The sequence below is a fragment of the Kitasatospora sp. SUK 42 genome (genome assembly GCF_015776785.2).
Lineage (GTDB): Bacteria > Actinomycetota > Actinomycetes > Streptomycetales > Streptomycetaceae > Kitasatospora.
This window is the reverse complement of sequence record NZ_LFMD02000003.1, coordinates 1176027-1261764: the sequence shown is the minus strand read 5'-3', so window position 1 is coordinate 1261764 and position 85738 is coordinate 1176027. Positions and strand designations below refer to the sequence as shown.

Annotated in this window: 76 protein-coding genes, 2 tRNA genes, 1 other RNA gene and 1 riboswitch; of the genes, 55 read left to right on the top strand and 24 right to left on the bottom strand. The window is 72.8% G+C overall.

Features of this window, described 5'->3' with window-relative positions; all coding sequences use genetic code 11:
- Positions 1–526 precede the first annotated feature (526 nt).
- Positions 527–3322: an FtsK/SpoIIIE domain-containing protein gene (locus RZ50_RS15345; protein WP_196950232.1), complete on the bottom strand. Its 2796-nt coding sequence runs from the start codon at positions 3320–3322 to the stop codon at positions 527–529.
- Between the two features lie 464 nt (positions 3323–3786).
- Here RZ50_RS15345 and RZ50_RS15340 point away from each other — a divergent pair, with 464 nt between their 5' ends.
- The 3 genes from RZ50_RS15340 (at position 3787) to prfB (ending at position 8361) form a co-directional block, all read left to right on the top strand.
- On the top strand, positions 3787–5664 hold the full coding sequence (locus tag RZ50_RS15340; protein WP_217680546.1) for a serine/threonine-protein kinase: 1878 nt from the start codon (positions 3787–3789) through the stop codon (positions 5662–5664).
- Positions 5665–5913: 249 nt separating this feature from the next.
- Positions 5914–7167: a serine/threonine-protein kinase gene (locus RZ50_RS15335; RefSeq protein ID WP_196947456.1), complete on the top strand. Its 1254-nt coding sequence runs from the start codon at positions 5914–5916 to the stop codon at positions 7165–7167.
- 81 nt (positions 7168–7248) lie between these two features.
- Complete coding sequence (prfB, locus tag RZ50_RS15330) at positions 7249–8361, top strand: peptide chain release factor 2 (RefSeq protein WP_196947457.1); 1113 nt, start codon at positions 7249–7251, stop codon at positions 8359–8361.
- Between the two features lie 92 nt (positions 8362–8453).
- On the opposite strand, the gene RZ50_RS15325 is transcribed toward prfB, so the two are convergent.
- The gene (locus RZ50_RS15325) at positions 8454–8648 is read right to left on the bottom strand and encodes a hypothetical protein (protein ID WP_196947458.1); all 195 of its coding nucleotides are present in this window, start codon (positions 8646–8648) and stop codon (positions 8454–8456) included.
- 349 nt (positions 8649–8997) lie between these two features.
- On the opposite strand from RZ50_RS15325, the gene ftsE reads away from it, so the two are divergent.
- The 8 genes from ftsE (at position 8998) to RZ50_RS15285 (ending at position 18025) form a co-directional block, all read left to right on the top strand.
- Positions 8998–9687 carry a cell division ATP-binding protein FtsE gene (gene ftsE, locus RZ50_RS15320; RefSeq protein ID WP_196947459.1) on the top strand — a complete coding sequence of 230 codons (690 nt, stop codon included), beginning with the start codon at positions 8998–9000 and terminating at the stop codon, positions 9685–9687.
- Positions 9688–9765: 78 nt separating this feature from the next.
- Positions 9766–10677 carry a permease-like cell division protein FtsX gene (ftsX, locus tag RZ50_RS15315; protein ID WP_196947460.1) on the top strand — a complete coding sequence of 304 codons (912 nt, stop codon included), beginning with the start codon at positions 9766–9768 and terminating at the stop codon, positions 10675–10677.
- 113 nt (positions 10678–10790) lie between these two features.
- Positions 10791–11930: a S41 family peptidase gene (locus RZ50_RS15310; protein ID WP_196947461.1), complete on the top strand. Its 1140-nt coding sequence runs from the start codon at positions 10791–10793 to the stop codon at positions 11928–11930.
- Positions 11931–11974: 44 nt separating this feature from the next.
- Entirely contained in the window at positions 11975–12451 is a 477-nt protein-coding gene (smpB, locus tag RZ50_RS15305; RefSeq protein ID WP_196947462.1) for an SsrA-binding protein SmpB, read from the top strand.
- An 86-nt stretch (positions 12452–12537) separates the two neighbouring features.
- Positions 12538–12919, top strand: a transfer-messenger RNA (tmRNA) gene (gene ssrA / locus RZ50_RS15300).
- Positions 12920–13070: 151 nt separating this feature from the next.
- The gene (locus RZ50_RS15295) at positions 13071–15374 is read left to right on the top strand and encodes a UvrD-helicase domain-containing protein (protein ID WP_196947463.1); all 2304 of its coding nucleotides are present in this window, start codon (positions 13071–13073) and stop codon (positions 15372–15374) included.
- 386 nt (positions 15375–15760) lie between these two features.
- The gene (locus RZ50_RS15290; protein WP_196947464.1) at positions 15761–17233 is read left to right on the top strand and encodes an NAD-dependent malic enzyme; all 1473 of its coding nucleotides are present in this window, start codon (positions 15761–15763) and stop codon (positions 17231–17233) included.
- A 510-nt stretch (positions 17234–17743) separates the two neighbouring features.
- Positions 17744–18025, top strand: a complete 282-nt coding sequence (locus RZ50_RS15285; protein WP_030059737.1) for an HU family DNA-binding protein — start codon at positions 17744–17746, stop codon at positions 18023–18025.
- Positions 18026–18097: 72 nt separating this feature from the next.
- On the opposite strand, the gene murA is transcribed toward RZ50_RS15285, so the two are convergent.
- Entirely contained in the window at positions 18098–19438 is a 1341-nt protein-coding gene (gene murA, locus RZ50_RS15280; protein WP_196947465.1) for a UDP-N-acetylglucosamine 1-carboxyvinyltransferase, read from the bottom strand.
- A 304-nt stretch (positions 19439–19742) separates the two neighbouring features.
- On the opposite strand from murA, the gene RZ50_RS15275 reads away from it, so the two are divergent.
- From RZ50_RS15275 to RZ50_RS15250, 6 genes are all read left to right on the top strand, one after another.
- On the top strand, positions 19743–20327 hold the full coding sequence (locus tag RZ50_RS15275) for a YqgE/AlgH family protein (protein ID WP_196947466.1): 585 nt from the start codon (positions 19743–19745) through the stop codon (positions 20325–20327).
- A 74-nt stretch (positions 20328–20401) separates the two neighbouring features.
- Positions 20402–20680 (top strand): DUF3039 domain-containing protein, encoded by a 279-nt coding sequence (locus RZ50_RS15270; protein ID WP_196947467.1) that lies wholly within the window; start codon positions 20402–20404, stop codon positions 20678–20680.
- Between the two features lie 90 nt (positions 20681–20770).
- Positions 20771–22381: a beta-N-acetylhexosaminidase gene (locus RZ50_RS15265; RefSeq protein WP_196947468.1), complete on the top strand. Its 1611-nt coding sequence runs from the start codon at positions 20771–20773 to the stop codon at positions 22379–22381.
- A gap of 298 nt (positions 22382–22679) precedes the next feature.
- Positions 22680–23546, top strand: coding sequence for a xanthine dehydrogenase family protein subunit M (locus RZ50_RS15260; RefSeq protein WP_196947470.1), 867 nt, complete (start codon positions 22680–22682; stop codon positions 23544–23546).
- A complete protein-coding gene (locus tag RZ50_RS30340) occupies positions 23543–24757 on the top strand; it encodes a 2Fe-2S iron-sulfur cluster-binding protein (protein WP_374199920.1) in 1215 nt (404 codons plus the stop codon). The genes RZ50_RS15260 and RZ50_RS30340 overlap by 4 nt, the downstream gene beginning before the upstream one ends.
- Positions 24754–27081, top strand: a complete 2328-nt coding sequence (locus tag RZ50_RS15250; RefSeq protein ID WP_196947382.1) for a xanthine dehydrogenase family protein molybdopterin-binding subunit — start codon at positions 24754–24756, stop codon at positions 27079–27081. Before RZ50_RS30340 ends, RZ50_RS15250 begins: the two co-directional genes overlap by 4 nt.
- 63 nt (positions 27082–27144) lie before the next feature.
- Here RZ50_RS15250 and RZ50_RS15245 read toward each other — a convergent pair.
- Positions 27145–27216: transfer RNA gene (locus tag RZ50_RS15245), tRNA-Cys, on the bottom strand.
- Positions 27217–27320: 104 nt separating this feature from the next.
- Positions 27321–27386: riboswitch (guanidine-III (ykkC-III) riboswitch) on the top strand.
- A gap of 44 nt (positions 27387–27430) precedes the next feature.
- Here RZ50_RS15245 and RZ50_RS15240 point away from each other — a divergent pair.
- Together RZ50_RS15240 and RZ50_RS15235 are read left to right on the top strand one after the other, a co-directional pair.
- A complete protein-coding gene (locus tag RZ50_RS15240) occupies positions 27431–27745 on the top strand; it encodes a multidrug efflux SMR transporter (protein WP_196947381.1) in 315 nt (104 codons plus the stop codon).
- 95 nt (positions 27746–27840) lie between these two features.
- Positions 27841–29280 (top strand): MFS transporter, encoded by a 1440-nt coding sequence (locus RZ50_RS15235; protein ID WP_196947380.1) that lies wholly within the window; start codon positions 27841–27843, stop codon positions 29278–29280.
- 2 nt (positions 29281–29282) lie between these two features.
- Here the strand turns inward: RZ50_RS15235 and RZ50_RS15230 are convergent, their stop codons facing one another.
- Positions 29283–30593 carry a hypothetical protein gene (locus tag RZ50_RS15230; RefSeq protein WP_217680545.1) on the bottom strand — a complete coding sequence of 437 codons (1311 nt, stop codon included), beginning with the start codon at positions 30591–30593 and terminating at the stop codon, positions 29283–29285.
- Positions 30594–31010: 417 nt separating this feature from the next.
- On the opposite strand from RZ50_RS15230, the gene RZ50_RS15225 reads away from it, so the two are divergent.
- The 3 genes from RZ50_RS15225 to RZ50_RS30135 are packed head-to-tail and all read left to right on the top strand — an operon-like array spanning position 31011 to position 35550.
- Complete coding sequence (locus RZ50_RS15225; RefSeq protein ID WP_308271645.1) at positions 31011–31655, top strand: class F sortase; 645 nt, start codon at positions 31011–31013, stop codon at positions 31653–31655.
- Positions 31652–32977: an alpha/beta hydrolase family protein gene (locus tag RZ50_RS15220; protein WP_196947378.1), complete on the top strand. Its 1326-nt coding sequence runs from the start codon at positions 31652–31654 to the stop codon at positions 32975–32977. Before RZ50_RS15225 ends, RZ50_RS15220 begins: the two co-directional genes overlap by 4 nt.
- Positions 32974–35550: a bifunctional lysylphosphatidylglycerol flippase/synthetase MprF gene (locus RZ50_RS30135; protein ID WP_196947377.1), complete on the top strand. Its 2577-nt coding sequence runs from the start codon at positions 32974–32976 to the stop codon at positions 35548–35550. Before RZ50_RS15220 ends, RZ50_RS30135 begins: the two co-directional genes overlap by 4 nt.
- A gap of 133 nt (positions 35551–35683) precedes the next feature.
- Here RZ50_RS30135 and RZ50_RS15210 read toward each other — a convergent pair whose 3' ends face one another.
- A complete protein-coding gene (locus tag RZ50_RS15210) occupies positions 35684–36112 on the bottom strand; it encodes an SsgA family sporulation/cell division regulator (RefSeq protein ID WP_196947376.1) in 429 nt (142 codons plus the stop codon).
- 309 nt (positions 36113–36421) lie between these two features.
- On the opposite strand from RZ50_RS15210, the gene RZ50_RS15205 reads away from it, so the two are divergent.
- The 3 genes from RZ50_RS15205 (at position 36422) to RZ50_RS15195 (ending at position 40102) form a co-directional block, all read left to right on the top strand.
- Positions 36422–38248: a DEAD/DEAH box helicase gene (locus RZ50_RS15205; RefSeq protein WP_196947386.1), complete on the top strand. Its 1827-nt coding sequence runs from the start codon at positions 36422–36424 to the stop codon at positions 38246–38248.
- Positions 38249–38606: 358 nt separating this feature from the next.
- Entirely contained in the window at positions 38607–39257 is a 651-nt protein-coding gene (locus RZ50_RS15200) for an IclR family transcriptional regulator (RefSeq protein ID WP_196947375.1), read from the top strand.
- Between the two features lie 38 nt (positions 39258–39295).
- A complete protein-coding gene (locus tag RZ50_RS15195; RefSeq protein WP_308271644.1) occupies positions 39296–40102 on the top strand; it encodes a S16 family serine protease in 807 nt (268 codons plus the stop codon).
- A gap of 69 nt (positions 40103–40171) precedes the next feature.
- On the opposite strand, the gene RZ50_RS15190 is transcribed toward RZ50_RS15195, so the two are convergent.
- On the bottom strand, positions 40172–40942 hold the full coding sequence (locus RZ50_RS15190; protein WP_196947374.1) for a helix-turn-helix domain-containing protein: 771 nt from the start codon (positions 40940–40942) through the stop codon (positions 40172–40174).
- A gap of 152 nt (positions 40943–41094) precedes the next feature.
- On the bottom strand, positions 41095–41652 hold the full coding sequence (locus tag RZ50_RS15185; protein WP_254802500.1) for an Lrp/AsnC family transcriptional regulator: 558 nt from the start codon (positions 41650–41652) through the stop codon (positions 41095–41097).
- Between the two features lie 191 nt (positions 41653–41843).
- On the opposite strand from RZ50_RS15185, the gene RZ50_RS15180 reads away from it, so the two are divergent.
- Entirely contained in the window at positions 41844–42386 is a 543-nt protein-coding gene (locus tag RZ50_RS15180; protein WP_196947373.1) for a VOC family protein, read from the top strand.
- Positions 42387–42393: 7 nt separating this feature from the next.
- Here RZ50_RS15180 and RZ50_RS15175 read toward each other — a convergent pair whose 3' ends face one another.
- Positions 42394–42975 (bottom strand): hypothetical protein, encoded by a 582-nt coding sequence (locus RZ50_RS15175; RefSeq protein ID WP_196947372.1) that lies wholly within the window; start codon positions 42973–42975, stop codon positions 42394–42396.
- 145 nt (positions 42976–43120) lie between these two features.
- Between RZ50_RS15175 and RZ50_RS15170 the strand changes: the two genes are divergently transcribed.
- The 4 genes from RZ50_RS15170 to RZ50_RS15155 all read left to right on the top strand — a co-directional run bounded on the left by RZ50_RS15170 (position 43121) and on the right by RZ50_RS15155 (position 48680).
- Positions 43121–43825: a response regulator transcription factor gene (locus tag RZ50_RS15170; RefSeq protein WP_196947371.1), complete on the top strand. Its 705-nt coding sequence runs from the start codon at positions 43121–43123 to the stop codon at positions 43823–43825.
- Positions 43822–45255 carry a sensor histidine kinase gene (locus tag RZ50_RS15165; RefSeq protein WP_374199919.1) on the top strand — a complete coding sequence of 478 codons (1434 nt, stop codon included), beginning with the start codon at positions 43822–43824 and terminating at the stop codon, positions 45253–45255. The genes RZ50_RS15170 and RZ50_RS15165 overlap by 4 nt, the downstream gene beginning before the upstream one ends.
- A 238-nt stretch (positions 45256–45493) precedes the next feature.
- Positions 45494–47092: a cellulose binding domain-containing protein gene (locus RZ50_RS15160; RefSeq protein ID WP_196947370.1), complete on the top strand. Its 1599-nt coding sequence runs from the start codon at positions 45494–45496 to the stop codon at positions 47090–47092.
- A gap of 187 nt (positions 47093–47279) precedes the next feature.
- Complete coding sequence (locus tag RZ50_RS15155) at positions 47280–48680, top strand: glycosyltransferase 87 family protein (protein WP_196947369.1); 1401 nt, start codon at positions 47280–47282, stop codon at positions 48678–48680.
- Positions 48681–48751: 71 nt separating this feature from the next.
- On the opposite strand, the gene RZ50_RS15150 is transcribed toward RZ50_RS15155, so the two are convergent.
- Entirely contained in the window at positions 48752–49168 is a 417-nt protein-coding gene (locus RZ50_RS15150) for an SsgA family sporulation/cell division regulator (RefSeq protein WP_196947368.1), read from the bottom strand.
- Between the two features lie 501 nt (positions 49169–49669).
- On the opposite strand from RZ50_RS15150, the gene RZ50_RS15145 reads away from it, so the two are divergent.
- Positions 49670–51121 (top strand): RDD family protein, encoded by a 1452-nt coding sequence (locus tag RZ50_RS15145; RefSeq protein WP_217680544.1) that lies wholly within the window; start codon positions 49670–49672, stop codon positions 51119–51121.
- A gap of 105 nt (positions 51122–51226) precedes the next feature.
- Complete coding sequence (locus RZ50_RS15140; protein WP_196949386.1) at positions 51227–51937, top strand: RDD family protein; 711 nt, start codon at positions 51227–51229, stop codon at positions 51935–51937.
- A 45-nt stretch (positions 51938–51982) separates the two neighbouring features.
- On the opposite strand, the gene RZ50_RS29175 is transcribed toward RZ50_RS15140, so the two are convergent.
- The gene (locus tag RZ50_RS29175) at positions 51983–52249 is read right to left on the bottom strand and encodes a hypothetical protein (RefSeq protein WP_254802499.1); all 267 of its coding nucleotides are present in this window, start codon (positions 52247–52249) and stop codon (positions 51983–51985) included.
- Positions 52250–52462: 213 nt separating this feature from the next.
- Here RZ50_RS29175 and RZ50_RS29170 point away from each other — a divergent pair, with 213 nt between their 5' ends.
- The 5 genes from RZ50_RS29170 to RZ50_RS15115 all read left to right on the top strand — a co-directional run bounded on the left by RZ50_RS29170 (position 52463) and on the right by RZ50_RS15115 (position 57175).
- Positions 52463–53164 (top strand): endonuclease V, encoded by a 702-nt coding sequence (locus RZ50_RS29170; protein ID WP_308271643.1) that lies wholly within the window; start codon positions 52463–52465, stop codon positions 53162–53164.
- A 97-nt stretch (positions 53165–53261) separates the two neighbouring features.
- The gene (locus tag RZ50_RS15130; protein WP_196949388.1) at positions 53262–53702 is read left to right on the top strand and encodes a hypothetical protein; all 441 of its coding nucleotides are present in this window, start codon (positions 53262–53264) and stop codon (positions 53700–53702) included.
- Positions 53703–53731: 29 nt separating this feature from the next.
- Positions 53732–55138, top strand: coding sequence for a WXG100 family type VII secretion target (locus tag RZ50_RS15125; protein WP_196949389.1), 1407 nt, complete (start codon positions 53732–53734; stop codon positions 55136–55138).
- Positions 55139–55232: 94 nt separating this feature from the next.
- The gene (locus RZ50_RS15120) at positions 55233–56444 is read left to right on the top strand and encodes a S8 family serine peptidase (RefSeq protein WP_196949390.1); all 1212 of its coding nucleotides are present in this window, start codon (positions 55233–55235) and stop codon (positions 56442–56444) included.
- A 161-nt stretch (positions 56445–56605) separates the two neighbouring features.
- Positions 56606–57175, top strand: a complete 570-nt coding sequence (locus RZ50_RS15115; RefSeq protein ID WP_254802498.1) for a DinB family protein — start codon at positions 56606–56608, stop codon at positions 57173–57175.
- 15 nt (positions 57176–57190) lie between these two features.
- Here the strand turns inward: RZ50_RS15115 and RZ50_RS15110 are convergent, their stop codons facing one another.
- Positions 57191–57631: a hypothetical protein gene (locus RZ50_RS15110; RefSeq protein WP_196949391.1), complete on the bottom strand. Its 441-nt coding sequence runs from the start codon at positions 57629–57631 to the stop codon at positions 57191–57193.
- Positions 57632–58221: 590 nt separating this feature from the next.
- Positions 58222–58869: a hypothetical protein gene (locus tag RZ50_RS15105; RefSeq protein WP_217680543.1), complete on the bottom strand. Its 648-nt coding sequence runs from the start codon at positions 58867–58869 to the stop codon at positions 58222–58224.
- A gap of 256 nt (positions 58870–59125) precedes the next feature.
- On the opposite strand from RZ50_RS15105, the gene RZ50_RS15100 reads away from it, so the two are divergent.
- Positions 59126–60130, top strand: a complete 1005-nt coding sequence (locus tag RZ50_RS15100; RefSeq protein ID WP_196952333.1) for a hypothetical protein — start codon at positions 59126–59128, stop codon at positions 60128–60130.
- A 185-nt stretch (positions 60131–60315) separates the two neighbouring features.
- Here the strand turns inward: RZ50_RS15100 and RZ50_RS15095 are convergent, their stop codons facing one another.
- Both RZ50_RS15095 and RZ50_RS15090 read right to left on the bottom strand, forming a co-directional pair.
- Positions 60316–60906 (bottom strand): isochorismatase family protein, encoded by a 591-nt coding sequence (locus RZ50_RS15095; protein WP_196952334.1) that lies wholly within the window; start codon positions 60904–60906, stop codon positions 60316–60318.
- 148 nt (positions 60907–61054) lie between these two features.
- Positions 61055–62371: a nicotinate phosphoribosyltransferase gene (locus RZ50_RS15090; protein WP_196952335.1), complete on the bottom strand. Its 1317-nt coding sequence runs from the start codon at positions 62369–62371 to the stop codon at positions 61055–61057.
- A gap of 141 nt (positions 62372–62512) precedes the next feature.
- Between RZ50_RS15090 and clpS the strand changes: the two genes are divergently transcribed.
- From clpS to RZ50_RS15060, 7 genes are all read left to right on the top strand, one after another.
- A complete protein-coding gene (gene clpS, locus RZ50_RS15085) occupies positions 62513–62806 on the top strand; it encodes an ATP-dependent Clp protease adapter ClpS (protein ID WP_196952336.1) in 294 nt (97 codons plus the stop codon).
- 92 nt (positions 62807–62898) lie between these two features.
- Positions 62899–63471 carry a DUF2017 domain-containing protein gene (locus tag RZ50_RS15080; RefSeq protein WP_196952337.1) on the top strand — a complete coding sequence of 191 codons (573 nt, stop codon included), beginning with the start codon at positions 62899–62901 and terminating at the stop codon, positions 63469–63471.
- A 220-nt stretch (positions 63472–63691) separates the two neighbouring features.
- A complete protein-coding gene (locus RZ50_RS15075) occupies positions 63692–65134 on the top strand; it encodes an amino acid permease (RefSeq protein ID WP_196952338.1) in 1443 nt (480 codons plus the stop codon).
- Positions 65135–65235: 101 nt separating this feature from the next.
- Positions 65236–65667, top strand: a complete 432-nt coding sequence (locus tag RZ50_RS15070) for a Mov34/MPN/PAD-1 family protein (RefSeq protein ID WP_196952339.1) — start codon at positions 65236–65238, stop codon at positions 65665–65667.
- Between the two features lie 138 nt (positions 65668–65805).
- Positions 65806–65925: a putative leader peptide gene (locus RZ50_RS30335; protein WP_317621128.1), complete on the top strand. Its 120-nt coding sequence runs from the start codon at positions 65806–65808 to the stop codon at positions 65923–65925.
- A gap of 117 nt (positions 65926–66042) precedes the next feature.
- Positions 66043–66321: a MoaD/ThiS family protein gene (locus RZ50_RS15065; protein WP_196952340.1), complete on the top strand. Its 279-nt coding sequence runs from the start codon at positions 66043–66045 to the stop codon at positions 66319–66321.
- Positions 66322–66393: 72 nt separating this feature from the next.
- A complete protein-coding gene (locus RZ50_RS15060) occupies positions 66394–67362 on the top strand; it encodes a PLP-dependent cysteine synthase family protein (protein ID WP_196952341.1) in 969 nt (322 codons plus the stop codon).
- A 61-nt stretch (positions 67363–67423) separates the two neighbouring features.
- Here RZ50_RS15060 and RZ50_RS15055 read toward each other — a convergent pair whose 3' ends face one another.
- Entirely contained in the window at positions 67424–67882 is a 459-nt protein-coding gene (locus RZ50_RS15055; RefSeq protein WP_196952355.1) for a type II toxin-antitoxin system PemK/MazF family toxin, read from the bottom strand.
- A 236-nt stretch (positions 67883–68118) separates the two neighbouring features.
- Here RZ50_RS15055 and RZ50_RS15050 point away from each other — a divergent pair, with 236 nt between their 5' ends.
- On the top strand, positions 68119–68307 hold the full coding sequence (locus tag RZ50_RS15050) for a MerR family transcriptional regulator (RefSeq protein ID WP_196952342.1): 189 nt from the start codon (positions 68119–68121) through the stop codon (positions 68305–68307).
- A 209-nt stretch (positions 68308–68516) separates the two neighbouring features.
- Complete coding sequence (locus tag RZ50_RS15045) at positions 68517–69263, top strand: MBL fold metallo-hydrolase (protein ID WP_196952343.1); 747 nt, start codon at positions 68517–68519, stop codon at positions 69261–69263.
- A 65-nt stretch (positions 69264–69328) separates the two neighbouring features.
- On the opposite strand, the gene RZ50_RS15040 is transcribed toward RZ50_RS15045, so the two are convergent.
- From RZ50_RS15040 to RZ50_RS15025, 4 genes are all read right to left on the bottom strand, one after another.
- Positions 69329–70615, bottom strand: coding sequence for an LLM class flavin-dependent oxidoreductase (locus RZ50_RS15040; RefSeq protein WP_196952344.1), 1287 nt, complete (start codon positions 70613–70615; stop codon positions 69329–69331).
- On the bottom strand, positions 70612–71715 hold the full coding sequence (locus tag RZ50_RS15035) for an LLM class flavin-dependent oxidoreductase (RefSeq protein ID WP_196952345.1): 1104 nt from the start codon (positions 71713–71715) through the stop codon (positions 70612–70614). The genes RZ50_RS15040 and RZ50_RS15035 overlap by 4 nt, the downstream gene beginning before the upstream one ends.
- 441 nt (positions 71716–72156) lie before the next feature.
- Positions 72157–73431 (bottom strand): PTS transporter subunit EIIC, encoded by a 1275-nt coding sequence (locus RZ50_RS15030; RefSeq protein WP_196952346.1) that lies wholly within the window; start codon positions 73429–73431, stop codon positions 72157–72159.
- A 532-nt stretch (positions 73432–73963) separates the two neighbouring features.
- Positions 73964–75253 carry a PTS transporter subunit EIIC gene (locus tag RZ50_RS15025; RefSeq protein WP_196952347.1) on the bottom strand — a complete coding sequence of 430 codons (1290 nt, stop codon included), beginning with the start codon at positions 75251–75253 and terminating at the stop codon, positions 73964–73966.
- Between RZ50_RS15025 and RZ50_RS29720 the strand changes: the two genes are divergently transcribed.
- The 4 genes from RZ50_RS29720 to rdgB all read left to right on the top strand — a co-directional run bounded on the left by RZ50_RS29720 (position 75207) and on the right by rdgB (position 77944).
- Positions 75207–75902, top strand: coding sequence for a PTS glucose/sucrose transporter subunit IIB (locus RZ50_RS29720; RefSeq protein ID WP_308271642.1), 696 nt, complete (start codon positions 75207–75209; stop codon positions 75900–75902). The genes RZ50_RS15025 and RZ50_RS29720 overlap by 47 nt on opposite strands.
- Positions 75903–76008: 106 nt before the next feature.
- Positions 76009–76734: a ribonuclease PH gene (rph, locus tag RZ50_RS15015; protein WP_196952348.1), complete on the top strand. Its 726-nt coding sequence runs from the start codon at positions 76009–76011 to the stop codon at positions 76732–76734.
- A gap of 183 nt (positions 76735–76917) precedes the next feature.
- The gene (locus RZ50_RS15010; RefSeq protein WP_196952349.1) at positions 76918–77307 is read left to right on the top strand and encodes a hypothetical protein; all 390 of its coding nucleotides are present in this window, start codon (positions 76918–76920) and stop codon (positions 77305–77307) included.
- Positions 77308–77338: 31 nt separating this feature from the next.
- Positions 77339–77944 (top strand): RdgB/HAM1 family non-canonical purine NTP pyrophosphatase, encoded by a 606-nt coding sequence (gene rdgB, locus RZ50_RS15005; RefSeq protein ID WP_196952350.1) that lies wholly within the window; start codon positions 77339–77341, stop codon positions 77942–77944.
- A 65-nt stretch (positions 77945–78009) separates the two neighbouring features.
- Here rdgB and RZ50_RS15000 read toward each other — a convergent pair.
- Together RZ50_RS15000 and RZ50_RS14995 are read right to left on the bottom strand one after the other, a co-directional pair.
- Positions 78010–78084 (bottom strand) — tRNA-Leu (locus RZ50_RS15000).
- 52 nt (positions 78085–78136) lie between these two features.
- Entirely contained in the window at positions 78137–78997 is an 861-nt protein-coding gene (locus tag RZ50_RS14995) for an HNH endonuclease (RefSeq protein ID WP_196952351.1), read from the bottom strand.
- Between the two features lie 374 nt (positions 78998–79371).
- Here RZ50_RS14995 and RZ50_RS14990 point away from each other — a divergent pair, with 374 nt between their 5' ends.
- A complete protein-coding gene (locus tag RZ50_RS14990; protein ID WP_196952356.1) occupies positions 79372–81720 on the top strand; it encodes a chitinase C-terminal domain-containing protein in 2349 nt (782 codons plus the stop codon).
- Positions 81721–81831: 111 nt separating this feature from the next.
- Here the strand turns inward: RZ50_RS14990 and bcp are convergent, their stop codons facing one another.
- Positions 81832–82314: a thioredoxin-dependent thiol peroxidase gene (bcp, locus tag RZ50_RS14985; RefSeq protein WP_196952352.1), complete on the bottom strand. Its 483-nt coding sequence runs from the start codon at positions 82312–82314 to the stop codon at positions 81832–81834.
- A 156-nt stretch (positions 82315–82470) separates the two neighbouring features.
- On the opposite strand from bcp, the gene RZ50_RS14980 reads away from it, so the two are divergent.
- The 3 genes from RZ50_RS14980 to RZ50_RS14970 all read left to right on the top strand — a co-directional run bounded on the left by RZ50_RS14980 (position 82471) and on the right by RZ50_RS14970 (position 85442).
- Positions 82471–82812 (top strand): DUF3618 domain-containing protein, encoded by a 342-nt coding sequence (locus RZ50_RS14980; RefSeq protein WP_196952353.1) that lies wholly within the window; start codon positions 82471–82473, stop codon positions 82810–82812.
- A 270-nt stretch (positions 82813–83082) separates the two neighbouring features.
- Positions 83083–83385: a co-chaperone GroES gene (locus tag RZ50_RS14975; RefSeq protein WP_196952357.1), complete on the top strand. Its 303-nt coding sequence runs from the start codon at positions 83083–83085 to the stop codon at positions 83383–83385.
- Positions 83386–83534: 149 nt separating this feature from the next.
- The gene (locus tag RZ50_RS14970) at positions 83535–85442 is read left to right on the top strand and encodes a hypothetical protein (RefSeq protein ID WP_196952354.1); all 1908 of its coding nucleotides are present in this window, start codon (positions 83535–83537) and stop codon (positions 85440–85442) included.
- 50 nt (positions 85443–85492) lie between these two features.
- Here the strand turns inward: RZ50_RS14970 and RZ50_RS14965 are convergent.
- A partial coding sequence (locus tag RZ50_RS14965) for a helix-turn-helix domain-containing protein (protein WP_254802496.1) occupies positions 85493–85738 on the bottom strand: 246 nt, incomplete at its 5' end.

Sequence of the window (85738 nt, the reverse complement as noted above, 5' to 3'; positions counted from 1 at the left end):
GCTTGGCCGGGGCCGCCGTTGCTTCGCGGTTCCTGGAAAGGGTGGGCGGGCGGGGCACTCGGTGTTTGGGCGGGCCCGTGTGCTTGCACGCGGGCCCGCCCGTTCTAGTTCGTTCAAAGCTGGCCCTGTATCGCGTTCCGCCCCGCCGCGATCGTTGTCGCGGCGGGGCGGGGCGGAGAAAGAATCTGCGATTGATCCAAAGCCATCCCGGCTTCTGCGCAGGAAGTCGGGATGGCCGACTTCCTACGCGCGTGGTGCCGGATCGCGCCGTCGCCGCTTCGGGCGTGCCGAAGCGGCGACGGGTTCGTAGGAGGCTGCTTCTTTGGGCGGGCCCGGGTGCTTGCGCCCGGGCCCGCCCCAGAGGATCTGTGTCTCTGGTGGTTTTGGGCGCTTATTCGGCCCGCTGTCGCTGTCCCTGGAGGGCAGTTTTGGGCGGGCCCGTGTCACCTGACACGGGCCCGCCCAGGAGGAGGTCGTTCACCGGATTCGTTGCTGACCGCCCCTGTGGGGCGGGCCGGGAGGGGGGCTACCGGGAGGCGGCGCGCTGGAGGGCGCTGGCGAGCAGGGCGAGGTCGGTGGGGCCGTTGCCGAGTTCGCGGACGGGGCGGCGGGCGGGTGGGGCGCCGAGCTGGAGGGGGTCTATCGCGACGACGGTGGGGCGCAGGGTGGCGGTGCGGGGGATGCGGCCGCTGATCCGGGCGGCCTGGAAGGCGGTGACGCCGCCGTCCGGTCGGCGCAGGTAGCCGCGGCCGGGGGTGTTCTCGGGGAGGGCGGCCGCGTCGCCGAGGTGGATCAGCAGGTCGGAGTCGGCCGGGTCCTCGGTGCGCAGCGCGATGCGGAGCAGGGCGGCCTCGTCGACCTCGGTGCCGGAGCTCTCCTCCGGTCGGCCGGTGGCGACCGCGAGGTGGATGCCGAGCGGGCCGCCGCGCCGGGCGACGGCGGCGAGGGCGCGGGCGAGCGGGCGGCCGGCCGGGGAGGTGGGGGAGAGCAGGGCGTCGTAGTCGTCGACGACGACGATCAGCCGGGCGGGGACGGGCCCGGAGGGGGAGGGGGCGGGCCGGGGGCCCTCGGCGCTGCGCGGCGGGATGACGCGCGGAGCCGACGCCGAGGCGGCGCCGACGGTGACCGGCACCTGGGGGTGGTCCGCGTCCAGTATCCGGGTCGCGTGCCAGGAGGCGAAGTCCAGTCCGTCGAACAGCCGCTCCCGCAGGGCGAGTTCGTCCTCCAGTGCCTCCGCCGCGAGCAGCGCGGCCCGGGGGTCGGCGGCGGCGTTGACCCGGCCGGTGACGTGCGGCAGCTCGGTGCAGCCGTCCAGGCCGTCCTGGTCGTCGGTGGTGGCCCGGCCCTCGATGATCGTGACGGCGAGGCGCTCGGGCCGCTCGGAGACGGCGAGCGAGGCGACCAGGGTGCGTAGCAGTTCGGTCTTGCCGGAGCCGCGGGCGCCGCCGATCAGCAGGTGCGGGCCGCCGGGGTCGGGGGAGGGGAGGGCGAGCTCGGGGTCGGCGAGGTCGAGCGTGCACAGCTCGTCGCGGGTGGTGCCGAGCAGTGCGGTGGCGGCGCCGATGCCGCCGGCGTGCGCGGCCCAGCGGGCGGACAGCTTGGCCGGGGTGACGGTGTCGAGCTGGAGCAGGTCGAGCAGGCGCAGCGCGTCGGGCAGCGGTCCGCGGGCGGCGGGGGCGGCCTCGCACAGCGGGGCGAGGGCGCGGGCCAGCCGCTCGGCCCAGGCGTCGGCGACGGCGTCCAGCGAGACCTCGTGCAGGGTCTCCCGGCCGCGGGCGACGGGGCGGTTCAGCGAGAGCTGGGTGCCGACCTCGCCGGTGATCAGCGCGGTGGCGCCGAGGCCCCGGGGGAGCAGTTCGGGCTGTTCGGCGAGGCAGATCGGGAAGATGCCGACGGCGGGGCCCTGGCGCAGCAGCAGGTCGAGCGCGTGCCGGGCGGTCTCGGTGGCGGGGCGGCCGTCGACCACGACCACGGTGGCGGGGTGGCCGCCGAGGCCGGTCGGGCCGCTGAGCCGGGCGGTGAGCTCGGTGAGCCGGGCGGTGGCCTGTTCGTCGTCGAAGCCGAGCAGCAGTCGGCAGTCCTGGCCGTCGGCGGGGCGCAGGTGGGGCAGCCAGAGCGCCCAGGCCCAGGTGTCGACGCGGTCCTCGGGGCTGCGGGCGGGGTCGGCGTCGACCACGACCAGGCTGAGCCCGGTCGGCGGGTGCAGGGCGGCGAGCTGGGCGACGACGGCGCGGGTGAGCGCGTCGAGGCGCTCGCGCGGGCCGCTGAGCCCGAGGCTGCCGGCGGTCTGCAGGTCGAGGGTGACCGGGACGGCGGGCAGCATGGTGCCGGGCGTGGTGCCGGGGCCGCCGGGGCGGTCGCCGGTGCCGAGGCGCAGGGTGAGCGCGTCGGGGTGGCCGGGGCCGCGCTCCCAGAGCCGGGGGCCGGGGCCGACGGCGTTGAGCAGCACGGTGGCGAGGTCGGGCCAGCGTTCGCGCTGGGCGGCGGTCTGGCGCAGCCGTACGGCGGTGTGGTGGCGCTCGGCGCTGCCCTGGCCGGGCGGCTCGGCGGCGCGGCCGGGGAGCAGCGAGAACAGGCCGCGGCTGCGGGCGGGGGAGGGTTCGGGGGCGGTGGGCGGTTCGATGACGGGCGGTGCGGGGCGGACCGGGCCGGGGGCGGCGAGCTGGAGGTGGCCGTTGCCGTCGGGCAGGGCGGCGCGGGCGGGCTCACCGGTCGGTTCGAACAGCTGGAGGGTGGACTCGCCGATCCGCAGCAGTGCGCCGTTCTCCAGCGGGACGGCGGTCTCCGCGGGGCCGGGCGGGACGATCCGGCCGTCCAGGGTGGTGCCGTTGGTGGAGCCGAGGTCGCGGACGGCGATCCGGCCGTCCTCGCCGAGGTGCAGGGAGAGGTGCAGCCGGGAGACGTCCGGGTCGTCGATCGGGACGTCGGCCTCGCCGGAGCGCCCGATCCGGATCTCCCGGCCGTGCAGCCGGTGCACGCCGCCGGCGTCCGGGCCGCCGATCACCCGCAGTTCGGCGGCGGCGGGGCCGTCGTCGGGGTCGTCGGCGGTCGGGTCGGGCTCGTTGAGGCTGAGGACGGCGCCGTCGAGCAGCGGGGGGTGGCCGAGCAGGGTGTGTTCGTCCACCCGGTGCGCCCCGGCGTACAGGTGCACATGGGTGGCGGCCCGCGGCCCGCGCACGCCTACGGCGCCCGCGAGCGCGCCCGCGATGGAGCCGAGCGCGGTACCGACGGGCGCGGTGACCAGCACGTCCACGTAGGGGATGGCGGAGCCGGCGGCGGTCGGTCCGCTGCGCGGTCGGAGGACGGTCAGCCGGATCTGCATCTCGCCCGCGGGTCCCTTCTGCTGGTGTGATGCCTGGTACCGCTGTCCGGTGCCGTCGCGGACGCTCGGGGCGGACGCGGCGGCCCTTTGGGCCACACGAGTGGCGAGTGTCCATCCTGCCATCCGGCGTGGACAGTCCGCGCACCGTACCGGATTTGACGATCTTGCGATCATCGCCATGTTGGAGGCGACGCAGAGTCAGGTCAACCGGGGCCGCAACGGCCACCGCGACCACGGCCGGGGCCACCGTCGGCACCGCCGCCGCGACGGCCCCCGACGGGCCCGTGCGACCGGCTCCGGGAACTCCCCTAGGGGATGTCCCCCAACCCCGCTCGGATGGCCTGCCGGTCACCCCGAAAAGCAGAACGGACACCGTTAGAGTGGCCGCAAACACGGGCCCGGCAGGCTCACCGCACCTGCGGAGGAGCGCCCCGCGCGGGCGGCACGGCGAGGAGTGCGACAAGGTGCGGCCAGTCGGCAGCAAGTATCTGCTCGATGAGACCCTGGGTCGGGGTGCGACCGGGACCGTCTGGCGCGGTCTGGTGCGTCCGGACGCCCAGGTGCCGGGCAGCGAGCCCGGGCAGCAGGTGGCGATCAAGGTGCTGCGCGAGGAACTGGCGGCCGACCCGGACGTGGTGATGCGCTTCCTGCGCGAGCGCTCGCTGCTGCTGCGGCTGACCCACCCCAACATCGTCCGGGTCCGCGACCTGGTCGTCGAGGGCGAGCTGCTGGCCCTGGTGATGGACCTGGTGGAGGGCCCCGACCTGGCCCGCTACCTGCGCGCCAACGGCCCGTTCAGCCCGATCGCGGGCGCCCTGCTGATGGCCCAGGTCGCGGACGCGCTGGCGGCCAGCCACGAGGACGGGATCGTCCACCGCGACCTCAAGCCGGCCAACGTGCTGCTCGCCTCCACCCTGGTGGGCGGCACCGAGCAGATGCACCCGATGCTGACCGACTTCGGCATCGCCCGGCTCGCCGACTCCCCGGGCGTCACCCGTACCCACGAGTTCGTCGGCACCCCCGCGTACGTCGCGCCGGAGTCCGCCGAGGGCCGCCCGCAGACCTCCGCGGTGGACGTCTACGGCGCCGGGATCATGCTCTACGAGCTGGTCACCGGCCGCCAGCCGTTCCAGGGCGACTCCGCGCTCGCGGTCCTCCAGGCCCACCTGTCGCAGGAGCCGCAGCGGCCCAGCACGATGCCCGAGCCGCTCTGGACGGTGATCGAGCGCTGCCTGCGCAAGGACCCTGCCCAGCGGCCGAGCGCCACCTCGCTGGCCCGCGCCCTGCGGGTGGTCGCCGCCGGGGTGGGCGTGCACGCCTCGCCGGCCGCGGTGGACGAGGCGCTGGCGGTCGGCGCCCTGCTGCTGCCGGACCCGCAGCCGACGACCGTCCCGGGCACCACGGGCGCCGTCCTGGGCGCCTTCCCCGGTCCGGTGCCGGGCGCTCCCGGCGCCGAGGACCACACCCAGGTGCTGCCGCCGCCCCCGGGCGGACCGCAGTACGACCCGGCCGCCGCGACCCGGGTGATGGGCACCCAGCCGCCGCCCGCGCCCCCGTACGGCGTCCCGGACCGCACCCAGGTGATGCCGCCCGCCGCCGTGCCGCCGCCCCCGCCCGCCGGGCCGGCCGGGGCGCAGGAGGAGGCGCCGCACCCGTGGCAGACCCAGCTGCGCGCGGCGCGCGACCGCAACCAGCAGACCCAGGTCGGCTACTTCGGACCGGAGGACTTCGAGGAGCCGCAGGTCGCCCCGCAGCCCTACCAGGCGGGACCGGGCGGACGGCCCGGCCCGCAGCAGCAGCCGCCGGCCGGCTACCGCCAGGACCCGCGCCGCCAGGGCCCGCCGCCCGGCTACGCCCAGCGCCCGCCGGTCGCCCCGCCGCCCTACCAGGCGGGGAACCAGGGCGGGCCGCAGGCGGGGCACCAGGCCGGGCAGGGCCCGCAGGGCGGCCGTCCGCAGCCCCCGGGCAGCTACCGGCAGGCCCCGGCCGGGTACGGCCAGTCGCAGGGCGGCTACCCGCCGCCGCCCCCGCCCACCCCGGTGCCGCGCCGGGCCGAGCCGCCCGCGCCGCAGCACCGGGAGCCCCCGCGGCCCCGCGAGGAGCCGCCCGCGCCGCCCCGCCGCGAGCCCGCCCCGCCGCGCGAGCGGCGCCCGCGCAGCCGCAACCGGATGTACATCCCGGGCCTCGGCTGTCTCAAGGGCTGCCTGATGGTGCTGCTGGTGCTGGGCGTGGCCTCGGTGGCGCTGTGGAGCTTCACGCCGCTTCCGCACTACTGGGACAATGTGGTGGGCTGGTTCGACACCGCGCGCGACTGGGTGAACAGCACCATCGGCAGCAACTAGCGGTCGGACGGCGGGGCGCGGGTGGGCGACGGCGGGTCAGGTGTCGGTCCGGCACCGGCTCCGGACCGGCCGGACGGTGAGATTGACGCTTTGTCGACAATTCGTAAGATTTCTCGCCCGCGACTCCCGCTCCACGGCCCTCAGGCGGCCCGGACAGGGGGTCCGGGCGCGTAGGTTGGTCGCTGTTGTCCCGCCCCACCGAGCGCACCGGGCTCCCCGGAGCGCTCCCGCGCCGCCCACGGAGCAGCATTGGCACGCAAGATCGGCAGCCGGTACACCGTCCACCAGGTGATCGGCCGGGGCTCGGCCGGGACGGTCTGGCTCGGTGAGGGGCCCGACGGCGCGGTGGCGGTCAAGCTGCTGCGCGAGGACCTCGCCGCCGACCAGGTGCTGGTCGGCCGCTTCGTCCAGGAGCGCACCGCGCTGACCAGCCTCGACCACCCCCGGGTGGTCGGCGTGCGCGACATGGTCGTGGACGGCAGCGACCTCGCCCTGGTGATGGAGCTGGTCCAGGGCACCGACCTGCGCTCCCGGCTGGAGCGGGACGGCGCCCTCCCGCCGCAGGTGGCGGCCTCGATCATCGCCGACGTCGCCGACGGCCTGGCCGCCGCGCACGCCGCCGGGATCGTCCACCGCGACGTCAAGCCGGAGAACGTCCTGCTCGACCTCGCCGCCGCCCCCGGCCCGGGCGGCGCCCCGCGCGCCAAGCTCACCGACTTCGGCGTGGCCCGCCTGGTCGACGCCCCGCGCCGCACCCGGGCCACCCGGATCATCGGCACCCCCGACTACCTCGCCCCCGAGATCATCGAGGGCCTGGAGCCGCGCGCCGCCGTCGACATCTACGCCCTCGCCACCGTGCTGTACGAGCTGCTGGCCGGCTCCACGCCGTTCGGCGGCGGCCACACCGGCGCGGTGCTGCGCCGGCACGTCACCGAGCAGGTCCCGCCGATCCCCGGCCTGCCGGACGGGCTGTGGCGGATCATCTCCGAGTGCCTGGCCAAGGCCCCCGCCTCCCGGCTGCGCGCCGCCGAGCTGGCCTCCCGGCTGCGCGAGCAGCTGCCCTCGCTGGCCGGGCTGCCGGTGCTGGCGGTGCCCTCCCAGGGCCGCGCCCCGGCCGAGGAGCAACTGACCCCCGGCGAGGCCGTCTACGCCGAGATCGACGCCGCCCCGGGCGCCCACAAGCGCCGCCGCGGCCCGGCCGTCCCGCTGGTGCCCGGCATCGCCCCGGACTCCACCCGGGACACCCACACCAGCCTGCGCCGCCCCTCGGCCGACCAGCTGGCCGCGTACGCCGCCGAGTCCCGCGCCCAGCGCACGCCCCCGGGCCACCGCCGGGACCGCCAGGCACTGCTGCGCCGCCGCCGGATGCTGGCCGTGCTGCTGGCCACCGTCCTGCTGCTGGCGGGTGCCGCAGCGGCCTGGACGGCCTTCGCGGCGACCGCCCCGGACCACGGACACCCGGCCCGCCCGGCCGTGCAGGGCACCGCCCCGAGGGCTCCCTAGCCCCATCCGGCACGGGGGTGTCAGCCCCGTCCGACACGGGGGTGTCGTCATGACCACCCCCGGAGCCATTACCCTGGGGGCGTGGCAGCCGTCGATCCTTCCGAAGAGCTCAAGAACCTCGATACGACCATGGGGTCGATCGAGGCCGTCCTCGACCTGGACAAGATCCGGGCCGACATCGCGGTCCTGGAGGAGGAGGCAGCCGCCCCCACCCTGTGGGACGACGTCGCGAACGCGCAGAAGGTGACCAGCCGGCTCTCCTTCCTCCAGGGCGAACTGCGCCGGGTCGAGGGCCTTCGCGGCCGCATCGACGACCTGGGCGTGCTGTTCGAGCTGGCCGAGGCCGAGGACGACGCGGACACCCGCGTCGAGGCGGAGGCCGAACTCGTCTCGCTCCAGAAGGCGGTCGAGGAGCTGGAGGTCCGCACCCTCCTGTCCGGCGAGTACGACGCCCGCGAGGCGCTGATCAACATCCGTGCCGAGGCCGGTGGCGTGGACGCCGCCGACTTCGCCGAGCAGCTGATGCGCATGTACCTGCGCTGGGCCGAGCGGCACGGGTACCCCACCGAGGTGTACGACACCTCGTACGCCGAAGAGGCCGGCATCAAGTCCGCGACCTTCACCGTGAAGGCGCCCTACGCCTACGGCACCCTCTCCGTCGAGCAGGGCACCCACCGCCTGGTCCGCATCTCCCCGTTCGACAACCAGGGCCGCCGGCAGACCTCCTTCGCCGGTGTCGAGGTGCTCCCGGTCGTCGAGCAGGCCGACCACGTCGACATCGACGAGGGCGACCTGCGGGTGGACGTCTACCGCGCCTCCGGCCCCGGTGGCCAGGGCGTCAACACCACCGACTCGGCGGTGCGCATCACGCACCTCCCGACCGGCATCGTGGTCTCCTGCCAGAACGAGCGCTCGCAGATCCAGAACAAGGCGTCCGCGATGAACGTCCTCCAGGCGAAGCTGCTGGAGCAGCGCCGCCAGGAGGAGAAGGCGGCGATGGACGCGCTCAAGGACAGCGGCAGCTCCTGGGGCAACCAGATGCGCTCCTACGTGCTGCACCCGTACCAGATGGTGAAGGACGTCCGCACCGCGTTCGAGGCCGGCAACCCGCAGGCCGTCCTGGACGGCGACATCGACGGCTTCATCGAGGCCGGCATCCGCTGGCGCAAGCAGCGCGAGACCGCCGCCCAGTAGGCGCCGCGGAGCAAAACGCACCGGAACGCGCGGAAGGCCCCCGACCACAGTGGTCGGGGGCCTTCCGGTACGTTGCTCCGGTCTTCGGGGCCTCAGGCCAGCGCCTGCCGGGCGATCAGCACCACCGCGAGCAGCCCGGCCAGCAGGGCCAGCAGCATCGCGGGGGAGAGCGCGGCGAACGGCCCCTGCTGCTCCTGCAGCCGGGCCCGGTTGGCGCGGCACACCGGGCAACGCCCGTCGCTGACGCGTCCGTTGCAGTTGGCGCACACCAGATGGTCGCAGGTCATGCGATCTCCTCCTCGCTGCTACAGCCAACGCACCGGACGGGGCTTTGGTTCCTCTTCCTGCCCTGTACGGGGGAGCGGCCGGATGCGGTCGCCACCTCCACTCTGCCAGGTTCTGGCGGTTCCGGCTCCCGGGCTGTGAGATGGCTCGCAATATTCGGGGCATAGGCGGACATTCTCCCCCAGATTTCGACCGTCCTCCTGGACGGTTCCTGCGGGCCGGTCGCCGATTCGCGTATGGTCCCAGACCGGGAGCGGCCCTCTGCGCTCCCTTCGCCCGCCCCAGGACCGGGCCTCCGGGGCGGATCGACCGAGGACTGGCGCCGCCTAGGATGGCCTCCGTGATGCAGCCGTGATCAGATTCGACAACGTCTCCAAGACCTATCCCAAGCAGAACCGTCCCGCCCTGGACAACGTCTCGCTGGAGATCGAGAAGGGCGAGTTCGTCTTCCTGGTCGGTTCGTCCGGCTCGGGGAAGTCCACCTTCCTGCGCCTGTGCCTGCGGGAGGAGCGCCCCACCACGGGCGCGGTGCACGTCCTGGGCAAGGACCTCGGCAAGCTGTCCAACTGGAAGGTGCCGCACATGCGCCGCCAGCTGGGCACCGTCTTCCAGGACTTCCGCCTGCTGCCGAACAAGACGGTCGCGCAGAACGTCGCCTTCGCCCTGGAGGTGATCGGCAAGCCCAAGAGCGCCATCGGCAAGGTGGTGCCCGAGGTGCTGGAGCTGGTCGGCCTCGGCGGCAAGGAGGACCGCATGCCGGGTGAGCTGTCCGGTGGTGAGCAGCAGCGTGTGGCGATCGCCCGTGCCTTCGTGAACCGTCCGATGCTGCTCATCGCCGACGAGCCCACCGGCAACCTCGACCCGCAGAACTCGGTCGGCATCATGAAGCTGCTCGACCGCATCAACCGCACCGGCACCACGGTGCTGATGGCCACACACGACCAGGCCATCGTCGACCAGATGCGCAAGCGGGTCATCGAACTCGACAAGGGGCTGCTCGTCCGCGACCAGGCCCGCGGCGTCTACGGGTACCAGCACTGACCGACCGGCGCTGAACCGTAGGGCCGCCGGCCCGAAACCGCCAGACCCAGCAGTACCGACCCTGGAGTTGTTTCCCGCATGCGTGCCCAGTTCGTCCTGTCGGAGATCGGTGTGGGTCTCCGACGCAACCTGACCATGACCATCGCGGTCGTGGTCAGTGTCGCGCTCTCCCTCGCCCTCGCCGGTTCCTCGCTCCTGGTCCGCGACCAGGTGAACTCCATGAAGGGGTACTGGTACGACAAGGTCGAGGTGAGCATCTACTTCTGCACCAAGGCGGATGCCCGCAACTCGCCGCAGTGCGACAAGGGTGCGGCCACCGACCAGCAGGTCCAGGACATCAAGGACCAGCTGGACAAGATGAGTTCGGTGGTCCAGTCGTCCACCTACGAGAGCTCGGCGGAGGCGTACAAGCACTGGAAGGACATGAACCCGGACAACCCGCTCATCTCCGTCCTGGGTGCGGACGCGATGCCGCAGTCCTGGCGGGTCAAGCTCAACGACCCGACCAAGTACGACGTCATCCAGAGCGCCTTCGCGGGGAAGCCGGGCGTGAAGTCGGTCGAGGACCAGCGGAAGATCCTGGAGAACCTCTTCGGCCTGCTCAACGGCCTCCAGACGGCGGCCTTCGTGATCATGGTGCTGATGCTCTTCGTCGCACTGCTGCTGATCGTCAACACCGTTCGGGTGTCGGCGTTCAGCAGGCGGCGCGAGACCGGCATCATGCGCCTGGTCGGCGCCTCGAACTTCTACGTGCAGATGCCGTTCATCGCCGAGGCGGCCTTCTCGGCGCTGCTCGGCGCGATGATGGCCTCGGGCCTGCTGATCGGTGGGCACTTCTTCGTCCAGAACTGGCTGGCCGACCGGGTGCAGTTCATCCACTTCATCGGGCTCGGCTCGGTGCTCGCGGTGATACCGCTGCTGATCGTGGTCGGTATGGGCATGGCCGGTGTCGCGGCGTTCTTCACCCTGCGCAAGTACCTCAAGGTCTGATCCCCACCGGTTCCTTCGGCCCCGGACGGCGCTGCGCCGTCCGGGGCCGTCGCCGTTCCGCGGTCCACCGTTCGGGCCCGTCGTGCGCGGCGCGGTGTCTAGACTCCGGTTCCATGCTGCAAACTCCGCGCAGGGCGCGTCAGGTGGCCGCCCTCAGCCTGGCGTTCGGTGCCGTGCTCCTGGCCGGTGCCGTCTCCGGGGCCTGGGACGAACCGGGCGACCGGCCCCGCCGGGCCGCCGCCGACCTCGTCCCGGCCGCGAACACCGCGCTCCCGGCGGACCCTTCGGGCGCCGCGCTGTCCGAGCAGCAGGCCGAGCACCTGCTCTCGGCCGGCGGCGACCGCTGGGGCGCCTACTACAGCGCCCAGGAGTACGCGGAGTTCAGCCAGGGCCTGGACGGCCGCTACCTGGGCGTCGGCCTCTCGGTCGGCCGCGGCGAGGACGGCGTCACCGCGGTCTCCCAGGTCACCCCGGCCGGACCGGCCGCCGAGGCCGGGATCGCCCCCGGCGACCGGCTGCTGCGGATCGACACTGACCAGGCCGACCGGCTGCCGGTCACCGAGGTGGTCGCCCGGCTGCGCGGCCGGGACGGCGAGCGCCGGGTCGGCTCCGAGGTCACCCTGGCCGTGCAGCGGGCCGGCGGGGAGGTGCGCGAACTGCGGCTGCGGCGCGTGCTGCTGGACAGTCAGCAGGTCACCGCCGAGCACCTGGAGAAGGGCGTCCTGCGGATCACCGTCCGGGCCTTCACCAACGGCGTGGCCGAGCAGGTGCGCGCCGCCCTGCGCGCCCCGCACACCGGCGTGGTGCTCGATCTGCGCGGCAACTCCGGCGGGTTGGTGGACGAGGCGGTCGGCACCGCCGGCATCTTCCTGGACGGCGGTTCGGTCGGCTCGTACCAGGAGCGCGGCGAGACGAGGGACCTGACCGCCCCGCCCGGCGGCGACCAGCGCACCCCGCTGGTGGTGCTGGTGGACGGCGGCACGATGAGCGCGGCCGAACTGCTGGCAGGTGCCCTGCAGGACCGCAGCCGCGCGGTCGTGGTGGGCTCCCGCACCTTCGGCAAGGGCACCGTCCAGCAGCCCAGCAGGCTCGCCGACGGCGCCGTGCTGGAGATGACCGTCGGGCGCTACCACACCCCGGCCGGCCGCTCCCTGGACGGCACCGGCCTGACCCCGGACGTCCCGGCCGGAGCCGGCGAGGACGCCGGGACGCTCGCCCTGCGGGTCATCGCCGGACTCGGCACCCGAGCCTAAACCAGCTGCCGCTCCCGGCCCCGAAGTGCGAGAATGGCCGCGCTATGGCAAAGGAAACCGGACACAAGCTGATCGCGCAGAACAAGAAGGCGCGACACGAGTACACGATCCTCGACACCTACGAGTGCGGCCTCGTACTCACCGGCACCGAGGTGAAGTCACTGCGCGAGGGGCGGGCCAACCTGGTCGACGGCTACGCCTACATCCAGAACCACGAGGCGTGGATCGACAACGTCTTCATCCCCGAGTACACCCAGGGGACGTGGACCAACCATGCGGCCCGGCGCAAGCGCAAGCTGCTGCTGCACAAGCTGGAGATCCGCAAGATCGAGACCAAGGTCCGCGACGCCGGTCACACCCTGGTCCCGCTCTCGCTGTACTTCAAGGACGGCCGGGTCAAGCTCGAACTCGCGCTCGCGGTCGGCAAGAAGCTGTACGACAAGCGCCAGACGCTGCGCGAGAAGCAGGACGTCCGCGAGACGGCCCGTGCGGTGGCGGCGGCCCGCCGACGCCAGCGTTAATCCGCTGGACCCTCACCCGCCGCCTCGCGTAGTATGGCGCCAGCAACACGGACGATCACCGTCCGAGCTGTTTCTCAAAAAAACATGGGGATGATCGGTTTCGACAGGGGATGTTGAAACAGGGGAAGCGAGCCGAGGAACGCGGCAATGATCTCGTTAACCACGTGTCGCAAAAAAATAATCGCCAACTCTAAGCGCGATTCCCAGCAGTTCGCTCTCGCTGCCTAATAAGCACCGATAGCGCTTGGGTGTCAGACCGGGGAGTTCCCGACCCGGACCCTGGCATAATCTAGGGAACTCAACCGTCCGCCCGGGCTGCGGGGGTGGATGGGAAATCAAACAGCAGCTGGGCCTGTTGGCGGCTTGTCCGTGTGACCGCCAGGGCCGAGAAAAGCACAGCGGACTGCGCTCGGAGAAGCCCTGAATTAACTCCACTGGACCCGGGTTCGATTCCCGGCATCTCCACCACCCCATGTTCACACCGAAGGCCGTCCACCGCTCACGCGGAGGGCGGCCTTCGGATTTTACGGTCCCGGTGAGGCGCGCGAGCCCGCCCGGGCGTAGGATCATCCGTCCGCTCGTTTTCCGGAGCGGGATATCCGCCGCAACCACCGAGGCCATGCAGAGCAACACGGACACCACCCCCGCCACCGACCACGAGACCGTCCGCGAGCGCGAGATCGCCGGTGAGCAGCAGCACCTCGACACCGTCTACCACCGGCTGGAGGAGAAGCTCGCCGAGGCCGAGTACATCCTGGAGGACGCCGCCAAGCGGGTCCAGGTCGGTACTCCCGGCGCCCTCGCCGAGCGCGACGCCCAGGTCTACCGGGCCGGCGCCCACCTCCAGCGGCTCAACAGCGAGTTCGAGGACTTCCTGTTCGGCCGGATCGACCTCCAGCGGGCGGACGCCCCGGAGGAGCACGGCATCCCGTCCGACACCCCGCTGGACCCGGCCGACCCGGCCGTCGCGGAGACCCTCCACATCGGCCGCCTCGGCGTGCTGGACGCCGAGTACGGCCCGCTGGTGATCGACTGGCGGGCCCCGGCCGCCGCGCCCTTCTACCGCGCGACCCCGGTCGAGCCGGGCCGGGTGATCCGCCGCCGGGTGATCCGCTCCAAGGGTCGCAAGGTGATCGGCGTCGAGGACGACCTGCTGCGCCCCGACCTCACCCCGACCCTGGACGGCGAGGAGCTGGCCGTGGTCGGTGACGGCGCGCTGATGGCCTCCCTGGGCCGGGCCCGCAGCCACTCGATGCGCGACATCGTCTCCTCCATCCAGAAGGAGCAGGACGAGGTGATCCGCGCCGCGGCCGCCGGCGCCACGCTGGTCACCGGCGGCCCGGGCACCGGCAAGACGGCCGTCGCCCTGCACCGCGCCGCCTACCTCCTCTACCAGGACCGCCGCCGCTACGCCGGCGGCATCCTGGTGGTCTCGCCGACCCCGCTGCTGGTCTCCTACACCGAGGGCGTGCTGCCCGCGCTGGGGGAGGAGGGCCAGGTCGCCATCCGCGCGATCGGCTCGCTGGTGGACGGCATCGAGGCGGGCACCTACGACACCCCGGAGACGGCCCGGGTCAAGGGCTCGGCCCGGATGGTGCAGCTGCTGCGCCGGGCCGCCCGGGCGGCGCTGGAGCTCGGCGCGCCGCAGGAGCTCAAGGTGGTCGCCCGCGGCGAGGTGCTGAAGCTGGACGCCGGCCGGCTCAAGGCCGTGCGCGGCAACGTGGTGGGCTCCGGCGGCACCCCCCTGAACCTGCTGCGCCCGCGCGCCCGCCGGCTGCTGCTGGACGCCCTGTGGCTGGAGGCGACCAGGCACCTGCCCAGGCCCACCGACCACTTCGCCCGCGAGCAGCGCCAGGAGGAGAAGGAGTCCTTCGACGAGTACGTCTCGGACGAGCCGCCGTTCCTGGACTTCCTGGACGCCTGGTGGCCGGCCCTGACCCCGCGCCGGGTGCTCGGCACGCTCAAGCAGAGCCGGCACACCAACCGGATCGCCCGCCGCGCCGTCACCCCGGACGAGGCCAGGCTGCTGGCCGCCTCCTGGCGTCACCTGTCCCCGGAGGGGGAGGGCGCGCTGTCCGCGCACGACGTCGCGCTGGTGGACGAGCTGCAGGTGCTGCTCGGCGAGCCGGCCCGTCCGAAGGTCCGCGAGGTGGACGCGGTGGACCTGCTGACCGGCCTGGAGGAGGTCACCACCTTCGCCGACCGCAGCGCCCGCCAGCGTGACCGCCAGCCGGTCGAGCGCAGGGAGTACGCGCACGTCATCGTGGACGAGGCCCAGGACCTCACCCCGATGCAGTGGCGGATGATCGGCCGCCGGTCCCGGATGGCCACCTGGACGATCGTCGGGGACCCCGCGCAGTCCTCCTGGCCGTTCCCGCAGGAGGCCCAGTCCGCGCTGGACGAGGTGCTCTCCGGCAAGCCGCGCCGCCGCTTCACGCTGACCGTCAACTACCGCAACCCGGCCGAGATCGCCGAGGTGGCGGCCAAGGTGCTGGCGCTGGCCGCGCCGGGGACCCCCTCGCCGAGCGCGGTGCGCCACGTCGGCGTGGAGCCGCGCTTCGCGGCCGTCGCCGACCCCGCGCCGGAGGCCTTCGGCGCGGCCGCCCGGGCCGAGCTGGAGCGGCTGCTGGGCGAGGTGGACGGCACCGTGGCGATCGTGGTGCCGATGGACCGCCGGGACGAGGCGGCCGGTTGGACCGAGGGCCTGAGCGAGCGCGTGGTGGCGCTGGGCAGCCTGGAGGCCAAGGGCCTGGAGTACGACGCGACGGTGGTCGCCGACCCGACCGGCATCGCCGGCGAGTCGGAGGCCGGCCTGCGGGTGCTGTACGTGGCGCTGACCCGGGCGACCCAGCGGCTGACCGTGCTGTCCGGCCCGGACGACCTGCCGGACGCGGCCGGCGTGCCCGCGCTGCTGCACGGCTGACGGTCCGTGACACGACGAAGGCCCCTCACCGATCGGTGAGGGGCCTTCAGACGTTGACGACACCGACCCGCCATGCTCGCCTCGCGGCAAGTGGTCCCTCGAAGGGACGAAGGTTGGGCCCGGGGGCTTGGATCGAGCCGGTGTCCCGTCCAATGTAACGCATCGGCCCGGAGAGGCAAGGAGTGGACGCCGCCGGACCGGGATCGGACCGGGATCGGACCGGATGTGGCGAGGGCGCGATGTGTCCGGGTTGTCGGGTCCGCACACTCAATGAACGTTATTTCTGGCAACCCCTTGGAAGGTGCGACGATCGAGGTCTAGCATGCGCAGGCGATGCCTTCAACAAAATGTTGAGCCTGCGGGACAGACGGAAGAAGGAAGCGTCGATGGCGACGGTACCCAGTGTCTCCAACTCGATCACGGTGCGCCTGGAGGTCCCGGCCCGCGGCAACGCGGTCAGTGCGATCACCACCGCTGTGGAGTCCTCCGGCGGATCGGTGACCGGTCTCGACGTCACCGCCTCCGGCCTGGAGGCGCTGCGGATCGACGTGACCGTGGCGGCCTCCTCGGTCGCGCACGGCGAGGAGATCGTCGAGAAGCTGCGGACGATCGACGGCGTGTCGATCGGCAAGGTCTCGGACCGGACCTTCCTGATGCACCTCGGCGGCAAGATCGAGATGTCCTCGAAGCTGCCGATCCGCAACCGTGACGACCTCAGCATGATCTACACCCCGGGTGTCGCCCGGGTCTGCATGGCGATCGCCGAGAACCCCGAGGACGCCCGCCGCCTCACCATCAAGCGCAACAGCGTCGCGGTGGTCACCGACGGCTCGGCCGTGCTGGGCCTGGGCAACATCGGCCCGGAGGCCGCGCTGCCGGTCATGGAGGGCAAGGCGGCCCTGTTCAAGCGCTTCGCCGGCATCGACGCCTGGCCGATCTGCCTGGACACCCAGGACAGTGACGAGATCGTCGCCATCGTCAAGGCGATCGCCCCCGGCTTCGCCGGCATCAACCTGGAGGACATCTCCGCGCCGCGCTGCTTCGAGATCGAGGCACGGCTGCGCGAGGCCCTGGACATCCCGGTCTTCCACGACGACCAGCACGGTACCGCGATCGTGGTGCTGGCCGCCCTCACCAACGCGCTGAAGGTGGTCGGCAAGGAGATCGGCGACATCCGCGTGGTGATGTCGGGCGCCGGCGCCGCCGGCACCGCGATCCTCAAGCTGCTGCTGGCGGCCGGCGTCGAGCACGCCACCGTGGCGGACGTGCACGGCGTGGTCCACCAGGGCCGTGCGGACCTCGACGACAGCCTGCGCTGGATCGCCGAGCACACCAACCGTTCGGGCCGCACCGGCAGCCTCAAGGAGGCCGTGGCGGACGCCGACGTCTTCATCGGCGTCTCGGCCCCGAACGTGCTGGACGGCGACGACCTGGCCACCATGGCCGAGGACGCGATCGTCTTCGCGCTGGCGAACCCGGACCCGGAGGTCGACCCGGCCATCGCCCGGCAGACCGCCGCCGTGGTCGCCACCGGCCGCAGCGACTTCCCGAACCAGATCAACAACGTGCTGGTCTTCCCGGGTGTCTTCCGCGGCCTGCTGGACGCCCAGAGCCGCACGGTCAACACCGAGATGATGATCGCCGCCGCCCGGGCGCTGGCCACCACCGTCGCCGACGACGAGCTCAACGCGAACTACATCATCCCGAGCGTCTTCCACAAGGACGTCGCCAAGACCGTCGCCGCCGCGGTGCGCGAGGCGGCCCTGGCCGGTGCCCAGGAGGCCCCCGCACCGGCCCGTCCGACCCCCGGCATCGTCGGCACCCTCGACACCGCCGCCTTCCCCACCGTCAAGCTCTGACGGCGGGGCCTGACGATGTGTCGCTGATCGCCCAAATGTCCGATTAGCGGCCATACCCACCCGAGCCCGCCCCGAACCCTTGCGACACAAGGGCGAGGGGCGTGTTTGGGCTTGTCAGTCCTAGGGCGTACGGTAGCCCTGCACGGGGCAGGCGTGTCCGACAAGTACGGAACGTCCCCCTGGTCTTCCGGCGAGTCGTCCCGACCGCCGCCCGCGCCCGGTCCACCGGAGCCGACGGAGCGTCACACCTCCAACGGGCGGGCGATGTTCGGGTGGTTCTGCCGGGGCCCGATTGGCTTTCTCGGGGCCGGTCGGGGCAGGATTCGTTCCCAGGCAGGCGGGCGGGCCCCTCGTAGGGCACCGGCGCGCGGCAACGGGTACGGCCCGGCCCGCGACCACGCATTGCCTGCATGAGCACAGTGTGCGGACCTGCGGCCCATCCGGGTGCCCCCCGGTGGGAGCACCGATGGGCCCCCGCACACCGCAAGCGAACAGACCACAGGAGTACACATGAACCGCAGTGAGCTGGTGGCCGCGCTGTCCGAGCGCGCCGAGGTGACCCGCAAGGACGCCGACGCCGTTCTGGCCGCCTTCGCCGAGATCGTCGGCGAGGTCGTCGCCAAGGGCGACGAGAAGGTCACCATCCCCGGTTTCCTGACCTTCGAGCGCACCCACCGCGCTGCCCGCACCGCCCGCAACCCGCAGACCGGCGAGCCGATCCAGATCGCGGCCGGCTACAGCGCCAAGGTCAGCGCCGGCTCCAAGCTGAAGGAAGCCGCCAAGGGCGCCTGAGTCACCCCTTGAACGCCCGAGAGGCCGGGCTCCCCGCGGGGAGCCCGGCCTCTCGCCGTGTGTGCCCGGCCGTCAGGCGTCGACGAGCTGCTCGCTGGGCAGCTCGACGTGGGCGCCCAGGTCGCGCAGCTTGTCCATGAAGTTCTCGTAGCCGCGGTTGATCAGGTCGATGCCGTGCACGGTCGAGGTGCCCTCGGCCGCCAGCGCCGCGATCAGGTACGAGAAGCCGCCGCGCAGGTCCGGGATGACCAGCTCGGCGCCGATCAGCTTGGACGGGCCGGAGACGACCGCGGAGTGCAGGAAGTTGCGCGCGCCGAAGCGGCACGGGGTGGCGCCCAGGCACTCGCGGTACAGCTGGATGTGCGCGCCCATCTGGTTCAGCGCGCCGGTGAAGCCCAGGCGCGACTCGTACACCGTCTCGTGCACGATGGACAGCCCGGTGGCCTGGGTCAGCGCGACCACCAGCGGCTGCTGCCAGTCGGTCTGGAAGCCCGGGTGCACGTCGGTCTCCAGGGCGATCGCCTTGAGCTCGCCGCCCGGGTGCCAGAAGCGGATGCCCTCGTCGTCCACCTCGAAGGCGCCGCCGACCTTCCGGAAGGTGTTGAGGAAGGTCATCATCTCCAGCTGGCGGGCGCCGCGGACGTAGATGTCGCCCTTGGTGGCCAGCGCCGCGCAGGCCCAGGAGGCGGACTCCAGGCGGTCCGGCAGCGCGCGGTGGGTGTAGCCGTTGAGCTCGTCCACACCGGTGATCAGAATGGTCCGGTCGGTGCCGAGCGTGATGATCGCGCCCATCTTCTGCAGGACGCAGATCAGGTCGACGATCTCCGGCTCGATGGCCGCGTTGCGCAGCTCGGTGACACCCTCGGCGAGCACCGCGGTGAGCAGCACCTGCTCGGTCGCGCCGACCGAGGGGTAGGGCAGCTCGATCCTGGTGCCGCGCAGCCGCTGCGGGGCGACCAGGTAGGTGCCCTGCGGGTGCTTCTCGATGGTGGCGCCGAACTGGCGCAGCACCTCGAAGTGGAAGTCGACCGGGCGGCCGCCGATGTCGCAGCCGCCGAGGCCCGGGATGAAGGCGTGGCCGAGGCGGTGCAGCAGCGGGCCGCAGAACAGGATCGGGATCCGCGAGGAGCCGGCGTGCGCGTCGATGTCGGCGACGTTGGCGCTCTCGACGTGCGAGGGGTCGAGGATCAGCTCGCCGTCCTCGTCGCCGGTGCGCACGGTCACGCCGTGCAACTGCAGCAGGCCGCGGACCACCTTGACGTCGCGGATGTCCGGGACGTTGCGCAGTCTGCTGGGACCCTGGCCGAGGAGGGCGGCGACCATGGCCTTGGGGACCAGGTTCTTCGCACCGCGGACACGGATCTCGCCTTCGAGCGGGTTTCCGCCGTGGACCAGCAGGACGTCGTCGGTCATCGTTCTCGCAATCCGGGGTGCCAGAGGATTCGGGGAGGGGGCTCCGGGGAGGAGCCGTTGGTGGACCGTTCGTACGGGCGCGTTCCGGGCCCCCGGCGTAACCGAGTCGGCACCGTGCAAGGGCGTCCACCAGACGTAGATGGTAGTAGGCGTGCCGCCGGTTCCCGTGAGCCTCTCCCGTGATGGTGCTCTCCCCGGGGTGTCTCCCGCCCGCCGACAGGGCCGTACGGGTGTTCGTTCGGCGTGGCGCGGTTTCGAGCGTTGAGGTGTCCGACCGGTGCCGTTCTGCGGGATCATGTGAGGCATGACGGCGGCCCATTCGCACGCAGGCCGGTCCCACACCGGCCGTCTGCTCGTCGCGACGCCCATGCTCACCGACCCGAACTTCGCGCGGGCGGTGGTGCTGCTCCTCGACCACGACGCCGAGGGGGCGCTCGGCGTGGTCCTCAACCGGCCGACGCCGGTCGAGGTGGGCAGTGTGCTGGACGGCTGGAACAGACTCGTCGGACAGCCCGCGGTGGTGTTCCAGGGCGGGCCGGTGGCCCTGGACTCGGCGCTGGGCCTCGCGGTCGCGCCGGGGGAGCCGGGCACCGGCGAGCCGCTCGGCTGGCGGCGGGTGCACGGCGCGATCGGACTGGTGGACCTGGAGGCGCCGCCCGAGGTGCTGGCCGGCGAGCTGGGGAGCCTGCGGATCTTCGCGGGGTACGCCGGCTGGTCGCCGGGCCAGCTGGAGACGGAGCTGGAGAGCGGCGCCTGGTACCTGGTGGACTGCGAGCCCGGGGACGTCTCCAGCCCCGAGCCGGAGCGGCTGTGGCGCTCGGTGCTGCGCCGCCAGCGCGGCCCGCTGGCCCTGCTGGCGACCTACCCGGACGACCCGACGATGAACTGAGCGGCCGCCCGGATGCCGGGGGCCGTGGCGCGATACTGGCCCGGTTTCCGGGGGCGCCCATAGACTTGGCACCCATGAGCACTCTTGAGCCCGAGCGCGGCCTCGGCACCGGCACCCTGGTCGAGCCCGTCCCACAGGTGTCCCACGGGGACGGCGACCACGAGCGCTTCGCGCACTACGTCCAGAAGGACAAGATCATGGAGAGCGCGCTCTCCGGATCCCCGGTGGTCGCGCTCTGCGGCAAGGTGTGGGTGCCCGGGCGCGACCCGAAGAAGTACCCGGTCTGCCCGATGTGCAAGGAGATCTACGACGGGATCGGCAAGCCGCAGGGCGGCGACGGCGACGACAAGTAGTCCGGCGTCCTCCGCAACGCCGTTTTGCATAGCACCGCGTTTGCCGCGGCGGTCTATGCCGGTCGTTCCGGGCGTGGGCAGGATGTCGGGATGGACCTCATTCCCGCACCTTCGAGTGCCGTCCACCGCCCGGACGAGGACTTCGCGCTCGACGCCACCACCACGCTGACCGCGCCGCCCGGGCTGGCCGACGCCGAGCGCTGGCTGCGCGGCACGCTGTCCGCGGCGACCGGGCTGCCGCTGGGTCCGGGCCGGCCGGGCAGCGGCATCGAACTGGTCCAGGACGACACGCTCGCGGCCGAGGCGTACCGGATCACGGTGCGCCCCGGCCACGCCGTGCTCGCCGCCGGCGGCCCGGCCGGGGCGCTGTGGGCCGCCCAGACCCTGCGGCAGCTGCTCGGGCCGGACGCCCACCGCCGCTCCCCGCTGCGCCGCGAGGGCTGGGTGCTGCCCGGCGCCGACATCGCGGACGCCCCCCGCTTCGGCTGGCGCGGCGTGCTGCTGGACGTCGCCCGGCACTTCCTGCCCAAGTCCGACCTGCTGCGCTTCGTCGACCTGCTGGCCGTGCACAAGCTCAACGTGCTGCACCTGCACCTGACCGACGACCAGGGCTGGCGGGTGGAGATCAAGCGCTACCCGGCGCTGACCGCGCGCGGCGCCTGGCGGGAGCGCTCGATGGTCGGCTACCGCGCCGCCCAGCGGCGCGACGACCGCCCGCACGGCGGCTACTACACCCAGGACGACCTGCGCGAGATCGTCGCCTACGCGGCCGCGCGCGGGATCACCGTCGTCCCGGAGATCGACCTGCCGGGCCACACCCAGGCCGCCGTCGCCGCCTACCCCGAGCTGGGCAACACCGACGTGGTGGACACCGCCGGGCTCGGCGTCTGGACCGACTGGGGGGTGAGCCACAACGTGCTCAACGCCTCCGAGGGGACGCTGCGCTTCTTCGAGGGGGTGCTGGAGGAGGTCCTGGAGCTGTTCCCGTCCGAGTTCATCCACCTCGGCGGCGACGAGTGCCCCAAGGAGCAGTGGAAGGACAGCGCCGCCGCCCAGGCCCGGATCCGCGAGCTGGGCCTGGCCAACGAGGACGAGCTGCAGAGCCACGTCATCCGGCACTTCGACCAGTGGCTGGCCGAGCGCGGCCGCCGGCTGATCGGCTGGGACGAGATCCTGGAGGGGGGCCTCGCCCCGGGTGCGGCCGTCTCCTCCTGGCGCGGCTTCGGCGGCGGGATCGCCGCCGCGCGGGCCGGGCACGACGTGGTGATGTGCCCCGAGCAGCACGTCTACCTCGACCACCGGCAGGCCGACGGCCCGGACGAGCCGATCCCGGTCGGCTTCGTGCGCACGCTGGAGGACGTCTACCGCTTCGAGCCCGTCCCGGAGCAGCTGGACGTGGTCGCCGCCCGGCGCGTCATCGGCACCCAGGCCAACCTGTGGAGCGAGTTCGCGGACAGCGCCCGGGACCTCGACTACCGGGCCTTCCCCCGGCTGGTCGCCTTCGCCGAGGTCGCCTGGTCCGACCTGCCCGCCGCGCCGGCCGAGCGTGACTACGCCGGGTTCGAGCGGCGGCTGACGACCCACCTGAGGGCGCTGGACGCGCTCGGCGTCGAGTACCGCCCGGCCGACGGACCGCACCCCTGGCAGCGCAGGCCCGGGGTGGTCGGCCGGCCGATCCAGGGCCCGCCGCCGGTGAGGTGATCGCCCGCCCGGGAACTTATGGGTGGTCATCTGACGTCAAGAGAAGATGAACATCTGCCCTGGCCCGACCGGGGTCAGGGCAGATACCGCCCGGTATCCATCCCAATCGGGCAGCCCCGTTCACCGGTCCCGAAATGATCATCGAGCATTGTGTGCCAGAGTTGCCCAACCCGGCCCGATCGCCCGTACCCTACGGGCCAGGCCGGGCTGCTGACGCGGACAGCACGGCCGTGGCCGCGGGCGGCAGGCGATCGATGAGCAAGTGGAGCACGGTGGGACCCAGGTGAACCGGACGATCATGCTGCCGGCCTCGCTCGACGAGGCCGTCGACGCGCTGGCCGCCGCCCCGGCCGCGGTACCGGTGGCCGGAGCCACCGACCTCATGGAGGCCGTCAACGCCGGACGACTGCGCCCCGCCGCGCTGGTCGGCCTCGGCCGGATCACCGAGCTGCGCGGCTGGCGCTACGAGGACGGCGGCACCGCCGTCCTCGGCGCCGGACTCACCCACGCCCGGATGGACCGCCCCGACTTCGCCGCGCTCATCCCCGCGCTCGCCGACGCCGCCCGCACGGCCGGCCCGCCGCAGGTGCGCAACGTCGGCACCCTCGGCGGCAACATCGTCACCGCCGCGCCGGCCGGTGACACCCTCCCGGTGCTCACCGCGCTGGAGGCCACCGTCACCCTCGCCCGCTCCGGTGGCACCCGCGAGGTGCCGGTCAGTCACCTGCTCACCGGCCTCGACCCGGTGCGCCCCGGCGAACTGCTCACCTGGGTGCGCGTCCCGCTGCTGCACGCGCCGCAGGTCTTCCTCAAGGCCACCGGCCGCAGCGGCCCGGCCCGCGCCACCGCCTCCGTCGCCCTCGTCCTCGACCCGGCCCGGCGCGCCGTGCGCTGCGCCGTCGGGGCCGTCGCCCCGGTGCCGCTGCGCCCGCTGGAGGCCGAGGCCTGGGTGGCCGGCTGCATCGACTGGGACGGCAGCCGGGAGATCGACCCGGTCGCCACCGCCGCCTTCGGCGAGTACGTGGCCGCCGCCTGCGTCCCCGACAACTACGGCGCCGAGGGCGCCTGGGAGGCCGTGACCGAGGGGCCGACCGCGGCCGCCGTTCGGCTGCGGCGTACCGTATCGGTGCTGGCCCGACGGGCACTGGGAAGGGCGCTGAAGTGACCACAGACCCCATCGAGACCCTCGACGCCGACCCGCTCGGCCTCGCCCCGCAGGTCAGCCGGGAGCTGCGCCCGTGCGCCTCCTACACCTTGCGGGTCAACGGTTTCGAACGGCCCGTCACCGACGCCTGGATCGGCGAGAGCCTGCTCTACGTGCTGCGCGAGCGGCTCGGCCTGGCCGGCGCCAAGGACGGCTGCGAGCAGGGCGAGTGCGGCGCCTGCTCGGTGCAGGTGGACGGCCAGCTGGTCGCCGGCTGCCTGGTGCCCGCCGCGCTGGCCGCCGACAGCGAGATCAACACCGTCGAGGGCCTGTCGTCCGGCGGCGGCGCGAGCGACGTCCAGCAGGCGCTGGCCGCCTCCGGCGCCGTCCAGTGCGGTTACTGCACCCCCGGCCTGGCGATGGCCGTGCACGACCTGCTCCAGCGCAACCACCGGCCCACCGAGGTCGAGGCCCGGCAGGCGCTGTGCGGCAACCTCTGCCGCTGCACCGGCTACCGCGGGGTGCTGGCCGCCGTCCAGACCGTCGCGGACGCCCGCGCGCAGGAGGCCGAGGAGGCGGAGGCCGCCGTCGCGGCCGCCGCCGTGGCGGAGGAGGCCCCCGCCGAGCAGCCCGCCGCACCGGCCGCCGAGGCGGCACCCACAGAGGCGCCCGCCGCCGTCGAGCCGGAGCCCGCCGTCGAACCGCCGGTCTACGCCGACGCCGACGCCTGGATCGAACACGTCCCGCAGCCGCCCGCCGAGCCGGCCCCCGTGCCCGCCCAGGCCCCCGCCCCGGCCGAGCAGCCGTACGGCGACGGCGCGGGCGCCTACGACACCGGCGTGTACGACACCTCCGCCCTGACGGCCGCCCAGCCCTCCATCCCCGCCCAGGCCGTGGACGACCAGGTGTACTACCAGCCGCAGGGCTACCCCGAGCAGCCCTACCAGGCCACCCCCGCCCACGGCACCTACGTGCCGACCGGCTACCCCGACGGCCACCAGCAGCAGAACGGCTACGACACCGGGTACGACGCCCCGGTCTACGAGCCCACCCCCGCGCACGGCACCCCGCTGCCCGGCACCGCCCACGACGGCACGCCCCCGCACGGCACCCCGTACGCCGACCCGCACCCGCACGGTGCCCCGGCCGAGGGCGGCGCCCCGGCCGGTGTCCCGTACGGCGCCACCCCCGCCCACGGCATCCGCCTCCCCGAGGACGACCACGCATCATGACGTCGCCTACCGACATCGGCGCAGCACTCCAGCAGGACGGCGGCGAGGGCGGCGCACCGGAGCCGTTCGGCCTGGGCAGCTCCCCGCTGCGCAGCGACGCGCTGCCCAAGGCGCTCGGCATCTACCCGTACGCGGCCGACCTGTGGGCCGAGGGGCTGCTGTGGGGCGCGGTGCTGCGCTCCCCGCACCCGCACGCCCGGATCCGCGGCATCGACACCTCGGCCGCGCTCGCGCTGCCCGGGGTGCACGCCGTGGTCACCGCCGCCGACCTGCCGCCCGGCCCTGACGGCCTGCCGGACGGCGCCCCGGCCGGACCGATCGTCGCCGACCGGCCGGTGCTGGCCGCCGGCGTGGTGCGCCACCACGGCGAGCCGGTCGCCGCCGTCGCCGCCGACCACCCGGACACCGCCCGGCTGGCGGTCGGCCTGATCGCGGTCGACTACGAGCCGCTGGAGGCGGTGACCGACCCCGAGCAGTCCTTCACCGCGCCGCCGCTGCACCCGGACGGCAACCTGTTCCGCCACCTGCCGCTGCGCACCGGGGACCCGGACGCGGTCGGCGAGATCGTCGTCGAGGGCCTCTACCAGGTCGGCCGGCAGGACCCGGCCCCGCTGGGCGCCGAGGCCGGGCTGGCCGTGCCGCGGCCGGACGGCGGTGTCGAACTGCACCTGTCCTCCACCGACCCGCACGGCGACCGCGACCGCACCGCCACCTGCCTGGGCCTGGAGCCCGACCGGGTCCGGCTGGTGGCCACCGGCGTGCCCGGCGCCACCACCGACCGCGAGGACCTCTCCTTCCAGGTCACCCTGGCGCTGCTGGCGCTGCGCACCGGCCGCCCGGTGAAGATGACCCTGACCCGCGAGGAGTCCTTCCACACCCACACCTCGCGCCACCCCGCGCTCCTGCGCTACCGCCACCACGCCGACGCCGAGGGCACGCTGGTGAAGGTCGAGGCGCAGATCCTGCTGGACGGCGGCGCCTACGCGGACGTCTCGGCCGAGGCGCTGGCCGCCGCGACGGCCTTCTCGGTCGGCCCGTACGTCTGCCCGAACGTCTTCGTGGACGCCTGGGCGGTGCGCACCAACAACCCGCCGGCCGGGCGGATGCGCGGCGAGGGCGCGCTCCAGACCTGCTTCGCCTACGAGTCCCAGCTGGACCAGCTGGCCGCCCGGGTGGGCGTGGACCCGGTGGAGATCCGCCGCCGCAACGCGATGGCCACCGGCGACCCGCTGCCCACCGGACAGGCCGTCACCTGCCCGGCGCCCGTGAAGGCGCTGCTGGACGCGGTGGCGGCCGAGCCGCTGCCGGCCCTGCCGGTGGACGACCCGGACGCCGAGTGGCTGCTGCCGGGCGGGCCCGGCGGCGCCGGGGACCCGGCGGCGGTGCGGCGCGGGATCGGCTACGCCGTGGGCATGGTGCACATGCTGGGCGCCGAGGGCGAGGACGAGGTCTCCACCGCCACCGTGCGGGTCAGCGGCGACCACGCCACGGTGATCTGCGCGGCCGTCGACGCCGGGCAGGGCTTCGCCACGCTGGCCCGTCAGATCGTGCAGACCGTCCTGGGCGTCAGCGAGGTCTACATCGCGCCGGCCGACAGCGACCAGTCGATCGCCGGGCCCTCCGCCCGCGGCCGGCACACCTGGGTCTCCGGCGGCGCGGTCGAGCGGGCCGCGCTGATGGTCCGCCACCAGCTGCTGCAGCCGATCGCGGCCAACTTCGGGATGTCGGTGGAGCTGCTGCAGATCGCCGACGGCAAGATCACCTCCTACGACGGGGTGCTCGGCATGCCCGTCGCCGAGGCCCTGGAGGGCAAGGAACTCTGGGCCACCGCACAGTGCCGCCCCCATCCGACCGAGCCGCTGGACGAGTCCGGGCATGGCGACGCCTTCGTCTCGATCTCCTTCTGCGCGATGCGCGCGGTGGTGGACGTGGACATCGAGCTGGGGGCGGTCCGGGTGGTCGAGATGACCGTCGCCCAGGACGTCGGCCGGGCGCTGAACCCGCGGCAGATCGAGGACCGGATCGAGGCGGGCGTGGCCCAGGGCGTGGGCCTGGCGCTGATGGAGGACCTGCAGACCTCGGGCGGGGTGCTGCTCAACCCCTCGCTCACCGGCTACCGGCTGCCCACCTCGCTGGACACCCCGGAGGTGCGGATCGCCGCGCTGCTGGAGGAGCGGGACGTGGTCGCCACCTTCGGGGCCAAGGCGGTCAGCGCCGTGCCCGCCGTGGTCGCCCCGGCGGCCGTCGCGGCCGCTGTCCGGGCCGCCACCGGCCTGCCGGTCGGCCGGCTGCCGATCCGCGCGGAGGACGCCGTCACCGTCTGAGCGGGACGACCGAAAAGGAAATTGCCGGCCGACTCGGGGAGTCGGCCGGCAATTCCTTTTCCGAGGCCATGGCGGGAATCGAACCCGCGTGCACCGCTTTGCAGACGGTTCCCTAAGCCACTCGGGCACACGGCCAGTGAATTCAGGATGGCGGAATTCGGGAGAGGGGTCAATGACCTTCCGTGAATTCCGTGTGACGTCGTGTAAATTCCGGACGGCCGGGTGTGCTACGGTCGGAAACGGTGGCGGTTCCTCCGCCACTCCGGACGAGCGCGTCGTACCCGGTGACGACAAGACGGCGCAGTTCAGCGGCAACCCGGCCGCTGTGGACTGCGGAGGTACGGCCGTCATGGCCTGGCTCGTTCTGATCGTCTCGGGTCTCCTGGAGACCGTCTGGGCGGTGGCCCTGGAATCGTCCAAGGGCTTCTCCCGCCTCGTTCCCAGTCTCGTCTTCGGCGTCGCCCTGCTGTTCAGCATGGGCGGGCTGGCGTACGCGATGCGCACCATCCCGATCGGCACCGGCTACGCGGTCTGGGTCGGCATCGGCGCGGTCGGCACCGCGCTCTACGGCATGGCCGTCCTGGGGGACGCCGCGACGGCGGCCCGGATCGGCTGCCTGCTGCTGATCGTCTCCGGCGTGGTGGGGCTCAAGGTGCTGCACTGACCCGTCGGGGCCACCGGGTCCTACGCCTGCGGACCGAGTCGATCACCGACCCGGGTCAGGGGCCATCGAGGCAGACGGCCCTTACGATGTTACGTATGACCACTGCCTCCCCCACCTCGGTCGACTCCACCCCGATACCCTCCGGAACCGACCCCGGTGGAGGAGTCCTCAGCGGCCGCTACCGTGCCCTGACGCTGGGGATCGTGTCGGTGGTCCTGGTGATCGCCTTCGAGGCGACCGCCGTCGGCACCGCGATGCCGGACGCGGCGAGGCAGCTCAACGGTTTCGGGCTGTACGCCTTCGCCTTCTCCGGCTACTTCACCACCACCCTGTTCGCCCTGGTCGTCTCCGGTCAGTGGTGCGACCGGAGCGGCCCGATGCGGCCGCTGTTCAGCGGCATCGCGGTGTTCGGCGCGGGGCTGGTGGTGGCCGGGACGGCGCCGTCGATGTGGCTGTTCGTGGCCGGGCGGGCGATCCAGGGCCTGGGTGGCGGACTGGTGATCGTCGCGCTGTACGTGGTGGTCGGCCGGGCCTACCCGGAGCGGCTTCGGCCCTCGGTGTTCGTGGCGTTCTCCTCGGCCTGGGTGCTGCCCTCGATCATCGGCCCGCTGGTCTCCGGGGCGATCACCCAGCACCTGGGCTGGCGCTGGGTGTTCCTGGCCGTGCCGGTGCTGATCCTGCTGCCGCTGGCGGTGATGGGCCCGGCGCTGGCCCGCTCCGAGCGGGAGCACCCGGTGGCCACGGGCGGGGAGTTCGACCGCCGCCGCACCCTGCTGGCCGCGATGGCGGCGGTCGGTGCCGGCCTGCTGCAGTACGCGGGCCAGCGCCGTGACCTGGTCGGCCTGGTCCCCGGGATCGCCGGGGCGGTGCTGCTGGTGCCCGCCGTGCTGCGGTTGCTGCCCGAGGGGACGCTGCGGGCCGGCCGCGGGCTGCCGACGGTGATCCTGCTGCGCGGGCTGGCGGCGGGGTCGTTCTTCGCGGCCGAGGCGTTCATCCCGCTGATGATGCGCACCGAGCGCGGCCTCTCGCCGACGCTGGCCGGGCTCACCCTGACCAGCGGTGCCCTCACCTGGGCGCTGGGCTCGTGGCTCCAGGGGCGGCCGGGGGCCGAGCGCTACCGGGGCGCGATGATCCGGGGCGGCTTCGTGCTGACCGCGGTGGCGATCGCGGGTTCGGCTCTGGTGCTGGTCCCGGCGGCGCCGACCTGGGTGACGGCGGTGGCCTGGGGCGTCGGCGGCATCGGGATGGGGCTGACGGTCGCGAGCGTCAGCGTGCTGATGATGAAGCTCTCCGCGCCCGAGGACGCCGGGGCCAACTCGGCCGCGCTGCAGATGAGCGACGCGCTGGGCAACGTGCTGCTGGTGGGCCTCGCCGGGGTGCTGTTCGCGGCGCTGGGCGGCGGCTCGCTCGCCGCCGCCCATGAGACGGTCACGGGGCCCGTGGCTCCCGGGGCCTTCGCGGTGATCTTCCTCAGCATGACCGGGGTGGCGCTGCTCGGCGCGCTGCTCTCCGGCCGGGTCCGTACGAGGGCCTGAGTTCAGCCGACGGCGTCGGCGGCGGGGGAGGGAGCCGGCGGCGGGGCCGCCGCGGTGCCGAGGAAGCTCTCCCAGCCGCCCGCCGGGGACTGGCCCGGGCCGAGGCTCTGCAGCTTGCGCAGTACCGCGGGGTCCTGGGCGTCCAGCCAGTCCACCAGCTGGCGGAAGGAGACCAGCCGGACCTCCGGCTTGTCCGCGATGGACTTGAGGGCGTCCTCGACGGCGTTCATGTAGATGCCGCCGTTCCACTCCTCGAAGTGGTTGCCGATGACGTACGGCGCCCGGTTGCTGGTGTACGTGCGGTCGAAGCCCATCAGGTAGGAGTCCCGGGCCTGCGCCTGGAAGCCCGGGTAGAGGGCCGGGTCGGCCTTGGTGTTGGGGCCGCACTGGTTGTACATGATGTTGTAGTCCATCGACAGCACCTGGAAGGTGTGCCCGGGGAAGGGGATGGACTGCAACGGGAGGTCCCACAGCGCGCCGCCCTGGATCTTCTGCGGCCACACCTGGGTGCCGTTGCCGCTGCTGTCGTAGCGCCAGCCGCGCTTGACCGCGGTGGGCAGCAGGTTGCGCTGGCCCTCCAGGCAGGGGGTGCGGCTGCCGATCAGCTCCCTGCGGTAGTCGAAGGGCAGCGCCGGCAGGTCGGTGAAGCCGGTGTTGGTGCGCCAGTTCGTCACGAAGTCCATCGCCTGCTGGATCTCGCTGTCCCACTCCTCCGGGGACCACTGGCCGACGCCGGTGGAGCCGCAGAAGTGGCCGTTGAAGTGGGTGCCGATCTCGTGGCCCTCCAGCCAGGCCGCGTGCACGTTCTCCAGGGTGTCGTGGATGTGCTGGTCGGTCAGGTAGCCGATCTCGGAGGCGCCGGCCTTGTGCTGCGGCGGGCGGTACAGGTCCTTCTTGGACTCCGGCAGCAGGTAGAGGCCGCTGAGGAAGAAGGTCATCGAGGCGTTGTGCTCCCGGGCCAGCCGGCGGAAGCGGGCGAACAGGCCGTTGTCGAGCTCGCCGGCGCCGTCCCAGGAGAAGACCACGAACTGCGGCGGGCGCTGGCCGGGTTGCAGCTGTTCGGGGACGGGCTGGTGGGGCTGGGGGCCGGTGTCCGAGGTCGAGCCGTCGCCGATCAGGACGGTCTCCGGCTTCTGGGGCGCCGGGGCCGGGGTGGCCGTCCGCTGCCCGGCGGTGGGGACGGTGGGGGCGACGGCGCCCTCGGCGCGCTCTCCGGCTCCGCCGCCGGACCGGCCGCTGCCGCAGCCCGCCGCCAGGGTGGCGGCGGTGGCCGCTCCGGCGGCCAGCAGGGTGCGGCGGGAGAGGGCGTCCATGGTCGCTCCGTTCATGAGGCGTTCGGCAGGCGTTCGGCAGGCGTGCGGCGCGCGGAAACTCCGGTCGGACCAGTCGGGTGATAGAACCCGAGACCGGGTCAGCATGGCACGCAGGTCGGAACGGTCGGAGAGGCACAGCGCGCGGTCGTAACCGATCGCCCGTTTGACGCAACCGAACCGGTGGGCCGGACCGTCGATGCTCTACGGCAGGGGTTGCGGCCGGTTCCGTGCGCGGTCCACGGCCGTCACGCTCCGTGTTCGGATCCCCACGTGGAGCAGCGCGGAGGCCGTCGACCCTGCCGATCGGCGGGTGCGGCTACGACCATCGTGGGGACGTGCCATAAGGTCCGATCCGATTGAATGAGTTCCCAGGAAATTCCCAGGAAGCGGGATTCCGGTCGGCAGAGGGGAGCGCCCGTGGGCGTCCAGCAGAGCAGGAGCCCCTGGCCGGGCACCCTGGCGGCGGGTGCCGCGCTGGTGCTCGGCGCCTGGCTGCTGCACGGCGGAGGCTCGCCCGTGCTGCCGCCCGCCCCCGGGGCCGGGCAGTCGTTGTCCGGGTTCGCCCCGGTCTCCGTCGTCCCGCCGCTCGGCCGCTCCGTCCCGACCCGGATCCGGATCCCGACCGTGCGGCTGGACGCCCCGGTCACCGAGATCGGCCTGGACGCCGACGGCCACCTCCAGGCCCCGCCGGAGGGGGACCGCAACCTCGCGGGCTGGTACCCCGGAGGGGCCAGCCCCGGCCAGCGCGGCACCGCGATCCTGGCGGGCCACGTCGACAACCGGGCCGGGCCCGCCGTCTTCTACGCTCTCGGATCGCTCCACCGGGGCGACCGGATCGAGTTCTCCCGCGCGGACGGCGCCACCGCCGTCTACCAGCTCTACGCCATCGAAGTGCACGACCGAAAGGACTTCCCGGACGACCGGGTGTACCACCAGGCCGCCGACGCACAGCTGCGGGTCATCACCTGCGGCGGCGCGTACAGCGAGAAGAACGGCTACGAGGGAAACGTCGTCGCCTACGGATTCCTGGCCGGCACCACTGCTCCGGGCAAAGCCGCATGACCACGCTCACCCTTGCCACCCGCTGGAACCCGATCGACTGGCCGCTCACCGACGGCCCGATCCCGCACGCCGTGTTCGTCGCCGGCTGGGCGGCGCTGTTCGCGCTCGCCGTCGGCCGCGGCCGGAGCTGGTGGCGGTTCCGCCTGCCCGCCGCGCTGATCACCGCGGCGGCCCTCAGTCTGCTGCTGGACGTCGTGGTCGACGGCTGGTGGCACCCCTTCCCGGAGGGCACGCCCCGGTACGTCACCTGGTGGATCGCCGTCGCCCTGCTGGGCTTCTGCCTGGTCGGCTACCGGGTGCGGCGGCTGACCTGGCCGCGCCGGGGGATCGCGCTCGGCCTGAGCGGCCTGGTGCTGCTGATGGCCGCCTCCGAGGTCAACATCGGCTTCGGCCAGTTCCCCAGCGGGCGGGTCATGCTGGCGCCGTGGCTGACCAGGACGGAGGGCCTGATCGCCCCCAAGGTCGAGCAGACCGTGGCCGCCCCGCCGGGCAAGGTGCTCGACGAGGTCTGGCGGCCCCCGGCGGACCTGCCCGCGAAGGGCACCGTCTCGGTGGTGCCGATCCCCGGCCTCAGGTCGAACTTCAGGGCCCGTGACGCGTACGTCTACCTCCCGCCCGCCTACCAGGCCACCCCGAGGCCGCTGCTGCCGGTGATCGTCATGATCGCCGGTCAGCCCGGGGTGCCCGGGGACTGGGTGCTGGCCGGTCAGATCAACGAGGCGATGGACGCGTTCGCCGCCCGGCACGGCGGCCTCGCGCCGATCGTGGTGATGCCCGATCAGCTCGGCTCGACCTGGGCCAACACGCTCTGCCTGGATTCGAAGATCGCCAAGACCCAGACCTACCTGGCGGTGGACGTGCCCAAATGGATCCACCAGAACCTTCAGACCGCCACCGGCCGGGCCACCTGGGCCATAGGCGGCGCCTCGATGGGCGGCACCTGCGCGCTCCAGCTCGGCGTCAACGCGCCCGACGTGTACGGCACCGTCCTGGACATGTCCGGGCAGCTGGAGCCGACCCTGGGCACCCGGGAGGAGACGGTCAAGGCCGCGTTCGGCGGCGACGGGAAGAAGTTCGACGCGGTCGACCCGCTCCAGGTGATGGCCCGTCGGAAGTTCCCGGACACCAACGCCGCCCTGATGGTCGGGGAGACCGACGGGGAGTTCAGGCCGCAGATGGAGAAGGTCTACCAGGCCGTGCAGGCGGCCGGGATGAAGGCGAAGTTCGAGCTGATGCCGGGCGGCCACGGCTGGGTCGTCTTCCGGCCCGGCATCGCCCAGCAGATCCCGTGGCTCGCCCAGCAGACCGGGCTGACCCGGTGACCGGGGCGGGGACCGCACTGGTGGCCGTCGAGGAGCGGGAGCGCAGAGCCGGGCCGGACGCGGAGCGCGCGCCCGACCGGGGCGCCGACCGCGCCCCGGTCACCCGGACGCCGGAGCCGCGCCCGCAGCGGCTGCGGCGGGCGGCCCGGGCGCTCGGCGCCCGGCTGTGCTCGGCGCCGCTGACCCTGGCGCTGCTGGCCGGGCTCTGGGCGCTCGGCGGGGCCACCGGCAGCCTGTCCGCCGGGCCGTCCGGGCACCTGCTCTCCCGGGCCGGGATCGGCCTGCCCACGCTCGCCGAGGGCCGCTGGTGGACGCCGGTCACCTCGCTGTTCTGGTGCTCGGGCAGCGGCGCGTACGTGACCACCAGCCTGCTGCTGCTCCTGGTCGGCCCGGCCGCCGAGCACCGGCTCGGACGGCTGCGCACCCTCGCGGTGCTGGTCGGCGGGCAGGTGGCCGGCACCCTGCTGGGCACCGGGCTGGTCAAGTTCGGCTCCTCCGCGGGGGAGCAGTGGACCGCCTCGGTGGCCGACCAGACCTCGATCGGGCCCGGCGTCGGCCTGTTCGCCCTGGCCGGGGTGCTCGGCTACCGGCTCACCGTGCTCTGGCGCCGCCGGCTGCACCTGCTGGTGCTGCTGGGCCCGCTGGTCATGACGCTGTACGTGGGCCACCTGCAGAGCGTCCAGCGGTGCGCCGCCGCGCTGGTCGGGCTGGGCCTGGGCGCGCTGGTCAGCCGGAGCCGCCCGCACCTGCGCACGCACCGCTCCTCGCACACCGAGATCCGGGTGCTGGTCGCGCTCTGCCTGGTCGCCGCCGCCTTCGGGCCGCTGATCGCCTCGCTGTACGACAACGCCAGCGGGCCGTTCAACACCTTCTCCGAGCTGTACTTCTCGCACCGGCTCAGCCCGGACGAGGTGGCCGACTTCTGCGCGGTGTCGGCGCACGACTGCGCCCGCGCGCACGCCGTGGAGCGGATCTTCGACACCCCCGGGCGGCTGATGGCCGCGCTGTTCCCGGCGCTGCTGCTGGTGCTCGCCGAGGGGCTGCGCCGGGGGCTGCGGTTCGCCTGGCGGATCACCGTCGCCACCGAGCTGCTCTGGGTGGCGCTGCTGGCCTGGCTGTACCTGGACGCCGGGCCGGTCAGCGGGGACGTGGTGCAGTACTTCGTCGAGGCGATGCTGCTGCCGCTGCTGACCACCGGTCTGCTGCTGGCCACCCGTCAGCGGTTCCGGCTGCGGCTGTCCGGACGGGCGGTGCGCCGGCTGGCCGTGGTGGTCGGCGGGGCCGCGCTGGCCGCCGCGGCGGCGTACGTGGGCCTCGGACGGCTGGCGGCCGGGCAGTTCGAGCCCGGCGCGAGCGTGCGCGGGCTGGTGCACGGGCTGCCGGCCCAGTTCCTGCCGCCCGCGTACAACGACCTGCTGCCGGACTACCCGATCGCGGTCGGCCCGGTGGCGCAGTTCCTGGAGACGTACTGCGGGCTGGCGTTCTGGGTGGTCGCGCTGATCGCGCTGCTGTCGGCCTTCCGCCGCCCGGTGCTGCACACCGACGCGGCGGCCGCGGCCCGGGCGCGGGCGCTCCTCTCCGCGCACGGCGGCGGGACGCTGTCCTTCATCACCACCTGGGAGGGCAACCACTACTGGTTCGACGAGCGGGGCCGCGCGGCCGTCGCCTACCGGGTGGTGGGCACCGTGGCGCTGACCACCGGCGACCCGTTCGGCGCCCCCGAGGACCGGGCCCGGGCGGTGGCCGGCTTTGCCCGCCACTGCGACGCGCGGGGCTGGACGCCGTGCTTCTACAGCGTCTCCGCCGAGACCAGGGCCGCCGCCGAACAGCTGGGCTGGCGCTCGGTGCAGGTCGCCGAGGACACCGTGGTGCCGCTGCCCGAGCTGGCCTTCACCGGCCGCAAGTGGCAGGACATCCGCACCGCCCTCAACAAGGCCGGCAAGCAGGGCATCACCGCGGAGTGGTGGGCGTACCACGAGGCGCCGCTCGCGCTGCGGGACCAGATCCGGGCGATCTCCGAGGAGTGGGTCTCCGAGAAGGGCCTGCCCGAGATGGGCTTCACGCTCGGCGGGCTGGAGGAGCTCGACGACCCCGATGTGCGGGTGCTGATCGCGGTGGACGAGCAGCGGGTGGTGCACGGGCTGACCAGCTGGATGCCGGTGTACGAGGACGGCGTGCCGGTCGGCTGGACGCTGGACTTCATGCGCCGGCGCTCGGACGGCTTCCGCGGCGTCAGCGAGTTCCTGATCGCCTCGGCCGCGCTGGGCTTCAAGGAGGAGGGCGCGCGCTTCCTGTCGCTGTCGGGCGCGCCGCTGGCCCGCACCGGGCAGGATGGGGACCCCACCGGGCTGCAGCGGATGCTGGACTGGATGGGCAGGGTGCTGGAACCGGTGTACGGCTTCCGTTCGCTGCTGGCGTTCAAGGCGAAGTTCCAGCCGGAGTACCGGCCGATGTACATGGCCTACCCCGACCCGGCCGCGCTGCCCGGCATCACCAGGGCGATCGGCAAGGCCTACCTGCCGCACCTGACGGCGCCGCAGGGCGTACGGCTGATGCGCAAGCTGTCGGGCTAGCCTGCCCGGGCCCCGGTCCCGGGTGGCAGCCGCTCCGCGGCGACCGGCTCACGGCTGGTCACCGCCGGTCCTCGCCTGCTCCTACCGGCTCACGGCCGGAAGCGCTGAGGCGCTCCCGGACGCCGCCCGCCGGTCAGCCGAGCAGCTGGGCGAGCGCGCGGTCGGCGTCCAGGTGCAGGTGCTCCTCGCCCTCGGGGACGAGCAGCCGGCTGCGCCACAGGAAGCGCCGCAGGTCGGCGGTGTCGAACTGGAGCAGCGCGGTGCCCTCCGGGGCCCGCAGCTCGACCATGGTGCGCCGGCCGAGCCCGGGCCGGACGTGGACGTCGCCGACGCCGGCCGGCACCTCCAGTCCGGCCGAGAGCAGCTGGCGGGCGAAGACCCAGACGATGTCCTCGGAGCTCTGGCCGTCCACGGGGTCGTCCAGCGAGAACTCGGCGGGGAAGGCCATCCGGGCCGCGAACGGGTCCTCCGGCTGGTAGGAGAGCACGACCCGCAGCCGGGCGGAGCGGTGCTGGGAGAGGATCAGGCGGGCCTGGACGGTCTCTTCGACGGCTGCGTACACGAGTGGTCCCTTCGGTTCGGTGCGAGGCCGGGCGATGGCAGGTGGGGTTGGGGCGGCCTCACGTTGGTGAGAGTCCTGGGGCCACCGGGGATTACCGGGTTTCGCGGGTGATTGTTGGTGACCTGCGTCACATCGATTTCCGGCCGTCCGGGTCCGGCGCGGCCCGGCTCCTGGAGGCCCGAACGGCGCCGGGCCGGTACGCTGGGCGGGTTGTCCGATCGCCGCCCGACCGCGGGACGGGGCCGCAAAACCGCCTCTGACCTGCGATGATCCCCCTCGGAGACCGTGAGTACTGCCGCCGCCTCCTCGATGCCGCTGTTCTCCGACGCGCCGCAGGCGTCCGTCCGGACCGCCGGCCAGGCCCCGTCCACCGGTTCGCACCACCTGTCCCCGGCCTTCCCCGGCCGTGCCCCCTGGGGCACCGCGGGCAAGCTGCGGGCCTGGCAGCAGGGCGCGCTGGACAAGTACATCGAGACCCAGCCGCGCGACTTCCTCGCGGTCGCGACCCCGGGCGCAGGCAAGACCACCTTCGCGCTCACCCTGGCCTCGTACCTGCTGCACAACCACCTGGTGCAGCAGGTGACGGTCGTCGCGCCGACCGAGCACCTGAAGAAGCAGTGGGCCGAGGCCGCCGCCCGGATAGGCATCAAGCTGGACCCGGCGTACTCCTCCGGGCCGCTGTCCCGGGAGTACCACGGCATCGTGGTCACCTACGCGGGCGTCGGGGTCAACCCGATGCTGCACCGCAACCGGACCGAGGCCCGCAAGACCCTCGTGATCATGGACGAGATCCACCACGCCGGTGACTCCAAGTCCTGGGGCGAGGCCTGTTTCGAGGCCTTCGAGCCGGCCACCCGCCGGCTGGCGCTGACCGGGACGCCGTTCCGCTCGGACACCAACCCGATCCCGTTCGTGGCGTACGACGCGGGCGGCGACGGGATCCGCAAGTCCGTCGCCGACTACACCTACGGCTACGGGCACGCGCTCGCCGACCACGTCGTCCGCCCGGTGATCTTCCTCAGCTACAGCGGCAACATGCGCTGGCGCACCAAGTCCGGCGACGAGCTGGAGGCCCGGCTCGGCGAGCCGATGACCAAGGACCTGATCGCCCAGGCCTGGCGCACCGCGCTGTCCCCGCAGGGCGAGTGGATCCCGGCCGTGCTGCAGGCCGCCGACCGGCGCCTGACCGAGGTCCGCAAGGCGATCCCGGACGCCGGCGGGCTGGTCATCGCCACCGACCAGAACGTGGCCCGCGCCTACGCCAAGATGCTGCGCGAGATCAGCGGCGAGAAGGTCACCCTGGTGCTCTCGGACGAGACCGAGGCCTCCAAGCGGATCTCCGACTACGCGGAGGGGACCTCGCGCTGGATGGTCGCGGTCCGCATGGTGTCCGAGGGCGTCGACGTGCCCCGGCTGTGCGTCGGGGTGTACGCCACCTCGATCTCCACCCCGCTGTTCTTCGCCCAGGCCGTCGGCCGCTTCGTGCGCGCCCGCAAGCGCGGCGAGACCGCCTCGGTGTTCCTGCCGACCATCCCGATGCTGCTGGGCTTCGCCAACGAGATGGAGGTCCAGCGCGACCACGTGCTGGACCGGCCCAAGAAGGAGGGCGACGGCCTCTTCGACGAGGAGGACCGGCTGCTCGCCGAGGCCGAACGGGCCAACGACGGGCCGGACGGCGCGGGCGGCGAGGAGTTCTCCTACGAGGCGCTCGGCTCCGACGCGGTCTTCGACCGGGTGCTGTACAACGCCATGGAGTTCGGCATGCAGGCCCACCCGGGGAGCGAGGAGGAGGACGACTACCTCGGCATCCCGGGCCTGCTGGAGCCGGACCAGGTGCAGATGCTGCTCCAGAAGCGCCAGCACCGGCAGATCCAGCGCAGCAAGACCAAGCCCGCCGAGGAGGCCGACCTGCTGGAGATGCCGGCCGACCAGCGGCCGGTGGTCACCCACCAGGAGCTGAGGGAGCTGCGCAAGGAGCTGAACGCGCTGGTCGCCGCCTGGCACCACCGCACCAGCCAGCCGCACGGCACCATCCACAACGAGCTGCGCCGCCAGTGCGGCGGTCCGCTCACCGCGCAGGCCACCGCCAACCAGCTGAAGGCGCGGATCGCCCGCATCCGGGAGTGGGCGAAGTGACCACCGGCCGGGCGGGCCGCATCCGGTCCGTCCGGCCCCGGGTGTCCGGACATCGGACCGTGGTCGAACCCCTGCTCCGATCCGATGGGCGAATTGGGAGCATTCGTCCGTAATTCCCGGCAGTGCGGGTGGCGATCGCGCCCGAATTTTGGACAAGCACTTCCGCCGCGACAGTTCCTTCACTAGCTTTCCCCCACGCTCTTCCCGCCGGGCGACCCCCGGGGACGGGCTCCGCAGGACCGTGCGACCGTCAAGGACGACGCCGTACGGGCCGAGCGCGGCCACCCCCACCTGCGCGCGACACCGACCTTGGACCGGCGCCGCCCGCCCGCGAGCGCCGCGGAAAGGATTGCCCGTCGTGACTGCCGAGACCTCCCAGACCCTGGACCGCGGCGTGCGGGTGCTCAAGCTCCTCGCCGACTCCGAGCGCGGGCTGACCGTCACCGAACTGGCCGCCCGGCTGGCCGTCAACCGCACCGTCGTCTACCGGCTGCTCGCGACCCTGGAGCAGCACGGCCTGGTCCGCCGGGACATCGGCGGCCGCGCCCGGGTCGGCCTCGGCGTGCTGCGGCTGGCGCACCGGGTGCACCCGCTGCTGCGCGAGGCCGCGCTGCCCGCCCTGCGCAGCCTGGCCGAGGACCTCGGCGCCACCGCCCACCTGACCCTGGTGGACGGCAACGAGGCGCTGGCCGTCGCCGTGGTCGAGCCCAGCTGGACCGACTTCCACGTCGCCTACCGGACCGGTCTGCGCCACCCGCTCACCGAGAGCGCGGCCGGCCGGGCGATCCTGGAGGCGCGAGCCTTCCCCAGCCAGCGCAGACCCGAGCAGGGCTTCGTCATCACCCGTGCGGAGGAGCAGTCCGGGGCCAGCGGGGCCGCCGCCGCGCTGCTCGGGCTGAGCGGCATCGAGGGCAGCGTCGGCGTGGTGATGCTCAGCGGACTGGTGCCCGAGCGGGTCGGCCCCCGGGTGGTGGAGGCGGCGACCGAGGTGGCCGACGCCCTGAGGTAGCGCGACACGGGTGGTGTCGGGTGTGTTTGGATTCCCCTGTGTCCGACTCCAAGCTGCCCAAGGCCCTCACCTCCCCGCGCACCCGCGCGCTCGCGCTCTGCGGGGTGCTGGTCGCCGCGCTGTTCGGCGTGGCCGCCTTCGTCCCGCTGCCGTACACGGTCACCTGGCCGGGCATGACCGCGGACACCCTGGGCGCCTACGAGGACCGGCCGGTGCTCACCATCATCGGCGCGCCGCTGCGCACCACCGAGGGCGAGCTGCGGATGGTCACCATCACGGCGACCAACCCGGACCAGCGGACCACCTTCTGGCGGGCCATGAAGGCCTGGTTCGACCCCAAGGAGGCGGTGCGCCCGACCGAGACGGTGTACCCGCAGGACAGCCCCGCCAAGGCCGAGGAGGAGACGGCCCAGCAGATGGCCGAGTCGCAGGACAGCGCCACCGCGGCCGCGCTGAACTTCCTCCACCTCTCGCCGGACCAGGTGAAGGTCAAGGTCGACCTCGGCGACGTGGGCGGCCCGAGCGCCGGGCAGATGCTGGCGCTGGGCATCGTCGACAAGCTCTCCGGCGACGGCAAGGGCGGCGACCTCACCGGCGGGCTCAAGATCGCCGGCACCGGCACCATCGACAAGGACGGCACCGTCGGCCCGGTGGGCGGCGTCCCGCTGAAGACCCAGGCGGCCGCCCGGGACGGCGCGACGGTGTTCCTGCTGCCCAAGGACGAGTGCTCGGACGCCAAGGTGAACACGCCCGGGACGCTGCGGCTGGTGCCGGTCGGCACGCTGGCCGAGTCGGTCTCGGCGCTGGAGGCGCTGAGGAGCGGCGGCAGCGTCCCCAGCTGCTGACCGGCTCCGCCCGGGCCGGGCGTGCCCGGCGCCGGTGGACCGGGTAGGCCGCCCCGCCCGGCGGACGGGTCAGATGCCGAAGGCCACCCAGGCGAAGTCGTCGGCCAGTCTGGTCCGCAGCTGGGAGGCGATCCCGGCCAGGCGGTGGGCCTGGGCCATCGGCAGCGAGATCGAGACGGCGCCGATGCCGTTGCCCGCGACGATCGGCACCGCCGCGCCCGCCGCGTCGAGCGAGTACTCCTGGAACTGGGTGATCGGGGTGGCGTGCCGCGGGCCCTGACGGGACAGCATCGGCAGGTGCTCCGGATCCCTCAGGGTGTACGGGGTGAACGGCACCATCGGGTAGCGGGCCAGGTGGTCCCGGCGCTCCTCGGCGGTCATCAGGGCCAGCAGGGTCTTGCCCGCAGCGTGGGCGTGCGCGCCGGCCCGCCACCGGTTCCGGTCGATCAGCGGCGCGCCGGGGGCCTCGGCCGCGCCGACCAGCTCCACCTCGCCGGCGCGGTACCAGGAGAAGTAGACGGCGGCGGAGAGCTCGTCGGCGAGCGTGCCCAGCAGGGTGTTGAGCCGGGCCCGGCCCGCCGCCGGGCACTCCTCCCGCGCCAGCCCGGAGACCGCGGGGCCGGTCACGTAGTGGCCGGCCCGCCGCTCCAGGTAGCGGTCGTGCACCAGGGTGCGCAGCAGGTGGTAGGTGGTGCCCAGGGCGAGGCCGGTGTCCCGGGCGAGCTGCTTCGCGGTGGCGCCCTTGGGGTAGTGGGCGGCCGCCGCCAGCAGGCGCAGGGCGCGCTGCGCGGAGGTGATGAGGGTGGGGGCGGTGCCGTCCGCCGCGAGGGTGGTGGTCATGCGGAGGTCACCCGGGCGGCGGGTGCGGAAGGACCGGGTATCAGTGCTCCGACGCGCGGCGAGAGAAATAGTGCAACGTTCATACATAAATCTTGCGGCCGACGGGCCCCCGTGCCTATGCCGAATCGGCGCGTGGCGCCCGATGGACCGTCCTACTCGGCGGCTGCCTGGTCGACCAGCGGCAGGATCCGGTACGGTACCGGGTTCTCCAGCACGATCGCGGTGGAGGAGCGGACGATCCCGTCGAAGCCCACCACCCGGTCGAGCACCCGTTGCAGGTCGGCGTTGGAACGGGCCACGATCCGCACCAGCATGTCCCCGATCCCGGTGATCGTGTGCAGCTCCAGCACCTCCGGCACGCGCGCCAGGTGCGCCCGGACGTCCGCGCCCTGGCCCTGGGAGATCTCCAGGGTGGCGAAGGCCGTCACCGGGTAGCCGATCGCCGCCGGGTCCACCTCCGGGCCGAAGCCGCCGATCACGCCCTTGGCCTGCAACCGGTCCAGCCGGGCCTGCACCGTGCCCCGGGCGACCTGGAGCCGGCGCGAGCACTCCAGCACCCCGATCCGGGGCTCCTCCGCCAGCAGCCGGATCAGCCGGCCGTCCAGGGCGTCGATGGTGTCGTTCCCTCCGCCCGCGGGGGTGGTGGAAACGGCCTGTGGGGCGGGGGAGTTGGGCGAGCCGGGCGTGCTCGGGGAGTGGGCGGGGGGCATCGCGGCTGCGTCCTCCGGTGGGCATTCTGTACAGCGGTGCCGCCGATTCTCCCGCTTCGTGGCACAGCTTGACCAGGAGGAAACGGAACAGTTGCGCTCCGGTCGGCTCGGCGCCACCCTCCAGCCACGATCCCGTGCCCGGGCCCCCACCCCGGGTGACGGGTGGTCCGTACGCCTACCGGGAGGCCGTCATGACCGAGACCGCCGTCGAATCCGTCCTGCTCGCCGCGGGCCTGGCCGAAGGGGCGGGGGAGCCGGATCCGCTGCCGATGGGCCGCGCCGACGCGGTGGTCTTCGCGGTCGGCGACGCCGAGCGGGCGGCCCGCCGCTACTGCGCCGCGCTCGGGCTGCGCTGTACCGCGTACGCCGGTCCGGAGACGGGCGATCCGGAGACGGTCTCGTACGTGCTGGCCGCGCCCGGGACGCGGATCGTGCTGACCTCGCCGGTGCAGGTGATCGGCCCGCGCGGCCGGGAGCTGGCCGCGCACCTGGACCGGCACGGGGACGGGGTGCTGGACCTCGCGGTCGGCGTGCCGGACGTCTACTACGCGTACGACTACGCGGTGGACCGGGGCGCGCTGTCGCTGGCCGAGCCGTACGAGATGCGGGACCGGTTCGGCTCGGTGGTGCTGGCCGCCATCGGGGTGCCCGGCGGGACCAGGCACACCCTGGTCGACCGGGCCGGGTACGCGGGGCCGTACCTGCCGGGGTACGTGCCGTTCGAAGGCTGGTGACGCGGCCTCAGCGGACCACGGTGTCCACGATCGGGGGGTGGCCGTTCCAGCTGACGATCACCGAGTTGGCCTGGTCGTCCTTCGTGAAGTCCACCCGCAGCCACTGGCCGCCGTCCCACACCTTCATCTGCCAGCCCGGGTCCGGGGTGGCGGAGACCAGGGAGGCGTGGTCGTCGCGGAGGTCCAGGGCGACCCGGCCGCCGGGGATCGGGTAACTGCGCACCGTGGACGTCGTGGCCGTGGTCGTGGTCGTGGTCGTGGTCGTGGTCGTGGCCGCGGTCGGGGTGGGCGTCGGCCGCCGGGTGGGCGGCGGGGCGGTGGTGGCCGCGGCCGGCGCGTGCGTGGCGGGGGCGGCCTGGGAGGTCGACTGGGCGGGGGACTCGGAGTGGCCGGTGGTGCGTGACTGATCGGGGGTGGCGGTGGTGGTGGTGACCGACGTGCCGTCGGCCTTGGGCGAGGGCAGCGGCAGCGCCGTGGGCTGTTCGAACGCGGCGCCGGTGAGCACCGCGTGCACGCCGAGCCAGGACAGCGCCACCGCCGCCCCGGTGGCCGCCGCCCAGGCACCGAGCTGTACCAGTCCGTTCCGCATCGTCCGCACATCCTGCCGCATCTCCCGCCCGCCCGGGAACGGCACCCCACCTATTCAGCAGGGCAGTTGCACAATGTCCGGACCTGGTCCGCACCGACCCCCGAGGTACAGACCACTGCCTGCCGATGGCGTACCGTGCAGGCCCATGGCAACAGTGCTCGTGGTCGAGGACGACCCCTTCGTACGCTCCGCCCTCATCCGCCACCTGACCGACACCGGTCACGCCGTCCGCAGTGTGGGTACGGCCCTGGAGGCGCTGCGGGAGGTCGCGCAGGTCGGCTGCGACCTGGTGATCCTCGACCTGGGCCTGCCCGACCTGGACGGCAGCGAGGCGCTCAAGATGATCCGGGGGCTGACCAACGTGCCGGTGATCATCTCCACGGCCCGGGACGACGAGGCCGAGATCGTCCGGCTGCTCAACGACGGGGCCGACGACTATCTGGTGAAACCTTTCTCCGGAGAACATCTGAGTGCCCGTATGGCCGCCGTGCTGCGCCGGCTCAGCGGCGGCATGGCCCCCGTCGCCCAGGTGCTGAGGGTCGGCGGCCTGGCCATCGACATCCAGCGGCGCGAGGCCGTGCTGGACGGGCGGCTGCTCGACCTGACCCGGCGTGAGTTCGACCTGCTGGCCTTCCTGGCCGCCCGGCCCGGCGTGGTGGTGCCGCGCAAGGAGATCCTCGCCGAGGTCTGGCAGCAGACCTACGGCGGCGACCAGACCATCGACGTCCACCTCTCCTGGCTGCGCCGCAAACTCGGCGAGACCGCCTCCAGCCCCCGCTACCTGCACACCGTCCGGGGCGTCGGAGTCCGGTTGGAGGCCGCCGGGGGCCTCGCGGAGCACCGGACATGAGGCGGTTCGGACGCTCGCTGCGCTGGGCCCTGATCAAGGCGGCCGTCGCCGGGACGACCATGGTCGCGCTGGCCTTCCTCATCCCGCTCGGGATGATGGTCCAACAGACCGCCCGGGACCGGGGGTTCATCGCCGCCGAGCGGCAGGCCGCCGCACTCGGCCCGGCGCTGGCCATCACCACCGACCAGGACGCCATCAGCCGGGCCCTGGCCAGCACCGACGCGGGGGCGCAGGGGCGGATGGCGGTCCACCTGCTGCCGGCACCCGCCGGAACGCCGAGCCGCGGCGGACCCGACGGCCCCGTGATCGGGGAGGGGCGGGCCGCCGCCGGGGACGTGGCCACCGCCGCCGGACAGGGACGCGCCTTCACCGTCGCGGTGCCCGGCGGCTACGCGCTGCTCCAGCCCGTCGCGGTGGACACCGGACGCACCGCCGTGGTCGAGGTGTTCGTCGCCGAGAGCGACCTCACCCGGGGCGTGTCCACCGCCTGGCTGGTGCTCTCCGCGGTCGCGCTCGGCCTGGTCGCCATCTCGGTGCTGGTCGCCGACCGGATGGGCAACCGGATCGTCGCCTCCGCCAGCCGGCTCGCCGCCGCCGCCCGCGAGCTCGGCGCCGGGAACCTCGCGGTACGGGTCCCGGTGGAGGGCGAGCAGGTCGACGGCAGCCCCGAGGAACTGCGCGAGGCCGGCCAGGCGTTCAACACCATGGCCGACCGGGTGGTCCAACTCGTCGCCGCCGAAAGGGAACTGGCCGCCGACCTGTCGCACCGGCTGCGCACCCCGCTCACCGTGCTGCGGCTCAACGCCGCCTCGCTCGGCGACGGCGACGCGGCCGACGCCACCCGGCACGCGGTGGCCCAGCTGGAGCGCGAGGTCGACCAGATCATCCGCTCCGCCCGCCGCGCCCCCGAGGACGCGCCCGCCGTCGCGGTCGGCTGCGACGCCGCCGAGGTGATCCGGGAGCGGGTCGGCTTCTGGTCCGCGCTGGCCGAGGACGAGGGCCGCCGCTGGCAGCTGGCCGGCGCCGAACGGCCCGCGCCCGTACCGGTCCAGCGTGGGGACCTGGCCGCCGCCGTCGACGCGCTGCTGGGCAACGTCTTCCGCCACACCGCCGTCGGCACCGCCTTCTCGGTGGACGTGCTGGCCACCGACCGCTCGGTGATCGTGCTGGTCGGCGACGCCGGACCGGGCTACAGCGACCCGGCCGCCGCCCTCAAGCGCGGCGAGGGCCACGGCGGGGAGGGCTCCACCGGCCTCGGGCTGGACATCGTCCGCAAGCTCGCCGAGTCCACCGGCGGCGACCTGGTGCTCGGGCGCTCCGCCGTGCTCGGCGGCGCCGAGACCCGGATGCGGCTGCGCACCCGGCCGGAGGAGGCGGCGCCCGTCCGGGCCGGACGGCGGCGGACGCGGGGCGCGCTGTTCCCGAAGTGAGGGCCGGTCGGCCTCCGGCACCCCGGCCCGCCGGTCGACTTCCGCAGGTTCCTTAACTGCGGCCTAAGGGAGTTCTACCCCTCGCTCAGCACGCCGTCCGGGCCCCTTCGACGCCGCTAGCGTCGCTTCCGCCGGTCACTCGACCGAGCCGGGCCGACCGCCCGTCCGTACGCACCCGTGCCCGTGCACGCCCGTGCCGACGGCGGCCGACCGAAGGCACCCGCGGAGGTAACGCGCCATGACCACCCAGCCCAACCGCCGCTCCGGCCGCCGCAGGCGCAGCCGCAAGGGCACGATCATCGGGGCCTCCGCGGTCGCCGTCGCGGTGGTCGCGGGTGGGGTCGTGGTGTTCGCCACCTCGGCCAGCGCCGCCTCGCTCGGCGCCGTCTACAGCCGGACCAGCGGCTGGGACTCCGGCTACACCGGCCAGTACCTGGTCACCAACCCGGACAGCAGCCCGATCGAGGACTGGACGCTCAGCTTCGACCTGCCCGCCGGAGCCAGGATCGACTCGCTCTGGAACGCCACCTTCACCGCCGAGGGGCAGCACGTCACGGTCAAGCCGGAGGCCTGGAGCAAGCGGCTGGACCCCGGCAAGAGCGTGGTGGTCGGCTTCGTCGCCCAGGGCTCGGGCGCCGCGCAGGCCGAGCCGGGCAACTGCCTGATCAACAACGCCTCCTGCAAGGCCGGCGACGGCACCGCGCCCACCCCCTCGGGGCGTCCGACCACCACCCCCACCGTCGCTCCGACCGCGACGGCCTCCCCGACCGCGACCGCGACCGCCACGGCGACCCCCACCCCCACCGCCACCGCGACGCCCAGTCCGACCGCCACCGCGAAGCCGACCACCCCGGCGCCGACCCCCACCCCGACCGTCACCCCCACGGCGACCGGTGTGCCCGTACCCCCGGCCGGCGCCGGGGGCGGCTTCGCCCCGTACGTCGACACCTCGCTCTACCCGCCCTACGACCTGGTCGCCACCGCCAAGGCCACCGGCGTGAAGAACTTCAACCTCGCCTTCGTGGTCTCCGGCGGCGGCTGCGTGCCCAAGTGGGGCGGCGTCAGCGACCTGTCCGCCGACGCGGTGGCCGCGCAGATCGGCGCGCTGCGGGCGGCCGGCGGCGACGTCCGGGTCTCCTTCGGCGGCGCCAACGGCAGCGAGCTGGCCCTCGCCTGCGGCTCGACCGCCGACCTGGCCGCCGCCTACCAGAAGGTGATCGACGCGTACGGCGTGACCAGGCTCGACTTCGACGTCGAGGGCGCCGCGACCTCCAACACCGCCGCCAACACCCGCCGCGCCCAGGCCATCGCCCAGCTGCAGCAGAACGCCGCCGCCAAGGGCAAGGCCCTCGACGTCTCCTTCACCCTGCCCGCGCTGCCCTCCGGCCTGACCCAGGAGGGCGTCGACCTGGTCGCCGGCGCCAAGGCGGGCGGCGTCTCGATCGGCGCCGTCAACATCATGGCCATGGACTTCGGCGACGGCGTCGCCCCCAACCCGCAGGGCCAGATGGGCAAGTACGCGATCGCGGCGGCCACCGCCACCCAGGCCCAGGTCAAGAGCGTGCTGGGGCTGGACGACGCCTCCGCCTGGCGCAAGGTCGCGGTCACCCCGATGATCGGTGTCAACGACGTCGCCAGTGAGGTCTTCACCGTGGCCGACGCCAAGCAGCTCGCCGACTTCGCGGCGACCAAGCACCTCGCCTGGCTGTCCATGTGGTCCGGCACCCGCGACAAGGCCTGCGACGGCGGCGCGAAGGGCAACGCCGACGCCAGCTGCAGCAGCATCGTCCAGCAGCCGCTGGACTTCACCCGGACCCTCGGCGCCTACACCGGCTGAGACCAGTCCGACCCCCTGAACGGCCCCGGCCGTCCGTGCTCAGCCCGCAGCCGAGCACGGGCGGCCGGGGTTGCACCGTTCGGGCGTCCCGAGGCCCCCGTCACACTGGGTGATCGTCCGTGCCCAGGCCGGGCCGGGCCGCATCCGGTATCGTCGCTGGTTGGCCGAGCGGTGGACGGAGTGGACAGTGACAGCGGTGCAAGACGAGCGCAGCCCGGCGCGGATCGCCCCCGACCCCTCGCCCGCCCCCCTGTCAGACCGGCTGCGGTTCGCGCTCGGCGCTCCCGTGCGCGCGCTGCGCGAGGCGCCCCGCCGCCCGCTGCTGACCGCCTCGGCCGTGGCCCTGCTGTCCTTGATCGGGTACGCGGTGGTGCGGCACTTCGTCCACACCTCGATGGTCGACATGATCGTCTACCGGGCCGAGGGCGCCGCCGTCGCCAACGGCACGGACCTGTACGCGCTGCGCGTCACCGAGTGGAACCTGCCCGCGACCTACCCGCCGTTCGCGGCGATGCTGTTCGTCCCGACCACCTGGTTCCCGGTCCCCTTCCTCCGGGTGGCGATCACTCTCGGCAACCTCGGGCTGCTCGCCCTGCTCGCCCACCTGTCCTTCAAGCTGGCCGGCTGGCCGCGCCGCGAGCTGCGGCCGATCGGCGTGATCCTGGTGACCGGCCTCGGCGTCTGGCTCGAACCCGTCTTCACCACGCTCCGGTACGGCCAGATCAACCTCGCGCTCGCCTGCCTGATCCTCTGGGACCTCACCCGTTCGGACGCACGCCGCAGCAAGGGCATGGCGATCGGCATCGCGGCCGGCATCAAGCTCACCCCCGGCCTGTTCGCCGTCTACCTGCTGATCACCGGCCGGGTCCGGGCCGCCATCACGGCCGGCCTCACCTTCCTCGGCACCTTCCTGCTCGGCGCGCTCCTGCTGCCCGACGCCACCTGGGGCTTCTGGACCAAGTACCTCTACGACTCCTCCCGGGTCGGCAAGACCGAGATCGTCGACAACCAGTCGCTGCGCGGCGCCCTCGCCCGCCTGCTGCACACCGCCGACCCCGGCACCGTCGCCACCCTCGGGGCCGGACTGGTCGCGCTGGCCGGCCTCGCCGTCGCCGCCTGGGCCGCCCGCAGCGGCCGCTGGCTGCCCCGGGCCGAGGCCTGGGGCGTCTGCTGCGCCGCCGTCACGGCCGTGCTGATCTCGCCGATCAGCTGGACCCACCACTGGGTCTGGTGCGTGCCGATGCTCGTCCTGCTCGCCGCCGAGGCCTCCGTCGAGCGCGCCCGCCCGGTCGGCGTCCGCCGGCTGCGCTGGCGGGCCGCGTTCTGGGCCACGCTGCTCGCCTTCCTGTCCTTCGCGATGTGGGCGGCCAAGCCGGTCGGGGCGGCCGTCCTCCACCTGTCACCGCTGCGCCAGCTGCCCACCTCGATCTACCCGTGGGTCGGGCTCTGCTTCCTGCTCGCCGCCGCGATCCGGATAAGGGCACGGCGGCGGTCCGCCGGCGCGCCGCTGGTCCGGCTGCCCGGACAGCGCGACGCCGGCGACCCGGACGCCACCCGCGACCGTCAGCAGGCCCCCGCGGCCCGCTGAGCCGGCGGGGGCGCCGCGGCCTCCCTCGTTCCTTCGGCCGTCCCCTCGGTGGAGTTCCAAGAGGCGGGCCCCTAGGCGAGCAGCTCGGCGAGCGAGCCGTCCATGTCCAGCGAGGCCAGCTCGCTGCCCGGCGGGACCAGCCGGTGCGCCCGCTCCAGCCAGGCCGCGACGGCCGGCAGCGGCGCCTCCAGCAGCGCGTCCCCGGCGGGCGAGCTCAGCGCCAGACACAGCACGCTGCGCCGGCCCGAGCGGGTCGGCCAGATCCGCACGTCGCCCTGGCCGCAGGGGCGGAAGGTGCCCTCGACCAGCAGCTCGCGGGCGAACACCCAGGTCACCGGGGAACCGGTGTCCAGGTGGAAGGTGATGTACACCGCGTACGGGTCGTGGCTGCCGTAGGTCAGCCGGGCCGGGACGGGGACGCTCTGCTCCGGGGAGAGCACCAGGTTGAGCTCCAGCTCGTGCTCCACGACGCTGACGGGGCGGTCCATGATCGTCTTCCTCTCTGCCTGTGGTCCGTGCCCGGTTCCGGGCCCTGTGACCTTTGAGAGGGCGGTCCGCACCGGCTCTTACACGGGTTTCCGGGATTTCTTCGGGAAGTTCGGTGAGGGGCGGTGAACGGAGGGGTGCGGAGGGATGTGGAGCGGCGCTGAGGGGTGGTGAACGCTCGGGCGTGCGGCGCGCGGGTGCCCGCCGCACGCCGGGTTCTTTACCCCGGGCGGCCCTCCGCTGTCCGGTGAATGGCCAACTTCCTCTCGGCACTCCACCGAGGCACTACCCTTTGTGACTACCCGGCGACTTTCCGCCGACCGGTGGCATCCCCACGCGTGCCGAGCACGGGCGTGCGCGGGCGCGGCCCGGTGGCCCGCTCCGCCGCGTCGCGACCCCCGCTCAACGGCCCCATGGCCCTCAACGGCCCCCACCCGCCCCCAGGCGGCCCTCGTCAGTCCCCCCATCGGCCCTCGTCAGGACCTGGCAGGAGAGAAGACCCCATGACGGACCGCCCCTTCGCCGCCGACGGCGACCCGGCCGTCGCACCCGAGCCGGGCTACTACCCCGACCCCTCCATCCCCGGCTTCGTCCGGTACTGGGGCGGCTCTGCCTGGGTGCCGGGCACCAGCCGGCTCGCGCCCGCCGAGGGCGAGGTGCTGGAGCCGCCCCGGTTCGTCGGCCGGCGGCCCGCCCCGGACGCGGCCGCGACCCGGGCGGTGCCGCCGCCGGCGGTGCCCGAGCTGCCCGAGCCCCCTCCCGAGCACCCGCGTGACACCTCCGGGGACACCGGCCCCGTCTACCTCGACCAGACCACGGGCGGGGCGTCCTTCGTGGTGGGGCCGCGGGTGGCGGAGGTGATCGGCGGGCCGGTGTTCCGGACCGTCGGGCCGGTGGTCGAGGTCGCGAGGGGCGCGGGGGTGGCGCAGGCTCCTGAGGCCGTGGGGGCCGCCGAGGTCGTCGGAGGGTTCGGGTGGCAGGCGGATCCGCAGGCACAGCGGGGCCTGATGGAGACGGGCGGGGCGCAGCGCTGGGTCTCCTGGGGGGTGCTTCCGGAGGCGCTCGAAGCGGAGGAGAGGCGTGCGGAGCCGGAGCGCGCTTCGGCTGTGGCGGAGGTGGCCGCCGGGGTCGCGCCCGCCGTGGCGGTGGCGGTGCGGGAGGGGCCGATGGCGGTGCCGGTGATCGAGCCGGTGCCGGTGCCGGTGCCGGTGGTCGAGGCGGCGCGGGCCGAGGTCGCCGAGGCCGTCGAGCCGGTCGCCTCCGCCGCGCCCGTACGGCCCGGAGCCGCCCGGACCGTGGCGACGGTCTCGGCTCCCGTGCCCTTGCCCGAGCCCGCTCCCGTCGCGCCGTCGCCCGCGGCCGCTTCGTCCGTCGCCTCCTCGCCCGTCGTCTCGTCGTCCGTCGCCTCGACGCCCGTCGTGCGGCCGACCCGGCAGACCGCCGTCCGCCGCCGCCCCGCCCCCGCCAGGCCCGCCGGACTGGGCCGGCGGCTGGCCGCGCGGGCGGTGGACACCGCCGTCCTGCTGGTGGTCGCCGTCGCCGCCGCGATCCCGCTCGGCCGCTCGGTCTCCGACCACCTCCAGCAGAAGCTCGACCAGGCGAAGATGGCCAGCGCCCTCACCCGGCGCCAGGTCCAGGTGTGGCTGGTGGACGACGTGGTGCTGGGCAAGATCGCCGTCCTGCTCGGGATCCTGGTCTTCGTCAGCCTGCTCTACGAGGTGCTGCCGGTCGCCCGGACCGGCCAGACCTTCGGCAAACGGCTGGTCCGGATCCGGGTCGTGGACGCCGCCCCGGGCGGGCGGGCCCGGCTGAGCCTCGGCCGGTCGCTGCTGCGATGGGCCGTCAGACAGCTGGGGCTGGTGCTGCTGCTCGGCCTGGTCTGGCCGGTGTTCGACCGTCCGGCGCGGCGCGGCTGGCAGGACCTGGCGGCCCGGACCAGGGTGGTCCGCGGCTGACGCCGCCGGGCCCGGACCGGGGGTGGCGGACCCGTTCCGGCCGTCGCGCAGCAAAACGGACAAAATGTCCCGAGCGCCGAGAATGTGTGATGTTCTACTCGGGGAATGAGCACCCACGACCCCTCAGGCCCCCAGCCGGAGGGGGGCGATCAGCCCTCCTTCGACAAGCAGCCACCGACCCCGGGCGGCGGCACGCCGGAAGGCGAGCAGCCGCGCCCGACCCCGTCCGAGGGCCCCGGTGCCTACCAGGGCACCTACGGCGGAGCCCCCGGCACCGGACCGACCCAGGGTCAGAGCCCGTACGGACAGCAGCCCTACGGCCAGCCCCCACCCGGCTACGGCAGTGGCCCCGGCGCGTACGGCACTCCCGGCGCCGGCCCCGTCCCCGGAATGCCGCCGATCGGCACCTGGCCCAAGCGGATCATCGCCCGCCTGATCGACTACGTCCTCATGCAGATCATCGGCGTCGTGATCGTCGGGCCCTTCAGCGACCTCAGCACGCGCGGCGGCTCGACCGAGGCGTTCTGGCTCGGCTGCGCCCTCTACCTCGTCTACGAGGCCCTGATGCTCAGCCGGGACGGCCAGACCCTCGGCAAGAAGGCGATGAAGATCCGCGTCGCCATGCTGATCGACGGGAGCGCACCCACCCAGTCCGCCGCCTGGACCAGGGCCGCCGTCTTCATCCTCCCGGCCGTGGTCTGCTGCGCCGCCCTGTGGTGGCTCATCGACGGGCTGTTCGGCGTCTTCGACAAGCCCTACCGGCAGTGCATCCACGACAAGGCGGCGAAGACCGTGGTGGTCACCACCGAGGTCTGATCACGGCAGGAAGACAGGGGGGGGACGGCGACGCCCGGCGGCGGATCAGCGCTGCCGGGCGTACCCGTGTCCGGCCGGGGCCGGGGAGCGCTCGGCCGACCCGGAGGACCCCTTGCCCTTGACGGACCCGGCCGCATGGCCGGAGGCGGACGGCGGGAGCACCGTCACCAGGGTGCCGAGTGCCACCGCGAACCCCACCAGCACCGCGACCTCCAGGACGCCCGAGGCGCCCGAGACGGCCAGCAGTGCCACCGTGGTGGCGACGACGGTGAACGTGCCGAGGCAGAACCGGGCAGCGGACGGACGCGGCATGGCGGGGGATCCTTCGCACGTCGGGGGGAACGAGCGGGAGTGGTGCCGGTTCCAGGAGGTCTACCCGGCAAGGGAGTTCAGCAAGTCCAGGCTAGCCCGCAGGCCCGGGGGCACAGGGGGCGCACGGGCTCACCCCGGGGTCGTCCGATCTCCTCGGTACGGTGGGAACCGTCCACGTCACCGTCACCGTCACGCAGACCGGGGGAGCCGACCGTGCCCATTCCCGCCGACTGGCCCGCCACCGAGGCCCAGGCGGTCGCCGAACAGGAACGGCTGCGGCCGCTCGTCCGGGCCGTCGACGACGACACGTCCGAAGGCCGGCTGATCGCCGGAGTCGACGTCGCGTACGACGACGACCACGACCTCGTCGCCGCCGCGGCCGTACTGCTCGACCGCGACACCCTGGACGTCGTCGAGGAGGCCACCGCCGTCGGCCGGATCGCCTTCCCGTACGTCCCCGGACTGCTCGCCTTCCGCGAACTCCCCGCCGTCCTCGACGCACTGGCCGCCCTCGACCGCACCCCCGACACCGTCGTCTGCGACGGCTACGGCCTCGCCCACCCCCGCCGCCTCGGCCTCGCCAGCCACCTCGGCGTCCTCACCGGGCTGCGCACCCTCGGCGTCGCCAAGACCCCCTTCACCTTCGACCACCGCGAACCCGGCCCGGAACGCGGCGCCTGGACCCCGCTCACCGACCCCGTCACCGGCGAGGAGGTCGGCCGGGCGGTGCGCACCCGGCCCGGCGTCAAACCCGTCTTCGTCTCGGTCGGCCACCGCATCGGCCTCGACACCGCCGTCCGCACCACCCTCGACCTCGCCCGCCGCTACCGGCTGCCCGAGACCACCCGGCACGCCGACTCCCTCTGCCGCCGCGCCCTGGCCGAGGCCCGTGGGACCGGGACGCCCTCGAACTGACCACGGCCCGGGCGGACTTCGGGCCCGGTGTGTTAGACATGAGACACCGGGGCCCGGCCCCGACCACCAAGGACGGACGCACGGGGGAGGCGCCGAAGTGGGAGCAGGCACCGGTTCGACCGGCGGATCCGGCCAGGGCTACCGGGTCGAGATCGAACAACTCCGCACCTTCGCAGGCCAAGTACGGCTGTTGCTGAAGGAGTTCGAGAAGGACGCCAACGGTACCGACACCCACGGGCGCAGCGGCCTCGGCAAGCACGCCTTCGGCACCTTCGCCGAGGCCACCGAGATCCACGACCGCTACGGCACCATGCGGGACGCGCTGCGCGACGTGCTCAACCAGCTCCAGGGCGCCATCGACGACGCCCAGAGGAACGCCGAGCTGACCGCGACCAACTACGAGGAACACGACCAGCACACGGCCGGGAAGCTCAAGCTCACCGACGACGGCTGGTCCGTGGCCCGGCCCTCGGCCACCAGCGAGGCCGCGTACCGGGCGAACCAGGTCCCGTCCCAGCGCGGCAACGCCACCATCTGACCCCTCGTCCGACCGGAGGTGAACCACCCGTGGTCTACACCGACTTCACCAAGTACAGCCACGCCCAGCTCCGCAAGATGGCGCAGGCCCTCGACCCCGGCGCGGTGATGGCGGCCGGCGACCCGTGGCGCAAGGCGGCGACCACCCTCAAGGCGATCCGCCAGACCCTCACCAAGGCCAGCACCGAAGCCGCCACCTCCTGGGAGGGCACCACCAGCGACGCCTTCCACACCTCCATGCTCACCCTCGCGGCCAGCATCAACGACGCCGCCGCCTACGCCAACGACGCGGCCAACACCCTCCACAACATGTCCGAGGCGATGGCCAAGGCCAAGCGCGACATGCCCGAGGAACCCGGCAACTGGGACAAGGTCAAGGACACCGTCGGCGACTTCTTCAGCACCGAGGACGACCACATCCAGATCACCGACCGCAAGAAGGCCGAAGCGGCCGCCGTCATGCAGACCCTCGCCATGCACTACCGCATCGCCACCCCCGCCCTGAAGCCCCCGCCGCCCCCGGGCGGCTCGCCGAAGGCTCAGCCGGGCCGGGGGGAAGTGGACGATTCCTCCTCGTCGAGTCCGTCGGCAGACGCTCTGTTGGCGGTTGGAGCGATGGTTGCGGGCTACGGATACGGGAGTTCCGGGGCAGGCGCTGCGTCTTCGGCGGCAACCGCCCCGCAGGCCCGACGTGCGAGTGCCGAGAGCACCCGGCAGTCCGGTCGTACCGCATCGACCGGGGCCGCCACTCCCAAGGACGCCGGAATCAAGGGAGGGGCGGCACAACCGTTGCCGAAGACACCACCTGCAGCCGGTTTCGGCGCAGGGACTGGGATCGACGGCACCAGGCCGGTGCGGGTTCCACCGGGAGCGAGCGTTGCGACTCCGCCGGGAACTCCTACCGTTCCGTCCGGTTTCGGTATTCCGGGCAGCACACCCGGTGGTCCGCCCGGAACGACATTCACCTCCGCGCCGGTCGTCGGCCTGCCAGGGGGCGCGGCGAAATTCGAACCCGATCCCGTAGAAGGCAGGATCCTGCCACGAGACGGAGGCGCTGGTGGTTCCCGTGGTTCGGTACCGGGCCGAGGTGTTGTCGTGGGCTCGGAAGGAAGCCGAGTCGGTGGGGCAGTCGCCGTACCGCCAGGGGGTGCACCGGGGCGTCGGGTCGGCGCTGTCGTCGGCGAGAAGGAGGGACCGATCGCTGGAGCCGGTGGCAAACGCGCCTTCACGGAAGGCGGAACGGGCCTCGGCGCGCGGGGTCGAATGCGGAGCGAGATTGCGGCGGGTGGGATCGCCGGTCAGAGCCCGATGGCTCCGGTGATGGGTGCGGCAGCTTCGAAGAACGAGAAGCAGAAGGGCAAACGGCCGGACTATCTGGTCGAAGACGAGGAGACCTGGGCGTCAGACGAACCGTCCAATCCGAACGTGGTGGAATGATTTCGGGTTCGACCGGGGCAGACGCGTCCGATCGGTCATCCCGCAGGTCGCCGATCTGCGGGATGACTGCTGTGTTGAGGTGGAGTGACCAAGTTTGACGACCGACCGACTGGCGCGTTGCGCGTCCCTGCTGGCAGCAGGGGCGTTGGTATGGGGGATCACGGCTTCACCGGCGGTAGCGGACGACGTCCGGGACAAGCAGTGGCCCATCAGGACCTACGAAGCGGGGGCGAAGCTCTGGTCCGTCAGCCAGGGGGATGGCGTTGTCGTCGCTGTCGTGGATAGTGGCGTCAGGGAGGACCACCAGGACCTCACCGGACAGGTCCTTCCCGGTGCTGACTTCTCCGGGGCCAAGACGGACGGCCGGGTGGACTCCAACGGTCACGGAACGGGCGTTGCAAGCCTCATCGCGGGCCATGGCCATGATGGGCAGTCAGGCGTCGTGGGGCTGGCACCCAAGGCCAAGATCCTGCCGGTCCGTGTGCGGTGGAACGGCGAGGGCGTGGATCTCCGGCAGTCCGACATCGAGTTGGCCGTTCGTTTCGCCGTCGACCATGGTGCGAAGATCATCAATATGTCGATCGGCGGTTATGACCGACTCGACTATGCGGCCCGTAACGCGATCTCCTACGCGGTGTCCAAGGACGTCGTCGTCGTGGCCTCCACTGGGAACAGTGGAGACTCGGCCGCGCCGGTGGAGTACCCCGCGGCGTTCCCCGGGGTCGTGGCTGTGGGCGCGGTCGGGGAGGATGGAAAGCTCTGGGAACGGTCAACCTTCGGCCCGGAGACGACGCTGGTGGCACCGGGCGTGAACATCTCCGAGGCGACCGCCAAATCGACGTCGAGTTATGGGGTCGGCCGTGGCACCTCCGACGCCACCGCCTACGTCTCTGCCACCGCCGCGCTTATCCGTTCCAAGTACCCGGACCTGTCCGCCGGGCAGGTGATCAATCGGATGATCAAGACGGCGACTCCGCCCGCCGATGGGACGGTGGTGCCCAACGTCCACTACGGGTACGGGATCCTCGCGCCGGCGAAGGCGTTGGAGGCGAATCCGGCGGTGGACGGTGGGCCGAAGGAGAATCCGTTGGTGAAGCGGGCGGAGTCGCAGGGGGCGCCGTCGAGTGATGGCGCGGGTGATGCGACGGGTGAGCCGTCGGAGGAGGCCGTGGCGCCGGGGGCGGACGGCGGGGGGAGTGGCGGTGACGGCACCGGACTGGTGATCGGCGCTGGGGTGGCCGGGGTGGTGGTGCTGGGGTTGGTGGTGGCCGTGGTGGTGCGGGTGAGGCGTCGGCCCGGTCGGTGAGTGGGCGGCCATGTGGCGGCCGTCCCGGTGGTGGGCCTGGCGGGCGGGAGCGCGCCGAGTGTTGAGGCGGTGGGGCCGGCAGGGCGGCGTGGCGGTATTTCGGTGCCGGCTGGCGTCATTGCCGCTGGTGGGGTGTGGTGTACGGCGGTCATGCTGGGGCCATGAGCACTCCTGAGAGCCCCGTGAGCGGCCCCGCCGACGTGATCGTTCCGGACACCAAGGACTGGACCTGGGTGCTGGAACGCCCGTGCCCGGACTGCGGGTTGGACACCCCGGCGGTGGTTGCCGCGGACGTCGCCGCGATGGTGCGGGACAACGCGCGGAGCTGGCTGGCGGTGCTGGCCGGGGACGGGGAGGAGCTGCGGCGCCGTCCGAGTGCGGAGGTCTGGTCGGGCCTGGAGTACGCGTGCCATGTGCGGGACGTCTTCCGGCTGTTCCTGGTCCGGCTGGATCTGATGCTCGGCCAGGAGGATCCGCTGTTCCCGAACTGGAACCAGGACGAGACGGCGGTGGCCGAGCGCTACGGGGAGCAGCGGCCGCAGGTGGTGGCCGGGGAGCTGGAGGAGGCCGCGGAGGCGCTGGCGACGGCCTTCGAGTCGGTCGCGGGCGAGCAGTGGGCGCGGACCGGGAACCGCAGTGACGGGGCGCGGTTCACGGTCGAGTCCTTCGCCCGCTACCTGATCCACGACCCGGTGCACCACCTGTACGACGTGACCGGCGAGCGGGTCTGAGCCGGGCCCCGGGGGTCACCAGCCGGTGGCCTCGCGCAGCATGGTGCGCCGGAGCCGTCCGGCCACGCTGGCGGTGTCGGTGCCGATGACGTCGGCGATTTCGGGGGCGGCGAGGCCGACGACGTAGTGCAGGATCGCGAGGTCGTCGTCGGCGGGGTGGCGGTCCGGGGTGACGGGAACCTGCCGGGTGTGTTCCGCGACCGTGGCGCGCAGGATCTGCCAGGCGAGCGCGGTGGGGTTGGGAGTGGTCAGCAACTCGCGCCACTGGACGGCGATTTCCGCGAAGGCCTCTTGGACGGCGGTGGTGGCCTCGCCGTGCCCGGTCAGCCACACCCGGGCATAGCTGAGGTACCGGGGGCGGTGGAGCTCGCAGAAGGCGGCGAACTCCAGTGGTACGTCCTCCGGTTCGCCGGGCTCCTGGGGAGGCCCGGCAGCTCGCGTGTGACGGTTGGTCATCTCGTCTTCTCGGCAAGGGAGATGGGTTTCTTACGGTCGATCATCTGTGCTCACTCTACGGTAGGCCCTCAGTGCGCTGGGTGACCAATTCCGATGGGGCATCCGGATTCCGTCGACCTTCGGCCGGTTTCGTCGGTCGCCGGTGCGGTACGGCGGCGGTACTGCCGGGCGGGAGCCGGCCGGGGCCGGTGGGGCGAGTGCGGCGCAGTGGTGCGGGAGGCTTGGGTGCGAGCGAGTCGCGGCTGGTCAGAGGTGCGGGACGGCGGGGCGCACGGCAGTTGAGGTGCCACCGTAGGGCCTGGCGGGTTCGGCGTCCACGCCCGGGGCGCGAAGTGCCGTCCGCACTACCGCCCGCGCAACCGCACTCACGATGGATCCTGTGTTACGGCGGGTCGTTTTCCCGAGGTTTCCGAGGTGTGCGGGGCCGTTCGGGTGGGGCGTGGCCGGCGGGCGAACGGACGGGCGGGTAGGCGGACGAACGGACGATCCGACGGGATGTCGGATGGGCTGCCGGACGGCCGGGCGCAGCGACCGCACCCCGGCGGCCTGCGGCAACCGGGGCGCGGGGCGGGGCGGGTGGTGCCGCCCGGTCAGGGTGTCGTGCTGGCCTCCATCGGGCAGAACCGGTCGTCGGGGGCGCCGCCCCGTTCGACCTGGGCGGGGAAGGACTCCACGGCTCGGCGCCGGGCCCGCTGGGCGGCCGCGGCCGCGGCCGCAGCCGCCGCAGCTGCCGCGGCGGCCCCCGGGGCGGCCTCCTCGCGCTCGCACCGATGGGCACCGGACGCTGCGGCGGCGTGCGACCCCGAGGCGTGCGACCCCGAGGCGTGCGAACCGGCGGCGTGCGGCCCGGCGGCGTGCGGCCCGGAGCCGAGCGGCCCGGCCGTGTGCGCCCCCGTTGCCCGCCGGCGGCGGCCGAGCGCCGCTCGGGCCGCGTGTTCCTCGGCCGCCTGTCTAGCGGCGAGGTAGGCCTGCACGGCGGCCATGCCGTACACCGGCTGGATGAGTTGGTGTCCCTTGAAGAACGGTCTGGCCGGCGCGAACCCGGCGGCGACCACCAGGTCGCGGATCTCTGCTATCTCGGCCTCGCTGCGGGCGGTGAAGCGGACCTCCCAGCCCTTCTTGTACGTATGGCCCTTTTCACCGGTGCGGCGGGCCGGGTCCGGGCGGCGGACGTATCCGGGCAGACGGCCGAGGCGGAGTTGGGCCGCGCGGAGGCCGGCGGTCTCGTCACGTGACATGACGTAAGCCTAGGCAATTCCGGAGGCGCGATTGACGCTCTGGGGGTCCCTCGCCGTATGCCCTTGATCACTCTGGGTCAGGCGACCAGGTCGTCGATCATTTTCGATCAGATCCGATAGGCATATGAGCGTCATTTACTCCAAATGAGTGAGGGTATGAGGACTTTAGTGCAGGCTGATCCCGGTTTCGCGACGGTTGAGTAACAGTGCGTCAGCCTGCCGCTCGCGGGTCGCGGCGGTTGGGGATGGTGTCGGCATGAGCTACCGGATTCCGTCGCCGCCGCCGTCCCTCGACGAGTTGGCGAAGCGTCAGCAGAACGTCGTCACCGCGAGCCAGCTGCGCGCCCGGGGCGTGCCGGCCCGGATCATCACCGGGCACTGTCGCCGGGGCGGTCCCTGGCAGCGACTGCTGCCCCGGGTCTACCTGTTGCAGTCCGGCGAGCCCACCCCGGAGCAGCGGATGTGGGCCGCGCTGCTGTACGCGGCGCAGAGCGGCCGGGAGGAGGGGTGCCGCGCGGGCGCGGTGATCACCGGTGCGGCCGCGCTCTCGCTGTACGGCTTCGCCGCGGTTCCCCGGCTGCCCGCGGTGACCGGGGTGGACGTCCTGGTGCCCCGGCAGCGTCGACTCAAGGACGCCGGGGAGGTGCGGATCCGGCGCACCGAACGGGAGTTGGAGGCCCGTTCGGTGCACGGCCTGGCCTGCGCGCCGGTCGCCCGGGCGGTCGCGGACGCGCTCTGCGAGTGGACGGCGGACCGGGAGGCCCCGGCGCCGGTGCGCGAGGTGCTGCGGGAGGCCGTCTCCCGGCCGGAGAACCGCTGTACCGTCCGGGAGTTGGCCGTCGAGCTGGTCGAGTCCGGGCTGACCGGTGAGCCCCGGGTGCGCGCGGCTCTGGACGAACTCCTCGCCGAGGAGCGGGACCTGATCCTGGAGCAGGTCGGCAGCCTGGTGGACGAGTGGCTGCTGCCCGCCCCGCTGAACGCCCCCGAGCTGCGGATGCGCGGCGGCACGTACATCGCCGTCCCGGACCTCTACTGGCCCGAGCGCGGCGTCGCGGTGGAGGTGGACCCGGACCTGCGCTGCGTCAGCGAGGGCGAGGCCGCCTGGGTGCGCGGCGGCCAGCACCGGATGGAGTACCTGGGCATCCGCGTGGTGTACGTCTCCGGGGCCCGGCTGGCGGCGGACCCGGAGGCGGTCGGCGGGGAGCTGCGCGAGGCCTACCGGGCCGGCGGGACGGACGTGGTGGAGCTGCTGGTGGTCTGAGGAGCCGAGTCCCGAACACCGCCGCGCCCGAGCACCGGCCCGCCCGAACACCGCCGCGCCCGAGCACCGCCGCGCCCGAACAGCGGCGCCCCCGAACAGCGGCCCGCCCGAACAGCGGCCCGCCCGAACAGCGGCGCCCCCGAACAGCAGCACTCCCGAGCAACGCCCCCGCCCGAGGGCCGGTCCTACGAACGCACCACCGGCGCGCCGACCAGCTCGACCCCGGCCGCCCGCAGCTCCTCCAGCGCGGCGGCGGTGGTCTCCGGCGCCACCCCGGCGGTGAGGTCGAGCAGCACCCGGGTGGTGAAGCCGGCCCGCGCGGCGTCCAGGGCGGTGGCCCGGACGCAGTGGTCGGTGGCGATGCCGACCACGTCGACCTCGTCGACCTGCCGGTCGCGCAGCCACTCCACCGGGCCGCGGCTGTTCTCGTCCAGCCCCTCGAATCCGCTGTAGGCCGCCGAGTAGGCGCCCTTGTCGAACACCGCCTCGACCGCGCCGGAGATCACCGCGGGCGCGAAGTTGGGGTGGAAGCCCACGCCCTCGGTGCCGGCCACGCAGTGCGGCGGCCAGCTGTCGACGTAGTCGGGCTCGGCGGAGAAGTGCGGGCCCGGGTCGATGTGGTGGTCGCGGGTGGCGAGGATGTGCTGGTAGCCGGGGGAGGACTCGGCGATCAGGTCGGTGATGGCGGCGGCCACCTCGGCGCCTCCGGTGACGGCCAGGCTGCCGCCCTCGCAGAAGTCGTTCTGCACGTCGACGACGATCAGTGCCCGGTGCATGGCTCGCATTCCTCGGCTGTGGGGGGCGGTGTGCCCCGGCGGTGGGGCCCGGGGGGAGACCCGGACCCCTGGGATCGGGGGGTGGAGAACCCTACGGTCGACTCTAGGGAGTGGCGCGCGGAGGCGGAAGGCCCCCGCCTGACCGGGGTCAGACGATCAGTTCGGTGGGGATGACCGGGTCCCCCTTGGAGAGCTGGGTGGCCGACAGCGGCAGCGCGGCCCGGGCGCGGACGTGCCGCTCGCGGGCGGCGCTCAGCGGCTCCCGGCCGACGGTCTCGCCGGCCCGCACCAGCGGCACCTGCATCAGGTGCGGCTCCAGCTCGGCCGGGACCGGCCCGGTGCCGACCACCTCGGCCTCGGCGACGCCCTCGCCGTCGGGCCGGCGGGCCGCCCACTTGCGGCCGCCGATGCTGGTCTTGCCGCCGGCCGCGCGCTTGGCCACCGGCACCAGCGGCCCGCCGTCCTGCTCGGCGCGGGCGACGAGCTTGTAGACCATCGCGCAGGTCGGGTGGCCGCTGCCGGTGACCAGGCTGGTGCCGACGCCGTAGCCGTTCACCGGGGCGGCGGCCAGCGCGGCGATCGCGTACTCGTCGAGGTCCGAGGTGACGATGATCCGGGTCCGTTCGGCGCCGAGCTCGTCCAGTTGGCGGCGGACCCGGTGGGCCAGCAGGGTGAGGTCGCCGGAGTCGATCCGGACGGCGCCGAGCTCGGGGCCGGCCACCTCGACGGCGGTCCGTACCGCCTCGCGCAGGTCGAAGGTGTCGACCAGCAGGGTGGTGCCCTTGCCCATGGAGGCGATCTGCGCCCGGAAGGCGTCGCGCTCGCTGTCGTGCACCAGGGTGAAGGCGTGCGCGGCGGTGCCGGTGGTCGGGATGCCGTGGGTGAAGCCGGCTTCGAGGTCGGAGGTGGCGGCGAAGCCGGCCACGTAGGCGGCCCGGGCGGCGGACACCGCGGCCTGCTCGTGGGCCCGGCGGGCGCCCATCTCGATCACCGGACGGCCGCCGGCCGCGGCGGTCATCCGGGAGGCGGCGGCCGCGATCGCCGAGTCGTGGTTGAGGATCGACAGGATCACCGTCTCCAGGATCACCGCCTCGGCGAAGCTGCCCTCGACGGTGAGCAGCGGCGAGCCGGGGAAGTAGACCTCGCCCTCGGGGTAGCCGTGGATGTCGCCGGAGAAGCGGTAGTCGGCGAGGAAGCGCAGGGTGTCGTCCTCGACCACGCCCTGGTCGGCCAGCCAGTCCAGTTGGGCGCTGGTGAAGCGGAAGTTCTCGACGGCGTCCAGCACCCGGCCGGTGCCGGCCATGACGCCGTAGCGGCGGCCGCCCGGCAGGCGGCGGGTGAACACCTCGAAGACGGAGCTGCGGTGCGCGGCCCCGCTGCGCAGGGCGGCCTGCAGCATGGTGAGCTCGTAGCGGTCGGTGAGCAGCGCGGTCGAGCCGGCCGCGCGCACTGAAGTGGCGTCCATGCGGATGATGCTACTACCACTTAGCGTCAGACTGACGATTTCTCGTGGTGTGATCCGGGCCGGAATCGCCCGGGTGTCCCCCGGATGGCAGCATGGGCCTTGAAGGGGTTACGGACGAGTGTGCAACGAGGAGGCCAGCCGGTGAGTGTCGCTCCCGTGGAGATCGAGCGCCCGGAGGTCGAGGGGCAGCCGGTGACCGAGCCGGACACGCCCTGGGTGACCATCGTGCACAACGACCCGGTCAATCTCATGAGCTACGTCCAGCACGTCTTCCAGGCCTACTTCGGCTACCCGAAGGACAAGGCCCGGAAGCTCATGATGGACGTGCACACCAAGGGTCGGGCGGTGGTCTCCAGTGGCTCCCGCGAGGAGATGGAACGTGACGTGCAGGCGATGCACGGCTACGGCCTGTGGGCGACGCTGCAGCACGACTGACCGTACGCCGAGCGCACACACGACCGACCGGGCGACCGGCCGCCGGTGCGGCGGCGTGGCCGAACACGACGAAGACGGGCTGACCGATACAGATGGCTGGGTTGTTCGAGAGCACCGGCGGTGGCGGCGCGGCGATCGCGCTGGACGAGGTGGAGGCCTCCATCCTGCGCTCGCTGGAAGTGCAGATGCTGGAGCTGATCGGCCCCGGCCCGGGCGGGGAGGGCGGCGACCCGCTGGCCGCGCTGTTCGCCGAGGGCCCGACCGAGGCGCCCGCGGACCCGGTGCTGGCCCGGCTCTTCCCGGACGCCTACGGCGACCCGGCCGCCCCGGCGGACGCCGAGACGCAGGCCGCCTCGGGCGAGTTCCGCCGCTACACCGAGCTCGACCTGCGGGCCCGCAAGCGGGAGGACGCGCTCCAGGTGATCCGGACCCTGGACGGTCTCGGTGGCGAAGGGGTGCTCAAGCTGGCCACGCCCGACTGCCTGCGGTGGCTGGGCGCGCTGAACGACCTGCGGCTGGCCCTCGGGGTCAGGCTGGAGGTCACCGAGGAGGACGAACAGGGCCTGTACGCGCTGCCGGACGGCGACCAGCGCAAGCCGCTGGTGATGGCCTACCTGTGGCTGGGAGCGCTCCAGGAATCGTTGCTGGAGGCGATCGCCGACTGATCGCGGACGGTTTCCGTCCGCTTTCCCGGGTGATCCTGCCCGATCTCGGGCAAGCCCCGGCCGTTCCGTCCAGCATGTGGATGATCGGTCGGGGTATTTTCATATAAATCGGGCAAACCCTAGCAGGTCATGCTCAAATATCGCTCAGATGAACACCGCTATCCGGACTCTGCGTGGTACGACTTCACCCCACCCACGAGACCGACCCAGGACGGTGACCATGGCCGAGCAGCTCTACGACCAAGTGGTCGACAGCAAGCCGGACGAGGAGGGCTACCAGCGGGGGCTGGGCAGCCGCCAGATCCAGATGATCGCGATCGGCGGCGCGATCGGCACCGGTCTGTTCCTCGGCGCCGGCACCGCGATATCGCGGTCCGGACCCAGCCTGGTCCTTTCCTACGCCGTGGCCGGCCTGGTGATCTTCGTGATCATGCGGGCCCTCGGCGAACTCCTCACGTACCGCCCGGTGTCCGGCAGCTTCGCCGAGTACGCCCGGGAGTTCCTCGGCCCCTTCGCCGGCTACGTCACCGGCTGGACCTACTGGCTGTTCTGGGTCGTCACCGGCATGGCCGAGACCACCGCCGCCGCCGTGTACGTCAGGTTCTGGGCGCCCGAGATCCCGCAGTGGGCCAGCGCGTTGACCTTCCTGGTCATCCTCTACGCCGCCAACCTGATCTCGGTGAAGCTGTTCGGCGAGATCGAGTTCTGGTTCTCCATGGTCAAGGTCACCGCCATCATCGGCATGATCCTGATCGGCATCGGCGTGCTGACCCTCGGCTTCAGCAAGGCCGGTGACACCGCGTCGATCACCCACCTGTGGCACGACGGCGGCTTCTTCCCCAAGGGCCTCGGCGCCACCGTGATGACCCTGCAGATCGTCATGTTCGCCTACCTGGGCGTCGAACTCGTCGGCGTCACCGCGGGTGAGAGCGAGAACCCCGAGAAGAACCTGCCCCGGGCCATCAACACCCTGCCCTGGCGCATCATGCTGTTCTACATCGGCGCCCTGGTGATCATCCTCGCGCTCGTGCCCTGGACCGAATTCCAGCCCGGCGTCAGCCCGTTCGTCGCCGCCTTCGGCAAGATCGGGATCCCGGCGGCGGCCGGCATCATCAACTTCGTGGTGCTCACCGCCGCCCTCTCCTCCTGCAACTCCGGGATGTACTCCACCGGGCGCATGCTGCGCGACCTCGCCCTGCGCGGCCAGGCCCCCGTACGCCTCACCAGCCTCAACGCGCGCCGCACCCCGGCCATCGCGATAACCTTCTCCTGTCTGCTGATGGGCGTCGGTGTGGTGCTCAACTACCTCGTCCCGGCGCGGGCGTTCGAGTACATCACCTCGGTCGCCACGGTCTGCGGCCTGTGGACCTGGGCGATGATCCTGGTCTCCCAGATCCGCTACCGCCGCGCCTGGAAGGCCGGCCACCTGCCGCCACCCAGCTTCAAGGCCCCGGGCGGTGTCTGGGTCAGCTGGTCCGCGCTCGCCTTCCTGGTCCTGGTCGTGGTGCTGATCGCCCTGGACACCACCAACCGGATCTCGCTCTACGTCTTCCCCTGCTGGGCCGTGGTGCTGGTGGTCGGCTACGTGGTGATCAGGCGCCACAACCCGCAGGCCGTCCACGGTCGGCCGCACGACCACATACACGCCCGCAACGGCGGCTGAACCGCCGCCCGGCCCGCACCCCGCGACCGGGTGGCGGACGCCCGGTGACCGGGCCTCGGACGCCCCGGCGGACAGCCGCCGGGGCGTGGCATCCTGACCGCATGCTGACCATCACCCGAGAACTCCGCGACCGGATCGTGGCCCACGCCCGCGCCGACCACCCGGACGAGGCCTGCGGCGTGGTCGCCGGACCGGCCGGCAGCGGCCGCCCCGAGCGGTTCATCCCGATGCTCAACGCCGCCCGCTCGCCCACCTTCTACGAGTTCGACTCGGGCGACCTGCTCAAGCTCTACCGCGAGATGGACGACCGGGACGAGGAGCCGGTCGTCGTCTACCACTCGCACACCGCGACCGAGGCCTACCCCTCGCGCACCGACGTGAGCTACGCCTCCGAGCCGTTCGCCCACTACGTCCTGGTCTCCACCGCCGAGGGCAACGGTGAGGACGACCCGTACCAGTTCCGGTCGTTCCGCATCGTGGACGGTGAGATCACGGAGGAAGACGTCCAGGTCGTGGAGGACTACCAGGCCTGACCCGCTCCCGCCCGGAGGAGGCCCGCCGACCAGCGCGAACGGTCGGCGGGCCTCTGCCGTCTCGGCATCGGGGACAAGAACATCCGGATCACGAGACGGGCATGCCCAAGCGGGCCCGGGAATCTATACGATGAGCCCATGCGTTCCGTCGATGTGAGCAACCAGGCCCCGGGCACCCGCCTCGTGGCGCGCCTGCACATCGACCTGTGCCGGCACGCCGGCGCGATCTGTCCCGGCACGCCCGCGCGCTCGCGCTGAGAGCCGCCCCGCCCCACCCGGGCCCCGCCGCCTGACCGGCCGCGTCGAGCCCCGGGGACCCGCCCCGCCGCGCCCGCTGCGGCCCACCCACTCCACGACTCGCACAGGAGCGCACCCATGGCCATCGAGGTCCGCATCCCGACCATCCTCCGCACCTACACCGACGGCGCCAAGGCCGTCGAGGGCACCGGCAGCAACCTCGGCGAACTCTTCACCGACCTCGACGCCCGCCACCCGGGCATCGCCGCCCGCCTGGTCGAGGGCGGCGAGCTGCGCCGCTTCGTCAACGTCTACCTGAACGACGAGGACGTCCGCTTCCTGGAGGGCATCTCCACCGCCCTCGCCGACGGCGACAGCGTCACCATCCTGCCCGCCGTGGCCGGCGGCGCCCGCTGACTCCGGGGCTCCCCCGCCCACCGCGGGGGAGCCTCACCTCTTCACCCTCACCGCCGTGGCCGGAGGCCTCCCTTGCGATACGACAGTCCGCTCGAAGCCGTCGGCAACACCCCGCTGGTCCGCCTGCCGCGGCTGTCCGCCGCCGTCCCCGGCAACGCCGAGGGCCTGGTCACCCTGTGGGCCAAGCTGGAGGACCGCAACCCCACCGGCTCCATCAAGGACCGCCCGGCGCTGCACATGATCGAACGCGCCGAGGCCGACGGCCGGCTCACCCCCGGCTGCACCATCCTGGAGCCCACCAGCGGCAACACCGGCATCTCGCTCGCCATGGCCGCCAAGCTCAAGGGCTACCGGATGGTCTGCGTGATGCCCGAGAACACCAGCGAGGAACGGCGCGAGCTGCTCCGCATGTGGGGCGCCGAGATCATCTCCTCCCCGGCCGCCGGCGGCTCCAACACCGCCGTCCGGATCGCCAAGGAGATCGCCGCCGAGCACCCCGACTGGGTCATGCTCTACCAGTACGGCAACCCCGACAACGCGGGCGCCCACTACGCCACCACCGGCCCCGAGATCCTCGCCGACCTGCCGACCGTCACCCACTTCGTGGCGGGCCTCGGCACCACCGGCACCCTGATGGGCGTCGGCCGCTACCTGCGCGAGAAGGTCCCCGGCGTGAAGATCGTCGCCGCCGAACCGCGCTACGACGACCTGGTGTACGGGCTGCGCAACCTCGACGAGGGCTTCGTCCCCGAGCTCTACGACGCCGAGGTGCTCACCACCCGCTTCTCGGTCGGCTCCGCGGACGCCGTCCGCCGCACCCGCGAACTCCTCCAGCAGGAGGGCATCTTCGCGGGCGTCTCGACCGGCGCCATCCTGCACGCCGCGATCGGCGTCGGCCGCAAGGCGGCGGCCGCCGGGGAGCGCGCGGACGTCGTCTTCGTGGTCGCCGACGGTGGCTGGAAGTACCTGTCCACCGGCATCTACACCGCCGAGACCACCGAGGCGGCGGTCGAGGCGTTGCAGGGCCAGCTCTGGGCGTAGCCGCCCGAAGTCGGCAGCCGCCCGATATCGGTGGCCGCCCGAAGCCGGTGGCCGCCCGGCGTCAGCCGAGGACCCTCTGGGCCCGGGCCCAGGTCTGCCGGTCCAGCGTCCCGGCCCGGCGGCGGAAGGCGGACAGCGGCACCTCGCGCAGCTCGTCGGTCTCCAGCCAGCTGGCCCGGCCCTGCCGGTCGCCCACCGAACCGGGCGGCAGCGGCAGCACGCCCGGGCGCCCGGAGTGGTCCTTGCTGGTGATCTTCGCGACGGTGGCGGCCCGGCCGTGCACCCGCAGCACCAGGCACGGGCGGTCCTTGGAGCCGGGGCCGTCCTCGAACGGGACCTCCGCCCACCAGATCTCCTGAGGAGCCGGGCGGACCTCGGTTCCCGGGCGCGGCCCCGGGCCGACCGGCCCGCCCGGGCGCGCGGCCGGGCGGTCGCGCCGCAGCCGCGCCACCACGACGGCGGCCAGCAGGGCGAGGCCCACCACCGCCAGGACCAGCCAGACGCCCGTCGTGCCGCTCATCCCGTTCATACCGCTCGCGCCGTTCACGCGGCGAACCGTACCGGTCCGGCGGCGGACCCGGCCACCGTGACGGTCGGGGCGGCCGCGACGGCCGTGCGGGGCCGGGTGTTTGTCCGCGTACTGCTCCCGGTTTGTCACGGAATCGCCACGGCGCCCGTTCCGCCGTGAACGCCCTGGCGCCGCCCGGAAGGCTGCCTCACGAACGTCCGCCCCCGTCCCCCCGGAGGAGGTGTCCCGTGAGTGGCGACGAGCTCTGGTCGTACGCCGAGATCGCCCGGCACATCAACGTCCAGACCGATACCGTCCGCAACTACCGCCGGCACGGGCTGCTGCCCGACCCGGACGTGATCAACGGCAGCGGGCACCCCCGCTGGTACCCCCGCACCGTCCGCGCCTGGGCCCGCAGCCGCCCCCGGCACCGCTGATCCGGGGCCCCCGCCCCCGCCCGCGCGGTCTGGGTGATTCCAGCCACAGCCCGGCACGGGGGCGGGGGCAAAGTGCCGTTCCGCCCTTACTCTCGACACACCAACGCAGTGCTACCGGCCGGTCCACCGGCCCGGCCTGCCGTTTTCCATGCTGTTTTCCATGCCGTTTTCCAGCAGCAGCCAGGACGTGTCGGGGCGGAGGGGCTCGGATGAAACTGACCGTGGTGGGGTGTTCGGGGAGCTTCCCGTCCGCCGACTCGCCGTGCTCCAGCTACCTGGTCGAGGCCGACGGCTACCGCGTGGTGCTCGACCTCGGCAACGGCGCGCTCGGTGCGCTGCAGAAGTACACCGGCCTCTACGACGTCGACGCCGTCCTGCTCAGCCACCTGCACGCGGACCACTGCGTCGACCTGTGCGCCTACTGGGTCGCCCGCAACTACCGCGCCGAGGGCTGCCCCGACCTGCTCCCGGTGTACGGCCCGACGGGCACCGCCGAACGCCTCGCGCGGGCGTACGACATGCCGGAGAACCCCGGGATGAAGGAGGTGTTCGAGTTCCGCACCCTCACCCCGGGCTCCTTCGAGCTCGGCCCGTTCCGGATCTCCGTCGCCCAGGTCAACCACCCGGTCGACGCCTTCGCCTTCCGGCTGGAGCACGGCGGCCGCTCGCTGGTCTACTCCGGGGACACCGGTGAGAGCCCCGAACTGGTGGAACTCGCCCGGGACACCGACCTGTTCCTCTGCGAGGCCGCCTACCAGGACGGCCGCGACACCTTCCGCTCCGTTCACCTCAACGGCAGGGAGGCCGGCGAGCACGCCGCCGCGGCCCGGGCCCGCCGGCTGGTCCTCACCCACATCCCGCCGTGGACGGACGCCGAGCGCAACCGCCGCGACGCCGCCACCGCGTACCCCGGCCCGGTCGAACTGGCCCGGGCCGGCGCGGTGTACGAGGTCTGAGCGGATGCGTGGGGCCTGAGCGGGTACACGAGGCCTGAGGCCGACCGCCGGTGCCCGGGCGGCACTCACCGCCGTCCGGGCACCGGCAGGCCGAGGTGGTCGCGCAGGGTCGGGCCGGTGTAGTCGGTGCGGAACACCCCGCGTTCCTGGAGCAGCGGGACGACGCGGTCGACGAACTCGTCCAGGCCGCCCGGGGTGAGGTGCGGGATGAGGACGAAGCCGTCGGCCGCGTCGTTCTGCACGAAGTGGTCGATCAGCCCGGCGACGGTGGCGGGGGAGCCGATGAAGGACTGCCGGCCGGTCACCTCGATGACCAGTTCACGGCTGGTCAGGTTCTTCTCGGCGGCCACCGCCCGCCACCGCTCGGCGACGGCCACCGGGTCGCTGAACCGGACCCGGCCCTGGACCACCGCGCTGTCCGGGTCGGGGTCGACGGTCGGCAGCGGCCCGTCAGGGTCGTGGTCGGACAGGTCGATGCCCCAGACCTGCTCCAGGAAGTTGATCGCGGTCTGCGGGCTGACCTGGGCCCGGCGGACCTCGGCGGCGTACTCCTCCGCCTCGGCGTCGGTGTCGCCGAGGACGAAGGTGGCGGCGGGCATGATCTTCAGCTCGTCCGGCTTGCGGCCGTACGCGGCCAGCCGGCGCTTGACGTCGGCGTGGAAGGCCTGGCCGTCGGCGAGGGTGGAGTGCCGGCTGAAGATGACGTCGGCGGTGGCCGCGGCGAACTCGCGGCCCTCGTCGGAGTCGCCGGCCTGGATGACCACCGGGTGGCCCTGCGGCGGGCGCGGCAGCGAGAGCCGCCCCTCGACCTCGAACTGCGGGCCGAAGTGGCGCACCTCTCCCTCCCCGGCGTCCCAGAACTCCCGTACCAGTTCGACGAATTCGGCGGCCCGGGTGTAGCGGTCGGCGTACTTCAGGTAACCGCCGCGGCGGAAGTTCTCGCCGGTGAAGGCGTCCGAGGAGGTGACCACGTTCCAGGCCGCGCGGCCGCCGGAGAGGTGGTCCAGGGTGGCGAAGCGGCGGGCGAGTTCGTACGGCTCGTTGAAGGTGGCGTTGACGGTGGCGGCCAGACCGAGGCGTTCGGTGACGGCGGCCAGCGCGTTCAGCACGGTGATCGACTCGGGGCGGCCGACCACGTCCAGGTCGTGGATGCGGCCGTTGGTCTCGCGCAGCCGCAGGCCCTCGGCGAGGAAGAAGAAGTCGAACTTCCCGCGTTCGGCGGTCTGCGCGAGGTGGCGGAAGGACGCGAACTCGTTGTGGCTGCCGGAGGCCGGGTCGCTCCACACCGTGGTGTTGTTGACGCCGGGGAAGTGCGCGGCGAGGTGGATCTGCTTGAGCGGACGGTCCGTCATCGGGTCACCTCGGCGAGGGCGGGGGAGTCGGTGGTGTGGGCGGCGGTGCCGGCGGCGTGGCTGGCGGTGGCATGGCTGGCGGCGGCGTGGGCGGCGGTGTTCGCGGGCCCGGTGTAGCGGCTGGCCGGGCGGGCCAGGCCGAGGTGGTCGCGCAGGGTGCGGCCGGTGTAGCCGGTGCGCAGCAGCCCGGTGGCGCGCAGGGCCGGGGCGATCCGCTCGGCGAGCGCGGCGAGGTCGCGCTCGGGTACGGCGGGCACCAGGTGGAAGCCGTCGACGCCGGTGCCGGCCGCGGTGAGTTCGGCGCGCAGGCGCTCCTCGGCGGCGCGGTCGGGCAGGGCGGCGTCGATCCGGGCGAGGATCCGCAGCAGTTCGCCGGAGCGCAGCCGCAGTTCGGTGGCGGCGGTCAGCCGGGTGGCCCGGTCGGGGGCGTCGAGCAGGACGACGTCGGCGTACCGGATCGCGGTGGCGACCCGGGCCCGCCCGCCGGGGGAGGCGTCCGGGGCGAGGTCGGCGGCGGCCACCGGGACCACGACCACCGGGCGGCCCTGGGGCGGGCGCGGGGTGGTGGAGGGGCCGCGGACGGAGAAGTACCGGCCTTCGAAGTCGATGTAGTGCAGCTTGTCGCGGTCGACGAACCGGCCGGTGGCGGTGTCGCGGATCTCGGCGTCGTCCTCCCAGCTGTCCCAGAGCCGGGCGGCGACCTCGGCGGCGTCGGCCGCCTCGGCCCACAGCTCGTCCTCGGGGGCGACCGGGCGGCGGCCGAAGGCCTTCGCCTCGGCCTCGGTGGTGGAGACGCCGACCAGCCAGCCGGCCCGGCCCTCGCTGGCCCAGTCCAGGGTGTTGAGCGAGATCGAGGTGTGGAAGGGCTCGGTGTGGGTGGTGGTGACGGTCGGCACCAGCCCGACCCGCTCGGTCAGCGGGGCGATCCGGGCGAGGGTGGCGAGCGCGTCGGGGCGGTGCGGTGCGGCGGCGAAGGAGTCGTCGAGGGTGACGAAGTCCAGGCTCGCCCGTTCGGCGAGCCGGGCGAGGCCGGTGTAGTGCCCGGCGTCGAGGCGGCCGGGGCTGTCGATGGCGGCGGAGAGGTGCAACTGGCGGGGCATGGCGAGCCTGACTTTCCTCGTGCGGATGCGGGCGGGCACCGGCGGAGCCCGTACGGGTACCCGGGTACGCGTACGGGGGCGCGGCCGCGCGGCGGCGGCCCGCGGACGGGCGGTGCCCGTGCGGGCGGAGGGGAGGACGGCCGGAGCCGGGCGGGACGTCAGCCGGGCGGCGGCGGGGGAACGGTCAGCTCAGCCGCGACACGCCGCGGACCACACGCGACCGAAGTCGATGTGGCTGCGGGTGACCAGCGGGCACGAGGCGTTCACCGCTTCAGTTGACCAGGGCGTCCGTCGGTTCGTCAACCGCGATTCCGTCTGGTGGAAGGAAGGGCCGGGTGTCGGCGGGCGGGCCCCGGGTACGCCGAAGGCCCCGCCCCGCCGCTGGATGAGCAGCGGTGGGGCGGGGCCTTCGGAAGGGACGGGCGGGGCCTCAGGCCTCGGTCACTTGGTGACGTCCTCGATCTCCTCGTCGTCCTCGCGACCGGGGGTCTTGAGGTCGAACTTGGTGATCGCGAAGCGGAACAGGAAGTAGTACAGCGCGGCGAAGACCAGGCCGAGCGGGATGATCATCCACGGGTCGGTGGCCTTGTTCCAGGCCAGCAGGTAGTCGATCAGGCCGCCGGAGAAGGTGAACCCGTCGTGCACGCCGAGCGCCCAGGTGACGGCCATCGAGACGGCGGTGAGCACCGCGTGGATGACGTACAGGGCCGGGGCGATGAAGACGAAGGCGAACTCGATCGGCTCGGTGACGCCGGTGACGAAGGAGGTCAGGGCCAGCGACACCATCATGCCGGTGATGGCCTTGCGGCGGTGCGGCTTGGCGGCGTGGGCGATGGCCAGCGCGGCGGCGGGGAGCGCGAACATCATGATCGGGTAGAAGCCCGACATGAACTGTCCGGCGGTCGGGTCGCCGGCGAAGAAGCGGGTCAGGTCGCCGTGGACGACGGTGCCGTCGGGCTTGGTGAAGTCACCGGTCTGGAACCAGGCGAAGGAGTTCACGAACTGGTGCATGCCGACTGGCAGCAGACCGCGGTTGACCAGGCCGAAGGCACCGGCACCGAACGCGCCGGCACCGATCAGGGTGTCGTTCAGGCTCTTGATGGCGTCGCCGACCGGGCCCCAGACCAGGCCGAAGAAGACGCCGATGGCGGTGCCGACGAAGGCCATGATGATCGGCACCAGGCGGCGGCCGTTGAAGAAGCCGAGCCAGTCGACCAGCTTGGTGCGGTGGTACTTCTGCCACAGCACCGCGGCCAGCAGGCCGATCACGATGCCGCCGAGCACGCCCGGGTTCTGGTACGTCGGGGCGACCCACTTGTCGCCGTCGATGTGGCCCTCGGTGATCGGGAACGCGGTGAGCACGTTCTTGTACACCAGGAAGCCGACCAGCGCGGCGAGGGCGGTGGAGCCGTCCGCCTTCTTGGCGAAGCCGATCGCGATGCCCACCGCGAAGAGCAGGGGCAGGTTGTCGAAGACACCGTTACCGGCGGTGGCGAAGACCGAGGCCACCTTGTCCCAGCCGAGGCCGTCCTTGCCGAACACGTCGTCCTGGCCGAGACGCAGCAGCAGACCTGCCGCGGGGAGCACGGCGATGGGCAGCTGGAGGCTGCGACCGATCTTCTGCAGACCCTGGAGGAGGTTCTGGCCGAACTTCTTGGCGGGGCTTGGCGAAGCCGGAGCCGTGGCGGGCGCCGGTGCCTGCGCAGACTGACTCATGGGGGTGGGTTCCTAACGGCATGGCGGTCGGTCGGGGGAAGGCACAGGGGCCGAACCGCGAACTGGTCTACACCACAGGTGGTGTAGACCAGTTTGTAGCACGGGTGGAGAAGACGGGGAACCCCGGAAAGCGCCGTCGCCGGGAAGCGCTATGAAATCGAAACCTGGAAGCGGAACGACGATCATGATTGCAGTCGGGATTGGGATTTTGGCTATTTGCGCAACAAAAAGAGCCGACCCCGTGCGGGCACCGGGTCGGAGCGGGGTCGGGGGCCGGGCGCGGACGATCCGGCCGCTCCAGGACGTGCTCGGCGGCTGCTGAGAGTGATCGCGGGGTCGCGGAGGTGGTCGGTGAGACTTCCCTCACCTGCGGTCGGCCCTCGCCCGGAGCGCCGCGAGGCCGGCCGGATCGCGACCGAATTGCCTTTCGGGCGGATGTTCGGCAGGGTATTCGGCCCTTTCCCGAAATGCCGAAATCCCCCGGACCGGCGGGCCCGGAGGCCTTTGCGGGCGATATCGGCGGAGGCGGATTTCAGGCCTTGGTGACGTCCTCGACCTCGCTCTCGTCCTCGCGCCCCGGTGTTTTCAGGTCGAATTTGACGATGATGAACCGGAAGAGCGCGTAGTACACCGCGGCGAAGCACAATCCGATCGGGATGATCAGCCACGGCTTGGTGGCCAGCCCCCAGTTGATCACGTAGTCGATCAGGCCGGCGGAGAAGCTGAAGCCGTCGTGCACCCCGAGTGCCCAGGTGACGGCCATCGAGACGCCGGTCAGCACCGCGTGCACGCCGTACAGGGCGGGGGCGATGTAGGCGAAGGAGTACTCGATCGGCTCGGTGACACCGGTGACGAAGGAGGTCAGGGCCAGCGACACCATCATGCCGGTGATCTCCTTGCGGCGGTGCGGCCTGGCCGAGTGCGCGATCGCGAGCGCGGCGGCGGGGAGCGCGAACATCATGATCGGGAAGAAGCCGGACTGGAACTGGCCGGCCGTCGGGTCGCCCGCCAGGAAACGCGGGATGTCGCCGTGCACGATCGCGCCGTCGGGCTTGGTGAACTCGCCGAACTGGAACCAGACGAAGGTGTTCAGCAGTTGATGCATGCCGATCAGCAGCAGTGCGCGGTTGAAGAGGCCGAAGATGCCCGCGCCGCCCGCGCCGAGATCGGCGAGGTTCTGCGAGAAGTCGTTGAGGCTGCGGCCGATCGGCGGCCACACCCACAGTGCGACCACGGCGGTCGCCATGCCGACCACGGCCGTGATCATCGGGACCAGTCGGCGGCCGTTGAAGAAGCCCAGCCAGTCGACCAGCCTGGTGCGGTGGAACCGCACCCACAGCCAGGCCGACATCAGGCCGATCAGGATGCCGCCGAGCACCCCCGGGTTCTGGTACGTCGCGTTGGCCGCCTTGGCCGAGGAGTAGTCCACGCACTGGTCGCCGACCAGCACCGTCGGCGGCTTGCAGTTCTCCGGGAAGGCGTGCAGGACCTTGTAGTAGACGAGGAAGCCGACCACCGCCGCCAGCGCCGTCGAGCCGTCCGCCTTCTTGGCCATGCCGATGGCCACACCGATGCAGAACAGCAGCGGCAGGCCGAGGGAGGAGTCCAGCAGCGCACCGCCGGCCGCGGCGAACACCTTGGCGACGTCCGTCCAGCCCAGGCCGTCCTTGCCGAAGACGTCCGGCTGGCCGAGCCGGTTGAGGATGCCGGCCGCCGGGAGCACCGCGACCGGCAGCTGGAGGGAGCGGCCCATCTTCTGGAGGCCGCCGTAGAAGGTGTGCCACCACGTGGACCGCGGGGTCGTGGCACTTGCCGAGCTCATCGTCCGCCCTCCGCGAGCAGTTGCCCTCCCAAGGCCCGGTGCGGGACCCTCGGGCGGGGCTCAGGAACACCCGGGGTCCTTCCTGCGTTCATCGGAGTACACATATATTGGTGTAGACCACTTGTTGGGCCACTTCGGGACGCAGGCCGCACACCGGGGCACGAACCCCGCTGATCGTCATCCTCGGGCGGCGATCGACAGCCTGCGCGCCGGACTGGGCCAAAAGTGGACTAACGTGTGCAGACCGGACCGGCACGGGCCATGCTGGTCGCGATGCCCGGCAACGCGACCACAGCTGAACCCGCGTCAGCCACCGCCACGGACCTCACCGCCCGACGGTCGAGGAACACCCCAGCACAGCGCAGGACGGCACCCGGCAGAGCCGCCGGCGAGCCGAAACAGAGGGAGAAATCAGATGGCCAGCAAGGCTGAGAAGATCGTCGCCGGTCTGGGCGGCATCGACAACATCGAAGAGGTCGAGGGCTGCATCACCCGCCTGCGCACCGAGGTCAAGGACGCCAGCCTGGTCAACGAGGCCGCCCTCAAGGCCGCCGGCGCCCACGGCGTCGTCAAGATGGGCACCGCGATCCAGGTCGTCATCGGCACCGACGCCGACCCGATCGCCGCCGACATCGAGGACATGATGTGAGCTGAGCCACCCGGGCTCACCCACCCCGGCCCGCCGCCCCGCTCAGGGGGACGGCGGGCCGAGGCACAACCGGAAGCACCACCCGGAGCGGCTACGCTCAGTGGCTATGTCACGCATCGACGGCCGCACCCCCGAACAGCTCCGCCCCATCACCATCGAGCGGGGCTGGAGCAAGCACGCCGAAGGCTCCGTCCTCATCTCCTACGGCGACACCAAGGTGCTGTGCACCGCCAGCGTCACCGAAGGCGTCCCGCGCTGGCGCAAGGGCAGCGGCGAAGGCTGGGTCACCGCCGAGTACTCCATGCTCCCGCGCGCCACCAACACCCGCGGCGACCGCGAAGCCGTCAAGGGCCGCATCGGCGGCCGCACCCACGAGATCAGCCGGCTCATCGGCCGCTCGCTGCGCGCCGTCGTCGACCACCGCGCCCTCGCCGAGAACACCATCGTCCTCGACTGCGACGTCCTCCAGGCCGACGGCGGCACCCGCACCGCCGCCATCACCGGCGCCTACATCGCCCTCGTCGACGCCGTCTCCTGGGCCCGCGAGCGCAAGCTCCTGCGCGCCAAGGGCCAGCCCATCACCGGCGGCGTCAGCGCCGTCAGCGTCGGCATCATCGACGGCGTCCCCATGCTCGACCTCCAGTACGAGGAGGACGTGCGCGCCGGAACCGACATGAACATCGTCTGCACCTCCGACGGCCGCTTCGTCGAGGTCCAGGGCACCGCCGAAGGCGCCCCCTTCGACCGCGACCTGCTCAACCGACTGCTCGATCTCGGCACCCTCGGCTGCGCCGAACTCGACCAGATCCAGCGCAAGGCCCTGGAAGGCTGAACCCGCAGCAGGACTGAACGGGCACGCCCCCCGAATCCGTCGACACCCACGGAGGAGCCGCACGGATCCCTGTACAGGCCGGGCCCGCAGACCGTACGGTTCCCGCAGCAACCCGCTGCGGGAACCGCGCACCCCCCGGCACGCGTCCCTCCCCACGGAACCCGCGCGCACCAGGAGGACCGGATGCCGACGAGCATCGCCCGCCCCACCGCCCTCGCAGTGGCCGGACTGATCGCGATCCTCCCGCTCAGCATGGTGAGCTGCTCCGCCGCCCAGAAGGCCGTCGACTGCGGCAACACCGCCGTGAAGATCACCGGCGACCTGGCCGACCTCAGCAAGGCCTACGAGAACTCCAGCAGCGACTCGGCCGCCGCCGGCAAGGCCGTGCAGAAGCTCAAGGGCGACCTCGACCAGATCGGGAAGAACTCCAAGAACACCGACGTCGCCAAGGCCGTGACCGACCTCCAGAAGCAGGCCGACAAGGTCCAGCAGGCCGTCGACCGCAAGGAGGCCCCCGACCTCAAGCCGCTCGGCGACGCCGCCGGCAACCTCACCTCGCTCTGCGGCGGCTGACCGCCCCCGCGGGCTCGGTAGGGTGGGCGATATGTCCACCCGCCTGATCCTCGCCACCCGCAACCAGCACAAGGTCGCCGAGCTGCGCGCCATCCTCACCGACGCCGGCCTCGACGTCGAACTCGTCGGCGCCGACGCCTACCCCGAGATCCCGGACGTCCCCGAGACCGGCGTCACCTTCGCCGAGAACGCCCTGCTCAAGGCGCACGCCCTGGCCCGCGCCACCGGCCTGCCCGCCGTCGCCGACGACTCCGGCCTCTGCGTGGACGTCCTCAACGGCGCGCCCGGCATCTTCTCCGCCCGCTGGTCCGGCAAGCACGGCGACGACCTCGCCAACCTCGACCTGCTGCTCGCCCAGCTCTCCGACATCGCCGAACCGCACCGCGGCGCCCACTTCTTCTGCGCCGCCGCCCTCGCCCTGCCCGACGGCACCGAGCGCGTCGTCGAGGGCCGCCTCCTCGGCACCCTCCGCGCCGCCCCGGCCGGCACCAACGGCTTCGGCTACGACCCGATCCTCCAGCCCCTCGGCGACACCCGCACCTGCGCCGAACTGACGGCGGACGAGAAGAACGCCATCAGCCACCGCGGCCAGGCCTTCCGCGCCCTCGCCCCGGTGGTCAAGGCCCTCATCGGCTGACGCCGCGCAGAACGACGATGGCCCGATCCCCTTCGATTCGAAGGGGATCGGGCCATTTCACTCGGTACGCCCGGTGGGACTCGAACCCACGACACTGCGGACCTAAACCGCACCTCTCTAGCCAGCTGGAGTACGGGCGCACATCGGCACAAGCCTACCGGTTGCCGCCTTCCGGTGGCGCCACGTTGACGACTAGGCGGCAGCACCTCCTAGGCGCGCCGCACGGTTCATGTTCCGGCCACAGTAGGTCGGCGTGATGGAGTGACAGTTGGGGCAGAGCAGCCGGAGGTTCTCCCGCCGGTTGTCGAGCCAGTCGCCGTTGACGTGGTCGACCTCCAAGGTCATCGGGTGCCCGAGCCATGTTGGAGGGGTGCCGCACGATTCGCAGGCGTCGGGGTGTCCGATGTGCACGAGCATCGTGCGGAGCCGATCGCCCGGGACGCGCTGGCTTCCCGGTGGGCGTCGCACCAACAGCTCCTCGGCTGTGCGTCGCGGTCCGGTCTTCTGCCCCTTGTTGTGGACTCGTCCGGTGAAGTGGCCGGTGTCGAGCCCATGGAAGTCGATGGCCTCGCGGACCAGCGTCCGGGAGTTGCCGCAGTCGGTCATGCCGAGGGCGAGGATCACGCCGCGGACGCTCCGGTGTTCGGCCACGGCCTGCGCCAGCGCGTCCCGGGGAATGGCTTCGACTCGACTGCGGCCGTCGCCCCTGAACCTGAAGTGGGAGGTGTCTATGTCGAAATCGGCCAGACGCTTCTTCAGGTACGCGTAAAGGCTGTCGTACGGGGTGACGCCCAGGTGGGCCATCATCGCGTTGATGCTGTTGCTGTTCGCCGCGGCTTCGGCCAGAACCTCCCGGGGGTAGCGGCGTCGCCCGTAGTCGGGCCTGCTCTGGTTGAAGTGGGAGGTGTCGATGCCGTAGTGCCTGAGCCGCTTGCTCAGGTAGCTGTGCGTGCCGCCCGCCATCGGCACGCCGAGCCTTCGCATCATCTCGTTCACGCTGCTCGACTCGGCCGCGAGCGAGGCGAGCAGTTCACGGGTGTACTTGACCGGCACGGTGGTTCCCCTGTTGCGCTGGAGAGCCCCTCCTCCGACATGAGAACGATCGAGCGGGGGTTCGGTTACGGGGTGGGTTTCGGCCACGGGCTGACTGGTTGTCGGGGGGTCCCGACCTGTGATGTTTAGCTTCTGATTACCAATTGGTACAGACCTATTGACCTATGTGGTTCAGACCACATAGCTTCTGCGCCAACTGAAATCCCCCACGTGCGTGCTCCCCCACAGGCACGCGCCGACACTCTCTCCTGGAGGACCGAGTGTTGATCCGAAACACTGCCGAGCGGCGTCCCACCGCCGCTCGGCGCGGTAAGAGTCCGGCGGCACGTGCCGGTGTGGCCTCGTTGGCGGCGGCGAGCCTGGCCGGTCTGCTGATGGCGACGCTGGGTGCGGCGCCCTCGCAGGCGTCGGCGGCCGTCGACAACTCGGCCTGCCGCCCGGACGGGCTGTACCAGACCCCCGGGGTGGACGTCCCGTACTGCTCGGTCTACGACACCAGCGGGCGCGAGAAGATGGGCGCGGACCACCAGCGCCGCATCATCGGGTACTTCACCGGCTGGCGCACCGGCAAGAACGGCGACAAGCCGTACCTGGTGACCGACGTGCCCTGGGACAAGGTCACCCACCTCAACTACGCCTTCGGGCACGTCGGCGGCGACAACAAGATCTCGGTCGGCACCGACGGCCCGACCAACGAGGCCACCGGGATCTCCTTCCCGGGCGTGCCCGGCGCGGAGCTGGACCCGACCCTGCCGTACAAGGGCCACTTCAACCTGCTGACGAAGTTCAAGAAGCAGTACCCGAACGTCAAGACCATGATCTCGGTCGGCGGTTGGACCGAGACGGGCGGCTACTTCGGGGACGACGGCAAGCGCGTCAACTCCGGCGGCTTCTACTCGATGACCGTCAACCCGGACGGCAGCGTCAACCAGGCTGGCATCGACACCTTCGCCGCCTCGTCCGTCGACTTCATCCGCAAGTACGGCTTCAACGGCGTCGACATCGACTACGAGTACCCGACCTCGATGAAGGACGCCGGAAACCCGCTGGACTGGCAGCTCGCCAACGCCAAGCGCGGTTCGCTGGCCAAGGGCTACGCGGCGCTGATGAAGAGCCTGCGCGAGAACCTGGACAAGGCGGGCGCCGCCGACGGCAAGCACTACCTGCTGTCGGTCGCGGCCCCGTCCTCCGGTTACCTGCTGCGCGGCATGGAGACCTTCCAGGTGGCCCAGTACCTGGACTACGTCAACATCATGTCGTACGACCTGCACGGCGCCTGGAACAAGTACGTCGGCCCGAACGCCTCGCTCTACGACGACGGCAAGGACGGCGAGTTGGCGTCCGCCAACGTGTACGGCACCGCGCAGTACGGCGGCATCGGTTACCTGAACGCCGACTGGTCGTACCACTACTTCCGCGGCGCGATGCCCGGCGGCCGGATCAACGTCGGCCTGCCGTACTACACCCGTGGTTTCAAGAACGTCCAGGGCGGCACCAACGGCCTCTGGGGCACGGCCTCCGCGACCACCTGCCCGGTCGGCTCCGGCCTGACCGCCTGCGGTGACGGCGCGGTCGGCATCGACAACATCTGGAACGACAAGGACGACGCGGGCAAGGAGTCCCCGGCCGGGTCGAACCCGATGTGGCACGCCAAGAACCTGGAGAAGGGCATCCTGCCCGACTACCTCTCCAAGTACGGCGTGACCGACACCGCGCTGCAGGGCACCTACGCCCGCAACTACAGCTCCACCCTGGTGGCGCCGTGGCTGTGGAACGACACCAAGAAGGTGTTCCTGTCCACCGAGGACGAGCAGTCGGTGGGCGCCAAGGCGGACTACATCGTCAACCAGGGCGCCGGCGGCGCGATGATCTGGGAGCTCGCGGGCGACTACAAGTGGGACGCCACCGCCAACGGCGGCAAGGGCGAGTACGTCCCCGGCTCGACGCTCACCTCGCTGATGTACGACAAGTTCAAGGCGTCGACCCCGTACGGCGCGACCCGCTCGACGATCGCGCTGCCGCAGCAGACCCTGCCGATCGACGTGTCGTTCACCAACTTCGCGCTGGGCGACTCGAACTACCCGATCAACCCGAAGCTGCACATCGTCAACAACTCGACGCTGACCCTGCCGGGCGGCACCGAGTTCCAGTTCGACTACAGCAACTCGGCTCCGGGCAACGCCAAGGACCAGTCCGGCTTCGGGCTCCAGGTGATCAAGCAGGACAACCCGGGACCGGGCAACGTCGGCGGGCTGAAGGGCACGTACAACCGGGTGTCGGTCAAGCTGCCGGGCTGGCAGTCGCTGGCGCCGGGCGCCTCGATCGACATGGACTTCGTCTACTACCTGCCGGTGTCCACGCCGTCGAACTGGACGGTCAACGTGGGCGGCACGCTGTACGGGATCAAGGGCGACCTGACCCGGGGCGCGGTGGACGGTGGCACGACCCCGCCGACCACTCCGCCGACCACGCCTCCCACCACCCCGCCGACGACGCCTCCCACGACGCCGCCGACCACCCCGCCCACCACGCCTCCCACGACGCCGCCGACCACGCCGGCCGGTTGCGCGGGTGCGCCGAGCTGGGACGCGGGCACCACCTACGCGACGCCCACCAAGGTGTCCTGGAAGGGCCACTACTACCAGAACAAGTGGTGGACCAAGGGCGACGACCCGAGCGCCAGCGGCTCCTGGGGAGTCTGGAACGACCTCGGGGCCTGCTGATCAGGGCGGTCCGTTGAGGTGAGGAACGGCGGTGGCGGCGCACCCGGTCGGGGGGTGTGCCGCCACCGCTGCGTCGTTCCCGGGGAGTTCCCGGGAACTCCCCGGGAGTTCCTAGGCCTCGACCGCCTCGACCTTGAGGTCGCGCAGCAGCTTGGCGACGTGCCCGGTGGCCTTCACGTTGTACAGCGCGTGCTCGACCTTGCCCTGCTCGTCCACGATCACGGTGGAGCGGATGACGCCGGTCACGGTCTTGCCGTACAGCTTCTTCTCGCCGAAGGCGCCGTACGCCTCCAGCACCTTTTTCTCCGGGTCGGAGACCAGCGTGACCTTGAGGTTCTCGGCCTCGCGGAACTTGCCGAGCTTCTCCGGCTTGTCGGGGGAGACGCCGATGACGTCGTAGCCCGCGTTCGCGAGGACGTCCAGGTTGTCGGTGAAGTCGCAGGCCTGCTTGGTGCAGCCGGGGGTGAGCGCGGCCGGGTAGAAGTAGACGATGACCTTGCGGCCCAGGTGGTCGGCGAGCGAGACCGGGTTGCCGTCGGCGTCGGGCAGGCTGAAGGCGGGTGCGGTGTCGCCGGGCTGGAGACGCTCAGTCATGGTCGTACTCTCCTGGAGGCTGGGACGGGCGGTCGTACCACGGCAAACTTACCTCCGTTGGTGGGTGGGGCCGCGCGGCCGTGCCCGGCAACTGAGAGACTGGGTCGGTCGCACAGGACGAGCAGGACAACAGCGCAAGTGAATGGGGTGGCCCGAGTGGGCGAGGCGAGCACGCAGGACAAGTCGGCGCGGACGACCGCGCAGATCGAGGCGGACATCGCCCGGACCCGCGACAAGCTGGCGGCGACCCTGGACGAGCTGGCCGTGCGCGTCCACCCGAGCACCATCTCGGCCCAGGTGAAGGCCAAGGCGATGGCCGCGGTCGAGGAGAAGGCGGGTCGCGCGTACGTGGCCGCGAACGGCCTGGTGGAGAAGGTCCGGGTGCAGTTCGTGGACGAGAAGGGGCAGCCGCGCAAGGAGCGGATCGTCCCGGCCGCGCTGGTCGGCGTGGGCCTGGTGCTGCTGGTCGCCTCGGCCCGCAAGCGCCGCAAGGGCTGAGCGTCCCGCAGGGGCTGAGCGTCTCAGGGGCCGAGCGCCGAGACGTGGGAGGGCCGGGCACCGGGTGGTGCCCGGCCCTCTCCTTGCCGGGCCGGTGTCTGCCGGGCCGATGTCTGCCGGGCCGGTGTCATGTTTGCCGGGCCAGCGTCACGCTCCGCGCCCGGGGGCGGTACCTTCGGGACCGTGAGTACGAACGACGAACCGACCCGCGCAGACCGTGAGCACGAGCTGGCCCGGCACGACCGGCTGGGCGAGAAGCTGCCGATCCGGATGCTGCACGACCGGGTGCTGGTGCGCACCGAGGGCAGTGAGGGCGAGCGCCGCTCGACCGGCGGCATCCTGATCCCGGCGACCGCGGAGCTGTCCAAGCGCTGCACCTGGGCCGAGGCGGTCGCGGTGGGGCAGAGCGTGCGCTCGGTGGAGCCGGGCGACCGGGTGCTGTACGACCCGGAGGACAAGCTGGAGGTCGAGGTGCGGGGCGCCACCTACGTGCTGCTGCGCGAGCGTGACCTGCACGCGGTGGCGGCGACCCGCTTCGGTGACACGGAGGGCTCGACGGGGCTGTACCTGTAGGCGCGGTCCCGCCGGACCCGCCGCGGGTGGGCGTGTCACCTGGTCGGTCCAGTTCCCGTTGTGCCTGACGGCGCCGCAACGGACGGTGGGAACGTCCGGGTACGGCCGTCCGCCCGTGGGGCGCCCACGGTGATCGCGCGAGGGAAGCCATGGCACCGACCAGAGGGCGCGGCGCGGCCGCGCGGGTCCGCTTTCGCGTCGCGGTGGTGCTCGCCACGGTCGCCGCCCTGCTGGCCGGTTGCTCCTCGCCGCCGAAGAGCGGCTCGGCGCCGTCCGCCGGCGCTTCCGCCCCTGCCTCCGCCTCCACCTCCGCTTCCGCCGGGGCCGCGGAGGTGCGGCAGAGTCTCACGGCGTTCGAGAAGCCGCTCGGTGCGCAGGAGGCTCAGCAGGCGTGGGAGGGACTGGCGACGGCCGTGGGTGCCGCCTCCGCCCGAGGCGCGGACCAGGACACGATCAGCAGGGAGGTCCTGCTGTGGCAGTCGCGCCAGTTGAGCACGCCGGAGGGGCAGCAGACCTACATGGCCAATGCCGCGGCGCTGAACGGGCACGTGGTGTCGGTGGGGGGTGCCCCGGGGACGCCGCCGGCGCCGACGCTCGGCGCGGCCCCCGCGGGGGGATCGGGGCAACCGGCCGCGTTCCGGCAGGCGTCGCCGGGCGCCGGGCTGTCCTTCTACTTCGTCAACGGGGTGCTGAACAACTTCGACTCGTCGACGGTGAACGCGAACCTGCTGTCCACCTCGCTGACCCGGCAACTGGGCTATCCGGTCAGCGTCAAGCTCCAGTTCAACGCCTCCAGCGCCAACATCGCGCTGTACACCTACAGCGCCTGCCAGGAGGCGCAGCGCGCCACCGCGGACAACCCGATCCAGGAGAACCGGGACCTCGCGAAGGCCACCTGCGGGCTCAGTGTGGGTGGGGCGGCGGTCCTGCCGGAGGCGGTCATCGAGGATATGGCCGGGACGATCACGCGGAAGGTGGCGGATCCGGACTTCGCGCTGGACGGGGTCAACGTGAACCTGCTGAAGAACGTGCAGGATGACCTGGGCAAGGGGTTGCGCGTCGTGCTGATCTCGCACAGCGAGGGCGGCCTCTACCTGCGCAACGTGCTGCCGCGGATCGGCGCGGGGAAGCCGGTCGGGGCGCTCTACGTCGCCCCGCCGTTCGGCAAGGGGCAGGAGCTGAACGCCAATCCGACGCGTTATGTGATGTTCGAGTGGGACTGGTTGCTGGCGGGGATCTCCGACGTGGACTTCACGACGAAGGCCGTGGCCCCGCAGATCGTGTACGACGGCTCCAGGATCTCGCGGTTCACGCTCCACTACCTCTCCAACTACCTGTACTGCGGGTCGGATTCGGAGAAGCAGGTCGGTGACCGGACGCGTGAGCTGGTGGACTTCGTCAACTCGGTTCCGGCCTCGCGGGGTGGTGCGCGCCCGGGGCTGCCCGGGGGTGACGGGCTTCCGCCGGGGCAGGGCGTGCAGGGTTGTCCGGTGCCGCAGCCGGAGCAGAGCCCGACCGTGACGCCCACCGAGTCGCCCACGGAGACGCCGTCCGAGTCCCCGACGGAGACGCCGTCGGAGTCGCCCACCGAGTCCCCGACCGTGGCGCCCACCGAGTCACCCACTGAGTCGCCCACCGAGTCCCCGACCGTGACGCCCACCGAGTCGCCCACCGGGACCCCGACGGAGACCCCGTCCGAGTCGCCCACCGAGGTGACGCCCTCCTCCCCGGCCGGCGCCTACTACGTCTTCCTGCTCACCAACGTCTCCGGCGGGAACGTCCTGGTCGGGCCGCTGGACGCCGTCCAGGGCAAGCGCACGTGCGACTTCACGGACGGCGGTCTGTGCGCCGGTGCCGGCGGCCAGGACGTCCCGGTGCAGTACACCGCCGAGTTGGGCCCGTACCCGTCGCTGCCGGAGGCCCAGGCCGCGTACTGCGGGAGCGCCGCCAGCCCCCATCCGGGGCCGGGTCTTTCGGGTACCAAGGTCTACATCTTCGGTGGCAGCTACTACGCGGACAACATCGACTTCAGCTGTCCGGTGGCCCCCAGTCCCTGACGCGGGCGGGCCCGCGCCCCGACCGGCCGGGTTGATGCTCCTATTGGCTGTCAAGCGGCGGTGAGCCAGTCGCGGTAGGCGTTGGCGAGGTCGTCGTCTCGGCGGATGCCACGTTCGAGGGTGGAGATGGTGGCGGGCCAGACCCCGAAGTGGTTGGCGACGGCGGTGAGGGTGATGTTCTTCGCCTGCCGCATGGGTCTCAGGTCGGCGATGCCGGGGACGGTGACCGTGCTGCTCAGGCAGCGGAACATCTCCCGGGCGACGGCCCGTTTCAGGAGCCGGATGATCTCCTTCTT

Coding starts and splice junctions, on each gene's coding strand:
- RZ50_RS15345 (WP_196950232.1), bottom strand. CDS start 3,322: ATGCAGATCCGGCTGACCGTCCTCCGACCGCGCAGCGGACCGACCGCC.
- RZ50_RS15325 (WP_196947458.1), bottom strand. CDS start 8,648: ATGACCTGCGACCATCTGGTGTGCGCCAACTGCAACGGACGCGTCAGC.
- ftsX (WP_196947460.1), top strand. CDS start 9,766: ATGCGTGCCCAGTTCGTCCTGTCGGAGATCGGTGTGGGTCTCCGACGC.
- RZ50_RS15310 (WP_196947461.1), top strand. CDS start 10,791: ATGCTGCAAACTCCGCGCAGGGCGCGTCAGGTGGCCGCCCTCAGCCTG.
- smpB (WP_196947462.1), top strand. CDS start 11,975: ATGGCAAAGGAAACCGGACACAAGCTGATCGCGCAGAACAAGAAGGCG.
- RZ50_RS15295 (WP_196947463.1), top strand. CDS start 13,071: ATGCAGAGCAACACGGACACCACCCCCGCCACCGACCACGAGACCGTC.
- RZ50_RS15290 (WP_196947464.1), top strand. CDS start 15,761: ATGGCGACGGTACCCAGTGTCTCCAACTCGATCACGGTGCGCCTGGAG.
- RZ50_RS15285 (WP_030059737.1), top strand. CDS start 17,744: ATGAACCGCAGTGAGCTGGTGGCCGCGCTGTCCGAGCGCGCCGAGGTG.
- murA (WP_196947465.1), bottom strand. CDS start 19,438: ATGACCGACGACGTCCTGCTGGTCCACGGCGGAAACCCGCTCGAAGGC.
- RZ50_RS15275 (WP_196947466.1), top strand. CDS start 19,743: ATGACGGCGGCCCATTCGCACGCAGGCCGGTCCCACACCGGCCGTCTG.
- RZ50_RS15270 (WP_196947467.1), top strand. CDS start 20,402: ATGAGCACTCTTGAGCCCGAGCGCGGCCTCGGCACCGGCACCCTGGTC.
- RZ50_RS15265 (WP_196947468.1), top strand. CDS start 20,771: ATGGACCTCATTCCCGCACCTTCGAGTGCCGTCCACCGCCCGGACGAG.
- RZ50_RS15260 (WP_196947470.1), top strand. CDS start 22,680: ATGCTGCCGGCCTCGCTCGACGAGGCCGTCGACGCGCTGGCCGCCGCC.
- RZ50_RS15250 (WP_196947382.1), top strand. CDS start 24,754: ATGACGTCGCCTACCGACATCGGCGCAGCACTCCAGCAGGACGGCGGC.
- RZ50_RS15240 (WP_196947381.1), top strand. CDS start 27,431: ATGGCCTGGCTCGTTCTGATCGTCTCGGGTCTCCTGGAGACCGTCTGG.
- RZ50_RS15235 (WP_196947380.1), top strand. CDS start 27,841: ATGACCACTGCCTCCCCCACCTCGGTCGACTCCACCCCGATACCCTCC.
- RZ50_RS15230 (WP_217680545.1), bottom strand. CDS start 30,593: ATGGACGCCCTCTCCCGCCGCACCCTGCTGGCCGCCGGAGCGGCCACC.
- RZ50_RS15220 (WP_196947378.1), top strand. CDS start 31,652: ATGACCACGCTCACCCTTGCCACCCGCTGGAACCCGATCGACTGGCCG.
- RZ50_RS15205 (WP_196947386.1), top strand. CDS start 36,422: ATGCCGCTGTTCTCCGACGCGCCGCAGGCGTCCGTCCGGACCGCCGGC.
- RZ50_RS15190 (WP_196947374.1), bottom strand. CDS start 40,942: ATGACCACCACCCTCGCGGCGGACGGCACCGCCCCCACCCTCATCACC.
- RZ50_RS15185 (WP_254802500.1), bottom strand. CDS start 41,652: ATGCCCCCCGCCCACTCCCCGAGCACGCCCGGCTCGCCCAACTCCCCC.
- RZ50_RS15180 (WP_196947373.1), top strand. CDS start 41,844: ATGACCGAGACCGCCGTCGAATCCGTCCTGCTCGCCGCGGGCCTGGCC.
- RZ50_RS15175 (WP_196947372.1), bottom strand. CDS start 42,975: ATGCGGAACGGACTGGTACAGCTCGGTGCCTGGGCGGCGGCCACCGGG.
- RZ50_RS15170 (WP_196947371.1), top strand. CDS start 43,121: ATGGCAACAGTGCTCGTGGTCGAGGACGACCCCTTCGTACGCTCCGCC.
- RZ50_RS15165 (WP_374199919.1), top strand. CDS start 43,822: ATGAGGCGGTTCGGACGCTCGCTGCGCTGGGCCCTGATCAAGGCGGCC.
- RZ50_RS15160 (WP_196947370.1), top strand. CDS start 45,494: ATGACCACCCAGCCCAACCGCCGCTCCGGCCGCCGCAGGCGCAGCCGC.
- RZ50_RS15150 (WP_196947368.1), bottom strand. CDS start 49,168: ATGGACCGCCCCGTCAGCGTCGTGGAGCACGAGCTGGAGCTCAACCTG.
- RZ50_RS15145 (WP_217680544.1), top strand. CDS start 49,670: ATGACGGACCGCCCCTTCGCCGCCGACGGCGACCCGGCCGTCGCACCC.
- RZ50_RS15140 (WP_196949386.1), top strand. CDS start 51,227: ATGAGCACCCACGACCCCTCAGGCCCCCAGCCGGAGGGGGGCGATCAG.
- RZ50_RS29175 (WP_254802499.1), bottom strand. CDS start 52,249: ATGCCGCGTCCGTCCGCTGCCCGGTTCTGCCTCGGCACGTTCACCGTC.
- RZ50_RS15115 (WP_254802498.1), top strand. CDS start 56,606: ATGAGCACTCCTGAGAGCCCCGTGAGCGGCCCCGCCGACGTGATCGTT.
- RZ50_RS15110 (WP_196949391.1), bottom strand. CDS start 57,631: ATGACCAACCGTCACACGCGAGCTGCCGGGCCTCCCCAGGAGCCCGGC.
- RZ50_RS15105 (WP_217680543.1), bottom strand. CDS start 58,869: ATGTCACGTGACGAGACCGCCGGCCTCCGCGCGGCCCAACTCCGCCTC.
- RZ50_RS15100 (WP_196952333.1), top strand. CDS start 59,126: ATGAGCTACCGGATTCCGTCGCCGCCGCCGTCCCTCGACGAGTTGGCG.
- RZ50_RS15095 (WP_196952334.1), bottom strand. CDS start 60,906: ATGCACCGGGCACTGATCGTCGTCGACGTGCAGAACGACTTCTGCGAG.
- RZ50_RS15090 (WP_196952335.1), bottom strand. CDS start 62,371: ATGGACGCCACTTCAGTGCGCGCGGCCGGCTCGACCGCGCTGCTCACC.
- RZ50_RS15080 (WP_196952337.1), top strand. CDS start 62,899: ATGGCTGGGTTGTTCGAGAGCACCGGCGGTGGCGGCGCGGCGATCGCG.
- RZ50_RS15075 (WP_196952338.1), top strand. CDS start 63,692: ATGGCCGAGCAGCTCTACGACCAAGTGGTCGACAGCAAGCCGGACGAG.
- RZ50_RS15070 (WP_196952339.1), top strand. CDS start 65,236: ATGCTGACCATCACCCGAGAACTCCGCGACCGGATCGTGGCCCACGCC.
- RZ50_RS30335 (WP_317621128.1), top strand. CDS start 65,806: ATGCGTTCCGTCGATGTGAGCAACCAGGCCCCGGGCACCCGCCTCGTG.
- RZ50_RS15065 (WP_196952340.1), top strand. CDS start 66,043: ATGGCCATCGAGGTCCGCATCCCGACCATCCTCCGCACCTACACCGAC.
- RZ50_RS15055 (WP_196952355.1), bottom strand. CDS start 67,882: ATGAGCGGCACGACGGGCGTCTGGCTGGTCCTGGCGGTGGTGGGCCTC.
- RZ50_RS15045 (WP_196952343.1), top strand. CDS start 68,517: ATGAAACTGACCGTGGTGGGGTGTTCGGGGAGCTTCCCGTCCGCCGAC.
- RZ50_RS15040 (WP_196952344.1), bottom strand. CDS start 70,615: ATGACGGACCGTCCGCTCAAGCAGATCCACCTCGCCGCGCACTTCCCC.
- RZ50_RS15035 (WP_196952345.1), bottom strand. CDS start 71,715: ATGCCCCGCCAGTTGCACCTCTCCGCCGCCATCGACAGCCCCGGCCGC.
- RZ50_RS15030 (WP_196952346.1), bottom strand. CDS start 73,431: ATGAGTCAGTCTGCGCAGGCACCGGCGCCCGCCACGGCTCCGGCTTCG.
- RZ50_RS15025 (WP_196952347.1), bottom strand. CDS start 75,253: ATGAGCTCGGCAAGTGCCACGACCCCGCGGTCCACGTGGTGGCACACC.
- rph (WP_196952348.1), top strand. CDS start 76,009: ATGTCACGCATCGACGGCCGCACCCCCGAACAGCTCCGCCCCATCACC.
- RZ50_RS15010 (WP_196952349.1), top strand. CDS start 76,918: ATGCCGACGAGCATCGCCCGCCCCACCGCCCTCGCAGTGGCCGGACTG.
- rdgB (WP_196952350.1), top strand. CDS start 77,339: ATGTCCACCCGCCTGATCCTCGCCACCCGCAACCAGCACAAGGTCGCC.
- RZ50_RS14990 (WP_196952356.1), top strand. CDS start 79,372: ATGGCGACGCTGGGTGCGGCGCCCTCGCAGGCGTCGGCGGCCGTCGAC.
- bcp (WP_196952352.1), bottom strand. CDS start 82,314: ATGACTGAGCGTCTCCAGCCCGGCGACACCGCACCCGCCTTCAGCCTG.
- RZ50_RS14975 (WP_196952357.1), top strand. CDS start 83,083: ATGCTGCACGACCGGGTGCTGGTGCGCACCGAGGGCAGTGAGGGCGAG.
- RZ50_RS14970 (WP_196952354.1), top strand. CDS start 83,535: ATGGCACCGACCAGAGGGCGCGGCGCGGCCGCGCGGGTCCGCTTTCGC.